At 67.4% G+C, this 113,414-nt stretch carries 108 protein-coding genes, 1 tRNA gene, 1 other RNA gene, 2 pseudogenes and 1 riboswitch (1 of these 113 running past the window's edge); of the genes and pseudogenes, 70 read left to right on the top strand and 42 right to left on the bottom strand.

Annotation, left to right across the window (positions count from 1 at the left end; translation table 11 throughout):
* Together ABLE94_RS18140 and rsrA are read left to right on the top strand one after the other, a co-directional pair.
* Positions 1-640 carry the 3' portion of a sigma-70 family RNA polymerase sigma factor gene (locus ABLE94_RS18140; RefSeq protein ID WP_425476238.1) on the top strand. The gene continues 194 nt to the left of window position 1, outside the view, so the window shows 640 of its 834 coding nt (coding positions 195-834); the start codon falls outside the window, past its left edge; its stop codon occupies positions 638-640.
* A complete protein-coding gene (gene rsrA / locus ABLE94_RS18135) occupies positions 637-951 on the top strand; it encodes a mycothiol system anti-sigma-R factor (protein ID WP_348809448.1) in 315 nt (104 codons plus the stop codon). Before ABLE94_RS18140 ends, rsrA begins: the two co-directional genes overlap by 4 nt.
* A gap of 100 nt (positions 952-1,051) precedes the next feature.
* Here rsrA and ABLE94_RS26465 read toward each other — a convergent pair whose 3' ends face one another.
* Positions 1,052-1,126: a 50S ribosomal protein bL37 gene (locus ABLE94_RS26465; protein WP_373279550.1), complete on the bottom strand. Its 75-nt coding sequence runs from the start codon at positions 1,124-1,126 to the stop codon at positions 1,052-1,054.
* Positions 1,127-1,238: 112 nt separating this feature from the next.
* Here ABLE94_RS26465 and ABLE94_RS18130 point away from each other — a divergent pair, with 112 nt between their 5' ends.
* On the top strand, positions 1,239-1,454 hold the full coding sequence (locus tag ABLE94_RS18130) for a biotin/lipoyl-binding carrier protein (protein WP_348809447.1): 216 nt from the start codon (positions 1,239-1,241) through the stop codon (positions 1,452-1,454).
* 12 nt (positions 1,455-1,466) lie between these two features.
* Positions 1,467-2,981 carry a sensor histidine kinase gene (locus tag ABLE94_RS18125; protein WP_348809446.1) on the top strand — a complete coding sequence of 505 codons (1,515 nt, stop codon included), beginning with the start codon at positions 1,467-1,469 and terminating at the stop codon, positions 2,979-2,981.
* Between the two features lie 72 nt (positions 2,982-3,053).
* Here the strand turns inward: ABLE94_RS18125 and ABLE94_RS18120 are convergent, their stop codons facing one another.
* Positions 3,054-3,308: a WhiB family transcriptional regulator gene (locus ABLE94_RS18120; RefSeq protein ID WP_006330074.1), complete on the bottom strand. Its 255-nt coding sequence runs from the start codon at positions 3,306-3,308 to the stop codon at positions 3,054-3,056.
* A 364-nt stretch (positions 3,309-3,672) separates the two neighbouring features.
* Positions 3,673-4,623, bottom strand: coding sequence for a diacylglycerol/lipid kinase family protein (locus tag ABLE94_RS18115; RefSeq protein WP_348804384.1), 951 nt, complete (start codon positions 4,621-4,623; stop codon positions 3,673-3,675).
* Positions 4,624-4,708: 85 nt separating this feature from the next.
* On the opposite strand from ABLE94_RS18115, the gene ABLE94_RS18110 reads away from it, so the two are divergent.
* Both ABLE94_RS18110 and ABLE94_RS18105 read left to right on the top strand, forming a co-directional pair.
* Positions 4,709-5,215 (top strand): hypothetical protein, encoded by a 507-nt coding sequence (locus ABLE94_RS18110; RefSeq protein ID WP_348804383.1) that lies wholly within the window; start codon positions 4,709-4,711, stop codon positions 5,213-5,215.
* 103 nt (positions 5,216-5,318) lie between these two features.
* Complete coding sequence (locus ABLE94_RS18105; RefSeq protein WP_348804382.1) at positions 5,319-6,110, top strand: ParA family protein; 792 nt, start codon at positions 5,319-5,321, stop codon at positions 6,108-6,110.
* A gap of 32 nt (positions 6,111-6,142) precedes the next feature.
* On the opposite strand, the gene ABLE94_RS18100 is transcribed toward ABLE94_RS18105, so the two are convergent.
* Entirely contained in the window at positions 6,143-7,402 is a 1,260-nt protein-coding gene (locus tag ABLE94_RS18100; RefSeq protein ID WP_348809445.1) for an Rv3212 family protein, read from the bottom strand.
* A gap of 93 nt (positions 7,403-7,495) precedes the next feature.
* Positions 7,496-9,133, bottom strand: coding sequence for a DEAD/DEAH box helicase (locus tag ABLE94_RS18095; RefSeq protein ID WP_348809444.1), 1,638 nt, complete (start codon positions 9,131-9,133; stop codon positions 7,496-7,498).
* A 280-nt stretch (positions 9,134-9,413) separates the two neighbouring features.
* Between ABLE94_RS18095 and ABLE94_RS18090 the strand changes: the two genes are divergently transcribed.
* Together ABLE94_RS18090 and ABLE94_RS18085 are read left to right on the top strand one after the other, a co-directional pair.
* Positions 9,414-10,127 carry a ferritin-like fold-containing protein gene (locus ABLE94_RS18090; protein WP_348809443.1) on the top strand — a complete coding sequence of 238 codons (714 nt, stop codon included), beginning with the start codon at positions 9,414-9,416 and terminating at the stop codon, positions 10,125-10,127.
* A 171-nt stretch (positions 10,128-10,298) separates the two neighbouring features.
* A complete protein-coding gene (locus ABLE94_RS18085; RefSeq protein WP_348804378.1) occupies positions 10,299-10,529 on the top strand; it encodes a DUF3107 domain-containing protein in 231 nt (76 codons plus the stop codon).
* A gap of 84 nt (positions 10,530-10,613) precedes the next feature.
* On the opposite strand, the gene fasR is transcribed toward ABLE94_RS18085, so the two are convergent.
* The gene (fasR, locus tag ABLE94_RS18080; RefSeq protein ID WP_348804377.1) at positions 10,614-11,279 is read right to left on the bottom strand and encodes an HTH-type transcriptional activator FasR; all 666 of its coding nucleotides are present in this window, start codon (positions 11,277-11,279) and stop codon (positions 10,614-10,616) included.
* Between the two features lie 137 nt (positions 11,280-11,416).
* Here fasR and ABLE94_RS18075 point away from each other — a divergent pair, with 137 nt between their 5' ends.
* The 3 genes from ABLE94_RS18075 to ABLE94_RS18065 all read left to right on the top strand — a co-directional run bounded on the left by ABLE94_RS18075 (position 11,417) and on the right by ABLE94_RS18065 (position 14,828).
* Entirely contained in the window at positions 11,417-12,637 is a 1,221-nt protein-coding gene (locus ABLE94_RS18075; protein ID WP_425476237.1) for a DUF3152 domain-containing protein, read from the top strand.
* Between the two features lie 72 nt (positions 12,638-12,709).
* On the top strand, positions 12,710-13,885 hold the full coding sequence (moeZ, locus tag ABLE94_RS18070; RefSeq protein WP_348804376.1) for an adenylyltransferase/sulfurtransferase MoeZ: 1,176 nt from the start codon (positions 12,710-12,712) through the stop codon (positions 13,883-13,885).
* Between the two features lie 88 nt (positions 13,886-13,973).
* Entirely contained in the window at positions 13,974-14,828 is an 855-nt protein-coding gene (locus tag ABLE94_RS18065; protein WP_348804375.1) for a TIGR02569 family protein, read from the top strand.
* A gap of 26 nt (positions 14,829-14,854) precedes the next feature.
* Here the strand turns inward: ABLE94_RS18065 and ABLE94_RS18060 are convergent, their stop codons facing one another.
* Together ABLE94_RS18060 and ABLE94_RS18055 are read right to left on the bottom strand one after the other, a co-directional pair.
* Entirely contained in the window at positions 14,855-15,157 is a 303-nt protein-coding gene (locus ABLE94_RS18060) for an MGMT family protein (protein WP_348804374.1), read from the bottom strand.
* Entirely contained in the window at positions 15,154-15,939 is a 786-nt protein-coding gene (locus ABLE94_RS18055; protein ID WP_348809442.1) for an alpha/beta fold hydrolase, read from the bottom strand. The genes ABLE94_RS18060 and ABLE94_RS18055 overlap by 4 nt, the downstream gene beginning before the upstream one ends.
* 65 nt (positions 15,940-16,004) lie before the next feature.
* Between ABLE94_RS18055 and ABLE94_RS18050 the strand changes: the two genes are divergently transcribed.
* The 7 genes from ABLE94_RS18050 to ABLE94_RS18020 all read left to right on the top strand — a co-directional run bounded on the left by ABLE94_RS18050 (position 16,005) and on the right by ABLE94_RS18020 (position 28,408).
* The gene (locus ABLE94_RS18050; protein WP_425476236.1) at positions 16,005-19,550 is read left to right on the top strand and encodes an ATP-dependent helicase; all 3,546 of its coding nucleotides are present in this window, start codon (positions 16,005-16,007) and stop codon (positions 19,548-19,550) included.
* A complete protein-coding gene (locus ABLE94_RS18045) occupies positions 19,543-22,995 on the top strand; it encodes an ATP-dependent DNA helicase (protein WP_348809441.1) in 3,453 nt (1,150 codons plus the stop codon). Before ABLE94_RS18050 ends, ABLE94_RS18045 begins: the two co-directional genes overlap by 8 nt.
* A gap of 39 nt (positions 22,996-23,034) precedes the next feature.
* Positions 23,035-24,111: a potassium channel family protein gene (locus tag ABLE94_RS18040; RefSeq protein WP_348809440.1), complete on the top strand. Its 1,077-nt coding sequence runs from the start codon at positions 23,035-23,037 to the stop codon at positions 24,109-24,111.
* Position 24,112: 1 nt separating this feature from the next.
* Entirely contained in the window at positions 24,113-25,042 is a 930-nt protein-coding gene (gene nudC, locus ABLE94_RS18035; protein WP_348809439.1) for an NAD(+) diphosphatase, read from the top strand.
* A 61-nt stretch (positions 25,043-25,103) separates the two neighbouring features.
* Entirely contained in the window at positions 25,104-25,370 is a 267-nt protein-coding gene (locus ABLE94_RS18030) for a mycoredoxin (RefSeq protein WP_348804369.1), read from the top strand.
* 84 nt (positions 25,371-25,454) lie between these two features.
* Entirely contained in the window at positions 25,455-27,581 is a 2,127-nt protein-coding gene (locus ABLE94_RS18025) for a UvrD-helicase domain-containing protein (protein WP_348809438.1), read from the top strand.
* Between the two features lie 515 nt (positions 27,582-28,096).
* Positions 28,097-28,408, top strand: a complete 312-nt coding sequence (locus ABLE94_RS18020) for a WhiB family transcriptional regulator (RefSeq protein WP_348804367.1) — start codon at positions 28,097-28,099, stop codon at positions 28,406-28,408.
* A 70-nt stretch (positions 28,409-28,478) separates the two neighbouring features.
* On the opposite strand, the gene ABLE94_RS18015 is transcribed toward ABLE94_RS18020, so the two are convergent.
* The 3 genes from ABLE94_RS18015 to ABLE94_RS18005 form a co-directional block, all read right to left on the bottom strand.
* Positions 28,479-29,792, bottom strand: coding sequence for an ABC1 kinase family protein (locus ABLE94_RS18015; RefSeq protein ID WP_348804366.1), 1,314 nt, complete (start codon positions 29,790-29,792; stop codon positions 28,479-28,481).
* Between the two features lie 17 nt (positions 29,793-29,809).
* Positions 29,810-30,766, bottom strand: a complete 957-nt coding sequence (locus tag ABLE94_RS18010) for a TOMM precursor leader peptide-binding protein (RefSeq protein ID WP_348804365.1) — start codon at positions 30,764-30,766, stop codon at positions 29,810-29,812.
* Positions 30,767-30,850: 84 nt separating this feature from the next.
* Complete coding sequence (locus ABLE94_RS18005) at positions 30,851-32,326, bottom strand: zinc-dependent metalloprotease (protein ID WP_348804364.1); 1,476 nt, start codon at positions 32,324-32,326, stop codon at positions 30,851-30,853.
* 130 nt (positions 32,327-32,456) lie between these two features.
* On the opposite strand from ABLE94_RS18005, the gene ABLE94_RS18000 reads away from it, so the two are divergent.
* The gene (locus ABLE94_RS18000) at positions 32,457-33,506 is read left to right on the top strand and encodes a YlbL family protein (RefSeq protein WP_348804363.1); all 1,050 of its coding nucleotides are present in this window, start codon (positions 32,457-32,459) and stop codon (positions 33,504-33,506) included.
* Positions 33,507-33,517: 11 nt separating this feature from the next.
* Here the strand turns inward: ABLE94_RS18000 and ABLE94_RS17995 are convergent, their stop codons facing one another.
* Entirely contained in the window at positions 33,518-34,033 is a 516-nt protein-coding gene (locus ABLE94_RS17995) for a PPA1309 family protein (RefSeq protein ID WP_348804362.1), read from the bottom strand.
* Positions 34,034-34,271: 238 nt separating this feature from the next.
* Between ABLE94_RS17995 and ABLE94_RS17990 the strand changes: the two genes are divergently transcribed.
* The 8 genes from ABLE94_RS17990 to ABLE94_RS17955 all read left to right on the top strand — a co-directional run bounded on the left by ABLE94_RS17990 (position 34,272) and on the right by ABLE94_RS17955 (position 41,952).
* Complete coding sequence (locus tag ABLE94_RS17990; protein ID WP_348804361.1) at positions 34,272-37,274, top strand: UPF0182 family protein; 3,003 nt, start codon at positions 34,272-34,274, stop codon at positions 37,272-37,274.
* Positions 37,275-37,384: 110 nt separating this feature from the next.
* Positions 37,385-37,461, top strand: a tRNA-Met gene (locus ABLE94_RS17985).
* Between the two features lie 207 nt (positions 37,462-37,668).
* Entirely contained in the window at positions 37,669-38,001 is a 333-nt protein-coding gene (locus tag ABLE94_RS17980) for a histone-like nucleoid-structuring protein Lsr2 (RefSeq protein WP_348804360.1), read from the top strand.
* 74 nt (positions 38,002-38,075) lie between these two features.
* The gene (locus ABLE94_RS17975; protein WP_348804359.1) at positions 38,076-38,324 is read left to right on the top strand and encodes a DUF2630 family protein; all 249 of its coding nucleotides are present in this window, start codon (positions 38,076-38,078) and stop codon (positions 38,322-38,324) included.
* A gap of 200 nt (positions 38,325-38,524) precedes the next feature.
* Positions 38,525-40,405, top strand: a complete 1,881-nt coding sequence (locus ABLE94_RS17970; RefSeq protein ID WP_348804569.1) for a propionyl-CoA synthetase — start codon at positions 38,525-38,527, stop codon at positions 40,403-40,405.
* Between the two features lie 20 nt (positions 40,406-40,425).
* A riboswitch (Fluoride riboswitch) is annotated at positions 40,426-40,514 on the top strand.
* Between the two features lie 20 nt (positions 40,515-40,534).
* Positions 40,535-41,044, top strand: a complete 510-nt coding sequence (crcB, locus tag ABLE94_RS17965; protein ID WP_348804358.1) for a fluoride efflux transporter CrcB — start codon at positions 40,535-40,537, stop codon at positions 41,042-41,044.
* Complete coding sequence (gene crcB / locus ABLE94_RS17960) at positions 41,041-41,406, top strand: fluoride efflux transporter CrcB (protein ID WP_348804357.1); 366 nt, start codon at positions 41,041-41,043, stop codon at positions 41,404-41,406. The genes crcB (ABLE94_RS17965) and crcB (ABLE94_RS17960) overlap by 4 nt, the downstream gene beginning before the upstream one ends.
* A 12-nt stretch (positions 41,407-41,418) precedes the next feature.
* Positions 41,419-41,952, top strand: a complete 534-nt coding sequence (locus ABLE94_RS17955) for a universal stress protein (RefSeq protein WP_348804356.1) — start codon at positions 41,419-41,421, stop codon at positions 41,950-41,952.
* Between the two features lie 26 nt (positions 41,953-41,978).
* On the opposite strand, the gene ABLE94_RS17950 is transcribed toward ABLE94_RS17955, so the two are convergent.
* From ABLE94_RS17950 to ABLE94_RS17940, 3 genes are all read right to left on the bottom strand, one after another.
* Positions 41,979-43,310 (bottom strand): hypothetical protein, encoded by a 1,332-nt coding sequence (locus ABLE94_RS17950; protein ID WP_348809437.1) that lies wholly within the window; start codon positions 43,308-43,310, stop codon positions 41,979-41,981.
* Between the two features lie 207 nt (positions 43,311-43,517).
* Positions 43,518-44,738, bottom strand: a complete 1,221-nt coding sequence (locus tag ABLE94_RS17945; protein ID WP_348809436.1) for an acyl-CoA dehydrogenase family protein — start codon at positions 44,736-44,738, stop codon at positions 43,518-43,520.
* A gap of 34 nt (positions 44,739-44,772) precedes the next feature.
* The gene (locus ABLE94_RS17940) at positions 44,773-46,143 is read right to left on the bottom strand and encodes an acyl-CoA dehydrogenase family protein (protein ID WP_348804353.1); all 1,371 of its coding nucleotides are present in this window, start codon (positions 46,141-46,143) and stop codon (positions 44,773-44,775) included.
* Positions 46,144-46,314: 171 nt separating this feature from the next.
* On the opposite strand from ABLE94_RS17940, the gene ABLE94_RS17935 reads away from it, so the two are divergent.
* Complete coding sequence (locus tag ABLE94_RS17935) at positions 46,315-46,974, top strand: MBL fold metallo-hydrolase (protein WP_348804352.1); 660 nt, start codon at positions 46,315-46,317, stop codon at positions 46,972-46,974.
* A 22-nt stretch (positions 46,975-46,996) separates the two neighbouring features.
* On the opposite strand, the gene ABLE94_RS17930 is transcribed toward ABLE94_RS17935, so the two are convergent.
* Positions 46,997-47,398, bottom strand: coding sequence for a VOC family protein (locus tag ABLE94_RS17930; protein WP_348804351.1), 402 nt, complete (start codon positions 47,396-47,398; stop codon positions 46,997-46,999).
* 214 nt (positions 47,399-47,612) lie between these two features.
* Positions 47,613-48,416, bottom strand: a complete 804-nt coding sequence (hisN, locus tag ABLE94_RS17925; RefSeq protein WP_348804350.1) for a histidinol-phosphatase — start codon at positions 48,414-48,416, stop codon at positions 47,613-47,615.
* Between the two features lie 18 nt (positions 48,417-48,434).
* Between hisN and ABLE94_RS17920 the strand changes: the two genes are divergently transcribed.
* The 10 genes from ABLE94_RS17920 (at position 48,435) to ABLE94_RS17875 (ending at position 56,231) form a co-directional block, all read left to right on the top strand.
* Positions 48,435-48,809: a hypothetical protein gene (locus ABLE94_RS17920; protein ID WP_348804349.1), complete on the top strand. Its 375-nt coding sequence runs from the start codon at positions 48,435-48,437 to the stop codon at positions 48,807-48,809.
* A 43-nt stretch (positions 48,810-48,852) separates the two neighbouring features.
* On the top strand, positions 48,853-49,968 hold the full coding sequence (gene prfB / locus ABLE94_RS17915) for a peptide chain release factor 2 (protein WP_348804348.1): 1,116 nt from the start codon (positions 48,853-48,855) through the stop codon (positions 49,966-49,968).
* Complete coding sequence (locus tag ABLE94_RS17910) at positions 49,955-50,965, top strand: mechanosensitive ion channel family protein (RefSeq protein WP_425476235.1); 1,011 nt, start codon at positions 49,955-49,957, stop codon at positions 50,963-50,965. The genes prfB and ABLE94_RS17910 overlap by 14 nt, the downstream gene beginning before the upstream one ends.
* On the top strand, positions 50,962-51,534 hold the full coding sequence (locus tag ABLE94_RS17905) for an Rv3103c transmembrane domain-containing protein (RefSeq protein ID WP_348804347.1): 573 nt from the start codon (positions 50,962-50,964) through the stop codon (positions 51,532-51,534). The genes ABLE94_RS17910 and ABLE94_RS17905 overlap by 4 nt, the downstream gene beginning before the upstream one ends.
* A gap of 78 nt (positions 51,535-51,612) precedes the next feature.
* Positions 51,613-52,299, top strand: a complete 687-nt coding sequence (ftsE, locus tag ABLE94_RS17900) for a cell division ATP-binding protein FtsE (protein WP_348804346.1) — start codon at positions 51,613-51,615, stop codon at positions 52,297-52,299.
* Between the two features lie 82 nt (positions 52,300-52,381).
* Positions 52,382-53,296, top strand: a complete 915-nt coding sequence (gene ftsX / locus ABLE94_RS17895) for a permease-like cell division protein FtsX (protein ID WP_348804567.1) — start codon at positions 52,382-52,384, stop codon at positions 53,294-53,296.
* Positions 53,297-53,365: 69 nt separating this feature from the next.
* Complete coding sequence (gene smpB, locus ABLE94_RS17890; RefSeq protein ID WP_348804345.1) at positions 53,366-53,839, top strand: SsrA-binding protein SmpB; 474 nt, start codon at positions 53,366-53,368, stop codon at positions 53,837-53,839.
* Positions 53,840-53,916: 77 nt separating this feature from the next.
* Complete coding sequence (locus ABLE94_RS17885) at positions 53,917-55,131, top strand: glycoside hydrolase family 27 protein (RefSeq protein ID WP_348804566.1); 1,215 nt, start codon at positions 53,917-53,919, stop codon at positions 55,129-55,131.
* A 104-nt stretch (positions 55,132-55,235) separates the two neighbouring features.
* Positions 55,236-55,610: a transfer-messenger RNA gene (gene ssrA / locus ABLE94_RS17880) on the top strand.
* Positions 55,611-55,664: 54 nt separating this feature from the next.
* On the top strand, positions 55,665-56,231 hold the full coding sequence (locus ABLE94_RS17875) for a helix-turn-helix domain-containing protein (protein ID WP_348809435.1): 567 nt from the start codon (positions 55,665-55,667) through the stop codon (positions 56,229-56,231).
* Positions 56,232-56,255: 24 nt separating this feature from the next.
* On the opposite strand, the gene ABLE94_RS17870 is transcribed toward ABLE94_RS17875, so the two are convergent.
* Positions 56,256-57,164 (bottom strand): hydroxymethylglutaryl-CoA lyase, encoded by a 909-nt coding sequence (locus ABLE94_RS17870; protein WP_348809434.1) that lies wholly within the window; start codon positions 57,162-57,164, stop codon positions 56,256-56,258.
* Positions 57,164-58,408, bottom strand: coding sequence for a CaiB/BaiF CoA transferase family protein (locus ABLE94_RS17865; protein WP_348809433.1), 1,245 nt, complete (start codon positions 58,406-58,408; stop codon positions 57,164-57,166). The genes ABLE94_RS17870 and ABLE94_RS17865 overlap by 1 nt, the downstream gene beginning before the upstream one ends.
* A gap of 163 nt (positions 58,409-58,571) precedes the next feature.
* Here ABLE94_RS17865 and ABLE94_RS17860 point away from each other — a divergent pair, with 163 nt between their 5' ends.
* The 10 genes from ABLE94_RS17860 (at position 58,572) to ABLE94_RS17815 (ending at position 69,170) form a co-directional block, all read left to right on the top strand.
* Positions 58,572-59,396 carry an MlaE family ABC transporter permease gene (locus ABLE94_RS17860; RefSeq protein WP_348804342.1) on the top strand — a complete coding sequence of 275 codons (825 nt, stop codon included), beginning with the start codon at positions 58,572-58,574 and terminating at the stop codon, positions 59,394-59,396.
* Between the two features lie 8 nt (positions 59,397-59,404).
* Positions 59,405-60,271 (top strand): MlaE family ABC transporter permease, encoded by an 867-nt coding sequence (locus ABLE94_RS17855; RefSeq protein ID WP_348804565.1) that lies wholly within the window; start codon positions 59,405-59,407, stop codon positions 60,269-60,271.
* Positions 60,268-61,308: an MlaD family protein gene (locus ABLE94_RS17850; protein ID WP_348804341.1), complete on the top strand. Its 1,041-nt coding sequence runs from the start codon at positions 60,268-60,270 to the stop codon at positions 61,306-61,308. Before ABLE94_RS17855 ends, ABLE94_RS17850 begins: the two co-directional genes overlap by 4 nt.
* Positions 61,305-62,351, top strand: coding sequence for an MlaD family protein (locus ABLE94_RS17845; RefSeq protein WP_348804340.1), 1,047 nt, complete (start codon positions 61,305-61,307; stop codon positions 62,349-62,351). The genes ABLE94_RS17850 and ABLE94_RS17845 overlap by 4 nt, the downstream gene beginning before the upstream one ends.
* Positions 62,348-63,385 carry an MlaD family protein gene (locus ABLE94_RS17840; RefSeq protein ID WP_348804339.1) on the top strand — a complete coding sequence of 346 codons (1,038 nt, stop codon included), beginning with the start codon at positions 62,348-62,350 and terminating at the stop codon, positions 63,383-63,385. Before ABLE94_RS17845 ends, ABLE94_RS17840 begins: the two co-directional genes overlap by 4 nt.
* Positions 63,386-63,387: 2 nt before the next feature.
* Positions 63,388-64,500: an MlaD family protein gene (locus ABLE94_RS17835; protein ID WP_348804338.1), complete on the top strand. Its 1,113-nt coding sequence runs from the start codon at positions 63,388-63,390 to the stop codon at positions 64,498-64,500.
* On the top strand, positions 64,497-65,537 hold the full coding sequence (locus ABLE94_RS17830; protein WP_348804337.1) for an MlaD family protein: 1,041 nt from the start codon (positions 64,497-64,499) through the stop codon (positions 65,535-65,537). Before ABLE94_RS17835 ends, ABLE94_RS17830 begins: the two co-directional genes overlap by 4 nt.
* A complete protein-coding gene (locus ABLE94_RS17825; RefSeq protein WP_348804336.1) occupies positions 65,534-66,493 on the top strand; it encodes an MlaD family protein in 960 nt (319 codons plus the stop codon). The genes ABLE94_RS17830 and ABLE94_RS17825 overlap by 4 nt, the downstream gene beginning before the upstream one ends.
* A 66-nt stretch (positions 66,494-66,559) precedes the next feature.
* Positions 66,560-67,270, top strand: coding sequence for a hypothetical protein (locus tag ABLE94_RS17820; protein ID WP_348804335.1), 711 nt, complete (start codon positions 66,560-66,562; stop codon positions 67,268-67,270).
* 103 nt (positions 67,271-67,373) lie between these two features.
* On the top strand, positions 67,374-69,170 hold the full coding sequence (locus ABLE94_RS17815; RefSeq protein ID WP_348804334.1) for a long-chain-acyl-CoA synthetase: 1,797 nt from the start codon (positions 67,374-67,376) through the stop codon (positions 69,168-69,170).
* On the opposite strand, the gene ABLE94_RS17810 is transcribed toward ABLE94_RS17815, so the two are convergent.
* On the bottom strand, positions 69,113-69,772 hold the full coding sequence (locus ABLE94_RS17810; protein WP_348804564.1) for an alpha/beta fold hydrolase: 660 nt from the start codon (positions 69,770-69,772) through the stop codon (positions 69,113-69,115). The genes ABLE94_RS17815 and ABLE94_RS17810 overlap by 58 nt on opposite strands.
* A gap of 106 nt (positions 69,773-69,878) precedes the next feature.
* Between ABLE94_RS17810 and pgm the strand changes: the two genes are divergently transcribed.
* The gene (gene pgm, locus ABLE94_RS17805) at positions 69,879-71,519 is read left to right on the top strand and encodes a phosphoglucomutase (alpha-D-glucose-1,6-bisphosphate-dependent) (protein ID WP_348804333.1); all 1,641 of its coding nucleotides are present in this window, start codon (positions 69,879-69,881) and stop codon (positions 71,517-71,519) included.
* A gap of 1 nt (position 71,520) precedes the next feature.
* Here the strand turns inward: pgm and ABLE94_RS17800 are convergent, their stop codons facing one another.
* From ABLE94_RS17800 to ABLE94_RS17785, 4 genes are all read right to left on the bottom strand, one after another.
* The gene (locus ABLE94_RS17800; RefSeq protein ID WP_425476239.1) at positions 71,521-72,207 is read right to left on the bottom strand and encodes an NUDIX hydrolase; all 687 of its coding nucleotides are present in this window, start codon (positions 72,205-72,207) and stop codon (positions 71,521-71,523) included.
* On the bottom strand, positions 72,204-73,544 hold the full coding sequence (locus tag ABLE94_RS17795; RefSeq protein WP_348809432.1) for an adenylosuccinate synthetase: 1,341 nt from the start codon (positions 73,542-73,544) through the stop codon (positions 72,204-72,206). The genes ABLE94_RS17800 and ABLE94_RS17795 overlap by 4 nt, the downstream gene beginning before the upstream one ends.
* Before the next feature lie 64 nt (positions 73,545-73,608).
* A complete protein-coding gene (locus tag ABLE94_RS17790; protein ID WP_348804331.1) occupies positions 73,609-74,559 on the bottom strand; it encodes a hypothetical protein in 951 nt (316 codons plus the stop codon).
* A 2-nt stretch (positions 74,560-74,561) separates the two neighbouring features.
* The gene (locus tag ABLE94_RS17785) at positions 74,562-75,482 is read right to left on the bottom strand and encodes a hypothetical protein (RefSeq protein ID WP_348804330.1); all 921 of its coding nucleotides are present in this window, start codon (positions 75,480-75,482) and stop codon (positions 74,562-74,564) included.
* 66 nt (positions 75,483-75,548) lie between these two features.
* On the opposite strand from ABLE94_RS17785, the gene ABLE94_RS17780 reads away from it, so the two are divergent.
* Positions 75,549-76,598 (top strand): PHP domain-containing protein, encoded by a 1,050-nt coding sequence (locus ABLE94_RS17780; protein WP_348804329.1) that lies wholly within the window; start codon positions 75,549-75,551, stop codon positions 76,596-76,598.
* On the opposite strand, the gene ABLE94_RS17775 is transcribed toward ABLE94_RS17780, so the two are convergent.
* Complete coding sequence (locus ABLE94_RS17775; protein WP_348804328.1) at positions 76,589-77,524, bottom strand: alpha/beta hydrolase; 936 nt, start codon at positions 77,522-77,524, stop codon at positions 76,589-76,591. The two genes, ABLE94_RS17780 and ABLE94_RS17775, sit on opposite strands and share 10 nt — an antisense overlap.
* A 32-nt stretch (positions 77,525-77,556) precedes the next feature.
* Complete coding sequence (locus ABLE94_RS17770; protein WP_348804327.1) at positions 77,557-78,927, bottom strand: LLM class flavin-dependent oxidoreductase; 1,371 nt, start codon at positions 78,925-78,927, stop codon at positions 77,557-77,559.
* Between the two features lie 174 nt (positions 78,928-79,101).
* Here ABLE94_RS17770 and ABLE94_RS17765 point away from each other — a divergent pair, with 174 nt between their 5' ends.
* The gene (locus ABLE94_RS17765; RefSeq protein WP_348804326.1) at positions 79,102-79,959 is read left to right on the top strand and encodes a CPBP family glutamic-type intramembrane protease; all 858 of its coding nucleotides are present in this window, start codon (positions 79,102-79,104) and stop codon (positions 79,957-79,959) included.
* A 36-nt stretch (positions 79,960-79,995) separates the two neighbouring features.
* Here the strand turns inward: ABLE94_RS17765 and ABLE94_RS17760 are convergent, their stop codons facing one another.
* Positions 79,996-80,871, bottom strand: coding sequence for an exodeoxyribonuclease III (locus tag ABLE94_RS17760; RefSeq protein ID WP_348804325.1), 876 nt, complete (start codon positions 80,869-80,871; stop codon positions 79,996-79,998).
* A 259-nt stretch (positions 80,872-81,130) separates the two neighbouring features.
* On the opposite strand from ABLE94_RS17760, the gene ABLE94_RS17755 reads away from it, so the two are divergent.
* The 4 genes from ABLE94_RS17755 to ABLE94_RS17735 are packed head-to-tail and all read left to right on the top strand — an operon-like array spanning position 81,131 to position 86,469.
* Positions 81,131-82,459: an MMPL family transporter gene (locus ABLE94_RS17755; RefSeq protein WP_348804324.1), complete on the top strand. Its 1,329-nt coding sequence runs from the start codon at positions 81,131-81,133 to the stop codon at positions 82,457-82,459.
* Entirely contained in the window at positions 82,456-82,911 is a 456-nt protein-coding gene (locus ABLE94_RS17750) for an MMPL family transporter (RefSeq protein WP_348804323.1), read from the top strand. The genes ABLE94_RS17755 and ABLE94_RS17750 overlap by 4 nt, the downstream gene beginning before the upstream one ends.
* On the top strand, positions 82,895-84,136 hold the full coding sequence (locus ABLE94_RS17740) for a tyrosine-type recombinase/integrase (RefSeq protein WP_425476234.1): 1,242 nt from the start codon (positions 82,895-82,897) through the stop codon (positions 84,134-84,136). The genes ABLE94_RS17750 and ABLE94_RS17740 overlap by 17 nt, the downstream gene beginning before the upstream one ends.
* Positions 84,130-86,469 carry a tyrosine-type recombinase/integrase gene (locus ABLE94_RS17735; RefSeq protein WP_005195315.1) on the top strand — a complete coding sequence of 780 codons (2,340 nt, stop codon included), beginning with the start codon at positions 84,130-84,132 and terminating at the stop codon, positions 86,467-86,469. Before ABLE94_RS17740 ends, ABLE94_RS17735 begins: the two co-directional genes overlap by 7 nt.
* Before the next feature lie 105 nt (positions 86,470-86,574).
* Here the strand turns inward: ABLE94_RS17735 and arsA are convergent, their stop codons facing one another.
* The 3 genes from arsA to ABLE94_RS17720 are packed head-to-tail and all read right to left on the bottom strand — an operon-like array spanning position 86,575 to position 89,208.
* The gene (gene arsA, locus ABLE94_RS17730) at positions 86,575-88,359 is read right to left on the bottom strand and encodes an arsenical pump-driving ATPase (protein WP_074848794.1); all 1,785 of its coding nucleotides are present in this window, start codon (positions 88,357-88,359) and stop codon (positions 86,575-86,577) included.
* 11 nt (positions 88,360-88,370) lie between these two features.
* Entirely contained in the window at positions 88,371-88,781 is a 411-nt protein-coding gene (arsD, locus tag ABLE94_RS17725; RefSeq protein ID WP_074848795.1) for an arsenite efflux transporter metallochaperone ArsD, read from the bottom strand.
* Between the two features lie 19 nt (positions 88,782-88,800).
* Positions 88,801-89,208, bottom strand: a complete 408-nt coding sequence (locus ABLE94_RS17720) for an arsenate-mycothiol transferase ArsC (protein ID WP_348804321.1) — start codon at positions 89,206-89,208, stop codon at positions 88,801-88,803.
* A 78-nt stretch (positions 89,209-89,286) separates the two neighbouring features.
* Here ABLE94_RS17720 and ABLE94_RS17715 point away from each other — a divergent pair, with 78 nt between their 5' ends.
* Genes ABLE94_RS17715 through ABLE94_RS17690 form a run of 6 tightly spaced genes read left to right on the top strand, consistent with a single transcriptional unit; the run spans position 89,287 to position 94,012 of the window.
* On the top strand, positions 89,287-89,688 hold the full coding sequence (locus ABLE94_RS17715; RefSeq protein WP_005195318.1) for an ArsR/SmtB family transcription factor: 402 nt from the start codon (positions 89,287-89,289) through the stop codon (positions 89,686-89,688).
* Positions 89,685-90,770: an ACR3 family arsenite efflux transporter gene (arsB, locus tag ABLE94_RS17710; RefSeq protein WP_005195320.1), complete on the top strand. Its 1,086-nt coding sequence runs from the start codon at positions 89,685-89,687 to the stop codon at positions 90,768-90,770. Before ABLE94_RS17715 ends, arsB begins: the two co-directional genes overlap by 4 nt.
* 23 nt (positions 90,771-90,793) lie before the next feature.
* Complete coding sequence (locus ABLE94_RS17705) at positions 90,794-91,453, top strand: arsenate reductase ArsC (RefSeq protein WP_005195321.1); 660 nt, start codon at positions 90,794-90,796, stop codon at positions 91,451-91,453.
* 27 nt (positions 91,454-91,480) lie between these two features.
* Positions 91,481-91,912 (top strand): arsenate reductase ArsC, encoded by a 432-nt coding sequence (locus ABLE94_RS17700; RefSeq protein ID WP_005195323.1) that lies wholly within the window; start codon positions 91,481-91,483, stop codon positions 91,910-91,912.
* A 52-nt stretch (positions 91,913-91,964) separates the two neighbouring features.
* Positions 91,965-92,948 carry a thioredoxin-disulfide reductase gene (gene trxB / locus ABLE94_RS17695; RefSeq protein WP_348809431.1) on the top strand — a complete coding sequence of 328 codons (984 nt, stop codon included), beginning with the start codon at positions 91,965-91,967 and terminating at the stop codon, positions 92,946-92,948.
* Between the two features lie 2 nt (positions 92,949-92,950).
* Positions 92,951-94,012 (top strand): ArsO family NAD(P)H-dependent flavin-containing monooxygenase, encoded by a 1,062-nt coding sequence (locus tag ABLE94_RS17690; RefSeq protein WP_005195327.1) that lies wholly within the window; start codon positions 92,951-92,953, stop codon positions 94,010-94,012.
* 97 nt (positions 94,013-94,109) lie between these two features.
* Here the strand turns inward: ABLE94_RS17690 and lspA are convergent, their stop codons facing one another.
* From lspA to ABLE94_RS17665, 5 genes are all read right to left on the bottom strand, one after another.
* Positions 94,110-94,613, bottom strand: a complete 504-nt coding sequence (gene lspA, locus ABLE94_RS17685) for a signal peptidase II (RefSeq protein WP_005195328.1) — start codon at positions 94,611-94,613, stop codon at positions 94,110-94,112.
* Entirely contained in the window at positions 94,610-96,568 is a 1,959-nt protein-coding gene (locus ABLE94_RS17680) for a heavy metal translocating P-type ATPase (protein WP_005195329.1), read from the bottom strand. Before ABLE94_RS17680 ends, lspA begins: the two co-directional genes overlap by 4 nt.
* Positions 96,565-96,942 (bottom strand): ArsR/SmtB family transcription factor, encoded by a 378-nt coding sequence (locus ABLE94_RS17675; RefSeq protein ID WP_005195330.1) that lies wholly within the window; start codon positions 96,940-96,942, stop codon positions 96,565-96,567. The genes ABLE94_RS17680 and ABLE94_RS17675 overlap by 4 nt, the downstream gene beginning before the upstream one ends.
* A 351-nt stretch (positions 96,943-97,293) precedes the next feature.
* Complete coding sequence (locus ABLE94_RS17670; RefSeq protein ID WP_005195331.1) at positions 97,294-97,611, bottom strand: hypothetical protein; 318 nt, start codon at positions 97,609-97,611, stop codon at positions 97,294-97,296.
* A gap of 5 nt (positions 97,612-97,616) precedes the next feature.
* Entirely contained in the window at positions 97,617-98,522 is a 906-nt protein-coding gene (locus tag ABLE94_RS17665; RefSeq protein ID WP_005195334.1) for a GNAT family N-acetyltransferase, read from the bottom strand.
* A gap of 95 nt (positions 98,523-98,617) precedes the next feature.
* Here ABLE94_RS17665 and ABLE94_RS17660 point away from each other — a divergent pair, with 95 nt between their 5' ends.
* The 7 genes from ABLE94_RS17660 to ABLE94_RS17630 all read left to right on the top strand — a co-directional run bounded on the left by ABLE94_RS17660 (position 98,618) and on the right by ABLE94_RS17630 (position 104,942).
* A complete protein-coding gene (locus ABLE94_RS17660; protein ID WP_074852727.1) occupies positions 98,618-99,958 on the top strand; it encodes an NAD(P)-binding domain-containing protein in 1,341 nt (446 codons plus the stop codon).
* Between the two features lie 4 nt (positions 99,959-99,962).
* Entirely contained in the window at positions 99,963-101,186 is a 1,224-nt protein-coding gene (locus ABLE94_RS17655; RefSeq protein WP_005195350.1) for an MFS transporter, read from the top strand.
* 16 nt (positions 101,187-101,202) lie between these two features.
* Entirely contained in the window at positions 101,203-102,243 is a 1,041-nt protein-coding gene (locus tag ABLE94_RS17650) for a flavin-containing monooxygenase (RefSeq protein ID WP_348809430.1), read from the top strand.
* A gap of 92 nt (positions 102,244-102,335) precedes the next feature.
* Positions 102,336-102,548 (top strand): hypothetical protein, encoded by a 213-nt coding sequence (locus ABLE94_RS17645; RefSeq protein ID WP_024499313.1) that lies wholly within the window; start codon positions 102,336-102,338, stop codon positions 102,546-102,548.
* A 116-nt stretch (positions 102,549-102,664) separates the two neighbouring features.
* Positions 102,665-103,051: an MMPL family transporter gene (locus tag ABLE94_RS17640; protein ID WP_348804320.1), complete on the top strand. Its 387-nt coding sequence runs from the start codon at positions 102,665-102,667 to the stop codon at positions 103,049-103,051.
* Positions 103,052-103,296: 245 nt separating this feature from the next.
* Complete coding sequence (locus tag ABLE94_RS17635) at positions 103,297-104,289, top strand: sensor histidine kinase (protein ID WP_348809429.1); 993 nt, start codon at positions 103,297-103,299, stop codon at positions 104,287-104,289.
* Positions 104,286-104,942 carry a response regulator gene (locus ABLE94_RS17630; RefSeq protein WP_348804318.1) on the top strand — a complete coding sequence of 219 codons (657 nt, stop codon included), beginning with the start codon at positions 104,286-104,288 and terminating at the stop codon, positions 104,940-104,942. Before ABLE94_RS17635 ends, ABLE94_RS17630 begins: the two co-directional genes overlap by 4 nt.
* A gap of 688 nt (positions 104,943-105,630) precedes the next feature.
* On the opposite strand, the gene ABLE94_RS17625 is transcribed toward ABLE94_RS17630, so the two are convergent.
* A complete protein-coding gene (locus ABLE94_RS17625) occupies positions 105,631-105,828 on the bottom strand; it encodes a hypothetical protein (RefSeq protein ID WP_348804317.1) in 198 nt (65 codons plus the stop codon).
* 26 nt (positions 105,829-105,854) lie between these two features.
* Here ABLE94_RS17625 and ABLE94_RS17620 point away from each other — a divergent pair, with 26 nt between their 5' ends.
* The gene (locus ABLE94_RS17620; RefSeq protein WP_348809428.1) at positions 105,855-106,355 is read left to right on the top strand and encodes a DUF1269 domain-containing protein; all 501 of its coding nucleotides are present in this window, start codon (positions 105,855-105,857) and stop codon (positions 106,353-106,355) included.
* Positions 106,356-106,568: 213 nt separating this feature from the next.
* Here ABLE94_RS17620 and ABLE94_RS17615 read toward each other — a convergent pair whose 3' ends face one another.
* The 3 genes and pseudogenes from ABLE94_RS17615 to ABLE94_RS17605 all read right to left on the bottom strand — a co-directional run bounded on the left by ABLE94_RS17615 (position 106,569) and on the right by ABLE94_RS17605 (position 109,616).
* On the bottom strand, positions 106,569-107,717 hold the full coding sequence (locus tag ABLE94_RS17615) for an aminotransferase-like domain-containing protein (RefSeq protein WP_348804315.1): 1,149 nt from the start codon (positions 107,715-107,717) through the stop codon (positions 106,569-106,571).
* Between the two features lie 254 nt (positions 107,718-107,971).
* Positions 107,972-108,697: pseudogene (locus tag ABLE94_RS17610) on the bottom strand (ABC transporter permease).
* A 208-nt stretch (positions 108,698-108,905) separates the two neighbouring features.
* On the bottom strand, positions 108,906-109,616 hold the full coding sequence (locus ABLE94_RS17605; RefSeq protein WP_348804314.1) for an alpha/beta fold hydrolase: 711 nt from the start codon (positions 109,614-109,616) through the stop codon (positions 108,906-108,908).
* A gap of 63 nt (positions 109,617-109,679) precedes the next feature.
* Between ABLE94_RS17605 and ABLE94_RS17600 the strand changes: the two genes are divergently transcribed.
* Positions 109,680-110,108 (top strand): MarR family winged helix-turn-helix transcriptional regulator, encoded by a 429-nt coding sequence (locus ABLE94_RS17600; RefSeq protein WP_348804313.1) that lies wholly within the window; start codon positions 109,680-109,682, stop codon positions 110,106-110,108.
* 440 nt (positions 110,109-110,548) lie between these two features.
* On the opposite strand, the gene istB is transcribed toward ABLE94_RS17600, so the two are convergent.
* The 3 genes and pseudogenes from istB to ABLE94_RS17580 form a co-directional block, all read right to left on the bottom strand.
* Positions 110,549-111,316, bottom strand: coding sequence for an IS21-like element helper ATPase IstB (gene istB / locus ABLE94_RS17590; RefSeq protein ID WP_348805641.1), 768 nt, complete (start codon positions 111,314-111,316; stop codon positions 110,549-110,551).
* Positions 111,313-112,839: an IS21 family transposase gene (gene istA, locus ABLE94_RS17585; protein WP_348805521.1), complete on the bottom strand. Its 1,527-nt coding sequence runs from the start codon at positions 112,837-112,839 to the stop codon at positions 111,313-111,315. The genes istB and istA overlap by 4 nt, the downstream gene beginning before the upstream one ends.
* Positions 112,840-112,944: 105 nt before the next feature.
* A pseudogene (locus ABLE94_RS17580) lies at positions 112,945-113,271 on the bottom strand (integrase core domain-containing protein); the annotation flags it as partial.
* Positions 113,272-113,414: the final 143 nt, after the last annotated feature.

Raw genomic sequence — 113,414 nt, 5'->3', positions numbered from 1 at the left:
GGCCGAAGGACCCGGATCCGCCGCGCCGCGCCGCGCCGATCCGAATGAATCGTCCCAGGACCTGACCGAGCGGTTCGAACGCGACGCGCTTCCGCTGCTCGACCAGATGTACGGCGCAGCACTGCGGATGACTCGGAATCCGGCCGACGCCGAAGACCTGGTGCAGGAGACCTACGTCAAGGCCTTCTCGGCATTCGCATCGTTCCGCGAGGGCACCAACCTCAAGGCGTGGCTCTATCGCATCCTGACCAACACCTACATCAACGGCTACCGCAAGAAGCAGCGGCAACCGGCGCAGTACCCGACCGACGAGATCACCGACTGGCAACTCGCCGCCACCGCCGAGCACACCTCGACGGGGCTGCGATCGGCGGAGATCGAGGCCCTCGACGCGCTCCCCGACGACGAGATCAAGGCAGCCCTGCAGGCGTTGCCGGAGGATTTCCGGATGGCCGTCTACTACGCCGACGTCGAAGGTCTTCCGTACAAGGAGATCGCCGAGATCATGGACACACCGATCGGGACCGTCATGTCGCGGCTGCACCGGGGACGCCGTCAGCTTCGGGAACTGCTGGCCGACGTCGCACGTGAACGCGGCTTCAACCGGTCGGCCACGGCGAAGAGCGAGGTGACCCAGTGAGCGAGAACACCACTACACCGGTACCCGACGACGACCCGGAGTTCACCTCGCTGGATTGCTCGGCGGTCATCGCCGACGTCTGGTTGCTGCTGGACAACGAATGCGACCCCGACGCGCGGGAGCGGCTCAAGTCGCATCTGGACAACTGCCCGTCGTGCCTGGCCCACTACGGCATCGAGAGCGACCTGAAGGCCCTGATCAACCGAAAGTGCGGAGGGGATCAGGCGCCGAAGGGCCTGCGTGACCGGCTGCGCGTCGAGATCCGCCGGACCGTCGTCGTCACCGAGACGCGGTACTCCACCGGGGAGTGACCACCGGGGAGTGACGGCACAAAAAACGCCCGGTCGGGAGTCGGTCGATCAGACCGGCGTCACCGTTCCGGGCGTTTTCCCGTGTCGCTGCGCAAGATGCTCAGGAGTTGGGGCGCCTGCCGTGATTGGCTGCGTTCTTCTTACGTGCGCGCTTTTTGCGTCCGCGCTTACCCATGGCGAGCCTCCTTCGTCGAAATGTGTACCCACCAGTGTCCCATGAGGTCGCCCGCATCCGAGAATCGGCCGGTGGTCGGGGCTCGCCCGCGCATCCCGGCTAGGTTGTCCCTATGGCAGAAGACGTCGTGGCCGAGATCGTCGCGAGCGTGATGGAGGTGCTGGTCACCGCGGGACAATCAGTCGACGTCGGTGACACGATCGTGCTCGTGGAGTCGATGAAGATGGAGATCCCGGTTCTCGCGGAGGAACCCGGTGTGATCGCCGAGGTCAAGGTCGCCGTCGGCGACGTCGTCCAAGCCGGCGACGTCATCGCCGTCTACCGGTGACCGCGGGCGCCCATGTCGACCCTGGCCGATCTGCTGGCCGAACACACCACACTCTCCGATCACGCCGCCGCCCATCTGCAGCGGCTGGTCGCCGAGTGGCAACTGGTCGCCGACCTGTCGTTCGCGGACTTCGTGTTGTCGGTGCGCACCGAATCCTCCGACATCGTCAGCGTGGCGCAATGCCGACCCAACACCGCCTCCACTGTCTTCCCCGCCGACGAGGTGGGTACCGTCGTCGACCCGGCCAAGAATCCGCAGGTGCCCCGTGCATTCGAGGAACGGCGGATTCTGCGTGACGAGGACCCGACGTGGTTCGGTGCGATGGCGATCCGGCGCGAGGCCGTGCCGGTGGGGTACGACGGCGCGGTGATCGGGGTGCTCACCCGTGCGGTGGACCTCACGCATCCGCGGTTGCCGTCGCCGCTGGAACTGGCCTATCAGGACTGCGCCAACGACCTCTGCCAGATGGTCTCCGACGGGACGTTCCCCCAACTGGAGGGAAATCCGCGTGGATTGTCGACGCCGCGCGCCGGAGACGGATTCGTGCGCGTCGACGCCCGCGGCATGGTGGTGTATTCGAGTCCGAACGCACTCTCGGCATTCCACCGGATGGGCTGGACCGCCGAACTCACCGGCGCGCGCCTGTCGGCGGTGACCGCCTCGCTGCTCACCGATCCCTTCGATTCCGAGGACGCCGCCCTCATGATCGACGCCGCGGCGGGTGTCAGCGCACCGCCGGCCGGCCCGTACCGCGACGTCGGGATGCGGATGGAGGCCGACGCCCGCCGTGCCTCGGTGTTGCTGCGTGCGGTGCCGCTGCGTCCCCGTGGAGAGAGCACCGGCGCGATTGTCCTGATCCGCGACGTCACCGAAGTCAAACGTCGCGATCTGGCCCTGATCAGCAAGGACGCCACGATCCGCGAGATCCATCACCGGGTCAAGAACAACCTGCAGTCGGTGTCGGCGCTCCTGCGTCTGCAGGCCCGGCGGACCAGTAACGCCGAGGCCCGTGCGGCCCTCACCGAGGCGGTGCGTCGCGTCGGTTCCATCGCCCTGGTGCACGAGTTGCTCTCCGGCAGTGTCGACGAGGAGGTCGATCTCGACGAAGCGGTCGATCGTCTGGTCCCCACGCTGGTCGACGTGGCCTCCGGGGAACGCCCGGTGATGGTGCGACGGGTAGATCGGTTGGGTGTGCTGGCCTCGGATCTCGCGATGCCGCTGGTGATGGTCCTCACCGAACTGATCCAGAATGCGATCGAGCACGGTTTTGCGGCCGAACGGCCCGACGCGCTGATCGAGATCCGAGCCGATCGTGATGTGCGGCGCCTGCGAATCCTGGTGCGTGACAACGGTTCGGGACTGCCCGAGGGATTCGACCTGGCGTCGTCGGACCGGCTGGGGTTGCGGATCGTGCAGACACTCGTGTCGATCGAGCTCGGCGGCGAGGTGTCGGCGGGACCCAACCCGGTCGGGGCGGGAACACAGGTGGAGATCACCGTGCCGCTGCGACGCGAGACAATGCGCTGAACACCAAAAAACCCGGCCGTGGCCGGGTCTTCTGGGTGCCGCCGGACAGTGGCGGCGTGTTGATCTGATCGCTCAGACGCTGCTGCGTGTGCGGGTGCGTGCGGTGCGGCGCTTCAGTGCGCGTCGTTCATCCTCGCTCATCCCGCCCCAGACGCCTGCGTCCTGGCCCGATTCCAGTGCCCACGACAGGCACTCTGCGGTGACCGGGCACCGCGCGCAGACGAGCTTCGCATCGGCGACCTGCGCGATGGCCGGACCACTGGTTCCCACCGGGAAGAACAGTTCCGGATCTTCGTCGCGACAAATGGCCTTGTGACGCCAGTCCATTCCTTCTCCTTCACGTGCGCGTGCGCACCACTCGATAACCGTTGGTTGGTTCGTGTTGGCTGTAACCGATAGTTCACGCGGAGGCACCAAATGTTTCCGCGCTGTTGCTTGTGAATACTTTCACGAATCCAGCCGAAGTCAATGGTGTTCCGTTAACACGTGTGCAATATCACTGTCGGTCCCGCCCGAATTGCAGGGGGGCGGTGTGTCAGCTCGAACTCCGATGTTCTATTCTACGCTGGCTTTGGCGTTTTCGTCAGGTGTTTTCGCAGGTCGTCACCGATGGGTGCCACGTCGCCCGCGCGCGGGGTGGTGATTCGTGACACAGCCGAAGCGACGCGGGTGTTACGCGCAGTGGCGTCGGTCACCCTCGGGGCGTGCCGAGTTCGGGTGCGACGACGTCGAGGGCGTCGGGCAAGAAGTCGAACCGGATGTCGGTGAACGCGCCGATGTAGTCGCCGTCCATCTGCACGTCGATCGGCTCTTCGGCGGCAAAGGCCACCCACGTCACGTCGTCGTCGCGGAACAGGTGACGGGCCTTCGGGTCGGCGCCGCCGAGAAGTCGTAGGGCCAGCGGGAGATTACGCAGCACTCCGGTGGTGGTGGCCGCGAAGACGCCGAGGCGGGTGCCGAAACCGGTCGTCGGATTGGTGCGGATCTCGCGGCGCCCGAGGTAGGTCCACGGACTGGTGTTGCTGACGAATGCGAAACGCACCCCGTCGACCGGCTCGTGGCCGTCGGCGGTGACGGTGAAAGTGCTTGTGCCCCCGGCATTGGTGAAGAAACTGGTGATGGTCGTCGTGAGGTATCGGACCGGGGTGGCCGGCTTGCCCGCGTGGCGTTTGTCCTCCATGGCGTGGACGATGATCGCGTCCATGCCCATGCCGGCGTTGAACAGGAACCAGCGGTCCGCGGAATGTCCCAATCCGATGCGCCGGTGGCTGCCGCGGTCGAGGAGATCGATCACCTGCCGGGTGGCCTGGAGGGGATCGGCGTCGATGCCCAGGGTGCGGGAGAACACATTGGCGCTGCCGCCGGGGATCACCGCCAGCGCGGGAAGGCGGGCGGGCGGCGTGCGTGTCGGCGGGCCGAGCAGGCCGTTGACCGTCTCGTTGACCGAACCGTCGCCCCCGTGGACGATGACCGCGTCGTAGTTCTCCGCGACCGCCCGGGCACCGAGCTCGCCGGCATGTCCCCGATGCGTGGTGTGTTCGACGTCGACGGGGAAGTGCGCGCCCAGGGTGTGCACGAGCGCATCACGGCCGGCCGGACTGGTCGCAGTGGCGAATGGATTGACGATGAGCATGACGCGCACGACATCCGAGGATATGGGGTCGACCCCGACCGGCGCAGGTTCGGGTGGCGAGGGCGTGCCACATCATCCCCTTTACCCTGGACGGGTGAGCAAGCGCAGTGATCCCGCCACCGGTACGGACGCGGCCGACACCGATCGGCCACCGACCCCGATCCGGGTCGCCGGCGCCCTGACGACCCTCGAGGGAGTGCTCGCCCTGATCGTGGCGGCGGTCCTGGTGATCCGGGGACTGACCGAGGATCGGCACGATGCGTTCAACGGCATCGGAACGGCGTTGTGGCTGGCCATCATCTTCGGTGGGGTGCTGGCCGGCGGTGTGGCGCTGGTTACGGGACGGCGGTGGGGCCGGGCGATCTCGGTGGTCGCGCAGATCCTGCTGCTGCCGGTGTCCTACTACCTCTTCACCAGCCATCAGCCGCTGTGGGCGGTGCCGCTGGGTCTGCTGGCCCTGATCACACTCGGCTTCCTGTTCGCCCCGGCGTCGCTGCGCTGGATCGCCGGCGATCTGGAGATCTCCGAACCCGAGCCGCCCGCCCGATCGGGCCGCCCGAAGGGTTCGCCGCCCGGGTCGAAGCGGCGGGGAACGCGCTGATCCGAGCGGGTATGGCGGTGCGCGGCGTGGTGTGATCGGATCCGCGTCGCCGATGTGGTCGGCCGCACAGAATAAGCACACCGGTGGCCGTATGGTGGACGCCATGACGCGCATTCTCGCGATTGCCAACCAAAAGGGCGGGGTGGCCAAGACCACGACCGTCGCATCCGTGGGGGCGGCGTTGGCCGACTTGGATGTGTCGGTTCTGGTGGTGGATCTGGATCCCCAAGGGTGCCTGACGTTTTCGTTGGGACACGATCCCGACCAGATCCAGGCGTCGGTGCATGACGTCCTCCTGGGGGACGAGGAGATCGCCGATGTCCTCCTCGACACCGAGGACAAGGTGACCCTCCTGCCGGCGACCATCGATCTGGCCGGCGCCGAGGCGCTGTTGCTGATGCGACCCGGGCGCGAATACGCGCTCAAGCGCGCGCTGGCGGAGGTGGCCGAGGATTTCGACGTGATCCTCATCGATTGCCCGCCGTCGTTGGGGGTGTTGACGCTCAATGGACTGACCGCGGCCGACGAGGTCATGGTGCCGTTGCAGTGCGAGACGCTGGCACATCGTGGGGTGGGTCAACTCCTGCGCACGGTGACCGAGGTGCAGCAGATCACGAATCCGAACCTGACGATGCTCGGTGCGGTGGCGACGTTGTACGACGCCCGCACCACCCACAGCCGTGACGTGCTCTCCGATGTCGCCGACCGCTACGACCTGCCGGTGCTCGATCCGCCGATCCCGCGTACCGTGCGCTTCGCCGAGGCGTCGGCATCCGGTGCGTCGGTGATGCGGGGACGAAAGAACAAGGGCGCCACCGCATATCGTCAGCTGGCCGAGAATCTGTGGAAGCACTGGGATGGCGGCGCGGACGTGGTCACCTCGGATCTGAGCTGACGCGCCCCCGGGTCGGCAAGCCCTGCGGTCGATCAGCTCTGCGGTGCGAACGCCTCGACGATGCCGCCGCGCTGTTCGATCACCTTGTCGCCGAGTACCCGCAGGCTGATCACGCCACCCTGGTAGTCGTGGCGGGTCAGCGGGATGGTGCGTACCGGTTCACCGGTCGCCGGGTTGCGCACGCTGATCCCCGACGGCCCGGGAAGCAGGAGTTCGTCGCCCATCATCTCGCCCGGGCCGAGCGCCGCCGGGACCTGATACTTCGGGCGCATCGTGCCGGCGTCGAGCACCAGGGTGTCGGTGCCGGTGAAGTAGGTGACCAGCCCACCCGAGGTGAGTGCGACGCTGTCGGCGGGCGGGCTCGCGAGCCCGTTGACGGTGTTGGAACCCGTCTGCGCGCCGTCGGAACCGAACTGACGCACGCTCGGCGGGGTGGGTGCGGCGGCGTTGGCACCGCCGTCGTAGACCGCGATGGCCGAGGTGCTCATCCCGATGACCACCGGCGGTGCGCCGGTGGCGCGGTCGGTGATCAGTGAGGAACCGTACTGGCTGACCCGCTCGTCGCTGTCGAGGACCGCACCGAGCACCGTCAGCCGATAACCGGTGTCGCCGGCGCACCGCTCGATGACGGCGATCCGATCACCGGCGATCGCGGCGGAGTACAGGTGGCAGTCGCTGCGTCCGGGCTGCACGCCCGGCTTGACCGGCGCGGTGACCCGGCCGTATTCGATTCCGCGGACCAGGTTCGATCCCCAGGTCTCCAACCGGCCCGAACCCTGCGCCAGGACGTATCCCGATCCCGCGGTCACGGTCACCTCGTCGTCGGCGTCGCTGGTCCGGGCACCCTTGCGCCCGCCGGTCGCCGCGTCGAGTGCGGTGACCTCCGAGCATCCCCGCGAATTGCGGTAGACCGCGATGGCCTCGTTGAGGCTGTCCGGCCACGCGGCGACGGCGGTGCACAGGGGTGCGTCGCGGGAGTAGGTCCACAGTTGCCCGCCCGTCGACGGGTCGCGTCCGGTGACGGTCCCACCGTCGGCGGTGATGATGGTCGACGCCGCCACCGCGGGAACCGTCGTCGCGCCGGAGGCGGCATGCCAGCGGGGGGTGAAGGAGGCCGGCACCGCGGCCGCCGGTTCGACGGCCGCCGGGGTGGCGTCGGCCTGCTCGCTGGTGGTGTGACGAGCCGGGCTGACCGACCACACCGCCACGGCACCCACGATGAGCACCACCACGATCAGGGCGCTCACGATGAGATCGAGCCGGGTACGTCGCTCCGGTCGGATCCGTTTCACCGGCGGTGTCCGGGGTTCGGTCGGCGTCGAGATGGCTTGTTGTCCCTTGCCTGTTCAGTGTTGGTCGGTCGTGTCAGGGGTTGATCGGCCGGGTTACTCGGCGGAGGCCACCGGGCTCGACGAGGAGTCGCTCGCGCCGGCCCCACTTCGGCGGCGGGAACCGCCGCGCCGGCGTCGACGCTTGCGTGCTGCGGGATCGGCCGATTCCGACCCCGTCGATCCGGCGTCGGTGGCGGTGGCATCCGAGGTGGCCGCCGGCGACGCGGTACCCGCCTCGGCGGTGTGGCTGTCGGCGGTCTGACCCCCGCGGGTGCGGCGACGGGTCCGGGTGCGGGCCGGTCGCTCCGACCGGGGGCGGCGTTCACCGGCGTCGGTATCCGCCGAGTCGCGTTCGCGTTTCGGCTTGGCGACGCGGCCGGTGGCCGAGGCGGGGATACCGAGCTGCTCGCGCAAATGCTCCGAGGTCGAATACGTCTCGACCGGCTCGGGCACACCGAGTTGCAGGGCTGAGTTGATCAGCTCCCAGCGGTGCAGCTCATCCCAGTCGACCAGGGTGATCGCGGTGCCGGTACGGCCGGCGCGACCGGTGCGGCCGATGCGGTGCACGTAGGTCTTGTCGTCCTCGGGGCATTGGTAGTTGATGACGTGGGTGACGTCGTCGATGTCGATGCCGCGGGCCGCGACGTCGGTGGCGACGAGGACGTCGATCTCACCGGTCCGGAACTTCTTGAGCGCCTTCTCGCGGGCGATCTGGCCCAGGTCGCCGTGAACCGCGCCGACGGAGAAGCCGCGTTCGGCGAGGTCGTCGGCCACCTTCTGAGCGGTCCGCTTGGTGCGGGTGAAGATCATCGTCGCGCCGCGACCGTCGGCCTGCAGGATGCGGGCGACCAGTTCGGCCTTGTCGAGGGCGTGCGCGCGGAAGACGTACTGCGTGGTGCGCTCGTGCACGGCCGAATCGTTGGCGTGTTCGGCGCGGATGTGGGTGGGCCGATGCAGGAAGGTGCGGGCCAGGGTGACGATCGGACCGGGCATGGTCGCCGAGAACAGCATCGTCTGCTTCTTCTCAGGCAGTGCCGCCATGATGCGCTCGATGTCGGGCAGGAAGCCGAGGTCGAGCATCTCGTCGGCCTCGTCGAGCACCAGCACTGCCACCTTGCCCAGGATCAAGTGCCCCTGCTGCGCGAGATCGAGGAGGCGACCGGGGGTGCCGACGACGACGTCGACGCCGGCCCGCAACTCGGAGATCTGCGATTCATAGGGTCGTCCGCCGTAGATCGCGGTGATCTTCAGCGGGCGCTGGGTGTCGTCGGGAAGTGTCACGTCGAGGGTCTTCGCGGCCACCTCGAGGTCACCGGTGACCTGCAGACACAGTTCCCGGGTCGGCACGATGACCAGGGCGCGGGGGGTGTTGTCGAGTGGTCGCACACCGGACTGTTCGGGATGGACGAGTCGGTGCAACAGGGGCACACCGAACCCGTAGGTCTTGCCCATGCCGGTGCGGGCCTGGCCGATCAGGTCGTCGCCGGCGAGAGCCAGCGGCAGGGTCAGTTCCTGGATCGCGAAGGTGTGGGTTTTGCCGTCCTTGGCGAGGGCGTCGACGATGCGGTCGTCGACGCCGAGATCGGCGAAGGTGGGCGAGGTGTGGGCGTCGTCGACGATGGTCGTCTGGACGTCGTTGGTCTGCGCATCGGTTGTTTGCGTGTCGGTTGTCTGCACGTCGGAGTCGCTCATATGGGGTTGTGGAGCCTTTCATGTGTCGTCGAGCACGCACGAAGGGTTCCACGGATACCGGCGTCTCGCGGCGTCACCGCGCGGCGGAAAGGCCGCGGCGGGCGACAGTGGGCTCGAAGTGCGCGCACATTTCTGGTGGTCCGCGAACGAGTCGGGCGCCGGACGGCGGCCTGGCGACGGTCCGGGCCCAGGTGGCCTTGACCCCCGAGCGCCGTTGTCCGCGGTACTACACCGACCACGAGTGTACGTGGTCGGCCCGGTGGCCCGTTACCATCGGGGCATGTCGACGCCCTCCGCCTCCTCCGAGCCCGTGCCGACCGACCCCGCCGCGGAACTGCTGGCCGACTCCGTCGGGCAGGAGAACGCTGCCGTCGGCAAGTTGTTCGCCGTGCTGCTGGCCGGCGAGTACGCCGCCTTCTACCGGCTGATCGAGGAGTCGGCGATGGCCCCCGACGTGCCCAGCGGCATCGCGATCGCCCGGATGGCGGCCTCGGAAATCGCGCACTTCGAGAAGCTGAGTGAGCAGGTGACCCGTCGGGGTCTGGACCCGGCGGAATCGGTCGTGCGGTATCGCAACGTCTTCGACCAGTATCACGAGGCGACCACCCCGCAGACCTGGCTCGAGGTGCTGGTCAAGGCGTATGTGGGTGACGGCCTGGCGGCCGATTTCTACGTCGAGCTCGCCGAGATGCTGCCGCCGGCGGCCCACGACGTGATCTCCGAAGTGATGGCCGAGACCGGCAATTCGCAGTTCGCCCGCGATCAGGTCCGCAAGGCGATCGCCGCCGATCCGGCGTTGCGGTCACCGCTGACATTGTGGGGACGACGGTTGCTCGGCGAGGCGGTGACCCATGCGCAGTGGGTGCTGGCCGCCGAGGAAGGCGTGATGGACCTGTTGTTCTCCGCGACGTCGTCGTTGTCCGGCGTTGCCGACTTCTTCGATTCGATGACGGCGCGTCACGCCGAGCGGATGTCGGACATGGATCTGGGCTGACCTGCCATCGGACCGTGCGCGTTTCGCTGTGAGCGGAGTGGGTGCCACCGGCGCGCGTGACTCGATTAATCTGGTGCCGCAGGCGTGGTCGTGCCCGATCGTGGCGCGAGCGTCGTCGAGCCGAGTGTTCGACACGCAGTGATGTCGACGAAAGCCGTAGAGAGGGTGGCCATGACCATTGAAGTGAAGATCGGTATCACCGACAGCCCCCGCGAATTGGCGATCCAGTCGCCCCTGGACAGCGACAAGGCCCTCGCGGCGGTGGAGGCGGCCCTCACGGGCAAGGAACAGCTGCTGACCCTGACCGACGACCGTGGCGCCCGGTACCTCGTGCCGGTCACCAAGATCGCCTATGTCGAGGTCGGCGCCGCCGAGAATCGTCGGGTCGGATTCGGTTCCTGACCCGCTGCCGGACAACGAAAAGCGCACCGAGGCCGAAGGGGCCCGGTGCGCTTTTGTATGGGGTGGCAGGCGTGGCGCCTGTGTCTATTCGGCGGCGAACGAGCCGTCGTCGTCGGCCGGGTCACCGAGGTCGTTGCGCGGTACGTGGGACAAACCGCCCCACAGCAGTGCGACCGTGGTGTCGACGGCCGTTTGCTTGTCGATGGGCCGCTTGGCCTCGAGCCAGTAGCGGGCGTTGACCTGGCTGGCGCCGACGAGTCCGGCGGCCAGCATCCGGGACCGGTAGGGGTCGAGTCCGGAATCGTGCATGACCAGCCCGTACACCGCGTCGACGCAGGCCTCGGTGGCACCTTCGGTGCGCCGGATGACGGCCGGATCCATCACGTCGGAGGCGAAGATCAGGCGATAGCCGGAGTTGTCGGAGTCGATGAAGTCGAAGAACGCCTGGACGGCGGCTCGGACACGTTGCCGGTTGTCGGTGGTGGTGAGTAGTGCGTTGTTGACGTCGACGACCAGTTTTTCGGCGTGGGAGTCGACGACGGCGATGTAGAGGTCGAGCTTGGACGGGAAATGTTGGTACAGGACCGGCTTGCTGACGCCGGCGTGGATGGCAATCTCATCCATGCCTGCGGAGTGATAGCCGCGTTCGACGAAGATCTCGCTCGCGGCCTCGAGAAGTTGCAGGCGCCGGGCACTCCGTGGCAGGCGGGCGCCATTGCGTCCGGAGGACACGTTTGCGGCGGTAGACATGGTTCGAGGGTACTCGGGTGAACCTCGGCGATGGCCCCCGGATCACCGAGTGAGACGTCACGTGAATGCACAGGGATCGTCGATGTCGGTTCATGTCCTACGTGGTAGTGGCTTGTCGCTGTGAGAGGGTGTGAACCGTGAGCCGCACAGATGACGTGCCGGGCGCCGGGAGCGAAGCGAGCGGGCCCGGTTTGGGGGGCGCCGACAGCGATGCGAGCGGGCCTGGTTTCGCCGGCGCCGGCAGCGATGCGAGCGGTCGGGTCCGGGCCAGGGATGTGGGTCCGCGTGCGTCGCGGGCCCGGTCGAGTACGCGCTCGGGTGGTGCTCGCCGTGCCGATCGTGAGACCGGCGTCGGCGATACCGGGACCGGCGAGTCGCCGATGCGTCGTCGCCCGATTCCGGATCAACCGTTGCGGGCCCGCTGGGATCCGACCGATGACAGTGGGCGGCAACGGTCGGATCGGGATGCGGTGTCGACCCGGAAGAAGCAGAGCGCGGTGGGGCGTTTCGTCACGACCTACGGCTGGCGCGCGTATGCGATCCCGATGCTGGTGATCCTGACGATCGTGTTGTTGGTGTTCACGGTGCGGGACACCGGTGACGACGATTCGTCGGCGCCGATCACCCCGGATCCGATGTCGCGCAACGCCAACGTGACGACGCAGACCCGTGCGATCGGTGCGCCGACCGGGGATGGGCAGGGTGTCGATCTGGCCGCGGCCGTGTTACCGGAGGGTGGCCACTTCACCGTCGACGGGAAGAAGACATTTCACGTCGTCCCCGGTACGACCGCGCAGGTCGGCAGCGGTGGTCAGGTGTACACCTACACCGTCGAGGTGGAGGACGGGCTGACGCCGGCCGATTATGGCGGGGACCGGGTGTTCGGTCGGATGGTCGATGCGACCCTGGCCAATCAGCGCAGCTGGATCGGCGACGGCAAGGTCTCGTTCCGGCGGATCGATCGGGGCGAGCCGGATCTGCGGATCTCGTTGACGTCGTCGGCGACGACGCGCGAACTGTGCGGGTACCAGGTTCAGGCGGAGACGTCGTGCTTCTATCCGCCGATGGAACGGGTGACGATCAATGAGGCCCGGTGGGTGCGTGGCGCCACGTCGTATCAGGGTGACGACGTCGCCTACCGGCAGTACCTGGTGAACCACGAGACCGGCCATGGCATCGGTTACGAGAAGCACGTGCCGTGCCCGGCGAACGGGGCTCTGGCGCCGGTGATGATGCAGCAGTCGTACGGAACGTCGAATTCGGGGCTGATCCTGCTCGATCCGGACATCTCGCAGGCGGATCGCTCGTTCGTCTGCAAGCCCAATCCGTGGCCGTTCCCGGAGCGTTCGTCGACCTGAGGGGAATGACCGGGTCCGGGCCGTCGTTGTGCTCACCAGTTCTTGGTTGATCTATTTCGGGAGGCCCGTACCGTGTCGTCCTTGCCGCCGTTGGTGGAACCCGCGGCCGAATTGTCCAATGACGAGGTTGCGCGCTACAGCAGGCACCTGATCATCCCGGATGTCGGGATGGAGGGGCAGAAGCGCCTGAAGAACGCGAAGGTGCTGGTGATCGGGGCCGGTGGCCTCGGTTCGCCGACGCTGTTGTATCTGGCGGCGGCGGGTGTGGGCACGATCGGCATCGTCGAATTCGACGTGGTCGACGAGTCGAATCTGCAACGTCAGGTGATTCACGGGCAGTCGGATGTGGGGCGGCCGAAGGCCGAGAGTGCGCGGGATTCGATCGCGGAGATCAACCCGTTCGTCACCGTGCACATCCACGATCAGCGACTCGAACCCGAAGGGGCCATCGAGTTGTTCTCGCAGTACGACCTGATCCTCGACGGCACCGACAACTTCGCCACGCGGTATCTGGTCAACGATGCCGCGGTGTTGGCGCACAAGCCGTATGTGTGGGGGTCGATCTATCGGTTCGAGGGTCAGGCGTCGGTGTTCTGGGAGGACGCGCCGGATGGGCGTGGCCTGAACTATCGCGATCTGTATCCGCAGGCGCCGCCGCCGGGCATGGTGCCGTCGTGTGCGGAGGGCGGGGTGCTGGGCATCCTGTGCGCGTCGATCGGGTCGATCATGGGGACCGAGGCGATCAAGCTGATCTGCGGTATCGGGGAGCCGTTGCTGGGCCGTCTGATGGTGTACGACGCCCTCGACATGACCTACCGCACCATCAGGATCCGCAAGGATCCCGAGGGTGAGCGGATCGCGGGCCTCATCGATTATGAGGAGTTCTGCGGTGTCGTGTCGGATGAGGCGGCGCAGGCCGCTGCCGGTGCGACGCTGACGGCCGTGGAGTTGAAGGAGAAGATCGACGCGGGGGAGAAGCTCGCGCTGATCGATGTCCGCGAGCCGGTCGAGTGGGAGATCGTGCACATCGACGGTGCGACGTTGATCCCGAAGGACCGGATCCTGTCGGGGGCGGCGCTCGCCGAGATCCCGCAGGATCGTCCGACGGTGCTGTACTGCAAGACCGGTATCCGGTCGGCGGAGGCCCTGGCCGCGCTCAAGCGTGCCGGGTTCGCCGATGCTCGTCATCTGCAGGGCGGGATCACCGCCTGGGCCAATCAGGTGGACAAGGAACTGCCGGTGTACTGACTCCCCGGTCGGTTCACGCCGGGGAATCGAGCATGTCGCCGCGTCGCTGCACGTGATCGGGCGGTGACCGGAGGTAATCTCTGCAGACGTGAACAGCGTCGAGCCGCCCGAGCATGTGCTCAACACATTCGGGCTGACCGCCCACCCGCCCATCGCGATGGGCGATACCTGGGTCGGTGGATGGCGCGTGGGTGAAGTGGTGCTGTCGTTGGTGCCCGATCACGCGCGCGCCGCGTGGTCGGCGTCGGTGCGGGAGAACCTGTTTGTCGAGGGTCTGCGTATTGCCCGGCCGTTCCGCGCCACCGACGGCCGTTATGTGGTGTCGGGGTGGCGGGCCGATACCTATATCGCGGGCGCCCCGGAGCCGCGGCACGACGAGGTGGTGTCGGTGGCCGAGCGGCTGCATGTGGCGATCGCCGATCTCGAGCGTCCCCGCTTCCTGTTGCAGCAGCCGGCGCCCCCGCATACCGACGTAGACGTCTTCGCGGCCGCGGACCGGGCGGCGTGGGAGGACGTGCCGATGCGTTCGGCGCGGGCGGCGGGGATGGCGGAGCCGACGTCGCCGGATGGCCAGGAGAGTATCGAGATCCTCAAGACCCTCGCCTCGCTGCGTAAGAATGTCGATCTGAAAAACCAAGTGGTGCACGGGGATCTGTTCGGCACCGTATTGTTCGCCGGGGCCGCGGCGCCGGGGATCACCGACATCGTGCCGTACTGGCGTCCGGCGTCGTGGGCCGCCGCCGTCGTGGTGGTGGATTCGCTGGCCTGGGGTGGCGCCGACGACGAGTTGGTCCAGCGATGGTCGGATGAGCCCGAGTGGCCGCAGATGATGTTGCGCGCCACCATGTTCCGCCTCGCCGTTCATGCCCTGCATCCGCGGTCCACCGCCGGCGCGCTGCCGGGGTTGAAGCGGGTCGTCGATATCGTGCGGTTGATGGTGTAGGGCTGATCCGCTCCGGTCTGACTTCTCTAAAGTGGGGCTTCCCAACGACATTCGCGGAGCAGGACGCGGCCGTCGCGAATCGGGACGCCCTCCTGCGCCAGTCGGTCGAGCTGCCGGTGAGCGAGGTGGGCCGCCGGGCGCCCGCTCGCCGAGATCACCCGATGCCACGGGAGATCCGCCGAATCGGTACGCATGATCGCGCCGACGATGCGCGGTGAGGACAATCCGGCGGCCTCGGCGAGATCGCCGTAGGTGCTCACCTGCCCCGGCGGGATGGCCGCGACGAGCGCGCGCACGCGTTCGACGTCGTCGTCGGTGATCGCACTCACAGCAGTGATCTGATCAGCGACGCCGTCAACTCCGGTGCGTCGAAGGGCACCATGTGGCCGCAGTCGGCGTGATGGATCTCGACCTCGGGGCCGCGGTCTCGCGCGCAGTCGGTGAGGAAGTCCGAACCGACGAACGGTGGGTCGACACGATCGGCGACGACGATGTGGGTTGGCACTCCGGCCGGCGGAAGGACTGCCGGGCGGCTCATCTCACTCCACGCGGTCGCGGCCATCGGGGCGCTGACCCGCCAACCGACCCGCCCGTTGGGGAGGTCGATCAGATGCGCGGCGATCTCGGCGTCGAGGATGGCGTCGGAGACCTCGGCCCAGCCCTCGGAGCGTTTGGCGGCCCGCGCCGCCGCCGCGTCGGGATAATCCCAGTTCTGCAGGCTGTCGGTGGCGACGGTCAACGCGAACCCGGGGTCGAGTCCCTGCGCCGGATCGAGCAGCACCAGCCCGCCGACGGCATCGGGTCGCTCGTGGGCCAGATGGATGGCGAGCGCCCCGCCGTACGAGTGGGCCACCACGATCAGCGGACGTTTCCCGGCGGGGATGGTGGCGTCGACGAAGGCCGACAACGCGGCGACGTGATCGTCGATCGACCAGGGCGGGCGCCAGGGTGAATGCCCGTGTCCGAGCAGATCCGGGGCGACGACGTGGAGGTCGGGCAGGTGTTCGTCGGCCAGCGGCGCCCAGCGCAACCCGTGGCCGGTGAGGCCGTGCAGCGCAAGGACGGTGGGGCCGGTGCGATCACCGAACTCGACGTGCTGCAGTCCGCTCACCCCGACGATTGTGCCGTACGGCGCCGCGGAACGGATGTGTCGGTGGGGCATGCTTGCATGGACACATGGCCCGCACACGTTCCACCTCCGCCGGCCCGGCCGCGTCCGGGACGGGTAAGCGGCGCACCCGTCGGCCGGAGAAGACGGCGGGCGGTTCCGGTGGTACGGCGCTGCGCGCGCATCTGGTGGGGTCGGGCCGCTACGAGGTGACGCCCCGGAGCTGGGCGCCACACGTGCAACACATGATCGACGACATCGATGCCTCCTCCGATACCGGTGCGGGGCAGGCGGCGGCGCAGCCGTGGCGGCCGTATCGGGTGCACGGCGGTCCGGGCTCGGGTAAGACGGCGCTCGTGGTCGACGCCGCCGTCGCACGCCTGACCCGTCCCGGAACGGACCCGGAGTCGGTGCTGGTCCTCGCCGCGAACCGGCGGGCCGTCGTCGCCCTGCGTGAGGAGATCACCCGGCGGGTGCTGGCCGCCACATCCGATTCCCCGGCGCTCGGCGGGGCCCTGCGCGAACCCCTGGTCCGCACCGTGCACTCGTTCGCCTTCGCAATCCTGCGGTTGCAGGCGCAGGCCCACGGCAATCCGCCACCACGCCTGATCACCGGGTCCGAGCAGGACGTGGTGCTGCGCGAACTCCTCGCCGGCGACATCGAGGACGGTGCCCTCTACTGGCCGGAACATCTGCGGCCGGCGTTGGGTACCGACGGATTCGCCCAGGCCCTGCGTGATCTGCTGATGCGCGCGGCCGAACGCGGTGTCGGCCCGGAGGAACTCGCGGCCCTCGGACGTCGTCATCGCCGCCCCGAGTGGGTCGCTGCCGGGCACGCCTACGCCCAGTACGAGCAGAACATGCTGCTGCGCGGAGCGGTCGGTTCGCAGACGCCGGGCGCGTCGGCGCCCGCCGTCGACGCGGCCGAATTGGTCGGATCGGCATTGTCGGCGTTCGCGACCGACCCGGATCTGCTCGCCGGTCAGCGTCGCCGCATCCGGCACCTCATCGTCGACGACGCCCAACACCTCGACCCGCAGGCCGCCGCCCTGGTGAAACTGATCGGTACCGGCACGTCGTCGACGATCATCGCCGCCGACTCCGATCAGTCGATCTTCGGATTCCGCGGTGCCAGTGCACGTTTCGCCGACGAACTGGTGGATCCGGGCACCGAGCGCGACATCCTGCTCGACCGCGACTTCCGTCATCATCGCCAGATCGCCATCGTCGGGCGGGCGCTGACCGCCCGGCTGCCGGGGGCCCGGCCGCACGCGTTTCCGCACATCGACGGTACGGACGACGACGACGCGGAGGTGATACCCGGGGGCGCCTCGGTGCGGGTGTTCAGCTCGGCCGCCAAGGAGGCCACCGCGGTCGCCGACCTCCTGCGGCGTGCCCACCTGTTCGAGGGGGTGCCGTGGTCGCAGATGGCGGTGATCGTCCGGTCCGCGCACCTCGCGTTGCCGGCGTTGCGCCGGGCATTCCGGTCGGCCGGGGTGCCGCTGACGACGCCGACCACCGATCTCCCGTTGCACCGTCAGCGTTCAGTGGCGGCGTTGATGCTGGTGTTGCGGGTGGTCGCGGCCCGCGATCTCGGTGAGCCGGCGGATGAGGACTTCTCCGTCGAGGACACCGTCGCACTGGTGAGCGGGCCGATCGGGATGGCCGATCCCGGGGCGATGCGGCGGTTGCGTCGCGGCATCCGGCGCCGGGACGAGCGGGCCGGCGGTGACCGCGCCGACCGCGACACCCTCACCTCGTTGCGGCTGGCCCTGCTCGATCCGGATCTCGGTGCCGACTACCTCGCCGCGCTCACCGAGCACGAGGGTGCGCCACTGTCCCGGGCGCTGGGGGTGATCGGCGCGGGTGTGGCCGCACACGTCGCCGGCCGCGGCATCGAGGAAACGCTGTGGGTGGCCTGGCAGGCCACCGGTCTGGAACGGCGCTGGGCGGGAGCCGCCATCCGCGGTGGCCCGGCCGGGGAGCAGGCCGATCGGGATCTCGACGCGATGATGGCGATGTTCGAGGCGGCCGGCGGATTCGCCGACAACCTGCCGGCCGCCGGTCCGGCCGGCTTCGTGCACTACCTGTCCCAACTGCAGATCCCGCGCGACGGCCGCACCCCGGCCGCCGTTGCCGAGTCGGTCACCGTGCTCTCCGCACACGCGGCCGCCGGTCGCGAATGGGAGGTGGTCGCGGTGGCCGGCGTGCTCGACGGGCTCTGGCCGTCGTTGCGCAGCCGTGGAAGTGTCTTGGCCACAGCGCAATTGGTCGACATCCTGGACGGCGTCGACCCCGATGCGGTGGACAAGGTGGCGCGCGGCGCCGGAGCGCTCGCCGACGAACGCCGGCTCCTGCTGGTCGCCTGTACCCGTGCGCGACGCCGACTCCTCATCACCGCGGTCGAGGACGGCGGTGGGGACTCGTCGCCCTCGCGATTCCTCGCCGAGATTGCCGACGCCCTGCGCGCCGACGCACGACGCGACGGCGGTGACGCGGAGCACGCCGACGGCGATTCGCTCGACACCGACCCGGAGTCGGACCTGCCGATCGATCCCGGTGTGGACCGCGTCTTGTCGTTGCCGTCGCTGGTGGCGACGCTGCGGTCGGTGGTGGTCGGGGGAATGGAGGCGGGAAGCCCAGAGGCGGGGGAGCCCGACGAACGCACTCGCGCCGCCGCGCAGTTGCTGGCCCGGCTGGCCGACTCCGACATCGCCGGCGCACACCCGCGGGAGTGGTTCGGGCTGTCCGGATCGAGTACCGGCGCGCCACTGTGGCGGCGCGAGGACGGCCCGGTGACGTTGTCTCCCTCCAACGTCGACCAGCTGGAGCACTGCTCGCTGCGGTGGGTGCTCGAACGCAACGGCGGCCGCGACGGTGACGGTACCCCCGCGCTCACGGGCAGCCTCGTGCACACCCTGGTGCAGGCCGTGGCCGGCAAGATCGACCCCGACGAGGTGACCGGTGCGCTGCGTGAGATCTGGGATCGCGTCGAGGTCGGAGCCGTCTGGCATTCGGCGCACGAACTCGAACGCGCCGAGGCGATGTTGGTGAATTTCCGTGAATGGCTGCGGGTCTCGCGTGCCGATCTCACCGAGGTGGGCGTCGAGTCGGTCATCGACGCGACGATCGCGCCGGCGGCCGAACCGGCCGGCGAGGTCCCGGCCGAGGACGGATCCGATCTCCCGATCCGGCTCCGTGGTCGCGTCGACCGTCTCGAACGCGACACGGAGGGACGTCCGGTCATCGTCGACGTCAAGACCGCCAAGACGCCGGTGTCCAAGGCCGACGCCGCCGAACACCCACAGTTGGCGGCCTATCAGGTGGCCATCGCGCACGGTGGCGCACGGGATTTCGCCGGGGAATCGGTCGAGCCCGGGGGTGGGCGGCTGGTGTATGTGTCCTCGGCGAACCGGTCCACCGGTGCGGCGCAACGGGATCAGCCGGCGCTGACGCCGGAACTGCTCGACGAGTGGGTGAGCGTCGTCCGTCATGCCGCCCGCTCGGGTATCGGACCGGAGTTCCGAGCGACCCCGAACGCCGGTTGTGCGCACTGCGGGCTCGTCACGAGCTGTCCGGCCCAGTTGCGTGGCAAGGCGGTCACCGATGACTGACCGCGATAGCGCTGTGCGGCATCGTATCCCGGCGACGTCGCTGGCCGCTGCGCTCGGGCTGCCGCCGCCCACCCCCGAACAAATCGAGGTCATCGAGGCGCCCAGCGAACCGATGCTGGTGGTCGCCGGTGCCGGTGCGGGCAAGACCGAGACCATGGCGTCGCGGGTGGTGTGGCTGGTCGCCAATCAGATCGTCGGGCCGGACGAGATCCTCGGGCTCACCTTCACCCGGAAGGCGGCCAGCGAACTCGGCGCACGCATCCGACGGCGACTGTCGATGCTCGCCGGATCGCCGGCGCTGATCGGCTGGGATCCCGACGGCAGCCTCGCCGCGCGGCTGCGGGCCGGCGATCCGGAGGTGAGCACCTACCACGCGTACGCGGGGCGGCTGATCGCCGACTACGGATTGCTCCTGCCGGTCGAACCGCATGCGACGCTGCTGTCGGAGACCGAGTTGTGGCAGATGGCGTTCTCGATCGTGTCCACCTGGACCGGTGACCTGCACACCACCAAGATGCCGGCGAGTGTCACCGAGGCGGTGCTGCGCCTCTACGGGGAGATGGCCGAGCACCTGGTGGATCTCGACACGCTTGCCGAGTGGGGCGATGACCTCTACCGGATGGTCGATGAGCTGCCCAAGGGGCCTCGTCAACGTGGCGGACCCAATGCCGCGCTGCGCACCGTGCAGGAGGTCATCGACGAACGCCGCGAACTGCTGCCGCTGGTGGCCACCCTGATGCGCACCATGGCCGAGCAGGCGGTCCTCGACTTCGGCAGTCAGATGTCGCTGGCCGCCCGACTCGTCGCCGGGCATCCGGAAGTGGCTGCGGCCCAACGGCAATCGTTCAAGGCGGTGTTGCTCGACGAGTATCAGGACACCGGGCACTCGCAGCGGGTGCTGCTGTCGGCGCTGTTCGGCGGCCGCGATACCGCGCGCGGCGCCCCGATCGCGGTGACCGCCGTCGGCGACCCGATCCAGTCGATCTACGGCTGGCGCGGCGCCTCGGCCGCCAACCTGCCCCGCTTCGCCACCGACTTCCCGTGCGCGGACGGGACACCGGCACGTCGGCGTGAACTGCTGACGAGTTGGCGTAATCCGGTGCAGACGCTGCGTTTGGCCAACGCCGCCTCCGAGGAATTACGACGCCGTGGCGTGCCGGTCAGTGTGTTGCGCCCGCGGCCCGACGCGGACTCCGGGACGGTGACGATGGCGCTGACCGAGACGATCATCGACGAGCGCAACTGGATCGCCGATCAGGTGGCCGCACGGTACCGCGTCGAGGACGGCTCCGCGCCGCCCACCGTCGCGGTCCTGGTGCGCCGCAACGAGGATTCGGCCCCGATCGCCGCCGAACTGGAACGGCGTGGCATTCCCGCCGAGGTCGTCGGCATCGGCGGGCTGCTGCACGTCCCGGAGATCACCGATGTGGTGGCCACGCTGCGGCTGATGGCCGATCCGATGGCCGGCACCGCCGCCATGCGATTGCTCACCGGCGCGCGGTGGCAGATCGGCGCCCGTGACCTCGCGGCGTTGTGGCGGCGGGCCACCGACCTGGCCGCCGGACAGATCGCCGCGGGTGGTGTGGTCACCACCCGCGAACAGCTCGACGATGCGCTCGACGCGGTCCTGCCCGCCGAGATCGTCGATCGTGCCGGGATCGCCGACGCCGTGGCCGATCCCGGTGATCCGGAGGCCTACAGCGCCGAAGGGTTTGCGCGGATCCGGGCGTTCGGGGCGCAACTGGAATCGCTGCGACGCCGCATCGGCCAGCCGCTGCCCGAACTCGTCGCCGACGTGGAGACCACCATCGGGGTGGCGGTGGAGGCCCAGATCCGGGCCCGACGCATGCGCGGAGCGATCACCGGGCGCGAGCACCTCGACGCCTTCGCCGACTACGTCACCCATTACGCCGAACGGCCGGGCGCCACCCTGCCGGGCCTGTTGGCCTTCCTCGATACCGCGGAGACGATCGAGAAGGGACTCGAGCCGGGCCGGGTGGAGGTCGCCGAGCAGCGGGTGCAGATCCTGACGGTGCACGCCGCCAAGGGGCTCGAATGGGACGTGGTGGTGTTGCCGCATCTGGCCGACGGGATCTTTCCCAGTTCCAAGTCCGAGACCACCTGGATGCGCAGCGCGCGGGAGCTTCCCGGGCCGCTGCGAGGTGATCTGGCGGTGGCCGATCCGCGGGGCCCGGAGGCGGGCAAGCGTGCTGCGGCCGCCGCGAAATCCGGTGCCGCCGAAGGATTTCCGGTACTCGACCTGAGTCGGGTGGCCGATCGTAAGGAACTCGAGGACGCCCTCACCGAGCACAAGGAGGCCATCGCCGAACGGCGACTCGAGGAGGACCGGCGACTTCTCTACGTCGCGATCACCCGGGCGCGACACGACCTGCTGATCTCCGCCCACCACTGGTCGGAGACGTCGACCTCGCCGCGCGGCGGGTCGGTGTTCTTCGACGAACTCCTCGCGTTGGTCACCGCCACCATAGAATCCGCCACCATCGAATCCGGCAGCATCGAATCCGGTACCGACGCCGACGGCCTGAGGATCGACGTGCTGGCGCCGGATCCGCCCGACGGTGCCGACAATCCGCTGGCCGACGTCGTCGATGCCCGCTCCTGGCCGCCGGATCGGCTCGGCGAGCGACGTGACGCGGTGACGGCGGCGGCCCGGTTGGTGCTCGACGAACTGGCGGCGCGTGAGGCGCCATCCCTGTTCGACGCACCGCCGACCACGCCGGATGATGGCGACGAGCACGCGGTCGGCGGTGTGGGCGAGATCGATACGTGGACCGCGGAGGTCGATGCACTGCTCGCCGAACATCACCGCAGCAATCAGGCCGTCGTCGACGTGGAGTTGCCGTCGCATCTGTCGGTGAGTCAGCTGGTCGATCTCGACTCCGATGAACGGGAGTTCGCCCGGAAACTGCGGCGGCCGGTGCCGTTTCGGCCCAATCCGATCGCCCGGCGCGGCACCGCCTTTCACGCGTGGGTGGAACGCTGGTTCGGGGCGAGCAGGCTGCTCGACATCGACGAACTCCCCGGCGCCGCCGACGAGAGCGCGGCACCCGACACCGAACTCGACGCGCTGCGCGAGGCGTTCCTCGCGTCGCGCTGGGCCGCGCGCAGCCCCAGCGAGGTGGAGGTGCCGTTCGAGACGGTGATCGGGGAGACGGTGATCCGCGGTCGCATCGACGCCGTCTTCGCCGAACCCGACGGATCGTGGACGGTGGTCGACTGGAAGACCGGTGCCGTCCCGACCGCGTCGCCGGAACTGTCGTCACTGATCATCCAACTCGCCGCCTACCGCATCGCCTGGGCGCAACTGGCCGGTGTGCCGACCGAACGCGTCGGCGCCGCCTTCCACTATGTGCGCCACGGCCACATCTTTTCCCCCGACGACCTCCCCGATGCGGCCGCACTCGCCGCATTGCTGGCCCGATGAGCTAGATTCTCTTCGTGTGACACACCGGAGGTACTGCCGATGAGAGCGCGGGCGCGGGGGCTGCGTCGCCGATTCACCGGGGAAGACCTCTCCGAGGGGCCCGACTACGCCCTCGTCGGTGTCATCCGGATCCCCGAGCTGCGGCAGAGCCCCGGCCGCGCCATCGGCAAGCGTGTCGTCTTCGCGGTGATCGCATTGTTCGCCACCGCCATCATCGTCTACGTCGACCGCGACGGTTACCGGGACGTGCAGGAGAATTCGCTGTCGTTCCTCGACGCGATGTACTACTCGGCGGTCACGCTGTCGACCACGGGCTATGGCGACATCACTCCGTACACGCCGTCGGCGCGGCTGATCAACCTGCTGATCATCACGCCACTGCGCGTCCTGTTCCTGATCGTGTTGATCGGTACCACGCTCGAAGTGCTGACCGAACGTTCTCGTCAGGCCCTCAAGATCCAGCGCTGGAGGAACAACTTGCGCAATCACACCGTCGTCATCGGCTATGGCACCAAGGGACGCACCGCGGTGGACGCGATGATCGGCGACGGCATCAAGCCGGCCGACATCGTCGTCGTCGACGCCAATCCGACCGTCCTGGAGGCCGCGGAGTCCGACGGCCTGGTGACGGTGCGCGGTGACGCCACCAAGTCCGACATCCTCCGGTTGGCCGGGGTGGCGCATGCGGCGAGCATCGTGGTGGCCACCAACCGCGACGACACGGCAGTGCTGGCGACCCTGACCGCGCGGGAGATCAATCCGCGCGCCAAGATCGTCGCCTCCATCCGGGAATCGGAGAACACCCATCTGATGCGTCAGTCCGGCGCCAACTCGGTGGTGGTGTCCTCGGAGACGGCGGGCCGGTTGCTGGGCATCGCCACCATGACGCCGTCGGTGGTCGAGGTGATCGAGGACCTGCTGACACCGGATGCCGGATATGCGATCGCCGAACGTGAGGTCGACCCCACCGAAACCGGCGGCTCCCCGGCGCATACCCGCGACATCGTGCTCGGCGTCGTCCGCAACGGGGTCCTGCACCGGGTCGACGCCAGCGTGGTCGAGCAGATCGAGGTGGGCGACCGCCTGCTCTACATCCGCAAGAGTGCGGGCGACTGACATGGGTGAGTTCGTCTTCGATCAACCCCCGCTGCTGTCGCGTGGCACCTTCGACCGCGCCGACGAGATCCGCGACGATCCGGCGCGGATGGCCTCCGGATGGCCCACGGCGCTGGTCCTGCCGATCGGACCGGACGGCCGGTACCCGGTGACCGACGCACGGGGCTTGGCGTGGATGCCCGCCGCCGAATTCGGCGACGCGCCACCGCAGGACGCGGTGTTCCTCGCGCACACCGACACCGACCTGTGGGCCCTGCGGGTCGACTCGCTCGACGGGCGGACCGCCGATCCGCGTCGCGGTGCGGTCCGGCTGTCGGCGGATGAGGCGGGCCTGCTGGCCACCGCCCTCGGAATCCTGAATTGGCATGCCGCCGCCCGCTTTTCGCCGGTCGACGGTGGCGCGACCAGACCGGCCCGGGGTGGCTGGGTGCGTCGGCACGTCGAGACCGGCGCCGACGAATTCCCACGCACCGATCCGGCGATCATCACCGTCGTGCACGACGGTGCCGATCAGATCCTCCTCGGCCGTCAGGCGGTGTGGCCGGATCGCTGGTACTCGACCCTCGCCGGTTTCGTCGAGCCGGGAGAATCGTTGGAGCAGTGCGTGATCCGGGAGGTGCACGAGGAGGTCGGGCTCACCGTCACCGAGCCCCGCTACCTGGGCAGTCAACCGTGGCCGTTCCCGCGGTCGCTGATGCTGGGTTTCAGTGCGCTCGCCGATCCGGCCGAACCGCTGCGGTTCCTCGACGGCGAGATCGGCGACGCCGTGTGGTTCCACCGCGACGAGGTGCGTGAGGCACTCGCGCGTGGCGACGAGTGGATGCGGGGCGATCCGGTGCCCGACGACGATTCCGGGCCGCGGCTGCTATTGCCCGGGTCCATCTCGATCGCGCGGTCACTGATCACCGCGTGGGCCGGACACGAGGTCTGAGCCGGCGGCAGTCACGTGCCGGCGGTCCCCAGTCCGGAACAGTTCGGCGCAGGGTGGTGTTATGGGTGCCATGAGTGACACGACGTCCAACGCTGCCCTGACGATGTACACCACGAGCTGGTGCGGTTTCTGCGCCCGACTCAAGACCGGTCTGCGCAGTGCCGGTATCGAGTGGACCGAGATCGACATCGAGGCCCATCCGGAGGCCGCCGAGTTCGTCGGCAGCGTCAACGGCGGCAATCACGTGGTGCCCACGGTTCTGTTCGCCGACGGCAGCACCGCCACCAACCCGTCGGTCAACGAGGTCAAGGCCAAGCTGGGGGTGTGACGCTCATCCCGCGATGACGTGGGGGTGGGCGTGGGGTGTGGATGGGCCGATGCCGGTGTCGGTGTCGGCTGACATAGTGGAGGCGTGCCGCAACGCTCCACCGACTCCGCTTCCGGGCCATCAGCTCCGTCCTCCGGCGGGATCCTCGACGGTCTCGATCCCGAGCAGCGCGAAGCGGTGCTCGCGCCCCGGGGGCCGGTGTGTGTGCTGGCCGGGGCGGGCACCGGCAAGACCCGCACCATCACCCGGCGTATCGCCCATCTGATCGACGCCGGTCAGGTCAATCCGTCGCAGGTGCTGGCGGTCACCTTCACCGCGCGCGCCGCGGGGGAGATGCGAACCCGGTTGCGCTCCTTGGGAATCGGTGCGGCAGGCCCGTCGGTGTCGGCACAGACCTTTCACGCCGCCTCACTGCGGCAACTGCGCTACTTCTGGCCCCGGGTGTTCGGCGACGCCCGGTGGGAGTTGCTGGACAACAAGTTCCCGCTGATGGGACGTGCCGCCCGGCGGGCCGGTCTGGGGACCTCCACGGACACGGTGCGTGACCTGCTCAGCGAGATCGAATGGGCCAAGGCCTCGGTCATCGGTCCGGAAGGCTATGTGGCCGCCGCCGCGCGGTTGCAGCGCGAGACGCCGGCCGCGCCCGAGCAGGTCGCCAAGGTCTATGCCGCCTACGAGGATTCGAAGGTCTCACCCGAGGGTGACCGGCTCCTCGATTTCGACGACCTGCTGATCTACATGACGCAGATGATCGACGTCGACCCGGGCGTGGCCGAGGAATTCCGTTCGCGTTACCGCTGTTTCGTCGTCGACGAATACCAGGACGTCACCCCGGTGCAGCAGGGCCTGCTCGACGCGTGGCTCGGGGAGCGTGACGATCTGACCGTCGTCGGCGACGCCAATCAGACGATCTACACCTTCACCGGAGCCCGGGCCGACTATCTCCTCGATTTTCCGCGCCGTTTCCCGGAGGCGACGATGGTCCGGCTGGTCCGCGACTACCGGTCGACGCCGCAGGTGGTGGGCCTGGCCAACCGGGTGATCGGCGCCGCACACGGCCGGATCGCGGGCACCCGTCTCGAACTGATCGGACAGCGCGCGCCGGGACCGCAACCGCGGTTCGTCGACTACGACGACGAGCCCGCGGAGGCCGCCGCCGTCGCCCGACGCATCAAGAAGCTGATCAACGACGGTGTCTCGCCGTCGGAGATCTCGATCCTCTACCGCGTCAACGCGCAGTCGGAGAATCACGAGCAGGCGCTGACCGAGCAGGGCATCGCCTATCAGGTGCGCGGTGGGGAGGCGTTCTTCACCCGTACCGAGGTGCGCCAGGCGATGCGGCAGCTCGGGGTGGCCGCCGAACGCGGGGTCCGCGACGGCGTCGACGTGCCCGAGGTGGTGCGCGCAGTGCTCGGCGAACTCGGGCTCTCCGACGAGGAACCCACGGGCGCGCAGGCCAAGGCGCGGTGGCAGTCGCTGAAGGCGCTGGTCGAGCTCACCGACGACATGGTCGCCGAGAATCCGGATCTGACGTTGAGCAACGTGGTCGCCGAATTGCAGACCCGTTCGCAGGCCCGGCACCCACCGACGGTGCAGGGTGTCACGTTGTCGTCGTTGCACGCGGCCAAGGGCCTGGAGTGGGATGCGGTGTTCCTGGTGGGGCTCACCGAGGGGTCGCTGCCGATCAGCCAGGCGATCAAGGGATCACCCGAGGCGGTCGAGGAGGAGCGTCGGCTGTTCTACGTCGGTGTCACCCGGGCCCGGGAACATCTGCAGGTGTCCTGGGCGACCGCCCGCAACGAGGGCGGCCGGGCCCGCCGCCGTTCGAGGTTCCTCTCCGGTCTGATCCCCGACGATTCGCCCGCCTCGCGGATCGCGCCGGAACGCAAACCCCGGCGCGGCCCGACCTGCCGGGTCTGCGGTTCCCGGCTGATCGACTCGACCGCCACCCTGCTGGGTCGCTGTGAGGGATGTCCGTCGGATCTCGACGACGATCTGCTCGTCGCCCTCAAGGAGTGGCGCAAGCGGCGGGCCGCGGAGAATGACGTACCGGCCTTCGTGGTGTTCTCCGACAAGACGCTGCTGGCCATCGCCGAGCAGCAGCCCACCGACGACGATTCACTGGTGGCGATTCCGGGGATCGGGGCGAGCAAGCTCGACAAGTACGGCGCCGACGTCATCGAGATCGTCAAAAGTGCAGGTCAAAAATAGGTTGTGCGGAATGTCGCGGCACCCTTAGGCTGGTACGCACATCAGCACGGGGAGTGTTCGTGTGCGCCGAGCGGGCGGGCCGAATCCCAGCGGATGCGACAGCAACAGTCATCATCGAGACCGAAAGGAGTGGATCAGTGAACGGAATCATCGTCAACGCTGCGGAACAGAAGTGTTCTGCGCAGCTAGGCACGTACGCGCATCGAGACCGCTTCTGGCTCGATGCACGTTGCTCGCATCGTGCCGCCCAACCGATCGGCGCCATCGCCGTACCGGCTGTCGAGATGCCACTGACCGCACCCGCGGCCATCGCAGCTCGAGCGAGCACGCGGTTCCCCGTACATTTCCGCAGATCGAGACGCTAGAGAAGCGTCAGATTTTCGGCCACGGGCGAATCGCACCAAGCGAACCCGTGGCCTTTTTCGTTGTCCGCCTTGACATCACCGTCGGGGCGACTCCGCCGGAGGCTCGGGTCGAACAATCCGATGAAACCGATCACGAGGTGGAGAACAGTTATGACGACCGAATGCGTCCTCGACTCCTGTATGCCGGCCGACGGTGTCGCCGCCCTCGGCGCTGACGCGGTTGGCCACGCCCCCGAACTGCCCTGCCAGGTCACCGACGCCGACCTGTGGTTCGCCGAGGATCCCCGCGACCTCGAGCGTGCCAAGGCATTGTGCGTCGACTGCCCGCTGCGCGAGGTCTGCTTGCAGGCCGCGCTCGAGCGCGCCGAGCCGTGGGGCGTGTGGGGTGGCGAGATCTTCGACCGCGGCACCGTGGTGGCGCGTAAGCGTCCGCGCGGCCGCCCGCGCAAGAATGCGGCATGAGACACCGGCCGTTTCCGAGGTCATGATGACCCGGGGACGGCCGGTGTTGTTCGTTTGGGGGGCGCTGGGCTCACGCCAGCCCGGGCACCCACTCCTCCATGATCGAGCGGTACGGGGCCTCGGCGTCGAGCTGCGCCGCGATACCCACACAGCCGGCCAGGACCCGGAACACCATCACGTACTGCTTGGGCACATTGAGATGGCGTGAGGTCTTGTACACGTCTCCGCGCACGTCGGTGGCCTGACCGGCCGCCCGCTGCAACCACTTTCGGGTGAAGTGGAAGGACTCGGTGTAGAGCGGATCGACGTAGGGACGCAGGTAGGCCTGCAGGTCGGCGGCGCTGACCTTGTCCACCTGGGAACGGAGGATGAACCCGGCCGCCACCATGTGTTCCTTGAGCTCGTCGTACTCCTTGTCACGCGCGAGCCGCAGGATCGGTCCGGTCTCCGGCGGCAGACCGTTCGGGTAGTGCCCGACTGCGCCGAAGTCCAGCGCCCCGAAACGGCCGTCGGTGGTGATGAAGAAGTTGCCCGGATGGGGATCGCCGTGCAGCAGACCCGCGCGGAACGGCGAGCTGACCTCGAAGGTCGACATGAGCGCGGCGGCCCGGTCACGGGTGGCCTTGTCGCCGTCGGTGATGATCCGGGACAGGGGTGTGCCGTCGAGCCACTCCGACACGATGACCTTGGGGGAGCTCGCCACCACCTTGGGGATGACGAAGTCCGGATCGTCGGCGAAGGCCTTGGCGAAGGCGCGTTGGTTGTCGGCCTCACCGAGATAATCCAGCTCGGCCTCGGTGCGGTCGATGAGCTCGTCCATCATCGACTTCACGTCGGTGCCGGGGGAGAGCTTCTGCATCAACCCCGACATCCGGGACAGGGTCTTCAGGTCGGCCTTCAGTGCGTGGTCGGCGCCCGGGTACTGGATCTTGACGGCGACCTCGCGGCCGTCCGACCACACCGCCTTGTGTACCTGTCCGATGCTGGCCGCCGCGGCCGGCTCGTCGGAGAAGTCGCGGAATCGCTGCCGCCACTTGGTGCCGAGCTGCTGATCGAGAACCTTGTGCACCTTCGACGCCGACAGCGGCGGTGCCTCCGCCTGCAGCTTGGTGAGGGCATCCCGGAACGGCTCGCCGAACTCGTCGGGGACCGCGGCCTCCATGATGGACATCGCCTGGCCCACCTTCATGGCGCCGCCCTTGAGCTCACCGAGCACCGCGAACAGTTGTTCGGCGGAGCGCTCCAGGAGTTCCTGGTTGACCTCGTCCTTGTCCTTGCCGACCATCCTCTTGCCGAGGCCGGCGGCCGCCCGACCGGCCATGCCGATCGGCAACGAGGCGAGCTTTGCGTTGCGGCGACCTTGCCCCCGCGTGATGTCGGTCATAGTGTCCTTTCCCCCAATCAGAATAGAGGACCGCCGGCGGTGATCGTCCCGGTAGTGCATCGACACAGCGGATGCGGTACCCACGTCGTCGATTCGATCCGCGGCGGAGTGCCGTGCAGGTGCATCATCCGGTTGATCAGGTGCGGTGGAGCGGCGTCGGCCGCCGACGACGCGGCCGCGAGTTGCTCGATCTGGTCGTGCGCCAGGGCGGCGGTGGCCCGGGCGATCGCCGTCGACGCATGCCCGGTCACCCGGTTCAGTTGGGCGGCCAGGACCGGCCAGGCGGCGTCGCGGTCGGTGCGGTGACGGTCGGCGCACTCCAGGCAACTCGACAGCCCGGGCAGGACGAGCGGACCGATCAGGCCCGTCCCGTCGCGCAGACGCACCGGGAGGTGTGGTGTCCGGGAGCGCATCAGTTCGTCGGTGACCCACGATTCGTGCACGAGGTGATCGGTCAGGATCACCAGGTTCGGGACAGCGGCGGTGACCGCCGCCGGCGGCGTCTCGGGGGCGTCGTCGGGGTGCACGCGGGTGTCGTCGGGGTGGACGCGCCGTCGCGCGGTGCGGACCGTCGGGAAACCGGCGTCGGCAAGCGAGGCTGTCAGCAATTGCGTCAACACCCCGGTGCCGTGGACCCGGATGCGCAGCGCACGGCGCGGGTGCCGCGGCGCTCCGGCGTGTGCCTTCTGCTCGGACACCAGGCGGTCGAGGATGGCCGCGAACTCCGCACGGGTCAGTCCCGCATCGACGAGATCGGAGAACACCTCGGCCGGGATGCGGGATTCGTGTAGCGAATCCAGCAGTGCCGCAACACTTCTGCCGGACACTGTCGAGGGTAGGCGGAGGATGAGCGCGGTGTGCGGATCGCTGCCGACGTGCACCTCGTTGCCGGGGCGCAGCAGCACCGTGACGCCCTCGCGGAGCACCGGCAGGCGTGCCGCGCGTCGCCCCGTCGCAAGCGGATCCGCTGTCATGGGGATACTGTGCCATCCGGACGCCCCCGATCGGCCGCGCCGAGGGCGGTTATCCACAGCGCGGTGCGAACACCGGTGGTCCGTTCAGCGCTGAGGCGTGTCGTCCCCGTCGCCGGTGTCCTCACCCGAACCGTCGGTGTCGCCTACGGACTTGGGGTCGCCGGAGCCCTCGGCGTCGGCCGCGAAGGACTTCTCGAGTTCGGCGATCGCCGAATCGATCTCGGAGGTGTCGCCGCCGATCACGCGATCGATGAATCCGGCCGGCGCATCGAGGTCGTCACTGTCGGGCAGCAGATCCGGGTGCTCCCACACCTTGTCACGAGTCGGGATGTCGGAGGCCTGCTTGAGCGAGGCCCACAACGCCGACGCCTCGCGCGACTTGCGCGGACGCAGTTCCAGACCGACCAGGGTGGCGAAGGTCTGCTCTGCCGGGCCGCCGGTGGCGCGGCGGCGACGGATGGTTTCGGTCAGTGCGGCCGTGCTCGGAATCCGGTCCGAAAGTGCTTCGGTGACAACGTGTTCCACCCAGCCCTCGATGAGGGCGAGGAGGGTTTCGAGACGTTCGAGGGCCGCTTTCTGCTCGGGTGTGGTGGTGGGTTCGAACGAGGCCGACGAACTGATCAGTTCCTCGAGCTTGGACGGATCGGCCAACAGCTGCGTCGGATCGATACCAGCGGTGGCGTCGGTGATCCCGGAGAAGTCGATGCTGATGCCACGCGCGTACTCCTCGACGGTGGCGAGCAGTCGCTGACGCAGCCACGGCACGTGGGTGAACAGCCGCAGGTGCGCGGCCTCGCGCGCGGCGAGGAAGACGATGATCTCCTGGGCGGGCAGGTTCAGGCCGTCGGCGAAGGAGGCGATGGCCTCGGGCAGGAGCACCGCGGTGCCCTCCGGGGCCAGCGGCAGGCCGATGTCGGTGGAGGTCAGCACCTCCTTGGCGAGCTGGCCGAGGCCCTGGCCGAGTTGGGTGCCGAAGGCCATGCCGCTCATCTGGGTCATCATGCCCATCATCGGACCGGCGAACTGCGCGGCCTCCGGCGGCAGGTTCTGCTCCCAGGTCCGCGAGATCTGGGCGGCCACCGGATTGCACAGTCCCTTCCAGGTGGGCAGCGTCTCGTCCAGCCATTGCACCGGCGTCCAGGCGACGGCCTTGCTGACGCCACCGGGCAGTGTGGTGACGTCATCGAGCCAGACGTCGGCCAGGCGCACCGCGTCGGCCACCGCCTTCGTCTCCTTGTCGAGGACCGGGGTGAAGTTCCCGATCTGCTGACGCGCGAGCTTCGCGGCGAGCTCGTAATTGACCGGGCCACCGGCGGACGGGCCGGTCATCGACGTCCCCATCCCGCTGAGCATGCTGCCCAGCTGGCTGAACATCTGGCCGAGCGCGGCGGGATCGAGGCCGGCGGACGGATCGAAACCCTCTCCGCCCATGGCGAATCCGAAGGGATTCTGGGCACCGCCCGGCGCGCCGGCGCCCGAATCGCCGCTGCGGTCGGGGTTCTTGTCCTTGCCGCCGTCATCATCGGAGGAGGACGAGAATCCGAAGGGCAAATCACTCATGAGTCCACGGTACCGCCACCATCGCCGGGTGTGGCCCTCGAGCGGTTTCGCCTTGAGCGTAGTTCGCGCAGGTCGGGTTCCCCCGGCCGTGCGGCCCGGGTCCCGCACGGTGTGCCCTAGGGTGGTCGGAATGACAGGGCTCTCCTCGCGCCGCACCTTCACCGTGGCCGTCACCGCTCTCGTGATGCTGGTGCTGATCGTGGTCGGCACCACCGTCCAGGTGCCGTTCGTCGCACTCGGACCGGGCCCGACCGTCAACACGCTGGGCACCATCGATCTGGACAACCGTGAGGTGCCGGTCGTCGAGATCGCCGGAGCGCAAACCCATCCGACCGACGGGCATCTGAATCTGACCACCGTCTCGGTGAGCGACGGGCTGTCGTTGTTCGGTGCGCTCGGAATGTGGTTGTCGGGGACCTATTCGGTGCAGCCACGCGAGACGGTGTTCCCGCCGAGTCAGACGACCGAGGAGACCCAGCAGCAGAACACCCAGCAGATGACCGACTCGGAGGGCAGCGCGACGGCCGCGGCCCTGCGGTATCTGAACAAGCCGACCGCACTGGCGGTCGCGGTGGTGGCGCCGGACGGTCCGTCGGCGAAGGTGCTCAAGGCCAACGACGTCATCATCTCGGTCGACGGAACCGCGGTGGCGACCACCGAGGACCTGCAGAAGGCGGTGCGCACGCACAAGCCGGGTGAGCAGATCCCGTTCCGGATCCGCCGCGACGGCACCGAGTCGACCGTGACCGTCACCGCCGCCGCGCGTCCCGGCGAGGCCGACGTCGCCTACATCGGCGTCACGCCCGAGGTGCGCAGCGCCGACCCCGGCCTGCGCATCACCTACAACGTCGGCGAGATCGGTGGGCCGTCGGCGGGACTCATGTTGAGCCTGTCGGTGATCGATCAGCTCGGCAGCGATTCGCTGACCCACGGCAAGTTCATCGCCGGTACCGGCACCATCGACGACGACGGCGACGTCGGTCCGATCGGTGGCATCACACACAAGACGCGTGCCGCGCGTGACGCCGGCGCGTCGGTGTTCCTGGTGCCCGACGAGAACTGCACCGAGGCGAAGTCCGACGCCCCGGACGGTCTCGAACTGATCAAGGTGAGTTCCCTGACCTCGGCCGTCGACGCGCTGGACACGATCGGTGCCGGCGGGTCGGCGCCGCACTGCTGAGCGGTACCGGCTCAGTCCTCCAGCGCCGCGGCGAGCGCCGCTCGGAGGTCCGTGGCGAGGTCGGGGTGGGTCCGTAGTTCGCGGACCTGATCGGTGTCGTCGGGTTCGAGTTCGAGCAGCGCCAGCGTGGGTCCGCCGCGTAGTGCGCCGACCGCGAGCCGGGCGCGACGCGCATCGGGATGGTCGTGTGCCAGTTCGTCGCGGGCGTCGGGTGGCAGCACCGTGATGTCGACGACGACCGCCGCCCCGACCACCGGTTCCTGCCACGACGCCGTCGCCAGGAACTCCTCCAGCGCGGCGAACGGGTCGTCCCGATCGGCGGACTCCAGGGGTTCCTCGGCGATCGGACTGAGGACGGAATCGTCGTCGGCGTCGACGACCTCGGGATGCAACGCGGCCAGTACCTCGGTGGGCACCAGCGCGAACACCGTCGGCGACTGACCCCATCGGTGCGGCGTCAGGAATCCCAGCGCATCACGCAGGGTGCGACCGAGATCGTCGGGGGAGAAGCGGTGGGGCTGCGACATGGTGCACCCATCATGCCGTGTGCCCTGATGTCGTGTGCCGGCATGTCGTGTGCCGGGGCCGCATCGGGAACTCGATCCGCACCGGTGCCGTTTCTCCGATGAGCGGCGTCACAGCTGCCCGGTACGGTGACCGGGCGGTCGCTTGGCGGGCACCAGTACAGTGGGGAACCACATCGCAGGGAGTCGGCACAGCCGGTTGACGTGTGTCCGTATTGAGAATATTTGGAGAGTGGATCAGGTGGGCGTACGCGGGCCGGCAGGACTGCCGACACTGTCGCGCAGGAGCAAGATCGCCATCGGCATCGCGGTGGCGCTGCTGATCATTCTGTTGGTGGGGCCGCGCATCGTCGGCATCGCCACGGACTGGTTGTGGTTCTCCGATCTCGGCTATTCGAAGGTCTACTCGACCATCCTCTGGACACGGGTGCTGCTCTTCCTGATCGCCGCGGTCGTGGTCGGGCTGATCATCTTCGGCGCCATCGCGATGGCCTATCGTTCACGGCCGGTGTTCGTCCCGACGTCGGGTCCGGGTGACCCGCTGGCGCGATATCGCGCGGTGGTGATGGGCCGCGTCCGCTGGTTCGCCATCATCCCGCCGGTCCTGATCGGCGTGCTGGCCGGACTGGTCGCGCAGGGGTCGTGGGTCACGGTGCAGACGTTCCTGCACAGCACCGACTTCGGCGTCACCGACCCGCAGTTCGGACTCGACATCAGTTTCTACGCGTTCGAGTTGCCGTTCATCCGGTTCATCCTCAACTTCCTGTTCGTCATCATCGTCATCGCGTTCTTCGCGAACCTGATCACGCACTACCTCTTCGGCGGCATTCGCCTCGGCGGCGGCAGTGGGTCGCTGACCAATCCGGCGCGCATCCAACTCGCGGCGCTGGCCGGCACCTTCCTGTTGCTCAAGGCGGTGTCGTACTGGTTCGACCGGTATCAGCTGCTCTCCAGCGACCGCAAGCAGGAGATCTTCTCCGGCGCGAGTTACACCGACATCAATGCCGTCCTGCCGTCCAAGCTGATCCTGATGGCCATCGCGATCATCTGTGCGCTCGCGTTTTTCGCGGGTGTGGTGCTCAAGGACCTTCGCATTCCGGCGATCGCGACGGTGCTGATGTTGCTGGCGGCGCTGCTGATGGGGGTGGGCTGGCCGCTGACCATGGAGCAGTTCTCCGTCAAGCCGAACGCCGCGCAGAAGGAAGCCGAGTACATCAGCCGTAACATCGCGGCGACGACGGCCGCGTACGGGATCGAACCCGACAAAAACGTGGATTACCAGGAGAATTGGGGTGCGACGCCACCGAGTGCGGAGGCCGTCAACACCGACGAGCCGACGCTGTCCAACATCCGCATCCTCGACCCGAACGTGATCGCACCGACGTTCAATCAGCGTCAGTTCCTCAAGAACTTCTACGGGTTCCCGTCGCAGTTGGCCATCGACCGCTACACCGTCGACGGACAGCAGCGCGACTTCATCGTCGCGGTCCGTGAACTCGACCCCACCAAGTACGGTGACCAGCAGCAGAACTGGCTCAACAAGCACACCGTTTACACCCACGGCAACGGGTTCGTCGCGGCGCCGGCCAATCAGGTCGACGAGGCCTCGGACGACACGTCGGCCGGCGCCAGTGACCGCGGCGGACTCCCGGTCTTCTACGTCAGCGACCTGCAGAGTATCCGCGATCCCCAGTATCAGGAGACGGCGCCGATCAAGGTCAGCCAGCCGCGCATCTACTTCGGTGAACTCATCGCCAATGTGACGCCGGACTACGCCATCGTCGGCACCTCCGGCGGCGACCGCGAGTACGACGAGGACGGCCGCACCTACAGCTACACCGCCGATTCCGGTGTCTCCCTGAGCAATTGGTTTGTGCGCGCGATGTATGCGGTCAAGTACACCGAACGCAACTTCCTGCTGTCGGATGCCATCAACAGCAATTCACGGATCCTCTACAACCGCGACCCGCGGGACCGGGTCAAGCAGGTCGCGCCGTGGCTGACGGTCGATTCGAAGACCTACCCCGCGGTGATGGCCGACGGGTCGATCAAGTGGATCGTCGACGGCTACACCACCCTGGACAACTACCCGTACTCGCAGTCGACGTCGCTGCAGGAGGTCACCACCGACGCCCAGGACCTGATCAACAATCAGGCCCAGCGCACGCAGGCCAACGAGCAGGTGTCCTATGTCCGTAATTCGGTGAAGGCCACCGTCGATGCCTACACGGGCAAGGTGACGCTGTATCAGTTCGACGACACCGATCCGGTGCTCAAGACGTGGATGAAGGTGTTCCCGGGCACGGTCGAACCCCGCTCGGAATTCGACAAGAAAGCCGATCTGGCGGCGCATGTCCGTTATCCGGAAGATCTCTTCAAGATCCAGCGTGAACTTCTCGCGAAGTATCACGTGACCGATCCGACTGCCTTCTTCCAGAACAACAACTTCTGGTCGGTGCCGCCGGACCCGAGCAATGAGGACAATGCGAATCGTCAGCTGAACCAGCCGCCGTACTATTTCAGCGCACGCGAGCCCCGTGGCGGTTCCGGATCCGGTTCACAGTTCCAGTTGACGACGGTGTTCACCGGATTCCGGGAACGAAACCTGGCCTCGTATATGACCGTTTCGTCCGACCCCGGGACCTATGGGCAGATCACGGTGAAGGTGCTGCCCACCGATCGGCAATCGGGTGTCGGACCGATCCAGGCGCAGGACAACATGAAGTCGGCCGGTGCCGTGGCCTCGGACCGAAAACAGTTGGAGGGCACCACCAAGGTGACCTACGGCAACCTGCTGACCCTCCCGGTCGGCGGCGGCGGCATTCTGTACGTCCAGCCGATGTACACCGAGGTCGACTCGGGCGGCGGTGTGCCCAAACTGCATCGCATCCTGGTCTACTACAACGCCGCGGCCGCGCAGCCCAAGGTCGGGTATGCGGCCACGGTGGCGCAGGCCCTGCAGCAGGTGGGCATCAGCCCGGAGGATGTGACGTCGCCACTGGGCGGGGAGCCCACCACTGGCGGCACCACCGAACCGGAACCGACGACGCCGACCACACCCACCACCCCGACACCGACCACCGGTGACAGCGCGCAGCGCGACGCCGCGGTGAAGGCGATCGGGGATGCGCTGGCCAAGCTCAAGGAGGCGCAGAGCAGTGGCGACTTCACGGCGTACGGGCAGGCGCTCGATCAGCTCAATCAGGCCGTCCAGACCTACGAGAATCTGGGTGGCGGCAACTGACATGCCAGGCCCGAATGTGGTTGCGCTCACACGTGTTTGCCCAGTTCAGGGCCGATACGGGAGGCGATTTGCATCCGCTGGGAACCACCATGTAACGTGGTATTCACCAACGCGGGGTGGAGCAGCTCGGTAGCTCGCTGGGCTCATAACCCAGAGGTCGCAGGTTCAAATCCTGTCCCCGCTACCACGAAGATTCGGCCCCCGATCGCCAGGCGATCGGGGGCCGAATTCATTGTCGTGTGACTCGGTCGCCGGACACCATCGATGCGGGTGTGCGCGCCCCGCTGAATACACTCACAGCCCCGGCCATGAACGCGTGGTTTCGAGATCGAAAACCCACCCGATGCTATTGTTCGGGTGGTTATTCAGAAGGAACTAATGGGGGGGACCCAGCATGGCACGACGTACCGTCGTCACCTTTGTCGACGATCTTGACGGGAAAGAACTCAAAGAAGCCGTCACGATCGCATTCAGCGTTGACAACAAGAATTACGAATTCGACACCTCGGCCGCGCACGCCGAAGAGTTCCACCGTGACCTCGAGAAGTACATCGCGGCGTCGCGGGTGGCCGGCGCACGACGCTCGGGTGGGGGTTCAGGCCGACGGGCACGCTCATCCCGTGACCTGAAATCGGTGCGTGAATGGGCGCGTGAGAACGGCTTCGACATCAGTGAGCGTGGCCGGATCTCCACCGAGGTCATCGAGGCCTACGACGCGGCCCACTGACACCTGCGTGTCCATCGGCGCATCCGTCGTGAATGTGGGTGCGCGTCCCGCCGCCTCGGCGCTACCGTCGAGGTATGACCACCGACAAGGCGATCCACGATCACATCACCGACCTGATCGGCGAAGAGCACGATCTGCGTGAACGACTCGGTCGCGGCGACATCGGCAGGGACGAGGAGAACGCCCGTCTGAAGGCGATCGAGGTGTCGCTGGATCAGTGCTGGGATCTGCTGCGCCAGCGTCAGGCCCGCCGCCGCGCCGGTCAGGACCCCGACGACGCCGCGGTGCGTCCGGCCGACACCGTCGAGAAGTATCTGGACTGACATCATCGGACCGCGCCGCACTGCGCTGCCCCGTTCGTACTCTCCGATCGGACAGGGCCCACGACGCCGTTCGGCGCGTTACGGCTACCGGTGGGCGCAGAACAGACGAAGCGCTCGCGTCCCGGTGTGACCGTCATTACCCTCATAGCGGCAGAGTCGTGTGACGCGCACGACCGCGAGGACACGACGTGAGGACGACAGTGGGCAGCTACAGCGACGCATTCGCGCGCAGCATCGATGATCGGGAGTCGTTCTGGCTCGCCGCTGCGGCAGAGATCGAGTGGTCCGTCCCGCCGACCACCGCCCTCGACGACTCCGCGGCGCCGATGTACCGGTGGTTCCCCGACGGCCGGCTCAACACCTGTTTCAATGCGCTCGACCGGCACGTGGCCGCCGGGCACGGTGACCGCCTCGCCCTGATCTGGGATTCGGCGATGGTCGGCGAGATCCGCCGCTACACCTACGCCGAACTGCTCGACGAGGTGTCCCGGTTCGCCGGGGTGCTCGCGTCGCAGGGCGTGGCAGCCGGTGACCGGGTGGTCATCTATCTGCCGATGATCCCCGAGGCCGCCATCGCGATGCTCGCGTGTGCGCGCATCGGTGCCGTGCATTCGGTGGTGTTCGGCGGTTTCGCGGCGCCCGAATTGGCCACCCGCATCGACGACGCCGAACCCGTCGCCATCATCACCGCATCCGGAGGCCTCGAGCCCGGGCGCACCGTCGAATACCTCCCGATGGTCGCCAAGGCGCTCGAACTGTCGGCGAACCCGCCCTCGACGGTCATCGTCAAAGACCGCGAGCAGGTCACCGGCTCGGCTGCCGATCACGGCGGCTGGCTGGACTGGGACGACGTGATGGAGGCCGCGTCACCGGTCGATCCGGTGGATGTCGCGGCGACCGACCCGCTCTACATCCTCTACACCTCGGGGACCACCGGAAAGCCGAAGGGTGTGGTCCGTGACAATGGTGGCCACGCCGTCGCCCTGCGGTGGTCGATGACCAACATCTACGACGTCGCTCCCGGCGACGTGTGGTGGACCGCATCGGATGTGGGCTGGGTGGTGGGCCACTCCTATATCGTCTACGGTCCGTTGCTGACCGGCGCCACCACGATCATGTACGAGGGCAAACCGGTGGGCACCCCCGACGCGGGCGCGTTCTGGCGGGTGATCTCCGAACATCGGGCCAAGGCCCTGTTCACCGCGCCGACCGCGATCCGGGCGATCCGCAAGGCCGATCCGGACGCCAAACTACTTGCCGAGTACGATATTTCGTCGCTGACGACGCTGTTCGCCGCCGGTGAGCGCCTCGACCCGGACACCTTCACCTGGGCCAGTGAGGTGCTCGGCGTGCCTGTGGTCGATCACTGGTGGCAGACCGAGACCGGCTGGTCGATCGCGGCGAATCTGCGTGGGCTGGAACCGATGCCGATCAAGGCGGGCTCACCGACGGTGCCGGTGCCGGGCTATCAGGTGGGCATCGTCGACGCCGAGGGCAACACCGTCGACGCCGGCGTCGAAGGCAACATCGTCATCACGCTGCCGCTGCCGCCCGGTACCCTCGCCGGACTCTGGCGCGACGAAGACCGTTACCGCAGTTCGTATCTGAAGGCGTTCCCGGGCTACTACCTGACCGGCGACTCGGGATACATCGACGCCGACGGCTACGTCTTCGTGCTCGGACGTTCCGACGACGTCATCAACGTCGCCGGTCACCGCCTGTCCACCGGCAGCATCGAGGCCGTCGTCGCGTCGCATCCCGCGGTCGCCGAATGCGCGGTGATCGGCATCCACGACGATCTCAAGGGGCAACGACCCAGCGGCTACGTGGTGCTCAAGGCCGGCGTCGACATCGAACCCGACACGCTGCGCAACGAGCTGGTGGCCATGGTGCGCAACGAGATCGGAGCGGTCGCCACGTTCCGCGACGTCACCGTCGTCCCGGCGTTGCCCAAGACGCGATCGGGCAAGATCCTGCGCAAGACAATGCGTCAGATCGCCGACCACGAGGAGTACGCGGTGCCCTCCACCATCGAGGACCCGGACGTACTCGCCGACCTCGCACGTCAGCTCGGGGGCTGAAAGCGGTGTCGGTATAGGCTGTCGAGCAGGGTGATGGATCTCGCCCGGGGCGACAGTGTCTGTGCGCCGCCCCGAACCGCCGGTATCGGCTGATAGTTCCTGTTCCGAGTAGACGGAAGGGGCATTGTCATGGGCGCAGATCACACAGGCCGAGATCACACCGGGGGAGCGGACCGGATACCGATCCCAGTGGATCCCGACACGCCACCGGCGCGGCCGCTGCACCTGCAACTGCCGGCGCTGGGTCTGGTGTTCGCCGGCGGGGTCGCGGGCACCGGACTGCGCTACCTGATGGAGGAACTGTTCCCGACGGTCGGCACCGGCTGGCCGTGGGCGACGTTCGGAGTGAACCTTGCCGGCGCGTTCATCCTCGGTGTGATCCTCGAGGTGATGATTCTCGCCGGACCGGATTCCGGCTGGCGCCAACGGGTTCGGCTACTCGTCGGGACCGGCTTCTGTGGGTCGTTGACCACCTACAGCACGTTCGCGCTGGAGACCACGCAGCTCGGACAACACGGCGCGGCGGGTATCGCGATCGCCTACGCCGTGACGTCGGTGGTGGCCGGAATCGCCTGTGCCTGGCTGGGAATCGTGGCGGCCGGGTCGATACTCGCGCGCCGGACGGGAGCGGTGTCGTGACGGTCCTCGCGGTTCTGCTGGCCGGTGCGCTCGGCGCGGTGGCCCGGTTCGTCGTCGACGGCGCGATCAAGAGGTGGCGGCCGGCGACGTTCCCGTGGGCGACGTTCGCCATCAACGTGACCGGTTCGCTGCTGCTGGGTGTGCTCGCCGGTCTGGTGATCGACCACTCGGCACCGCATGCGCTGCAGACCATCGTCGGCACCGGATTCTGTGGCGGTTACACGACATTCAGCACGGCGAGTGTGGAGACGGTGCGCCTCGCCGAGGGACGCCGCGGAATCCTGGCCGCCGCCAACGCGATCGGCAGTGTGGTGGCGGCCGTCGTGGCGTGCGGGTTCGGGTTGTGGTTGGCGTCGGTGTGAAGGAGTTTCGCCATGAACGATGAGAACGACTTCGGCCAGCTCGGTGGCGACGGTCCGCTGCAGCGCAGCCGATCCGGTCCCGAGCCGAGAGTGGCGGCGCGAGCGGCCCTGGTGGTCGGCTGGGATCGCCACCCCGACAGCATGGCCGCCATGGCTTTCGCGGTCCGACTCGCCGGCGATCTCGACGCCCACATCCATCTGGTGCATATCGTCGATCTCGACGACGCCCCGATCGATCTCGACTCCCCGGAGTGGGACGAGGACTACCGCAACACGGTGACCGACGAGGTGATCGCCGCGCGTGCCCTGCTCGACGGTGTCCCGGCGTCGTGGACCTACCACGGTGGTCACGGCTCGCCCGCCGACCTCCTCGCCGTCGTCGCCGATCGCTACTCCGCGCTGATGGTGGTGATCGGCAGTCCGCGACCTGGGATGCTCGGATACCTGGATTCTGTTCTGGGACAATCGGTTGCGCATCGTCTCATCGGGCGGCGTGGGGTACCCCTGTTGTTGGTGCCGGCGGATTCCTCGGCCGGAGGCCGGTGAGATTGCTGTCGAGGTGGCGTCCGCGGTCAGGCGTTGGGCTGTCCCACATTCTGGTTCCAGGCTTCGGCGAGCCACTGATCGAACCCGCTGCGTTCTCGCATCCGAAGGTCGAGATAGACGACTGTCTGCAGAGTGCGGAAGAACGCGAGCATCACCGAAATCACGGTGGCGTAGAGGATGACGCTGAACCCGTTGATCGTCAACACGATCGCCAGCGGTATCCCGCATCCCAACCAGCACAGATGAAGCGCGATCAGACGCCCCCACGCGGGCCGTGAGAGCGCGATGGTGCGCTTGAACGTGTCCATGACGCCTCGTTGTTCGATCATCAGGATGATCGGCGACAAGCTGACGAGCACGCCGATGGTGAACGCGACGATGATGTTGAGAAGCATCATCGCGATCACTCCGCTGACACTCCCCTTCAAGAGGAGTGGCAGTGTGGCGAGTTGGATCACGAAGTCGGGAATGAGGATGAGCGCGTAGAAGACGAGATTGAGACGGCACACCGCGAAAACCCTTGGGCGGCATTCCCGTAGTACGTCCAGAATTCGTACTGGCCGACCGGTCGCGGCGCGGTAGGTGGCCACCACGGTCAGAGCAAGCAGTGCGGCATCGGCGAAGAACCCGACGACGAGGCACAGGGAAAGCATGACCAGCGCAGTGACCAGAAACTGTTGTACCGACGACACACCGTTGCTCACGTCGCTGACGATCACATCGCCGCCGAAGAAGGTGTTTCCGGAGTACAGCGCCTTCATCACAATCGAGATCACCACGTAGAGAACCACGATCATGGCAGCGAACACGGCGAGCGGAACCGTGATGAGAGCAACCCAGTTGCGCGCCATGACTCGCCCGGCGCCTCGGAAAGTCTCGGAGAATGTCAAGGGCTGAAAGGGAACCGGCGGTTGACGGACGGTGTTGACCGTGTCGGTGATCTCCGCCGACGAGGGCCTGGTCAACCGGAGTCGGCTGAGGCCATCGCGCGCGTCGCCTGTCCAGACGACCTTTTTCTCCCACGCTTTCCACGCGCCTACCGCGGCGGCCACACCGACCAAGAACCACCCGATACCGAGAGTGAAGATCGCGGTGACCAACGAGATGAGCGACAACGCGGCCAGGGCATGCCACGGCTCCAGCGCGAATACCGGCGGCATCGGCGGGGCCGCCGGCGGGGGAGGTGGGCTGGTGGACGGCTCTTCCGTCGGCGGTGGGGCCTTCTTCAGGCTGAGTCCGTCTGGCGGTGCCGGTGACGGCGTAGGTGGTGGCGGCGGTGTCGGAAGTGGCGGTGGTGGCGTGGGATCGGACTCGAACGAAGCAGGCGGCGGCACCTGAGGTGGCTGTTCGAAAGTCATGGTTGACTCCCCGTGACGACGACGTGGTGTGTACGTTGCGCGAACCATATCGGTGAGCCGGGAGTTCTGTATGTCACCCAGGCGGGTGATTGCCGGTCTGGGGCGGCCGGCACCTATGTCCTGAAACGGCCTCGTCGCCCGAGTGCCGGTGGCACTCGGGGGACGAGGTCGTGGACGATGTCTGTGATCAGTTGATGATCGGTTGCCTCACTTCAGTTCTGCGCTGCTCTTACCCAGCACCCGTCGGGCGATGATGAGTTGCTGGATCTGCTGAGTGCCCTCGAAGATGTCCAGGATCTTCGAGTCCCGCGCCCACTTCTCGAGCAGGGTGCGCTCGGAATAGCCTGGCGTACCGGCCAATTCGACGGCCTTGTTGGTGACGTCGGTGCCGGTACGGCCCGCCTTCGCCTTGGCCATCGAGGCCTCCAGCGAGTTCGGCTGCTTGTTGTCGGCCATCCAGCAGGCCCGCATGGTGAGCAGATACGCTGCCTCCCAATCGGATTCCATCCGGATGAACTCGGCTGCGGCGGTATGCTGATCGGCGGCCGGGCGATCGTAGTCGATCTCGATGCCGGCCTCTTCCAGGATGCGACGCAACTCCTCGAGCGCGGCGCGGGCCACACCCACGGCCATACCCGCGACCAGCGGACGCGTGTTGTCGAAGGTCTGCATGACACCGCCGAAGCCCTTCTTGGTGTCCACCTCCGGGCTGCCGAGCAGGTTCTCCTTGGGGATGCGGCAGTTCTCGAACCGGATCACCGCGGTGTCCGAGACGCGAATACCGAGCTTGTGCTCGAGACGCACGATCTCCACGCCCGGATGTTCGCGCGGCACAACGAAACTCTTGATGGCGGCGCGGCCGAGGCTCTTGTCGACCGTCGCCCACACCACGATGTGGCTGGCGCGCGAACCGGCGGTGACGAAGATCTTCTCACCGTTGATGACGTACTCGTCGCCGTCGAGGGTGGCGGTCGTGGTGACCGCGGCCGAGTCGGAGCCGAAGCTCGGTTCGGTGATGGCCATCGCGGCCCACACCTTGCCGAAGCGTTCGAGTTGCTCGTCGGTGGCGACCGCAGCGATCGCCGAATTGCCCAGTCCCTGATAGGGAATCGACAACATCAGGCCGACGTCACCCCAGGAGGTCTCCATGACGTTGACCACCGACTGCATGTTGCCGCCGTTGACGACGACGCCCTCGGGACGTTGTTTGCCCTTGTCCTTGCTCCGACCGGCGTCGGCGCCCGCACCGGCCTGTCCGGTCTCGGAGAGCCCGTCGTACAGGCTGGCCAGGGTGTCGAGTTCGACGGGGTAGTCGTGCTCACGCAGGTCGTACTTGCGCGAGATGGGACGGAAGATCTCCGCCGCGGCCTGATGGGCCTGGTCGATGGTGACGCCCAGCTTGCGTGGCAGTTCCAGATTGATGCTCATGAGTTGAGATTCCTCGTTGCTTCCCGGGTCGGCCTCAGAGGACGACGATGCCTTCGCCGATGCCGGCGCCACGGAGGTCGCGGTACCAACGCTCGACCGGATGCTCCTTGGTGAAGCCGTGGCCGCCGAGGAGTTGCACGCCGTCGAGACCGATCTGCAGGCCCTTGTCGATGGTGAGCTTGCGGGCCAGCGCGGCCTCCCGGGCGAATGACAGGCCCTGCTCCGCACGCGATGCGCCGCGCAGGGTGACCAGGCGGATGGCGTCGAGTTCGGTGGCCATGGTGGCGACCATGAAGGCCACCGCCTGGCGGTTGGAGATCGGCTCGCCGAAGGCCTCACGCTCGTTGACGTAGGGGATCACGTAGTCGAGGACGGCCCGGCCGGTGCCGGCGGCCAGAGCCGACCAGCCCAGTCGCGACAGGCGCACGACGTCGCGGTAGGCGGCCAGCGCGGCCTCTCCGGTCTCTTCGCCGAGCAGCGCGGACTCCGGTACGGCGACGTCCTGCAGCAGCAGGCGGCCCATGCCGGCGGCGCGCACGCCCATGCCGGGGTCGGCCTCGACGATCAGGCCCTTGCTGTCGGATTCCACGATGAACAGGGCGGGCTGTCCGTCGAGCTGCGCGCCGACGATGAACAGTTCCGACGAACCCGCTGCGGGGACAAAGGACTTCACGCCGTTGAGGCGGTAGCCGCTGGGCACCCGATGGGCCTTGGTCTGCAGCGCGAAGGCGTCGAAGAGGGGACGCGGCTCGGCGATGACGACCGCCGACTGCGGGACGTCCTCACCGGCGAAATCGGGGAGATAGGTCTTCTGCTGTCCCTCGCTGCCGAAGTTGGTCAGTGTGGTGGCCACACCGCTCGGCGCGAGCAGCGGAAGGGCGAGTCCCATGTCGCCGTAGGCCATCGCCTCGGCGACGAGCGCGTTGGTGACCACGCCGCGTTCGGTGGCGGCACCCTCGAACTCCTCGGGGACGTTGATCATGGTGATGCCGAGTTCCGCGGAACGCTTGACGATGTCCTCGGGTGCCGCTGCGGCGGCGTCGGCGTCATAGGCCGCGGGACGCAGGATTTCGGTGGCGAACTCCTTGACCGTCTCGGCGATCATCTGCTGTTCGTCGTCGGGGGTGAGGTTGAAGTAGTCCTTCGGGGTGGTCGTCAGGCGGGCTGCCTGTCCCGATCCGCCCTGGACCTTCTTGAAGGCGCGGTTGGCCGCACCGAGGGTCTGGAAGCCGGTCTTGGTCGCCTGGTAGGCGATCCGGTTGATCGGTTCGCGGATCTGATACTTGTCCGCGAACTCCGATCCCGTGACGGTGGTCAGCACCCGCATCGCGGTGCCGATGAAGTTGCGGGGATGCTTGGTCTTGCCGACCGCAGAGGTGTCGCGGGGCTCGGTGTGAGTCGACATGGTCACCATTTCTCTCGAGCGTGTGGCTTCGTGCGTAGGACTCCGGTGGAACTTACCCGGTAGTAAGAACGAACCTTACTCCTCGGTAAGAAGTTTGTCACGAACTTGGCGAACTCCGGCCGGTGGGCCGCGACGCTGGCACCGCATCGATGGCAGGAGCATGGTGGAACCATGCAACTCACCCACTTCGGTCATTCCTGCCTGCTGGTCGAGTTGGACGGGACGAAGATCCTGTTCGATCCGGGAAACTTCTCGCATGGATTCGAGGGCATCACCGGCCTCGACGCCATCCTCATCACCCATCAGCACCCGGATCACTGCGACGTGGCGCGGCTACCCAACCTCGTCGCCGACAACCCTCAGGCCCTGCGGTTCGCGGACCCCCAGACCACCAAGCAGCTCAACGACGCCGATTCCGCGGGTGAGTGGACCGCGGCACACGCCGGCCAGGCGGTGCCGATCGGCGACGTCACGGCGCGGGTCACCGGCGGTCGGCATGCGGTGATCCACCCCGACATCCCGGTGATCGACAACGTCGCCTACGTCCTCGACACGGCCGGACAGACCGGCCGATTCATGCATCCGGGTGACTCGTTCTACATCCCGTTCGAGAAGATCGACGTCCTCGCCCTGCCGTCGGCGGCGCCCTGGATGAAGCTGTCGGAATCGGTGGACTACCTCCGCGCGATGGCACCACGGGTCGCGGTGCCCATCCATCAGGCGATCCTGTCGGATGCGGGCACCGGAATTCACCACGGCCGACTGACCGAGATGAAGGATCCGGCCACCGAGTTCACCGTGTTGGATAAGGAATCGGCGACCGACGTCTGAGGGCGATCCGGCTCCGGAGCGCCTATTCGGCCGGGGGAGCGAAGAACTCCAGCGCGATGTTGTCGGGGTCGCGGAAGGAGATCCCGGACCCGTAGTGCGCATGCTTGATCCCGCCGTGTGCGATACCGAGCTCGTCGAGACGCGTCACCCAGGACTCCAATTCGTCACGTCCGACGGCAAACGCGACATGATCGAGCCCGGTGCGCTTCTCGTCGAAGGTCTCCGCGGGAGTGGTGTCGACGTGCGTGTGCAGCCCGAACAGGGTTCCCCCGTCCAGCGCGTAGACGGCGTGGTGGTACGTGCCCGATTCCTCGTCCTCGTCGAGAACCGGGTCGGTACCGAACAGTCGCGTGTACCAGTTGATGCTGATCCGCAGGTCGCGGACGGTGATCGCGACGTGGGTGAGTGCGGGAAAGCCGGGCATGGGGAACTCCTTCGGCGTCGGTGACGAGAGACCTTGCTCACCACGACGGTAGGTAATGGTTCGGTGTGGCAAGCGGTTTCGCCGAAGGACTCACCAAACGGACAGGGCTGCATCTCGACCGGGGCGTGCGCCCACTCGACGCGAAACGGCGCCCACTCGACGGGAAAGGGTGCCCACTCGACGGGGAACGGCGCCCACTCGACGGGGTTGGCGGTCAGCCGCGCAGCGCGTTCAGCACACCGTCGTGCAGCAGGCCGTTGGTGGCGACGGCACTGCCGCCCGAGGGGCCGTCGGCGCCGTCCAGTGAGGTGAAGGTTCCGCCGGCCTCACGGACGAGGATGTCGAGGGCGGCCAGATCCCACAGTGAGACCTCCGGTTCGGCGGCGATGTCGACGGCACCCTCGGCGACGAGGCAGTAGTTGTAGAAATCCCCGTACCCGCGGACACGCCACACCTCGTCGGTCAGCGCGATGAACTTCTCGCGGATACCCCGATCGGCCCACCCGGACAGGCTGGAGAACGCCAGGCTCGCCGACGCCGGATCGGCCACCGCCGACACCGACAGACGACGGACCTCGCCACCGTCGAAATCGGTGAACGCGCCCAATCCGGCTGCCGCCCACCAGCGACGTTTGAGCGCCGGGGCGCTGACGACACCCACCACGGGCACCCCGTCGACCAGCAACGCGATGAGCGTGGCCCACACGGGTACGCCCCGGACGAAGTTCTTCGTCCCGTCGATCGGGTCGACGATCCACTGCCGGCCGGTGAGCCTGGCCTCGCCGCCGAACTCCTCACCGAGCACGGCGTCATCGGGTCGGCGTGCGGCGAGTCGCTCGCGGACGAGGCGTTCGCAGTCGAGGTCGGCGTCGGAGACCGGTGTCAGGTCGGGTTTGTCCGAGACGTGTAGATCGAGCGCCCCGAATCGGCGGGTGGTCAGGGCGTCCGCGGAGGCGGCGATCGACAGGGCCAGATCGAGGTCATCGCGCAGGTCGACGTCGGCGGCGGGGCTGGTCATGACCGGTAGGGTAGCGGCATGTGGATCACCATCACCATCGCCGTCCTGCTGGCCGCGCTCGCGGTGGGGATGATCATGCAGATGCGGGGACGGAGCATCGGTGGATTCTCCGGTGGCGGAGCCGGATACGAGCAGGGCACGCTCACGGTCACCGGCGTCAGTGACCGACCTCAACCGGACAGCAAGGGTGAGGTGTTCTGCACGGTGTCGGGCGTCATCAACGGTCCGGGAACCTCGCCGACCGAGGTCTACGGAACCATGGTGCTGGCCGACGGGGCGCCATGGCCGCAGGTGGGCTCGGACCATCCGGTGGTCTACCGGCCGGGCAAGGCGGAGACCAGCTGGCGATTCGGGGAGTTGCCGCCGGTGACCCCGCCACCGACCTCGTCATGAGCCGACTGGGTCTCACAGTCGCGGATCGGTACCCTGGTTAACCGTGCATCCCGACGTGACCGCAGATCTCGAATCCCTCGACGCCACCCTCACCACCGTGGAGAAGGTGCTCGACGTCGATGAGCTGCGCCGCCGGATCGACGAGCTGGAGATGCAGGCCTCCGACCCGGAGCTGTGGAACAACCAGGAACATGCGCAGAAGGTGACCAGCGAGCTCAGCCACGCCCAGTCGGAGTTGCGGCGTGTGACCGAACTGCGCCAGCGCCTCGAGGATCTTCCCGTGCTCTACGAGCTGGCCGAGGCCGAGGAGGGTGACGACCGGACCGCCGCACTCACCGACGCCGACACCGAACGCGAGTCACTGCGGACCGACATCCAGGCGATGGAGGTCAAGACCATGTTGGCCGGCGAATACGACCAGCGTGATGCCCTGGTGAACATCCGCTCGGGCGCCGGCGGCGTCGACGCCGCGGACTGGGCGCAGATGCTGATGCGGATGTATGTGCGCTGGGCCGAACAGCACAACTACTCCGTCGAGGTCTACGACACCTCCTACGCCGAAGAGGCCGGGCTGAAGTCGGCGACCTTCGCGGTGAAGGCTCCGTACATGTATGGCACCCTCTCGGTCGAGCAGGGCACCCATCGCCTCGTCCGGATCAGCCCCTTCGACAACCAGGGCCGGCGCCAGACGTCGTTCGCCGAGGTCGAGGTGCTGCCGGTGGTGGAGACGACCGATCACATCGACATCGACGAGAACGAGCTCAAGGTCGACGTCTACCGGTCGTCGGGTCCCGGCGGCCAGTCGGTCAACACCACCGACTCCGCGGTCCGCCTGACCCACCTGCCCACCGGGATCGTCGTCACCTGTCAGAACGAGAAGAGTCAGCTGCAGAACAAGGCGTCGGCGATGCGGGTGCTGCAGGCCAAACTGCTCGAACGCAAACGTCAGGAGGAGCGTGCCGAACTCGACGCCCTCAAGGGTGACGGCGGCTCGAGCTGGGGTAACCAGATGCGCTCCTACGTGCTGCACCCGTACCAGATGGTCAAGGACCTGAGGACCAACGTCGAGAGCAACAACCCGACCGCCATCCTCGACGGCGATCTCGACAACTTCATCGAGGCCGGAATCCGCTGGCGCATGGCCGATGCCGACGCCTGATCTCGCACTGTCGCACGTGAGCACACCGACCGGAGTGTGGGCGGTGGCCGCCCAGCCGCTCGCCGCCAACCCCGCCGAGTCGGCGTTCGAGCAACTGCTCGGATCGATCTATGTGTGGCTGGCGACCAGCGGTCTGCAGATGCTGACCTGGGTGCTCGGCGGGCTGCTGACGATCCGGTTGATCCGATGGTCGGCGGACAGGTACGCCGCGCGCCTCGAGGCGAACTTCCACAACAGTGACCTGATCGTGCAGACCGAGGATTCCAAGCATCGGCGAGCATTGGTCGACGTGGTGGCGTGGGTTCTCATCGTCGCCGTGATCGCCGTGGTCCTGATCCGCTTCCTCTCGATTCTCCACGTTCCCATCACCGGTCTGACCGGTCCCGGTGCGGTGATCGGCGCGGCACTCGGTTTCGGCGCCCAGCGGGTGGTGCAGGACATCCTCGCCGGATTCTTCGTCGTCGCCGAACGCCAATACGGTTACGGCGACGTCGTCAGCCTGACGGTCACCGGCAACGGGCTGGCCGACGGCACCGTCGAGGACGTGACCCTGCGCGTCACCAAGCTGCGGACCAGTGAGGGCGAGGTCATCACCGTACCCAACGGCCAGATCATCAAGGCCACCAACCTGTCCAAGGACTGGGCGCGCGCCGTCGTCGACGTCCCGGTGCCCGCCGAGGCCGACATCGGTCTGGTCAACGAGACCCTCGACCGGGTCGGCCGCGACTTCTTCGAGGATCGCAACTGGCATGACCTGCTGCTCGACGCGCCGTCCCCGCTGGGCGTCACCGACCTCGAACTCGACTCGGTGACCGTCCGCATGGTGGCCCGCACGCTGCCCGGCAAACAGTTCGAGGTCAGCCGCGCGCTGCGTGTCGCGATCGTTCAGGCGCTGGCCCGCGAGGGCATCACCGTGGCGCCCGGACGCGACGCGCAGTCCGGCGGAGCACCCCCGGCGACGCTGGCCGACACCATCGGCAAGAACGGGGACTCATGACCCACCGCAACGACCCCGACGGCGACAAGCCCGAGGGCAACATTCCCGCCGGCCCCAAGCCTGCCGCCGCCACCAACCCCGACAACGAGATCACCGGCGAGATCCCACGCGCCGATGCGCCCACGGACACGCCCACCGGCGGCCTGCCGGCGGGACAGCCCCATCCGCGTCGGCGGCCCCTGCGCGACCGCAATTGGAAGCACATCTACCGCACCCGGATTCGTACCAGCACGGCGATCCTGCTGGTGGCGTTCCTGGGTTGCTGGACGCTGTACGGCTTCACCTCGCAGCGATACGCGCCGGCACCGACGCCCACCGCACCCGCTCAGGTCGCACGCACCACCACGCCGACCTACTACTCCGAGCCGTCGACCACCTACTCGTCGACCACACCCAGCCTGTCCGGGTCGGTCTCGGGGGAGCCGTCGGAGTCGGGAACCAGCGGGGAAGAGGGTGCCGAGTCGACCCCGGGCTCCGACGAATCGTCGACGACGACCACCAACAACAATCCGTTCCAGTGGCTGCAGCCCAACAACACCAACACCACGACGACGGTTCCGTCCCGCTGACCTGCGCCTTACCGGGGCAACGCGCCGGGCGCGGCGCCTGAGCGGGCTTCTCAGGCGTCGTCGTTACACTGGCTCACCGTGATCAAGCTGGACAACGTCACGATGAAGTACAAGGCCTCCAGCCGCCCCGCCCTGTCGGACCTGTCCCTCGAGGTCGACAAGGGCGAGTTCGCCTTCCTCATCGGACCCTCGGGATCGGGCAAGTCGACGTTCTTCCGGCTGCTGCTCAAGGAGGACAAACCCACCTCGGGCGACATCTACGTCGGTGACTTCCACGTCAACACGCTCAAGGGCCGGATGGTCCCCAAGCTGCGGCAGTCGATCGGGTGCGTCTTCCAGGACTTCCGCCTGCTGCAGCAGAAGTCGGTGGCCGACAACGTGGCCTTCGCCCTCGAGGTGATCGGCAAACCGCCGTCGATGATCCGCAAGATCGTGCCGGAGGTCCTCGACTACGTGGGCCTCGAAGGCAAACTCGAGCGGATGCCCTACGAACTGTCCGGCGGTGAGATGCAGCGCGTCGCCATCGCGCGGGCCATCGCCAACCGGCCGTTGGTGCTGCTCGCCGACGAGCCGACCGGCAACCTCGATCCGGAGACGAGTGAAGAGATCGTCGACGTGCTCGACCGCGTCAACCGCCGCGGCACCACCGTCGTGATGGCCACCCACGATCGCCACATCGTCGACGCGATGCGCCGGCGGGTACTCGAATTCGACAACGGGAAACTCGTCCGCAACGACGAACAAGGGGTCTACGGGATCGGCTGAGGACATGCGCGCGCACCGTGTGTGGGTGCGCCGCGAACTCCGGGCCGAAGACACCACGACCACGAAGGACATCCGAGCGACCATGCGAGCGCATTTCATCATCAGCGAGGTCTTGAACGGCTTCCGCCGCAACGTCACCATGACGATCGCCATGATCATTACCACGGCCATCACGCTGGGGATGTTCGGCGGCGGTCTGCTGGTGATCCAGATGGCCGACAAGAGTCAGAAGATCTTCCTCGACCGCGTGGAGATGCAGTTCTTCCTCAACGAGGACGTCTCCAAGGCCGACCCCAATTGCCGGCAGGCGCCGTGTACGACCTTGCGTACCGAGCTGGAGAAGCAGCCGGGCGTGGGCTCGGTGACCTATGTCAGTGCCCAGGAAGGGTATGAGGCCGCCAAGGCGATGTTCGAGGAGACCTCGCCCGAGATCGCCGATCAGATCACCCCGGACACCTTCGCCCAGTCCTCGGTCAAGGTCCGGATGTCGGACCCGGATCGATTCGACGAGGTCTACACCACCTTCGCCGGCCGACAGGACCTCGGTATCGAGGGCGCACTCGACCAACGAGAGCTGGTCAAACGCATCTTCGGGGTGCTCGACGGCGTGCGCAACGCCGCGTTCGCCGTGGCGGCGATCCTGGCGGTGGCGGCGATCCTGCTGATCGTCAACACGGTGCAGGTCGCCGCCTTCACCCGCCGGACCGAGGTGTCCATCATGCGCCTCGTGGGTGCCACGCGGTGGTATACGCAGCTGCCGTTCCTGCTCGAGGCGGTGCTCGCCGCCCTCATCGGCTCCTTGCTGGCCGTCGGCGGATTGTTCCTGGCCAAGATCTTCTTCTTCGACCGTGCCCTGGCCGGGCTCTACGGCGTCAACATCGTGCCACGTGTCACCGCGGGTGACGTCCTGCTGGTGTCACCCTGGCTCATCATCGGCGGAATTGTGTTGGCAGCGGCGACCGGATATGTCACGCTGCGTGTCTATGTCCGGGAGTGAACGAGCCGTCGTGCGCGTTGTACACCCGGAGGATTTCCACAAACAGCACCGAGGAGGTGAGTAGCCGACATGGCAAAGGAAAAGGGACGCAACCTCATCGCGTCCAACCGCAAGGCCCGGCACAACTACACCATTCTCGACACCTACGAAGCCGGCATCGCGCTCCTGGGCACCGAGGTCAAGAGTCTGCGTGAGGGCAAGGCTTCACTGGTGGACGCGTTCGCCACCATCGACGACGGCGAGGTGTGGTTGCGCGGACTGCACATCGCGGAATATGGCAACGGGTCGTGGACCAATCACGCACCCCGGCGTAACCGCAAACTGCTGATGCACCGCCGCGAGATCGACAACCTGATCGGCAAGATCCGCGACGGCAATCTCACCCTGGTGCCGCTGTCGATGTACTTCCACGACGGTCGGGCCAAGGTGGAGATCGCGTTGGCCCGCGGTAAGCAGGCCCACGACAAGCGCCAGGATCTCGCCCGTCGCACCGCTCAGCGTGAGGTGGCCCGCGAGGTCGGCCGGCGCGTGAAGGGTATGTGATCGCTGCGGTGACAGCGCCCGGACCCGGTCGCCGTCGTCGACGGTGGGTGGTCTTGCTGAGCGCTCTGCTCGTCGCGATGCTGTCGGTGGCCGGGTGCGCTCCCGAGCGGTCCGCCGCCGAACAGATCGGCGGCTCCGGGCCGGCGATCGCGGGGTTGCCCACCACCCCGCCGATGGGCTGGAACAGCTGGAACACCTTCGGCTGCGGTATCACCGAGCAGATCGTGCGCGCTCAGGCCGACGCGCTGGTCTCCTCCGGACTCCGTGACGCGGGGTATCGCTACGTCGTCGTCGACGACTGCTGGATGGCCCCGACCCGGGACGACGACGGCCGACTACGTGCCGACCCCACGCGTTTCGCCGCCGGGATCGCCGCGCTCGCCGACTACATCCACGCCCGCGGACTGAAGTTCGGCATCTACGCCGGCGCGCAGGACAAGACGTGCGCGCAGTACACCGGCAGCTACCCCGGCGCGACCGGAAGCGGCGGCCACGAGACGACGGACGCGGCGACGTTCGCGTCGTGGGGAGTGGACTTCCTCAAGTACGACTGGTGCTCCGGCACGTCGTCGCACGACGATCAGGTGGCGTCCTTCATCGCGATGCGCGATGCGATCCGGGCGACCGGCCGGCCCATCGTCTACAGCATCAACCCGAACAGTGGTGTGTCCGAATCGGTGCCCGGGGCCGAATTCGATTGGGGCGGTGTGGCAACGATGACGCGGGCCACCAACGACATCACCCCGGCGTGGTCCACCGACGCGGGTCCGTCGGGCTATCAGGGCATCACCGACATCGTCGACGCCGTTGCCCCGCTCGGCGATCGGGTCTCCGACGGTCGGTTCGTCGACCTCGACATGCTGGTGGTCGGGGTCGGCGACGCACTCACGCCGGCGATGCAACGCACCCAGATGTCGATGTGGGCGATGATGGCCGCGCCGCTGATGGCCGGCAACGATCTCACCACGATGAGCACCCAGACCCGCGACATCCTCGCCAATGACGCGATCATCGGCGTCGATCAGGACCCGCGGGTCCGCGCCGGTGCCATAGTCGGCGACGATCCCGAGATCTGGAGCCGGGCACTCGGCGACAAGGGCCTCGTCGTCTCGCTGACCAACCGGGGCGATCATGCGCGCACGATGTCGGTGTCGCTGACCAGTCTCGGTCTCAACGGGGATGCGTCGGTGGCCGGCGTCGACGCCTGGACCGGTAAGCGCTACCAGGCCTCCGACGGGCAGTTGTCGGTTCCCGTGGGTGTCGCCGACACCGCGATGCTGTCGATCCAGTGACGTGGTCGCGGCGGTGCGGGGACGGCTGGGAGAAATGGGAATGAACCTGTCCGTCCGGGTTGTTACAATGAACTGCTCGCCCCTCACCGGGCGGGTCTCGTCTCGGGGCTGATCGGTTTCGACTACGTTCGCCGAGGCGGGGGAAGCGTGTCGGTGCAGGCCAGAGACCACCGTATAAGCGTCGCGGCAACCAATTAAGCGCCGATAAGAATCAGCGCGATTACGCTCTCGCTGCCTGACAGCGAGCCCGTAATCTGTCGGCCCGGATCATGCTCCCGGATCCGGTGCCGGCATCATCTTCGGGAGCTCACCGCTCGCACCGGTCGCGGGTGCGGATGGGACATTCAACAGCGACTGGGATCGTCATCTCGGCTTGTTCGCGTGACCGGGAGATCCGAGTAGAGACACAGTGAACTGCACACGGAGAAGCCCCGCTGACACGACGGAGGACCCGGGTTCAATTCCCGGCAGCTCCACAGCGATGTGCCCCCTACCTATGTCAGGTAGGGGGCACATTTCATTCCTGGCGTGCCATGTGGGTGAGTGCCATGTGGGCGGGAGGGAATTGGTCAGCGTGGTACGACGGGCTGTGCAACGTGAATCTCGTAAGCAGACCGCGCAGGGAAGAAGACGGGGAAGAAGCGACGACCACGCTCGATGACCTCCGCGCACGCCGTCCCGGAAACCGTGAGCGGATCGACCGCGTTCGCGCCCAGATGAATCACGACACCGCGATCTATCGGCTTGTGCAACTCCGTAGGGATGCGGGGTTGGTGCAGAAGGAGGTGGCTGACATCGTGGGAGTTGGACAGAACCGTGTGTCACGAATCGAGAAGGGTGACCTGGCCACCACCACGGGCTCGACGTTGCAGAAGTACGTCGAGGCGCTCGGCAGTGAACTCGAACTCATGGTGAAAAAGGCCCGACGGGACCGTGGCTCCGCTGGACATCAACCGCGAGACGATGCCTGCGTAGCTCGTGGACCCTCAGCCACGCAATGGGTGGGACGCCCGGGAAGTGACGTCCGAGGCGGGCATGCGTCCACCTCTGCCTCGGCAACGGAATCTCAACGCACGCAGTCTGATGCTGGTCACGGCTGAGGAGACACTCGTTCGGCCGACCGCTCACCGCGCCACCGCGGGCGCCACCAACGTCCGATCGCCGGCACGCATCAACGCGCTCCCGGTTCCACCGCCGACGGCTCCGATCGCCACCCGCCCGGCACGGATCGCGGCGTCGAGGTCGATTCCGGTCTCGACGCCGCTGTCGCGCAGCAGATAGACGAGGTCCTCGGTGGCGATGTTGCCGCTCGCCCCGGGCGCGAACGGGCAGCCGCCGAGGCCGCCAACCGATGCATCGAGACGCGAGATGCCGGCCTGCACAGCGGCATACGCACTCGCCAGGCCGCTGCCGCGAGTGTTGTGGAAATGCGCGCCCAACGGCAGTTCGCCGATCAGCGGAACCACCTGCGCGACAAGATCACGCACGCGCCCCGGGGTGGTGGTGCCGATGGTGTCGGCGACGCTGATGCGGTCCGCGCCCGCGTCGACGGCCCGTGAGATCACTCCGGTGACCCGCTCCGGGGGCGTCGGACCGTCGAAAGGGCAATCCCACGCGGTCGCCACGATCACCTCGACGCCGGCGTTCGCCGCATGTGCCATCGCGACGATCCCTTCGATGAGGGCGACCGACGCCTCGGTGTCCCGGCCGACATTGGCGCGGCTGTGCGCATCCGACGCCGACACCACGTATTCGAGGTTGGTGAGCCCCGCGTCAAGGGCGCGTCGCACCCCGCCCACTGAGGCGACCAGGGCCGAGAAGCTCACGCCCGGAAAGCGATCGAGGTGGGTACACAGTTCGGCGGCGTCGGCGAGCGCCGGGACCTTACTCGGCGAGACGAAGGCGGTGACCTCCACCTCACGCACGCCGGTGTCGCAGATCGCCTCGAGCAGTTCGAGTTTCGCGGCCGTGGAGATCGGTTCCTCGATCTGCAGGCCGTCGCGCATCGCGACGTCGCGAATGGTCACATCCATCAGATCACTCCCTCGTCGGCCAACTCGGCCACCTGCTCCGCGGAGAGCCCGAGCACCTCACCGTAAACCGCCGCGTTGTCACATCCCGGTTCGGGTGGACCGGCATTGCGGATCCGTCCCGGCGTCTCGCTGAACTGCGGCACCACACCCGGACCGCGCACCACCCGACCGGCCCGTTCGTCGAAATGGTCGGCAATCATGCCGCGCGCCTGCAGATGGGGGTCAGCGACCACCTCGGCGATGGTGTTCACCGGGCCGACCACGACGCCCGCCTCCGACAGCACGTCGGTGAGCTTGTCGGCGGAGAACTGCGTCGACCATTCACCGATCAGCGCATCGAGCTCGTCCTGATTGCGGCCGCGCGCCGCATGATCGGCGAAACGCGGATCGGTGGCCAACTCGGGTTGCCCCATCGCCGCGCACAGCCGCGCGAACACCGAATCCTGGTTGGCGGCGATGATCACGTGCGTGCCGTCGGCGGTGGGGTAGAGGTTCGACGGGGCGATCCCGTCGAGTCGGGTACCCGACGGTCCGCGCACCACGCCACCCACGTCGTAGTCCGCGATCGCCGATTCCTGCACGGCGACACAGGATTCCAGGAGCGAGGTGTCGACCACCTGACCCTTGCCGGTGACGCTGCGCCGATACAGCGCGGCCAGTGCGCCCTGGGCGGCGAACATTCCGGCCAGGGTGTCGCCGAGCGACAGCGACAATCGCGGCGGCAATTGGCCGGGATAGCCGTTGATGTAGCGCAACCCGCTCGCCGCCTCGGCGACCGAGGCGTATCCGGCACGCGACGCATCGGGTCCGGTCTGTCCGTACCCGGACACCCGGACGACGACGATGCGGGGATTGCGTTCGAGGAGTACGTCGGGTCCGATGCCGAGACGTTCGAGCGTTCCGGGCCGGAAGTTCTCGACGATGATGTCGGCGCGGTCGGCGAGACGGAGAAACATCTCCCGGCCACGATCGGAGCGCAGGTCGAGGGTGATCGCCCGCTTGTTGCGGCCGTGCACGGTCCAGTAGAAGCGGTTCCCGTCGACCTCGGCCTGCCCCCAGGTTCGGATCGGGTCGGGTCGATTCGGCGGTTCGATCTTGATCACGTCGGCGCCCATGTCGCCGAGGAGCCGGGCGGCGTGCGGGCCGGCGATGAGGGTGCCGAGTTCGAGCACGGTGACCCCGTCGAGGGGGCCGGTGGGCTCGTCGTCCGGCGGCGCCGTCGGCCGGGATGCGGAAGCGTTCATCCCTCCAGTGTGGCCGGTGAACGGCCTCCGAAGCAATCCGTCACCACGTTCAAATGCCCTCTGACGTGCTAAAACGCCTGAGTGGCGGCGAAAAACTGAAAATGAAGCCAGAATTTGAAATCTCTGCCACACTGGTTCGCGAATCGACAATGGGGTGGCATTGGTGACGGTGAAGCTGTTCGAGCAGATGTCTGCGGGGCGCGTGGCGTCCACCGCGGGCTCGGCGATCGCGACGCTCGGTCGGCTGCTCGAACTGTTCGCCACCGCCGCGAGCCGCGGGTGCGCGGATCTGGTCCGCGGGCGGTTCCCGTTCCGCGAGGCCTATCGGCAGATGGTCTTCTTCACCGGGGTGGCGGCGGTGCCCGCGGCGCTCGTCGCCATCCCGTTCGGCGTGATCATCTCGGTGCAGGTGGGCAGCCTGACCGCCCAGATCGGGGCGTCGTCGATGGCCGGCGCGGCCGGGGCGCTCGGGGTGCTGCGGCAGGGTGCGCCGATCGCGACGGCACTGCTGATGGGTGGCGCGGTCGGCTCCGCGGTCGCCGCCGACCTCGGATCCCGGACCGTGCGCGACGAGATCGACGCCATGCGCACCATGGGTATCGATCCCGCCCGACGGGTGATCGCGCCCCGGCTGGCGGCGGTGGCCGTGATCGCGCCACTGATCTGCGTCGAGATCATCTTCGTCGGCGTCGGCACCGGCTACTTCGTCAACGTCGCCTTCCAGGGTGGTGCCGCCGGCAGCTACCTCGGTTCGTTCGGCGAGTTCGCCGGCCTCGTCGACCTGTGGGCGGCGTTGGCCAAGGCGGAGATCTTCGGACTCGTGGTCGTGTCCATCGCCTGTCAACGAGGACTCGAGGCGCGGGGCGGTCCCCGCGGTGTCGCCGACGCGGTCAACGCGGCGGTGGTGCTGAGTGTGGTGGCCAGCTTCGTACTCAATCTGATTGCCACGCAAATCATCTCGATGTTCCTGCATACCAAGGTCGGGTGAACGACGCGGTGCTCGGTCTTGATGTCTACCTGGCGTCACACCCTCGTGCGCGTCGGGCCGCGGCGCACGCCGGCGCACCGGCGCGGCTGCTCGCGATGCTCGGCCATCAACTGCGATTCACCGCCCTGGTCCTCGGCGCGATACCGCACGCCCTGCGCAGCTACCGCCGCCAAACCCTCGCCGTGCTCGGCGACATGATGTGGGGCAACGGAACGATCATCGTGGGCGGCGGCACCGTGGCGGTGCTGGTGGTGCTCGGCGCGTCGGTCGGCGGATCGATCGGTGTCGAGGCGTTCGGCTCGCTGGACATGTTCGGCATGGGTCCGCTCACCGGATTCCTGTCCGCCTACGCGACCACCCGGGAGATCGCGCCGATCGTCGTAGCCATCGGCTTCGCCGCGCAGGCCGGGTGCCGGATGACCGCCGAGATCGGCTCCATGCGCATCTCCGAGGAGATCGATGCCCTCGAAGCGCAAGCGGTCCAACCGATCCCCTTCGTCGTCAGCACCCGCGCCGTCGCCGGGATCGTCACCATCATCCCGCTGTTCCTGATCACCCTGGTGCTGGCCTATCTGGCGTGCACGCTGGTGGTGACCGGCTTCCACGGCCAGTCGCCGGGCACCTACGAGCACTACTTCAACGCCTTCCTCCGACCCGTCGACGTGGTGTACTCGGTGATCAAGGCGGTGGTGTTCATCGTCGCCGTCGTGATCATCCACTGCTATCAGGGTTTCTACGCCCGCGGCGGTCCGGAGGGTGTGGGTGTCGCGACCGGACGGGCGATCAAGTTCAGCTTCATCGTCATCGTCGTCCTCGACATGGTGCTGACCCTGGTGTTCTGGGGCTCCGACGTCGGATTCAGGTTCTCCGGATGATCGGGCCGCCGGTCGACATGTCCGGACGCGGACCCTCCCAGGGTTCGCTGGTCCGGTGGGGGCTGATCGCGGTGGCGGTGATCCTGGTGATCGCGGTCCCGGTCACCCTGTACGCGCGCGGAGTCTTCGACGACCGCATCGAGGTGACCGTCACCTCCGACCGTGTCGCCGATTCCCTCGCCGCCGGCGCCGACGTCAAGTACCGGGGTCTGCTCATCGGCCGGGTGGACTCCATCGACATCGATACCGCAGGGCGACAAGATATTCGACTCTCCCTCGACGCCCGGCAGGCCGCCGACATCCGCGGTGGACTCTCCGCGCGGTTCGTCCCGTCGAACATCTTCGGTGTGGTCGGCATCGAGTTGATGCCCGACGGTCCCGGCCCGACACTGCACGACGGTGCGAGGATCGCGGCCACCGTATCCGGCTCGCAGGTCTCGGCGGTGGCGGTGCTGCGTGACGTCGGCTCGATCACGAGCACACTCACCGGGGCCGACGTCACCGCGATGATCAACCGGCTCGACGGGGTCGTCGCACAGATCTCGCCGTTGATGCGTTCGGGTTTCGACCTGCTCGTGTTGGCGCACGAACATCAGCAGATGCCGTTCGCGCAGATGCTCGCGATCGCCGACGACACCCTGCGCGGCGCCGACAGCCTCGCCGATCCGTTCGTCAACCTCTTCACCACGCTGGTGGAGAAGACCGAGATGTACGCCGACCCGGCCCAGACCGAGAAGGTGACCGGTGCGCTGACCGGCCTGGTGCAGACGTTCATCACCCTCGGTCAGACCGTCGGGAACAACCCGACCGACCTCGCCACCGTCCTCGACGCCTCCCTGACACTCGGTGCGCCACTGGGCTATACGCTGTCCACAGTGCCGGCCGCCGCCGACGACGCACACGAACTGATCGGTCGTCTCGACCGCATGCTGCTGCGGGTCGACGGCCAGGTGCGGCTGCGCCTCGGGCTCACGCTGCAATCCCTGCCCGCGATCACCGCCGGGCTCGCCGCGTCCGGGACCGGCGGTGGCCGATGAACCGCGTCCGCCCCACCGCCACAGCAGGTTTCGTGGTCTTCGTGGTCGCCGTCCTGGTGGCCGGCTGGGTGATCGTCGAGGCGCTCAACCCGTCGGTCCCCGGTGACCAGAACACCTTCACCGCCCGATTCACCGACGTCTCCGGACTGGCCGTGGGCAACGACGTCCGCGAACTCGGGGTGCGGGTGGGCAAGGTGCAATCCATCCGCCTCGTCGACGATGACCTGAATTCCGGTGCGCAGGCAGAAGTCCGGTTCTCCGTCACCACCACGACCACCCTGCACACCGACACCCGGATCGCGATCCGCTACCTGAACCTCGTCGGGCAGCGCTACCTCGACCTGCAGACGTCCGGAGCCGGTTCCGCGTCGCCCACCGATACCGCGCCGACGGTCGCACCCGGCACCACCATCCCCGCCGATCGCACCATCGGCTCGTTCGACATCACCGAGATGTTCAACGGATTGCGGCCCCTGTTCGGCACCCTGCAGCCCGAACAACTCAACGAGCTGATGACCAATCTGCTTGCGGTGGTGGAGGGTCGAGGTCCCGACGTGGGATCGGTGCTGGCGCAACTGCGTCAGATCGCGGGCGTCGTGTCGGATCGGTCGGCCCTCATCGCCACCATCGTGACGCAGTTGGGACGGGTCGCCGGTGAGATCCGCTACAAGTCACCCCAACTCAACGATCTGATCGCCCGGATGGGTGAGGCGTTCGGTGTGCTCGCCGCGTCCGCGGACAAGACGCAGGTGTCGATGCGTCTGGCGGCGCGCAGCCTGGGGCCCGTCCGGCAGCTGCTGGAGAACCTCGAGCAGTCCTACTACGGCAACTATGCGACCGTCGACCATCTGCTGCGCACCTGGATACCCGGGATGAACACCGCCACCGGCGCCTTGAGCCGCCTGCCCGGACTGATCGACGCCCTCGACGGTTCCGTCCATGCGGCCCAGCACAATTCGCTGACCTGCAGCTCCGGGGAAGCGATCCCGACCCCACTCACCCAGGTCCTGCTCGCCGGGGTACCGGTGGTGATGTGCCGATGATCCGCGGGCGACGGGACGAACACTCCCTGCGGCGCAGGCAGTTCCGCATCGGCATGCTCGGTGTCTTGGTGGCGGTGATTCTCGCGGTCATCTGCGGCGTGGTCTACCTCGATCCGTTCGGCCACGACGACGTGACGGTGGCGCTGACCACCAGCGGAGGACTGACCGCCGGCGACGAGGTCCGCATCGCCGGGGTGCGGGTGGGGGAGGTGTCGGCGGTGACGCTGCACCCCGACCGGGTGGAGGTGACCCTCGAGGTCGATTCCGGGATGGCGCTCGGCGATCAGACCGCGGCCGACGTGCGTCTGCTCACCGCGGTCGGCGGCCACTATGTGGCGCTGCGACCCGCCGGACACAATCGGCTGGGCGACAATGTGATCCCGACCGAACGCACCACCGTGCCCTACACCCTCTCCGACGTCATCGCCGACTCCGGGAAGGTGATCGCGAAGGTCGACGGCGTCACCATCGCCGACACCCTGGAGAAGGTCGACGCCGCCCTCGACGGACAACCCGACGCCATCCGCGACATCATCGCCGAAACCCGGCAACTGACCACGGCGATCGGTGACCGCAGTGACGACCTCGACGCCGCCGTCGCATTGAGCGACGAGTACATCGCCGGCCTCAACTCCGGTCGCGCCGACCTGGTGGAGATGCTGCGGCTCATCGGGTACGTCGGCGCCAAGGCCTACCAGGTCAAGGCCGAAGGCGTGGAGACGGTCCGGTCGATCGGGGCGCTGTTCGCCTTCATCGGCAAACCCGTCGACGCGTTCACCGGCACCATCGAACCCGAGGTGACGCAGGTCCTCGACCTGGTGAACACCCTCAATGCCCAACTTTCCCGCATCGATGACCTGCTGGCGCGGCTGAAGTCGATCGTCGCGGAGATCGCCGACTCGATGGGTGTGGTCGACACCGCCGGCCGGGTGGACCTGTCCTCGGTGGTCGTCAACGCGCCGCAGGTGAGCGTGGCGCCCGGACAATTCGGTGCCGGTGGATTGTGCGTGCCGAGCACGGAACGGCGGTGCTGAGCATGCGTCTGCCGACCACACGGATGGCTCCACGAATCCTGATCGCACTGGTGGCGATCGCACTGGTCGCCACGGCCACCGTGATCCTCGTCCGCCATCGCTCCGACGACCGGTCCGGATGCGCCGAGATGGCCGACGCCGTCGGGCTGTACCCGGGCAACGACGTCACGATGCGCGGGGTGCCCATCGGGTCGGTCACGTCGATCGCTTCCCACGACGGGCACGTGGTGGTGCGGTTCACCGTGGGCGGCGACATCGACTTCCCGGCCGACGTGTCCGCCGTCACCACCTCGGATTCCATCGTCACCGACCGGCATCTGGAGATCCCGGCGGGCCGCACCACCGGACCCGCCTGGGATATGGGCACCTGTATTCCGTTGGCCCGCACCCACACTCCCACCAGCGTCAGCGAGGCCTACGCCGCCTTCGACAAACTCGCCGCGCAGGTGACCGCTGCCGCATCACACTCCGATCAGAGTCGGGAACTGGTGCGCGACACCATGAATCGTGTCAACAACAGCCTGCGCGGGACCGGTGCGGACTTCAACGACGCGGTCGGTGGTCTCGCGGCGGCACTCGGCGATCCGGCGTTGCGCGACAATCAACTACGATCCCTGCTCACCAACGTCGACGAACTGACCGAGTTCTTCGTGCAACGATGGCCGGACCTGCAACTCGGACTCACCAAACTCGGCGACTTCGCGGTGACCTTCGACGCGTGGTTCTCGGTCCTGAACCCGGCGGTGGTGCAGACCACCGAACTGACGCCGTCGCTGCTGCGGCTCATCCGGACATATTCCCCGGGTGTGTTCTCGGTGCTCGACGCCCTGATGCCGTTGCTGGACAAGGTCCCCACCGAGGAGATCGTCGCCGTCCTGCGTCGACTGCCGACGGTGTCGACCGGGCTGCAGCGCATCCTCGCCGGCGGTGCCGCAGCCGGCGGGATCACCGTCACCCCGCCGGCGGTGCGGGTCGGCGCGACCTCGAGTGCGGCGGTGTGCGCTCAGGTGAACGCGGTCATGCCGCAGGCCTGCCGTCCCGTCCCCGGCGCCGGCGGGCACGTCGACCTCGCACTCGTGCAGATGGTGCTGGCCACCGCCGGAGGTACCCGATGATCCGACGATGGGTCGCCGTGACGCTGTCGGCGTTGACGGTTCTGCTGGCCGGATGCGGCGTCTCGCCGACGGATCTGCCGTTGCCCGGCACCCGCGTCGACGGCGACAGCTATTCGCTCGACCTCGAATTCGGGTCGGTACTCAACCTGCCCGCCCGCAGCAAGGTCATCTACAACGGCTCCCGGATCGGGGTGCTGCGCGGTGTGGACGTCGCCGAACGCGACGGCACGCGAGTGGCGGTCGCGACCGTCGACATCAGCTCCGAGGTCTCCCTGCCGGCCGGTACCACCGCCGAACTGACCCAGGCCACACTGCTCGGTGACTTCTTCATCAGCCTCAGCGCGCCGCCGACCGGTTCGGCCGGGACCCTCGCCCCCGGCGCGGTCATCCCGCTGGCCCGCACCACCGTCGCGCCACAGGTCGAGGAACTGCTCGGCGGAATCGCGGCCCTGGCCAACGGTGGCACGGTCGCCACCCTGCAACGGGTGATCAGCAACGCCAACAACGCATTTCCCGATGACACCGCCGACCGCGACGTCGGGATCGAGGTGTTGCGGGCGCTGATCGCGCGCAGCGCGTCGCAGAGCCGGTCGGTCACCGGGATCATCGATTCGGTGGCGTCGGTCGCGGCGACCCTGGACGCCAACCGGACGAGGCTGGGATTCGCCTTCGAATTCGGTCCGCGCCGGGTCAGTGGTGCGGTGTCGGCGTTCCTGGGTCTGTCCAACGTTCTCAATGCCCTGGGCCCCAACGTCGATCCCATCGGCAACCTCATCCTCCCGCGTTACGCCACCCTGCAGGGGCTCATCGGCATCATCGACCCCCTGGTGGCGACTGCCGTGCGTCTCGACGCGCAGGCGCCGGCCGACATGGAGAAACTCGATCGCCTCATCAACGACCGGATGGTCGCCTGGCTGGCCGACCCGGCCATCGACATCGTCGACGTGACCCGCCCCGACGGGCGGCCGTCGGGGCAGTCGGGCGTCGACACCCGAACCGTCGCCGCGGTACTCCGGATGATCGGAGCGATGCGATGAGCGCGCGCCGCACACTCATCAGCCTGGTGATGCTGGTGGTTGTCTCGATCCTGCTGACCGCCTACCTCGTCGTCGGGGTACTGCACCTGCATCCCTTCACCCGGTATCACCACGTCAGCGTCGAGTTGTCCACATCGCGAGGGCTGCAACCGGATTCGGCGGTCCTCTACAACGGGATCGCCGTCGGCAAGGTCACCACCATCAGCGCCGGAGCCGCGGGTCTGCGTGCGGACCTGCAGATCGACCCGCAGGCGCAGATACCGGCGGACGCGCAGATCCGCGTCGCCAACCTGTCCATGGTCGGCGAGCAGTACATCGAGTTCTCCTCCACCCGGGCGACCGGGCCGTACATCGCCGACGGCGCCGAACTGAGCGATCACGTCGATCCGGGAGTGTCGGTGGCCGACATGCTCACCACCATGCGCGGACTCACCGGCCAATTCGATCCGGACACCCTCAACGAACTCGCCCGCACCATCACCGAGGGCTGGCGCGGCCGTGACGCCGACCTCGCCGTGATCGGTGACTTCTCCGCACGCACCGCACGCACCATCGGCACCTATCGCTCGGAGTTCGCCGGGGTCTTCGATCACGCGCAACAACTGCTGGTTCGCCTCAACGGTGACCGGATCGGAGCCGTGATGCGGGCCACCGCACCGAAACTCGCCCACATGAACGTGCCGTTCGCGACACTGTGGAGTCTGCTGCCCGGCCTGGCGCAGGCCACCGAGGGCGCCACCGGGTGGTACGACGTGATCATCCCGTTCACCCAGAAGATCGGTGACTACCTCGCCACGATCCTGCCCGATGCGGCCGCCATCCTCGGCGTACTGCAACCCACCCTGAACGCGGTGGCACCGGCCGGTCGCGTCAACCTCGCCACCCTGGTCGGGCAGGGACTCGCCATCGTCGACGAGAACGGCACCTTGCGACTGACGGTGGCCGGTCCCCGATGACACCCACACAGATGACACCCACACAGATGACACCCACACAGACGACACCCCGAACGAGGTTTGACGATGAGCAGTGACACGGCAACCAGCGACATGGCAGTGAGCGACACGGCGATGACCGATGTCGACACCGACACCGACACCGCCGACACCGAGACCACTGACACCGACGCCGGCACCGACACCGACGCCACCGCGACCGACACCGCCGATGGCCCGATCACCGCGCGCGACGCCGCACCGGATCGACGCCGGCCCGACCATCGCCGCGGGCGTCTGCTGACCGCACTGCTCGCGGCCGTCGTGATCGCACTGGCCGTCACGACCGGTGTGCTGGCGTGGCAGAAACATCAGGCCGCCGACGAACTGTCCACGCTGCGGGCCCAACAGGCCGACGCCGCGCACGCCCGTCAGATCGCCTCGGACTATGCGGTGGCCGCCGCGAAGATCGATTACCGCAACTTCGACCCCTGGTTCGCGGCATTGAACACGAATGTGGCCGATCCGCTGATCCAGCAGTTCACCACCAGTGAACCCGCCCTGCGTGACCTGCTCGGACAGTTGCAGTGGGTGTCCTCCGGCACGTTGGTGGGCAGTGACATCGCCTCGCAGAACGACGGGAAGTACGAGGTGCAGGTCTTCGTCAACGTCACCACCAGCAACGTCCAATCACCGGAGGGGGTCAAGACGACGGCGCTGTATCCGATCACGGTGGATCGCAACGGTTGGCGGATCACCGACATCGCCGGCGGTGTGGCACCGCTTCCGGGGAACTGATGCCGTCGTCGGTGATTCACTGAGATCTGGCTGTGTTCGACGTCATACCGACCCGCTAGTGTTGCCCACGCGTCATCGTTGTCCAATGAGTTCAGGAGGGACCATGTCCGCACATACGACATCCGATTCCGGGTTGTTGCCCGACATCTCACTGTGGGACATCCTTCGCGGAATCGCGTCGCTCCGCTGCGACCTCGGGAGCATCGTGCGGACGCTGCCCGCCCTGATTCCGCAACCACCGACCCGGCGCATGTCGATCGGGAAGCGGTTCGTGCAGGCCGTCGAGAAGTACCCGGACAACGACTTTCTGCGGTTCGAGGGCCGGTCGATGACCTACCGGGAGGCCAATGCCCAGGCCAACCGGATCGCCGATTACCTGACACGCCAGGGTATTTCGAAGGGCGACGTCGTCGCCGTGCTGTCCCGCAATCACCCCGACGTGGTGATCACGATGCTGGCGATCGTGAAGGTCGGTGCCATCGCGGGCATGCTCAACTTCCATCAGCGCGGGGCGGTGCTCGAACACAGCCTCGGGCTGATCGATGCGTCGCTGGTGATCTACGAGGAGGACCTCGCCGAGGCCTTCGACTCGGTTCCCGAGCATGTGCTCCCGCCGCAGCGTGTCTCCTTCGACCAACTGCACCGCGAGGTCGTGACGTGCTCGCCGGTCAACCCGGTCGTCACCGACTCGATCACCTTGGGCGACACCGCCTTCTACATCTTCACCTCGGGAACCACCGGATATCCCAAGGCCTCCAAGATGAGTCACTTCCGGTGGCTCACCGCGATGGCGGGCATCGGGGGTGTGGGGATCCGGCTGCGCAGCGACGACGTCATGTACACCGCGCTACCCTTCTACCACAACAACGCACTGACCATCTCGGTGTCGTCGGTGCTGGCGTCGGGGGCGTGCCTGGCCGTCGGCCGAACTTTCTCCGCGTCGCGGTTCATCGACGAGATCATCGAGAACGACGCCTCGGCGTTCTGCTACATCGGCGAACTGTGCCGGTATCTGCTCGCGCAACCGGCCAAATCCACCGACCGCGCCCATCGGCTCCGGCTGGCCGTCGGCAACGGGCTGCGACCCGACATCTGGGACGAGTTCACCGAGCGTTTCGGCATCGATCGCATCGTCGAACTGTATGCCGCCAGCGAGGCCAACATCGGATTCGTCAACATCCTCGGCATCCCGAAGACGGCGGGATGGACGGTTCTGAAGTACGCCATCGTCGAGTACGACGAGGAGTCCGGTGAACCGCGACGCGACGCCGCCGGCCGCGTCATCAAGGTCGGCAGACGTGGCACCGGACTGCTGCTCGCCGAGATCAATCGCCGGGTGCCCTTCGACGGCTACACCGACGCGAAGGCGTCGGCGAAGAAGATCGTCACCGACGCCTTCAAGACCGGTGACCGCTGGTACAACAGCGGCGATGTGGTTCGCGACCAAGGATTTTCGCATATCGGGTTCGTCGACCGGATCGGCGACACCTTCCGGTGGAAGGGGGAGAACGTCGCCACCACCGAGGTGGAGGCGGTCCTCGACGCCCACCCCGCCGTCGCGGAGGCGGTGGTGTTCGGCGTGCCGGTTCCCGGTGCCGACGGGAAGGCCGGGATGGCCGCGATCAGCCTCGTCGAGGGCGCGACCTTCGACGCGGCCGATCTGGCCCGCCACGTCGCCGACGGTCTACCGGGCTACGCCGTGCCGCTCTTCGTCCGGATCACCGATCACCTCGAACACACCTCGACCTTCAAGAACATGCGCTCGGACCTACGGCGGGAATCGTTCTCCGGCGCCGGTGACGACGCGGTGTACGTGTTCTCCGGCGGTGAGTATGTGGAGTTCTACGAGGAGTTCGTCGACTCGCTGGGTTCGGCGCGCCCGACCGCCACGTCGTCGTGACCACCGCGCGCCAACTGATCGCGTACGAAATCCAGTGCCGCACCCTGCCATAGCCGGAGGTGGTCGAGCATCGGATGTCCTCCGCCGGGCACCGGGAGGTAGGCGGCATCGTTCCCGGCGGCGCGCAGTTCTTCGACACCCTGAGCGGTTCGCTTGGCGGACGTCACCGTATCGGCCTCACCGTGGATCGCGACCACCCGGGCGGTGCCGTGGATGACGCGCCAGTCGGCGAACTGCCACCACGGCGCCAGGCCGAGTACACCGGTCACCCGTTCGTCGGCGGCGAGTCGTGCGGCGATCCGGCCGCCCATCGAATGGCCGATCACCGCGACCGGGGTGTCGGGATGGTCGCGGGTGATCGTCTCGAGGGCGGCCCGTGCGTAGGGCATCGGTGAGGCCTGTCCGCCGTTCCAGCCGTAGACGCGGTAGCGCACCTGACGGACCTCGACGCGGCGACCGAACCGCAACCGGATCGACCAGGTGAACGGATACATCCGCAGCGCCGAGCCCTGCCAGGGCGAGAAGCGTCGATAGCTGGCGTCGGTGCCGCCCGGCAACACCAGGACCAACAACTCCGGCGTGGCCGCCGGGCGCAGAGGTATCAGCGTCACGCGGGTTTCCTTTCACAGCCGAGGGGATCGGGGTTCACAGTAACCGTTCGGCCCGGCAGGCCTTCCGGACCGGCGGATCGATGGCACAATTTGGCATATGGCACATCCTCGCGCCGGCACGCCGGCACTGCCCGAAGACCTCATCGACGTGGCCGCAGTGGAAAAGGCCTACTACGACAACATTCCCGATCCCGAGAACCCGCTGCAACAGGTGGTGTTCGGCACCTCGGGTCACCGCGGTTCGAGCCTCGACACCGCCTTCAACGAAGCGCACATCCTCGCCACCACGCAGGCGATCGTCGAATACCGCACCGGCGCGGGGATCACCGGCCCGCTGTTCATCGGTTACGACACGCACGCGTTGTCGATCCCGGCGTGGCGTTCGGCGCTCGAGGTACTGGCCGCCAACAAGGTGACCACCCTGACCGCGGAGGGGGATGGGTACACCCCGACGCCGGCCGTCAGTCGCGCGATCCTGAAGTTCAACGCGGACAATCCCGGTGTGGAATCCGACGGCATCGTGGTGACCCCGTCGCACAATCCGCCCCGCGACGGTGGCTTCAAATACAACCCGCCGTCGGGGGGACCCGCCGACACCAACATCACCTCGTGGGTGGCCAACCGGGCCAACGAGTTGCTGCGGGCGAAACTCGTCGGCGTCCAGCGCATCCCGTTCGAAACCGCGCGGGCCAGTGAATACGTGTCGGAGTATCCGTTCATGATGCATTACTGCGATGCGCTGGCCGGGGTCATCGACATGGAGGCCATCCGCTCGGCCGGCATCCGGATCGGCGCCGACCCGCTCGGTGGGGCATCGGTGGGGTATTGGGCCGCAATCGGATTGCGCTACAACCTGCCGGAACTCACGGTCGTCAACCCGACGGTGGACAAGACCTTTTCGTTCATGACCCTCGACACCGACGGCAAGATCCGGATGGACTGCTCGTCACCCAACGCGATGGCATCGCTGGTCGCCGCGCGCGATCACTACGACATCGCCACCGGCAACGACACCGACGCCGACCGCCACGGCATCGTCACCCCGGACGCCGGCCTGATGAATCCCAATCACTACCTCGCCGTCGCCATCGACTACCTGTTCACCCACCGTCCCGGATGGTCGGAGAACGCGGGTGTCGGCAAGACACTCGTGTCGTCCTCGCTGATCGACCGCGTCGTCGCCGGTATCGGCCGCCGACTCGTCGAGGTCCCCGTCGGTTTCAAGTGGTTCGTCGGCGGACTGCTCGACGGGTCGATCGCCTTCGGTGGGGAGGAAAGTGCGGGAGCATCCTTCCTGACGTTCGACGGCGGACCGTGGACCACCGACAAGGACGGCATCATCCTGGCCCTGCTGGCCTCGGAAATCCTTGCGGTGACCGGCAAGACACCGTCGCAGCGGTACCGGGAACTCGCCGACGAGTACGGGGAATCGGCGTACGCGCGGGTGGACGCACCGGCTTCGCGGGAGCAGAAGGCGGTCCTGTCGAAGTTGTCGTCGGATCAGATCACCGCGACCGAACTCGCCGGCGAGAAGATCACCGCGATCATGACCCACGCACCCGGCAACGATGCGGCGATCGGCGGGGTCAAGGTGACCACCGACAACGCCTGGTTCGCCGCCCGCCCGTCGGGCACCGAGGACGTCTACAAGATCTACGCCGAATCCTTCAAGGGCGCAGACCATCTCAAGGAGGTCCAGGTGCAGGCGCAGGAGGTCGTGGACGCCGCGCTCGGCTAGGTCAGGCTAGGTCGGATCGCCCCGGAGGAAGGAGACCTGCATCGTCGGCCGCCCACCGCCACAACTTGGGCGGGCGTCCGCCGGAGGTCGGTGCCACGCCGGCCTCGGTGAGCACATCGATCCGGGCGAGATCGCGATTGAGGTTCGCGCGGTGCACCTCGGCGTCGGTGAGTTGCCGGGTGATGGCGACGGCGTCGGTGGCGGTGAACTCGGCGCCGGTCAACCCGCGGGTGAAATCGAGGTCCCTCCACAGCCGCTCGGCGAGCAAGCGACGGGCGGTCGTGACGATCGTCGAGTGATCGAAGACCAGTGCCGGAGCGTGATCCAACGGCTCCCACAACGTGTGGGGCGTGTGGATTCTCTCGTCGTTCCAGAAGGTCGCCCACATCGCGATCGACAACGACGGCCCACGTGGGTCCCGGCTCGGCTCGTCGAAGGTCTGCAACTGACCGAGTGCGCTCGGCGGCACGTCGATGCCGAGTTTCGCCACCGCCCGCAGTGCCGCCTCGCGCAGTCGTTCACCGCTGCGCACCACCACCCCCGGAAGCGCCCGCTCACCCCGATACGGCTCGGTCTCGCGGGCATGGGTGGCCACCAGCACCCGGCGTGCGGAGACGTCGTAGGTCAGCGCCACCACGTCGACGCTGACGACGCTCAGGATGGCCGGGTCGATAGCGGCCGAGGTCATGCCGAGATCGGTGCGCTCCTCGGTGTTGTGTTCCTCGGCGCTGTCCACGTGATGCTCCTGTCGGTCCGTCGGGGCCCGTCCGCGGTGATCACGACCGGAGCGCCGGTTGCCTCGGAGATCAACCTAGTCACCTCGTCCGCCGACGTGGGCAGTGGTCGCAGATCCGGGCGTGCCGCCCCGGCGATGCGGGTCAGCTCCGCCAACCGGTCGAGATCCCCGGCCGGTGTCGGGTGCAACGGGGTGCGTGCGCCATCCCAACTGTCGGCCACCGCCAGGCCGGGTGTGCCGAGCACGTCGAGGTGCGACACGGCGACGCCGTCGAGTCCACCGCAGATCGCCGCCGCGTACCGCAGGGCGGGCAGGTCGAGGTGGCCGGTGCGCCACGCGCCCTGATATCGCCCCTCCCGATTGTGGGTGTCGGGCAACTTCGGACGGGCGGCCTCCGTCGGCATCGGGCCGGCGCCGTGACGTGTCGCGTAGCACCGGGTCGCTCCGAGCACCGTCGGGCGGTGCCCGGCGGCGGTGAGTTCTCGTCGCAGCGCACCGGGCAGTACCGTCGCCCACGTGGTGTGCGGATGGAAACCGTGCCACTCGTCGAGCAGGGCACCCTGACTGCCCTCGAAGATCACGGTGCCCGAGGCCAGCGTCGCCGCCAGATGTGCGTCGGCGTCGTCGAGAATGGTGATCGCCGAGGCGACGTCGCCCAGTGCGTCGGCGATCGTCCCGACCGATTCGATCTCGTCGGCACCGGCCGCGGTCAACAAGGGTCGGGCGAAAGTGCTCAACGCATCCAGTGCCCGAATGGTGGCCCGTCGATCACGCAGCATTCCCATCGTCAGGGGCGCGACGTCGGGAGCGTCGGCGTACACCCGGAAATTCCCGATCGTCTCGCCGGTGCGGGCGCCGCGTGCCACGGCCAGGTCATAGGCCCGGGTTTCCCCGATGCCCTCCCCGCACGAACCGTGACGGGCGTTGCCGCGCAACGATTCCCGGGCCCGATTCATGGCCGCGTGGATCGGCGTGGTGATCAGGGCGCGGGTGTCGGCGCCGATCAGGCCGAACGGATCGACGACGCCGAGGCGCGCCAACTCGTCGGCCTCGACCGCCAGGAGCAGCGGGTTAATCATCATCGGTGCGCGCAGGATGGTGCGCACGTCCAGCAGGGTGGCCGAACCGAACTGCCGGAAGGTGTGGTGCCGGGCACCGTGGCAGACGTTGTGGGCTGCCTGCGCGCCCCCGGAGAACCGGACGACCGCGGCCGTGTCGGGAATCGTCGACGCCAGGACGTCGACGGTCGCGCCCTTGGCCTCGTCGCCGTACCCCAGGCCGACGACCACGATCGGTGACCCGTGGGGACGGGTGGCGGGCGTCCGGTTCTCTGTGTGAAAGATGGTGTGCTCCTCACAGATCTGTGGGCAGGATGCCACCGCCGTCGGCGATGGGCGTGAGTCGTGCCAGCGCCGTTCCGACCGCCGCACCGGCACTGCTGCCGGCCGCGGCCAGGTCGGCCACCCCTTCGGCCACGCTGATCGACTCCTCGGTGACACCGATGGTGACGGCGATCAGGTCGGCGACCCCGTCGGGATCGTCGAGCTTGACGAAGCGTTCCCCGACGATGGCCCGCCAGTGGTCTTCGACCTCCGGATCGTCGTAGTAACTCGTCAGATTCGGCAGCACGTAGAAGAGGTGGAAGCGTTGCGCCAGTTGCCGGTACACATCGGCGACGTCACGATCCTCACCGATGTCGTCGCCGACGAAGCGGCGCACCGAGTCGGCGAACAGCGCGGGCTTGTTCATCTCGTCGCCGATGAAGAACACATATCCCTTGCGCCCGTGCTTCTCCCAGGCGTCGGTGACGCAGCGAGTGGCGAGGAAGTAGGCGGCCAGGGCGTACCCTTCGCGTTTGTCGCCGCCGCCGCCGCCCTCGAGGTAGATCTCACGCAACTGCTCGTCGATCCGATTGTCGGATTCGAACTGCCCGATCTGCAGGGGGACGGCATCGAACTGGTCATCGCCGATGGCGCCCACCATGATCTGCGGGTCGTCGACGTAGCCGCCGCGCGTCAACAACCCGAGCAGATCCGACAATCGTTTCTGCACCGTGATCGGTACCCGGCCCATCGAACCGGTGACGTCGAACAGGACGACGATCGGGGTGGAGCGGGGGTGATCGGCGCTGTCTCGTGCCTCCCGGACGGTGGCGCCATACGCATCGAGTGCCGGTGCGGCCATCCGCAGGTGGCGCGGGGTGTTACGCATCCGTGCCGAGTAGCCGAAATCGTCGGCTCCGGCGGCGCGGCGTGCGTCGGCGGCCGCCTGGTAGGCGCCGGTGTCCCAGTATCCCTGTCCCATGATCAATTCCTTTCTCGAACGGGTGTGGTGAAGGGTCGAAATCTGCGGGGGCCGTACAGGACTCCGATCAGGAGGTCGTATTCGCGGAGCGACTCCCGTGGGGTGAGTGCGGCGCTGCGCCGTGCGAAGGTGGTCTGCCGCGGTGCCCGATCCGCGAGCATCGTCGCGAAGAGGTCGGCCAGGGCGGCGCCGTCGGATGTGGCTCCGCCGTGTGCTCCGCACCAGCCGGTGAGCACGACACCGTGGTCGCCCGGGTGGATCAGGACGGTATCGAGTCCGAGGTTTCCGTGACGGGTGGCCGCGGCGTCGAGGGTCATCAGGATGCGACGTGCCATCCAGGCCCAGTCCCGCCCGTCGAGTCCCTGCGGGCTCGCGGCACGCACCGCACGCAACGACACCAGTCCGTCGGGGAGCCGATAGGCGATCCAGCGTCGGTTGGCGGTGACGGCGTCGTCGACGATGTCGGCGGCGAATCGGGACATCCCGTGTCGGTCCAGCCGGCATATCGCGTGACCCACGGTGCCGATGGCATCGTTCGCTGATCGCGTGCGGGCGATCTCGATGCGTACAGACGGGTTGTCGGTTCGATAGCCGGCCACGGAGTCGGTCGCCCAGAGCCTTTCTCGCAGAGCGTATATGCCGGATGAGCCACGGACATGTGGCTCGGTGGGGGCCGAGACGTCCGCGGTGGCGGTGAATGCGGCGTAGAGCGCGTTGAGGGTCATCGTCGCGTCACGTGCGACGTCGGGGTCGATGCCCACCGATACGGCGCGGTCGGGATGGACGGCGCCGAGAAGGATGCGATGGCGACGACGGGCTGCTCGTCGATCGGCCGCGTCGGTGGCCGATCCGCTGAAGACGTCGGCGGGTCGACGTGCCGCCTCGATGAGCGTGATCGCGTCGGTGGGGGTGGTGGCGAACATGAAATTACTCTAACTGAGTAATAGCTTGGCCGCAAGATCGCCGCTATCGGCAGTTACCCTGGCTCGATGATGCCGTTCGCGCCCGTAGAGGCTCCGTTGTCGCCGGAGACGGCCCTGACGCGGATCGCGTGGCTGCTCGAGCGCCGCCGGGAGAGCAGCTACCGCGTCGAGGCCTTCCGTAGGGCGGCGCATGCCGTCGCCGGGCACCCGGCCGGGGATCTGGCCACGCGCGCGGTGGCGGGGACTCTCACGGCGATTCCGGGAATCGGGAAGACCACCGCCGCCGTCATCGCGGAGTCGCTCGATGGTCGGCTACCGGACTACCTCGCGCGATTGCAGGATGAGGGTTCGCACCATGACCCCGGCGTGGCCGCCGAACTCGTCGCCGAGGCGCGCGGAGATCTGCACGCCCACACCACCTGGAGTGACGGTGGCGCATCGATCGACGAAATGGCCGCTGCGGCACAAGCACTCGGGCTCGATTGGATGGCCATCACCGACCACTCGCCCCGACTCGCCGTCGCCAACGGGTTGAGTGTCGAGCGACTGCGCCGACAGATCGATGAGATCGATGAGTGGAATGCTCGATCCGGCACCGGATTTCGTCTGTTGCGCGGGATCGAGGTGGACATCCTCGACGACGGCTCGCTCGATCAGTCCGACGAGATGCTGGACCGTCTCGACGTCGTGACGGCGTCCGTGCACTCGGCACTGCGGATGGATCACGATGCGATGACCGCGCGGATGGTGGCGGCGGCGAGCGATCCGCGGGTCACCGTCCTGGGGCACTGCACCGGCCGTCGAGTGCTGACCGGTCGCGGTCACCGGCCGCCGTCCACCTTCGATGCGCACGCCGTCTTCGAGGCGTGCGCGGCGAACAGCACTGCGGTGGAGATCAATTCACGTCCCGAGCGTGTCGACCCACCCGACGACCTGATCGACATCGCGCGGGATCGGGGATGTCTGTTCGCCATCGATTCCGACGCGCACGCGCCCGGTCAGCTGGAGTTCCCCATTCTCGGTGCGCGGCGCGCCCAGGAGCACGGTATCGAGCCGGATCGGATCCTCACGACGTGGCCGGTGGAACGGGTGCTCGCGTTTGCCGATCACTCCTGACCCGGTGTACCACGGCCGTGGCCATCGGCCCGGCCGCCCAACCAGTTGTCGATGTCTCGTTGCGCCTGCGTGGCGACCGGCGTGGCATGACCGGTGAAGCCATGGGGCACATCGGGATACAGGCGAAGGTCGACGTTGTTTCCGGCATCGGTCAGACGCTCCACCATTGCGAGATTGTCGTCGAGGAGCACATCGTCGGTGCCGATCACGACCAGCGTCGGCGGGAGCCCGGACACCTCACCGAAGATGGGGGAGATGTCCGGAATCGTGCGATCGCGGACGTGCCCGGCGTATGCCTCGATGAAATACTCGCCGGTGATGGTGGCCCCGGCGGGGGTCGCGCCGCTGAGGTCGTAGGTTCCCGCCTCGAGTACGGCCCCCGCGAAACTCTCGGCCGATCCCTGATCCCGAAGCCGCAGCAGGGTGGTCATCGTCAGGGTCGCGCCCGCCGACATCCCACCGATGGTGAGCCGGGTGGTGCCGAAGCGATGCTGCGCGTGGTCGATGATCCAGTGGGCCACCGCCTCGCAGTCGTCGGGTGCCGCGGGCCACGGATTCTCCGGAGCCAAACGGTAGTCGACCCCGATCACGGCGACACCCAACGCATCTGCCATGCGTTCGTTCCGGGCGTCATCACGGGCCGAGGGCCGCAGGTAGAAACCGCCACCGTGGATGGCGAGGTGGACGCCGGTGATCGCAGATCGGTGCGGCAGGGTGATGCGTATCGCGACCTCGCGGTCACCGGTCTCGATGGTGAGGGCCGACGTGCGCCCGGCCGCGGGCGGCGCTGTGTGCGCCGACCGCGCGCGGTGCACCTCGTCGAGCGACTGTGCACCCACCCCACTCGGACGGTGCGCGTAGAACTCGCGGGTGGCGGCGAGGTCACCGGCGGCCACCGGCACCAGTGCTGCTCGCCGCACGCTCATCGGATCCTGCGCTGCGGACGTCACACCGCAGTTTAGACCGCGACGAGTCCCGAACCCTCCCGGATGTCGGCGGGCAGATCCTCCTCCGGTGATCCCAGGCCGAGGTGTGCGCGCAGCGTCCGGCCCTCGTACTCACGCCGGAACAGCCCGCGCCTCTGCAATTCCGGGACGACGTAGTCGACGAAGTCGTTGAACGTGCCCGGCGTCTGTGCACTGGAGACGATGAACCCGTCGGCCTCGCCGCCGGTGAACGATTGCTCGATCTGGTCGGCGACATCGGATGCGGTCCCCACGAACTGCGGCAGCAAGACGCCCTGGGCGTAGAGCTTCCCGATGTCGCGCAGCGTCAGTCGATCGCGGTGGCTGAGGCGGCGTGCCACATCGAAGAGTCCCTGCGTTCCGCTCACCTGGACATCCTCGACGGGTGCGTCGAGGTCGTACTGGGAGAAGTCGTGGTCGGTGTGCACCGACAGCGTGATCAGACCCGAAATCGGGTCGGCGAGTTCGTTGTGGAATGCCTGCTTTTCCCGCGCGATCGATTCGGTCTCCCCGATGAACGGGATGAACGACGGAAAGATGTTGACGTGATCTGGATTTCGGCCGAAGTTGTCGGCGCGGGACTTGACGTCGTCGTAGTAGGCGCGGCGTCCCTCCGGGGTGGGGTCGATCTCGAAGATGGCCTCCGCCCAGCGGGCGGCGAAGTCCTTGCCGGTGTTCGACGATCCGGCCTGGATGAGGACCGGACGATGCTGTGGTGAGCGTGGCTGGTTGAGTGGGCCGCGGGTGCGGTGATACTTCCCGTCGTGGTCGACGGGCCGGATCTTGGCGGGATCGGCCCAGACACCGGACTCCTTGTCGGCGACCACAGCGTCGGCCTCCCAACTCGACCACAGCTTGACCGCGGTCTGCACGAACTCCTCGGCCCGCGCATAGCGTTCGTCGTGCTCGACATGGGTCTCACGTCCGAAGTTGTGGGCCTCGGCCTCCGACAGCGAGGTGACGATGTTCCAGGCGATGCGGCCGCGGGTGAGGTGATCGAGCGAGCCGAAGACACGCGCCAGCTCATACGGGTGAAAGTAGGTGGTGGACTTGGTGACCGCGATGCCGAGGTGAGTGGTCACGGCGGCGATACTGGCGGCCACGAGCGACGGATCGATGGTGGCCGCGGCCTGGGTGCCGCGTCGGAACGGCTCGGACTGGTCACCGCCGAACCGGACCGGGGCCGCGAGGAGGTCGGCGAAGAAGGCGAAATCGAACTTTCCGCGTTCGAGGATGCGGCCGACGCGATGATAGTGGTCGGGCCCGAAGTAGTCGGTCACCGAGCCCGGATGCCGCCACGCCGCATGAGAGTGGGTGACGGGGGAGGCGATCAGGAAGCCGCCGAGGTGCAGCTGTCGTGTCATCGGATGTCCTTGTGGTGTCGGGAATCGTCTACGCCGCACAGCTAATCGCTGCGGGGTGCCGAATGCCACGGTTGAAGTCAGGGTGGGTGAATGCGGTGGGGAGCGACCGACGGATCGGCCAATGGTGTCCAACGGCACTTGCCCGATTGTGGCGGATCGGGCCACAGTGGGGACGTGGAGGCGAGTGCGGGTCCCCTCGGCGATCAGAGCGTGCGGTGGCGTCGACTGGTGGCCTACTGGCTGCTGGCCTGTGCGTTCTCGTGGTCGTGGTGGATTCCGCTGGCGCTCACCGATGTCGCGGTGGGTCCCGGTCAGGGATGGCCCAGTCATCTGCCTGGGCTGCTCGGGCCGGCCGTGGCCGCGGTGGTCGTGGTCGCGGTGACCGAAGGGCGGGAAGGCCTGCGGCGGCTGTGGGCGCGGGTGATCCGGTGGCGAGTGTCCTGGTGGTGGTTTGTCCTGGTGCTGGCCACCGCCGCATGCGCCTTGCTCGCCTATCCGGCGGCGTGGCTATCGGACTCGGCTGCGCCCACGGCCGCCGACTTCGCCGCGTACTCCGGCGTCGGCGCATGGCCGGTGGTCGTGATGCTGATCTACGTCGTCGTCGTCAACGGACTCGGCGAGGAAACGGGATGGCGCGGATACCTCGCCGAGGGGCTGTTGGGGCGGTTCGGCATCACCACCACCGGTCTGATCGTCGCGCTGCCCTGGGCGCTGTGGCACCTGCCGATGTTCTGGGTGGTCAGATCATTTCGCGACTTCGGTGTGGCGGGCACCGTCGGATGGCTCGTCGGTCTGACGGCCGGCTCGATCGTGCTGGCCTGGATCTACGCGCGCTCGGGGCATAGCGTGCTGATCGTCGCGCTGTGGCATACCGCGTTCAACCTCACCTCGGCGACCGATGCGGCCGCGGGTCTGCCGGCCGCGCTCAGTTCGACGCTGGTGATGATCGCCGCGGTCGCGATCCCCGTGGCGGCAGGGGTGGCGCGTCGTCGAAACGCGAAGTCGCGGTCCGGGGTCGCCTCACCCGGCTGACTTCCGGGAAGCTGTTGACAGCCGCGGTTTTTCGACTCATCCGTAGGTCACCACGAGCGGTGCGTGATCCGACAGTCGTTCGGCGGGCGACGGCTCCTTGTCGACGGTGACCTGGGTGGCCAGCCGAGCCAGTCCGGGCGTCGCGAGTTGATGATCGACCCGCCAGCCCACATCCTTGACGAAGGACTGACCCGCCCAACTCCACCAGGTCAGCGGTCCCGGTCGGGCGCCGTGGACGGCGCGCACCACGTCGACGAGCCTGCGCGTGCCGAGGAGTTCGTCGAACCAGTCGCGGTCGGACGGGAGGAAACCGTCCATGGTGCGTGCGGCGCGCCAATTGGTCACGTCGTGGCAGGTGTGGGCGATGTTCAGATCGCCGACGAGGAGGAACTCGCGCCCCGCGCGCAGGGCGGCCAGTCGGTTGCGGCTCACCTCACGGGCGAACGCGGCGAGGAATCGCTGCTTGCGTTCGTACTTCGCCCCGCCGTCGGGTTGCTCACGCATCGAGCCCGGACGTTGCAGGTGTGCGGGCAGTCCGCCCTTGGGGAGGTACAGGCAGGCCACCGTTACGGGATGGTCGGCCAGGTCGACCTCGATGTAGCGACCGTGCTTTGCGAACTCGCCGAGCACGCGGGCCCGGGGTGGGTGGGTCACCCACGTCCGAACCGCGGCGGCGGGTGTTCTGGTCAGCACGGCCACACCGTTACGCCCCGGCACCGATCCGACGTCGAGGGCGGTCGAATAGCCGGGGAACACCCCCACCTCCGGTGCGGGACACCGCAGTTCCTGCAGTGCGATGACGTCGGCGGATCGCTGTGCCAGCCACTCGTCGAAGCCGCGGCGACGCGCTGCCCGGATGCCGTTGACGTTGAATGTCGCGACCGTGAACGTTTCGGCGATGCGTGAAGCCATGATCACCACTGTGCCAGTGGGAGTTCCGTTGAGGCGGCGTGATCCGACGACCTGGGCCGGTCGAGGACCGGCCCGAGATGTGCCGGCTACCACGAATGGAGAACTACTACGAATGGAGTAGTCGGATCTCGTCGGCGGGCATGAGGCGCCGCGCATCGTCCTCCACTTGACTGGAACACGGGGCCAACGGGCCCGAGTTCAGCTGAGGAGGAGACGGATGTCGGCAGTTGGCAGATGGTGTCACGACCACAGGATCGGGGTGATCATCGGATGGGTGCTGGCGATCGTGACGCTCACCGGTGCAGCGCTGTCGGTGGGGGCATCGTTCGAGTCCGCCACCGGCGGCGCGACGGCGGTGACCGGTGAGGTGGTCTGGCAGGGCGACGATGTACTGGCTCACGGGCACAACCACATCGACTCCGTGCTCACCAAGGTCGGTCAGACCGAGGGAGTCGTTTCAGTGGCTTCACCCATCGACCATCCGGGGCAGGTCAGCGCCGACGGCCGTACCGCGTACGCGGTGGTCACATTCGGCCCGAATTCGTCGGGAGCGGAGCACGTCGTCACCGACATCCTCGAGTCGGAATCTGCGGAATCCGGACTCACTCAGGCGGCCGGTGGGCAGGCCTTTGCGGGCACGATCGCGGTATCGGAGATCACTGAGATCGTGGGTGTGACAGGCGCGCTGATCATCCTTGTGGTGATGTTCCGTTCGGCGTGGGCGGCGCTGTTGCCGATTGTCACCGGGGCAGCCGGCGTTGTCGCGGGACTGATGGCCGCAATGCTGCTGAGCGATGTGGTGCCACTTCCGGACTCGACACCGACTCTCGGAGCGCTCATTGGTCTCGGAGTCGGCATCGACTACGCATTGTTCATCACCTACCGCTTTCGCCGGGAGCTGATGCGTGGCGCCGCAGTCGACGTCGCGGTGGGACGCGCGGTGTCGACGTCGGGTCGTGCGGTGGTGTTCGCCGCGGCCACGGTCATCGTCGGGCTGCTCGGCATGACCGTCCTGGGCGTGCAGACACTCACCGGGATGGCCATCGGCGCCGCCCTTACCGTGCTGCTGACCCTCGTCGCCGCGCTGACGTTGCTGCCCGCGCTGCTATCGGTTGCGGGACGCAAAGCGCTCAGTGCTGCTCAGCGCGAGCGGATCGGCGACGACACCGAGGCGGGTGTTCGCACCAGGCGGTGGGTGGCCTTCGTCGAACGACGCCCCGTGGTGGTCGCGATCAGCGCCGCGGCAGTGATGGCACTCGTCGCGATCCCCGCGCTTTCGTTGCGCCTCGGCGCAGCAGACGCTGGTAGTGCACCGGAATCGACGTCACGGCACCAGGCTTACGACATGCTGGCCGAGGGCTTCGGCGTCGGCATCAACGGTCCCCTCACGCTGCTGATCGATGCGCCCGATCCGGCTGCAGAGCAGGCCTACTCGACCTTGATCTCAGAACTGCCTCATGTGCCCGGCGTCGCACGCGTCACCGAGAGTCAGGTGGCACCGGGTCGGGCTGTGGTGACGGTCACCCCCAGACCGGACCGTCGGATGAGCGTACGGAGGACCTCGTCGAACACCTGCGGGCGGCCGTGATCCCTTCTGCGGCGGCCGATACATCGCTTCGTGTCACGGTCACCGGGGCCGCCGTTGGTGGGTTCGACTTCGCCGACACCATCACTGACAAGCTGCCGATACTGGTGGCGATCATGCTCATCGCTGGGATGCTGGTGCTGCTCATGACATTTCGGAGTGTCCTCATCGTGGTGATCGCCGCCGTAGCGAACACGGCAGTGCTCGGCGCTGCTGCGGGGATCATCGTGCTGGTATTCGGCCACGGGTGGGGTTCGGCATTGCTCGGCGCAGGATCGGCGGGTCCGGTCGAGTCCGTGGTGCCCGTGCTGATCGTCGGTGTGATGTTCGGATTGTCAATGGACTACGGGATGTTGACCGGACTAAGTTCGGACACGCCGAGGACGATCGAGGCGGGGGCGGTCAGCGTGGTCATTGTCGAGGGCACTGTTGAAGGGAGTGTCCGTGAACCGTGAAGACGCGAAGGGTGTGCCGACGAGGCTTCCGGCCTGGGGTCGTGTGAACCCAGTAGATGGGGTTCCGTTCTGGTCTCTGGTTGGACCGGACGATCGTGAGATCGAGCCGGTCGGCGAGTTTCTGAAGGAGTTGGTCACTCGTGGTCACCGCGCCGGGACGGTTCGGAGCTATGCGTATGACCTGCTGCTATGGTGGCGCTGGTTGCGTGTGATCGACCGGCCGTGGAACCGTGCCACACAAGAAGACCTGCGCGAGTTCGTTCTCTGGTTGTCTGATGCCATCAAGCCGGAAAGTGGTCGGCGGACCGTGTCCGTCTCGACCGCGGGCACGATCAACGCCGTCACACGCAAGCAGTACCTCGACGACCGCTACAAGCCGCGGACCATCCGCCACAGCAATGCGGTGCTGCGCACCTTCTACGAATGGGCCATCATCGAAGGGACTGGGCCCCTGGTAAACCCAGTCCAGTTGCGCAACGCGAGCCGGCGCGCCCATGCGCACCACAACCCCCTCGAATCATTCCGAACCGACGGCCGGCTTCGCTACAACCCGCCCATACCGAAACGTCGTCCGAGGGTCCTTCCCGATCCGGAATGGGTTCGGCTCTTCGGTGCGCTCACCTCCAATCGCGACAGGGCACTGCTGTCGATGGCGGTCAGCAATGGTGCCCGAGCTGGGGAGATCCTCGGGATGCGGATGGCCGACGTCGACTGGGGCGAGCAGTTGGTGCGGGTGACTCGTAAAGGTTCACGGGACGAACAATGGCTACCTGTGAGCGCGGAGGCGCTGCTGTGGCTCCGCCTGTATCTGTCCGAGATCGATGATGTGCAACCGAACGCCCCACTGTGGTGGACCCTTCGCGTCCGCAATCGTCGGGCTGGTGCGTCCCGCCAACCGATGAACTACGAAACGCTCCGAGGCGTCTTCCGTCGCACCAACGTCGCGCTCGGAACCAACTGGAGCATGCACGATCTGCGGCACACTGCCGCACGACGTATGGCCGACGACTCGAAGCTCTCGCTCCGTGACGTTCAGACAATCCTCGGCCACCGACAAATCGCCACGACCGTCCAGGTGTACCTGCACGAATCAGATGTCCAGGTGGCGTCGCGTGTACTCGAGCACCTGAGCAGGCCTTCACCACCACACCCCCTCGCGGGGAAGTCGCTGGGATACCGGGACCATGACATGTCTGTTCTGTTTGGCGGTGAGGATCTGTGCTGACGACAGTGGCAACTCCCTCAGTGACCGTCCGCCCCGAGCGCGTTCACGGACACCACGACGGCCACTCGATCGATGAGGTGCTTGCCGCCGTGGAGGCAGACCTTCGCTGGCGGAATCACCCGGTACGCGGCGAGCGGGCCGCGATCGCGCTGCGCGGCATCCTCGAGTGGCTCTCCACATTCCCCGGAACCGGCTGGCAAGAGCGGTGGTCAGCCGCATCGGGGAACGACTACCCGAGCTGGATCACCACCATGACCGAGCATCTCTCGGCGCGCGGAGTCGCCCGCAGGAACGTGATCGACACAGTGCCGGCGCTCCTCATCCATCGAGTGGTGATCGTCGACTACGCGTTCCTGCGCGCATACAGGGCACGAAGCCTGTACGAGACGGTTCGAGAGAGGCTCCGCCCCGATCTCTGGGAACGCATCGCCGCCAACGCACCGCGCGCCAAACTGACGGCGTACCAGTTCCGCGAAGCGCGGTTGGTGTTGAGCAAGATGGTCCTGGCAACCGGCCGAGACCTCAACCAACTGCAGCTACATGACTTCACCGACTATCTTGCAGACAACCGGCACTCCAACGGGTCCAACCCGAACGGCGTCCACGCGGCCTGGGATCTCGTCCGCGGGATTGCCCCCATTCCCGACAACGACCTGCTGACGTGTCTGAGAGTCGGCCAGCGCAGCGCCGAACAGATCATCGACCGATTCGCCATCCAGAACTCGGCTATCCGGGATCTCCTCGTTCGCTATCTCAACGAGAGGAAGCCAGCGCTGGACTACACCTCCTTCGACTCAACAGCCCGCCTACTCGGCTCCTTCTGGGCTGATATCGAAGCCCACCATCCGGGTGTCGACTCCCTGCACCTCAGCGACAATGCCGCGCGAGATTGGAAGCTGCGCTTGCGTACCGTCACGAATCGAGATGGGTCCACCAGACCGCGGCTGAATTACCTGGACGTGCTGATGGTTGTGCGCGCGTTCTACCTCGACATCCAGGAGTGGGCCCTCGCGGATCCCTATTGGGCTCCGTGGGCGGCTCCGTCTCCCGTGCACCGTATGGACACAAAGGGAATCGAGAAGGCCAAGCGCACCCGACAAGCCCGGATGCACCAACGCGTCCGCACTCGGCTTCCACATCTCGACCGTCTCGTGGACAGCGCAAACGACCATCGCGAAGACCGGGCGGCGCTTCTCGACCATGCGCGGAGGGCCCAACCCGGCGAAGAGTTCGAGTACCGCGCAACGAAATACCGCAGGGTCGACCCCAGCGACAAGCGACGCGTCAACGGCAACACGACGTTCGTTCACGTCATCGATCCAGCGGGCCGGCGCATCGACGTCGTCAAGGAGGAAGACGACGCCTTCTGGACCTGGGCTGTTATCGAGACACTGCGCCACACCGGAATACGAGTGGAAGAGCTCGGCGAACTCACTCACCTCGCACTCGTCACCTACAGGCCGCCGGATACGGGCGAGACGGTGCCACTTCTGCAGATTCTTCCCTCGAAGAGCAACGAGGAGCGCCTGCTGCTCGTCAGCCCCGAACTCGCCAGCGTCCTCGCCTCGATTATCACTCGACTACGCGGTGAGAACGATGGAGTGATCCCGCTGGTCGCCAGATACGACAAGCATGAGCGGACGACAGGTCCAGCGCTTCCGCACCTCTTCCAGTGCCGCAACGGGCACCGACGTTCAGTGATCGGGTACGGAACCCTGCGACGCCTTCTCGAAGAGGCGATCGAGCGCATCGGCCTTCGTGACGCGGCCGGCGAGCCGTTGCACTTCACACCGCACGACTTCCGGCGATTGTTCGCCACGGACGCGGTTACGGGCGGACTCCCGGTCCACATCGCCGCCAAGCTCCTCGGACACGCCAACATCACCACCACGCAGGGGTACGTCGCGGTTTTCCAGGATGAGCTGATCGGGTCCTACCGCCGTTACCTCGACCACCGTCGAGCGATGCGCCCCGCCGTCGAGTACCGGGAACCCACCGATACAGAGTGGGCTGAGTTCGAGCAGCACTTCGCGACCCGACAGCTTGAACTCGGCACCTGCGGTCGCCCCTACGGATCCCCCTGCAACCATGAACACGCCTGTATCCGTTGCCCGATGCTCCGTGTCGACCCCCGGGCGCGACCACGATTGGTCGCGATCATCGCGAACCTGCGCGAGAGGATCGCTGAAGCGCGAACAAACGGGTGGCTCGGCGAAATCCAAGGGCTCGAGACCAGCCGAGACGCGGCGATCCGCAAGCTCACGGTCCTCGACCGATCGGGCCCGTACGGCCGAACAGGCCTGGCCGACTTGGGTATCCCGTCGGCTCGCTGATCCGCTCAGGGCGAGACGGTCGTTCAGTGAACCAGCGGCACGCCGAAGTTCAAAAGAACGTCGGGAATTGGATGACCAGACCAAGTTCCAGTGGTGCGGGAGATTCTAGGTCGGCGGGAGGTTCGACTGGGTCGTCTCGGACGGGCGGGTCAGTGCATTCAGTGCGTTGATCCCTACAGGTTCAGTGGCCAGCATCGGCACGATCGCACTCCGGTTGTGTGTGCTGGTGATGGAGCTGATCTCGACGACTTCTGTCCCGGCACGCCGTCGGAGCAGCGGTGATGTCGGGTGAGCTGCAGCGATCGAGTTGTTGACCACCCAGGCCCACGGGTGGATCCCGGCGCGTTCGAGGTCGGCGTGCAGTGTTTCGGCTTCGAGGCGGGGTGTGGTTTCGGCGAGGGTGACGATGAGGATCTTGGTCTCGTCGGGATTCTGCAGCCGCATCAGTGGGGTGGTGAAGTTCGTGTTCTCGCCCATCTGCCGGGCGATCTCGCGGTGGTAGGAGCCGGTCGCATCGAGCAGGAGCAAGGTGTGGCCGGTGGGGGCGGTGTCGACGACGACGAAGTGCCGGCGGGATTCGTGGATGATGCGGGAGAAGGCCTGGAAGACAGCGACTTCCTCGGTGCACGGGGACTTGAGGTCCTCGGCGAGGTTGGCGCGGCCCTGCTCGTCGAGGGCGGCGCCCTTGCTGGTCAGGACCCGGTCCCGGTACGCGGCGGTAGCCTCAGCCGGATCGATCCGCGAGACGGTCAGGTTCTCGAGGTTGCCGGCGAGGGTGTCGGTGAGGTGCGCGGCCGGGTCGGTGGTGGTCAGGTGCACCTGGTGGCCGCGCTCGGCGAGCGCGACGGCCACGGCGGCGGCGATGGTGGTCTTCCCGACCCCGCCCTTGCCCATGCACATGATCAGGCCGTGGTCGTCGGCGGCGAGTTCGTCGACGAGCGCGGACAGCGGCGCTTCCGGCACGGCGGCAGCGGTCTCGGAATCGGCCTGTGCCGGTGCGGTGTTCGACTCGGTGATGAACAGGGTGCCCAGGGCGTCGATGCCGACCATGCTGGTGGCCTTGAGCTCGACCTGGTCGAGGGGCAGCTTCCGCAGGTCGCCCGGTAGGGCGGCGAGGGCGGCCTGTTCGCGGTCGTAGATCGCGGAGGCCAAGGCGTCGCTGCGGTCGGGGGCGGGGAGGACACCGTTGATGACGACGTGCTGCTCGGTCAGTCCGATGTCGGCGAGTTCGGTGTGGGTGCGGGCGATCTCGGCCAGCGGGGACCGCTGCGGCCGGGCGACCAGGACCAGGCGGGTACGCTGCGGGTCGGCCAGGGCGGCGACGGCGCCGGCGTAGATGGTGCGTTGCTTCTCGAGCCCGGACAGCGGGCCCAGGCAGGAGGCGTCGCCCTTGCCGTCGTCGAGGAATTCGGTCCACGACCCGGGCAGCTGCAGCAACCGGATTGTGTGGCCGGTGGGGGCGGTGTCGAACAGGACGTGGTCAAACCCGGCGATCGTGGTCTCGTCGGTCAGCAGCGCGGTGAACTCGTTGAACGAGGCGATCTCGGTGGTGCACGACCCGGAGAGCTGTTCGGTGATCGACGCGAGTTCCTTCTCGGGGAGCAGCCCACGGACGGGGCCGATGATGCGTTCGCGGTACGCGTCGGCGGCCTGTTCGGGGTCGATCTCGAGCGCCGAGAGTCCCGGGACGGCAGGGACGTCGGTGATTGTGTTGCCGATGCTCAGCCCGAAGACCTGCCCCACGTTGGAGGCGGGGTCGGTGCTCACGAGCAGGACCTTCTTGCCCTCGCGGGTGAGGGCGACGGCGGAGGCGCAGGCGATCGAGGTCTTCCCGACCCCACCCTTGCCGGTGAAGAACAGGAACCGCGGTGCACCGTCGAGGAACTTCATGGGTCGACCTTTCAGCAGCAGCTGGTGTTGTCCGGGCCGTCGCCGCAGCAGGATCCGGCGTCGGTGGTGTCGGTGAGGCCGAGCATCTGGATCGCGGCGGGCGCGGCCACCGGTTCGGGGGCGATGCCGGCCCACTTGGCGAGCTGGGCGCGGTCGGGGTAGCGGCCGGTGACGGCGGTGACGCCGTCGACGAGGACGAGGGGCAGGCCCTCTGAGCCGGAGAGCTGCAGGAACGCCTTGACCGGTTCCCGCTCGGCGAAGGCGAGGGGCTCATTGGCGAGGTTGAAGCGGGCGATGTCGCCGCCCTGGGTGTTGATCCAGTCCATGTCGGCGGTGAAGGTGACCAGGGCCTGGTCGACGTCGTCGCCGCACACTCCGGTGTTGCAGCACAGTGCGGGCTCGAAAACCTCGATACGGGTCATCAGGGGGGCCTCTCAGTTCTCAGGGGTGGGTGGGGGCGGTGAGCCGGTCGACGCGGGCGGCGATGTCGTCGCGGACCAGGCGCATGCGGTCGATGCCGTCGATGCCGCGTTCGGACGGCTCGTCGGTGTCCCAGTTCTCGAACCGGGTCCCCGGGACGGGATCGACGTGGGCCTCGCGGCCGAGGGTGACCACCACGTCGACTGCCCGCAGCAGCTGCGGGTCGATCGCCTTCGGGGTCTCGGCGGTGATGTCCACGCCGACCTCGAGAAGCGACTGCGCGGACAGGGCGTTGACCGCGGCGCCAGGCTTGGTGCCGGCCGAGTGCACCTCGACCGCGTCGCCGGCGGCCTTGCGCATCAGCCCGGCCGCCATCTGGGACTTGCCGCCGTTCTTCACGCAGACGAACAGCACCGAAGGTTTGTTCACGCTCGGATCCTTCCGGGGTGGCCGTGTTCACCGGCCGTTCGGTTGACGAGTTGAATCGATAAGAGTCAATATAGACGTATGTCGAATCAATCGTCGAGTGGGGTCGAGGCCTGCTGCTCGCCCATCACGCGGGAGCCGTTGACCTCAGATTGGGCCTCTGACCTGGCCCGGATGTTCAAGGCGCTCGGGGATCCGGTGCGTCTGCGGATGCTGAGTCTGATCGCCAGCCACGAGAACGGCGAGAGCTGTGTGTGCGACATCTCCCCGGCGTTCGAGCTGTCGCAGCCGACGATCTCGCATCACCTCAAGGTGTTGCGCGAGGCCGGTCTGCTCGACTGTGAGCGCCGCGGCACCTGGGTCTACTACCGGGTGATCCCGTCCGCGCTCGCGCAGTTGTCGGCGGTGCTGGCGTCCGAGGTCGGTGTCGTCGAAGGCTCGGCCTGCGTGCCCGCAGCTGCGGTCGTGGAGGTGGCCCGGTGACCGAGACGACCACCCATCCCGCTGTTGTCGGCAAGCTCTCGACCCTGGACCGGTTCCTGCCGGTGTGGATCGGTGTGGCGATGGTCGCCGGCCTGCTCCTGGGCCGGATGATCCCCGGCCTCGGTGACGCACTCGGGGCCGTCGAACTCGACGGCATCTCCCTGCCGATCGCGCTCGGTCTGCTGATCATGATGTACCCGGTCCTCGCGAAGGTGCGCTACGACCGCCTCGACACCGTCACCGGCGACCGCAAACTCCTCCTCGGCTCCCTGCTGCTGAACTGGGTCCTCGGCCCGGCGCTGATGTTCGCGCTCGCCTGGATCTTCCTGCCCGACCTGCCCGAATACCGGACCGGTCTGATCATCGTCGGCCTCGCGCGCTGCATCGCGATGGTCATCATCTGGAACGACCTCGCCTGCGGCGACCGCGAAGCGGCCGCCGTCCTGGTCGCGATCAACTCCGTCTTCCAGGTAATCATGTTCGCCGTCCTCGGCTGGTTCTACCTCTCGGTGCTGCCCGGCTGGCTGGGCCTCGAACAGACCACCATCGACACCTCACCGTGGCAGATCGCCAAGTCCGTACTGATCTTCCTCGGCATCCCGCTGCTCGCCGGGTTCCTCACCCGCCACTTCGGGGAGAAGGCCAAGGGCCGCGAGTGGTACGAGGAGCGGTTCCTGCCGAAGATCGGCCCCTGGGCGCTCTACGGCCTGCTGTTCACCATCGTGATCCTCTTCGCGCTACAGGGCGACCAGATCACCTCGCAGCCACTCGATGTCGTCCGGATCGCGATCCCGCTGCTCGCGTACTTCGCGATCATGTGGGGCGGCGGCTACGCACTCGGCGCCGCAATGGGACTGGGCTACGAGCGCACCACCACCCTCGCGTTCACCGCCGCGGGCAACAACTTCGAGCTCGCCATCGCGGTCGCCATCGCCACCTACGGCGTCACCTCCGGCCAGGCCCTCGCCGGGGTCGTCGGACCGCTGATCGAGGTCCCCGTCCTCGTCGGCCTGGTCTACGTCTCCCTCGCGCTACGCAAACGCTTCAACCGCACGGACTCTCCCGCACCCATCGCTTCGTGACCCGAGAAGGCCAGGAGACGAACATGTCCCAGCATGTCGACCGCCATCAGTCCGAACTACTCGTCCCCGAGGCGGTCCTGCGGCGGGCCGCCGAGCATCTCGCCGGCAGATACGTCGGGGTCTTCTCCCCGGAAACGGTGGAGCGGACGGTGTTCGAGTCGTACGCCGCGCTCCGCGAGACCGCCACGGTGCACACCCATCTGACGGCGCTCGCGCCCAGGCTGGCCGCCGAACGCCTCACCGCCCGCGCCCACACCGACGGTTCCGTGGTGAAGACGGCGCCCGAGGTGCTGTTCGTCTGCGCCCACAACACCGGCCGCTCGCAGATGGCGGCGGCGCTGCTCGACCACCACAGCGGCGGCCGTGTCCACGTCCATTCGGCGGGCTCGGCCCCGACCGGCGGGATCGATCCCGCCGTCCTCGCGGTGATGGCCGAAACCGGAATCGACCTGGCCGCCGCGTATCCCAAGCCGCTGACCGACGAGGTCGTCGCCGTCGCCGACGTGGTGGTCACCCTGGGCTGCGGCGACGCCTGCCCGGTCCATCCGGGCACACGGTATCTCGACTGGTCGGTACCCGACCCGGAAGGGCAATCGCCGCACATGGTGCGCGCGATCCGCGACGAGATCGATATTCGTGTCCGCGGCCTGCTCACCGAACTCACCACCACCACCCAGGCCTGACCCCTCCATCTTCCCGAAAGGTTCTCGATGACCACCGATTCCCCGAACGCCACTCCGTCGGTCCTGTTCGTCTGCGTGCACAACGCCGGCCGCTCCCAGATGGCCGCCGGATTCCTCACCGCGCTGGCCGGTGACCGGATCGAGGTCCGCTCCGCGGGCAGCGCCCCGGCCGACCAGGTCAACCCCGCCGCGACCCTGGCGATGGCCGAGGTCGGCATCGACATCTCGACGCAGTCCCCGAAGATCCTCACCGTGGACGCGGTACAGGCCTCCGACGTGGTGATCACGATGGGCTGCGGCGACACGTGCCCGGTCTTCCCCGGAAAGTCCTACCGCGACTGGGTTCTCGAGGATCCGGCCGGTCAGGGTGTCGACGCGGTCCGCCCGATTCGTGACGAGATCAAGGCGAAGGTCGAGGCGCTGATCGCAGAACTGACCGCCGAGCCCGCCCGTTCCTGACCGACAACGTCCACCTCTTCGCCCCTGCGGGGGCCGCACGGAAGGCTCCTCATTGAGTACTGACGCGACCATCCACGACCTGATCATCGTCGGCTCCGGACCCGCCGGATACACGGCCGGCGTCTACGCCGCCCGCGCGGAGCTCGAGCCCCTGCTCTTCGAGGGCACCCAGTTCGGCGGCTCGCTGATGACCACCACCGAGGTGGAGAACTTCCCCGGCTTCCGCGAGGGCATCATGGGCCCGGATCTCATGGACGAGATGCGCGAGCAGGCCAAGCGTTTCGGCGCGGACATCCGCACCGAGGACGTCGAGGAGATCGAGCTGGACGGCCCGGTCAAGAAGGTCGTCGCGAACGGTGAGACGTACTACGCCCGCGCCGTCATTCTCGCGATGGGTGCCGCTGCCCGCTACCTCGGTATCCCGGGGGAGGAGAAGCTCCTCGGCCGCGGCGTCAGCGCCTGCGCCACCTGCGACGGCTTCTTCTTCCGCGACCAGGACATCGTCGTGGTCGGCGGCGGCGACTCCGCGATGGAGGAGGCCACCTTCCTGACCAAGTTCGCCCGCAGCGTCACCCTCGTGCACCGCCGCGAGGAGTTCCGCGCGTCCCGGATCATGCTCGAGCGCGCCAAGGCGAACGAGAAGATCCGCTTCGTCACCAACGCCGAGCCGGTCGAGGTGCTGGGTGAGAACAGCGTCACCGGCCTGGTGGTCCGCGACACGGTCACCGGCGAGCGGTCCACGCTCGACGTCACCGGCATGTTCGTCGCCATCGGCCACGACCCGCGCAGCGAGCTCGTCAAGGGCCAGGTCGACGTCGACGCCGCCGGCTACGTCCAGGTGCAGTCGCCGACCACCGCCACCTCCACCGAGGGTGTCTTCGCGGCCGGCGACCTGGTCGACCACACCTACCGTCAGGCCATCACCGCGGCCGGCACCGGCTGTGCCGCCGCGATCGACGCCGAGCGCTGGCTGGCCGACCAGGGGGAGATCACCGAGAACACCCTCGCCGCCGCGGGCGAGCCCGTCACCTTCTGAGCATGATGCAGCAGCGATCGGTGACCGACATGGATGTGGTCGTGATCGGTGGCGGACAGGCCGGGCTCGCCGCGGGCTACTACCTGCGGCGAGCCGGGCACCGGTTCGTGATCCTCGACGACCAACCGGTACCCGGCGGGGCATGGCCACACACGTGGCCGTCGCTGCGGCTGTTCTCCCCGGCGGAGTTCGCGGCCCTGCCGGGATGGCCGATGCCGCCGTGGCCGGACGGTTTCCCGCCCGCCTCGCACGTGGTCGACTACTTCACCGCCTACGAGGAGCGCTACGACCTGCCGATCAAGCGGCCCGTCCGGGTCACCGGTGTGGACCGCGACGGGCAGCACCTCGCCGTCACCACGAACCAACGGATCTGGCGGGCCCGGCGGGTGATCAGCGCGACCGGCACCTGGCAGCAACCGTTCTGGCCGCTGTACCCGGGTGCGCGGGAGTTCACCGGCCGCCAACTCCACACGGTCGACTACCGGCAACCGTCGGACTTCGCTGGCGCCCGGGTGGTGATCGTCGGTGGCGGCAACTCCGCCGCCCAGCTCGTCGCCGAAATCTCCACCGTGGCCACCACCACGTGGGTGACGACCCGGCCACCCCGCTTCCTCGCCGACGACGTCGACGGGCGGGTGCTGTTCCAGGTCGCATCCGAGCGCGCCGCGGCGATCGCCGCCGGGAAACCCGATCCCGGCGGACCGGCTTCCCTCGGCGACATCGTCATGGTGCCCGAGGTGCGTGAGGCCCGCGATCGTGGTGTCCTGCAGGCGCTACCGATGTTCGACCGTCTCACCCGAGACGGCGTCGCCTGGGGAAACACGGTTCAGCACGCCGATGTCATTGTGTGGGCCACCGGCTTTCGGCCCGCGCTGGCCCACCTGCGTCCGCTGCGGTTGCGCGAGCACGACGGCACGATCGCCGTCTCGGGCACGAAGGCGCTCAAGGAGCCCCGCCTGCACCTGCTCGGCTACGGGGACTGGACCGGCCCCGGCTCGGCGACCATCCTCGGCGTCGGACGCACTGCCAAAGCTGCAGTCGCCCAACTCGACCTCGACGACTGACCACACTCGTCCGATAAGGGACCGGCGACGAGCGCGCCCACGTTCACCCGGACGCTTCCGCGGTGTGGGCGTTGCGCAAGGTGCTCGGGTATGCGGGTCATGGTGAGTGGTCCTCGTTGGATTCGAGGAGCAATGCGCCGATGACGAGGACGACGCCGCAGGTGATGTAGGTGTCGGCGATATTGAAGGTGGCGAACCATCCGGTGTGGAAGTAGTCGGTGACCTTGCCGTCGAGAAGACGGTCGATGACGTTGGCGGCGGCGCCGGCGACGATCGCGGCGAGCCCGACGGTCTGGATCGGGTGACTGTCCGGTGCGGTACGCCACGCGAACACACTGATCGTGGCGGTGATGGCCGCGGTGGCGGCAAGAACGACGGCGGTGGGGAGTTGGTCGCCGAGACTGAAAGCGACCCCGGTGTTGTAGGTCAGGCGCAGTTGCAGCAGGCCGAGATCGACGGTCCGACCCCAGGAAAGAGTGTCGCGTGCAATCGGATCGACGACCAGCGCGATCGCAGCTAAGGCGACGGCGACCGCGACGAGGGTGCGGCGGCCGCGGCGCCACCTGGCTGAGGTCGAGGTGGTGGGCTCGGCGTAGGTCATGACCGAGTCCCGGCGATCGGTTCGCGCGTGATCGCCGAGGGTGTCGCTGCGGTGAGGGTTCGGGCGCGTCCGGCGCGGACGCCGTTGGCGATGACGACGATCTCGGCGACTTCGTGGACGAGGACGACCGCGGCCAGGCCGAGGACACCGAACAGGGCCAGCGGCATCAAGACGGTGATGATCGCCAGGGACAGGCCGACGTTCTGCAGCATGATCGTCCGAGACCGGCGCGCGTGGTGCAGCGCCTGAGGTAGGTGGCGCAGGTCCTCGCCCATCAGAGCGACGTCGGCAGTCTCGATCGCCACGTCGGTTCCTATTGCGCCCATCGCGATACCGAGGTCTGCGGTGGCGAGGGCGGGGGCGTCATTTACTCCGTCGCCGACCATCGCGGTCGGTCGCGCAGCGCGGAGGGTTCCGACGATGCGGGCCTTGTCCTCGGGGCGCAGGTCGGCGTGCACTTCGTCGATGCCGACGTCGGCGGCCAGGGCGCGGGCGGTGCGGTCGTTGTCGCCGGTGAGCATCGCGACCTGGTAGCCGTCGCGGCGCAGGCCGGCGATCACCTCGTGTGCCTCGGGGCGGAGTTCATCGCGGACGGCGACCGCCCCAATCACGGTTCCGGCGCGCTCGATCAGGACCGCGGTGGCGCCGGCACGCTGCATCCGTTCGATGTCGGCGGTGAGGGGGCCGGGGTCGATCCAGCCGGGTCGACCGAGCCGAACCGGTGCGCCGTCGATGCGGCCGGTCAGGCCCGCGCCGGTCACGGCATCGACATCGTCGGCGGGCACGTAGTGGCCGACGGCGGCGAGAATCGCTCGGGCCAGCGGGTGTTCGCTGCGGGCCTCCAACGCCGCGGCCACCGCGAGGACGTCGCCGCGGGTGGCGCCGTTAGCGGCGGCGACGTCGATCACGACGGGCTGGTTGCGGGTGAGAGTGCCGGTCTTGTCCAGCGCGACGGTGCGGATGCGGCCGAGTGCTTCGAGGGCGGCACCGCCCTTGACCAGGACGCCGAGCTTGGACGCGGCGCCGATCGCGGCGACGACCGTCACGGGGATGGCAATCGCCAGCGCGCACGGTGAGGCGGCGACGAGCACGACGAGGGCGCGTTCGATCCACACCCGCGGATCACCGGCGAGGCTGCCGACTGCGGCGATGACCGCGGCCGCGACCATCACGGCCGGGACAAGCGGCTTGGCTATCTTGTCGGCCAGGCGTTGCGCTTCGCCCTTGCGGGACTGCTCGGCCTCGACGATCCGCACGATCTTGGCCAGCGAGTTGTCTTGCGCGCCAGCGGTGACCTCGACCTCGAGGACTCCGGTGCCGTTGATCGACCCGGCGAACACCTCGTCGCCGGGACCGGCCTCGACGGGCACCGATTCGCCGGTGATCGCGGAGGTGTCCAGGGCGGTGCGTCCGGTGCGGATGACGCCGTCGGTCGCGATCCGCTCCCCGGGCTTGACGATCATGATCTCGCCGAGAGCGAGCTCGGCCGGCGGGACGGTCTCCTCGCGGCCGCCGCGGAGCACCGTGGCGGTGTCCGGGACCAGGGACAACAGGGCCCGCAGGCCGCGGCGGGTGCGGGTGACCGCGTACTCCTCGAGCCCCTCGCTGATCGCGAACAGGAACGCGAGCATGGCGGCCTCGCCGACCTCGCCGAGCAGCACCGCTCCGACGGCGGCAATCGTCATCAGCGTGCCGACGCCGATCTTGCCCTTGGCCAGCCTCTTGAGCGTGGACGGGACGAACGTGTAACCCGCCACGATCAGCGCGGCCGCCTCGAACCCCACAGCGAGCGCATCGGCTCCGCCGGTCACGCGAACGATCAGCGCCGCGACCAGCAGCACGCCGGCCGCGGCGGCGGCGCGGATCTCGGTGATGTGCCAGAGCTTTTCGGGCTCGTGTTCTTCCTCGCCTTCGGGGCGGGGTTCGTCGTGGCCGCAGCCGCACGCGTCGCTCATGACTTCTCCTCGGCATCGGTGCCGTAGTTCGGGCACAACGCGACCGCGTTCCCGGTCGCCGCCAGCAGCGTCTCCGCCGAGGCGAGAAGATCCATCAACTCCGGCCGGGCCAGCGCATAGAACACCTGCCGCCCCTGCGGGCGGCCGGTCACCAGCCCGCAGTCCCGCAGACACGCCACATGCGCCGACACCGTCGACTGCGCCAACCCCAACTCGCCGACCAGATCCGCCACCCGAGCCTCACCCGCAGCGAGGCGGCGCACGATCGCCAACCGGGTCCCGTCCGACAGGCTGTGGAACAACGCCACCGCCGCATCGAGGGTCGAGCCGGTACTCCCGGCTGTCAGGCAACCATCCGCACGATCAATCGTCATACGGCGATGATAACCGATGAACTACGATGTTAGATGGGGGTTGGAGATCAGGTGAGGACATGGAGAACTGGCTGACGAATCTGCAGGCCTGGTGGACCTGTCAGGTAATGATGGCGAACGGAACATGTGAGATGTGCGCGTGCACGCCGATGACGGGCTGCTGCTAGGTCGCATGTTGCTTCGGCCGTGAACCCGCTCGTGTCGCCTTCGGTGCAGTGCTGCGCTGTGGGCGGAACGAGCGGGCATCTTTGCCCTCACTCGCGAGGTCACTGATCGGGTCGGTTTCCGCCAATTCGACATTTCGACGATGCTCGAACGCACGGTCCGCATACGCGGACTGAGTGTCTGACGTCAGTGTCGCCGCAGCTCCGCCTGGCGGAGCGCCTCGACGAGGTCGGGAACTGTCGGTGCTCCGGCGGGGCCGTTGGCGGTGTGGTAGACCCTGCAGGTCAGTCCCACCCCGGTGGTCGGCCCGAACGCGTCGACCCGGTCGATGCGGATGGTGGGCGATCCCGGAAACGCTTCGCGTTCTGCCTCGTCCTGGGTGTCGATCGCCCGGAGCACGATCGGCGTTCCGGCGTTCCCGGTCGCGGCGAGGGCCTCGGCGATCTGGTCCCGGGCGATCTGCCAGTTGGGGCAGCCGTCGAAGTAGAGCAGCTCGATGTCCACGACGGTCAGAACGCCGCGCAGCTGGTGGCGGCCTCGGTCTCGGATCGTCGTTCGAGCAGGACGGTGTCGCGCCACTCGCCGCCGAGTTGGGCGATGCGTTCGCGGACCCCGACGGTGCGGAACCCGGCGGAGTGGTGCAGCGCGATCGCGGCCCGGTTCTCCGGGAAGACCGAGGTCTGTAGCGTCCACAGGCCGGCCTGGTCGGCGGCGATCACCTGCGTTCGGAGCAGGGCCTTGCCGACGCCGCGGCCGCGCCAGCCTTCGGCGACACAGACCGCGCTTTCTGCGACCCCGCGGAAGTGCTCGTGGGGCGACGCGGGGGTTAGGGCGGCCCAGCCGACGACGGTGCCGTCGATCTCGGCGACCCACCGGTGATCCGGGAGCCACTGGGTGTCCAGCGTCTTCCGAGGCGGCACCTCGGTGGCGAAGGTGGTGAGACCGGTGGCGATGGCGTCGCTGTAGATGCGGCGCACGGCGGGCCAGTCCTCGTCGGTCATCGGTCGAACGGTCACGTCGCCGGGGAGATCGTCCGGGCAGCACGGGCGCTGGGTGAGCAGGCCCATGACTGCGTCGGCCGCGCTCGGCAGGCCGGTGCAGCACGCCGGGTTGACCACCACGACGGAGCTGGTGCCGTCCTTGTGGACGGTCACGAAGCCGACGTCGGCGAGCTTGCGGACGTGGTGCGAGATGGTCGGCTGGCCGATGCCCAGCCGTGTGGCCAGCTCCCCGATGCTGACGCCGGCCGGGGTGCTGGCGACCTCGTGGAGAAGCCGGACACGGGTCGGTTCGGCCAGGCAGGCGAACCAACCGGCGTAGGTGGCCGCGTCCTCGGCCGCCAAACCGGCCGACGGATGCCCGGCACCTGCACTCGGCGGGACACGGCACTCGGCGGACTCAGTGGACGTAACCATGAACTCAGTATATCGATCGGCATCGATGGTTGCATTCATCGATGGCCATCGATACTGTGGGCATTGATCGAAGAACATCGATGAAAGGTCGAATGATGAACGACTTGCCCGTCGTCGTGATCGGTGCCGGACCCATCGGTCTGGCCGCCGCCGCCGAACTGCGCGAACGCCAGCTCACCCCGCTGGTCTTCGAGCGGGGCCCCCGCGCAGGAGCTGCCGTGGCCGAGTGGAACCACGTGCGACTGTTCTCCCGCTGGGCCGAGGTCATCGACCCCGCCGCCCGCCGCCTGCTCGACCAGACCGGCTGGAATGCCCCCGACGATGAGGCGTATCTGACCGGGCAGGAGTGGGTCCGCGACTACCTCGTCCCGCTCGCCGCCGCACTCGGTGACGCCGTGCAGTTCGGCACCGAGGTCATCGGCGTCGCCCGCCGCGGCCGCGACCTCGTCGTCGACTCCGGCCGCGACACCGAACCGCTGTCCGTGCACATCCGCCGCGCCGACGGCACCGAGGAACGTGTGCTTGCGCAGGCGGTCATCGACGCCTCCGGCACCTGGGGCACCCCGAACCCGCTCGGCGGCGAAGGACTACCCGCGCTCGGCGAGAAGGCCGCGGCCGACGTCATCTCCTACCGCGTCCCGGACCTCGACGACCGGGAAGTGCGCGCGCAGTACGCGGGCAAGCACACCGCGATCGCCGGCGGCGGCCACTCGGCACTGAACGCCATCGTTGCCCTCGCCGCGCTCGAGAAGGAAGCACCCGGCACCCGGATCACCTGGATCCTGCGCCGCGGCGACGTCGCCTCCACATTCGGTGGCGGCGAATCCGACCAGCTGCCCGCCCGCGGCGCCCTGGGCCTGAAGGCGAAGAAGGCCGTCGACGACGGCCTGCTGAACGTCGTCACCGGGTTCCGCACCGCCGCAGTCGAACCCGCCGATCAGGACCGGGTTGCCCTGACCTCCGACAACGGTCAGCGGGTCGACGGTGTCGACCGTGTCGTGGTGCTCACCGGTTTCCGGCCCGAGCTGTCCTGGCTGTCGGAGATCCGCCTCGGCCTCGATCCGGTCCTGCAGGCCCCGATCGAGCTGGCCCCGCTGATCGACCCGAACGTGCACTCCTGCGGCACCGTCTACCCGCACGGCGCCGAGGAACTCAGCCACCCCGAACCCGGCTTCTACCTGGCCGGAATGAAGAGCTACGGCCGCGCACCGACGTTCCTGGCCATGACCGGGTACGAGCAGGTCCGCAGCATCGCCGCCGCGATCGCCGGTGACCACGAGGCCGCCGCCCGCGTCGAGCTGATCCTCCCCGAAACCGGGGTCTGCGGCGGCGCAGGGGTATTCGACGAGCCCGACGCCGACGCCTCGGAAGGCGGCTGCTGCGGCGCGCCGCAGCCAGAGTTGGTGACCCTGACCGCACCCGGCGGGTCACGATAGCCCGATGACGGACACCAAGGCCCCGCCGCAGACCGACACCCTTCCCGCGGCTGGTCTGCGGCGGGTCTTGGCGATCCTGTGCCTGACGGAGATCACCAGCTGGGGCATCCTCTACTACGCCTTCCCCGTGCTGTCGGTGTCCATCGCGGACGACACCGGCTGGTCCCTACAGACGATCATGGCCGCGTTCTCGATCGGCCAGCTCGCCGCCGCATTCACCGGCATCCCCGTCGGCCGCATCATCGACCGCATCGGCCCGCGCGCCATCATGACCGCCGGCTCCGTACTCGCCGTGCCCGCACTGCTCCTCATCGCGACCGCACACAACCTGCCGACGTTCTACGCCGGCTGGATCCTCGCCGGCATCGCGATGGGCGGCGTTCTCTACCCGCCCGCGTTCGCGGCGCTGACCCGCTGGTACGGCGACAGCTACGTCAAGGCGCTGATGATCCTCACCCTCGCCGCGGGCCTGGCGAGCACCGTCTTCGCCCCGCTCGCCGCGACGCTGGTCGAGCGAACCGACTGGCGCGCCACCTATCTCATCCTCGCGGCGATCCTCGCCGTCATCACCATCCCCGCCCACCTGTGGGGGCTGCGCGGGCGCTGGCCGCACCCACCGGCACCGGCGCACGGAGACGCGGCCGATCACCGCGACGCCTCCCGCAGCCCCGCGTTCCTCGCCCTCGTCGCCGCCTTGAGCCTCGGCGCGTTCGCCGCCTTCGCTGGCGTGTTCAACCTCGTGCCGCTGCTCATCGAACAAGGCTTCTCCCCGTCTCTGGCGGCTTTGACCCTCGGCCTGAGTGGGGCGGGACAGCTCCTCGGCCGCATCGGCTACCTGCCCCTCGCGGCCCGTACCTCGGCTCGCAGCCGTGCCATCGGTGTTCTCGTCGCGACCGCCGTCAGCACCGCACTACTGGGTGTCGTGACCACGGTCGTGACCCTGATCACCGTCGCGATCGGCGCCGGACTGATCCGTGGACTGTTCACCCTCGTCCAAGCCACCGCCATCACCGACCGGTGGGGCGCCGTCCACTACGGCCGCCTCAACGGCCTGATGTCCGCCCCCATCGTCATCGTGATGGCACTCGCCCCGTGGGCCGGCACCGCCCTGTCGAATTGGACCGGCAGCTACGCCCACGCCTACCTCGTCCTCGGTGCCATCGCACTCCTCGCAGCCCTCGTCGCGGCCGCCAGCGTCCCCCGCCGCACCGTCGACGCCACTCCCTGATTCGAAGGACCCCCACATGTCCCACTACGACGCCCTCATCGTGGGCGCCGGCCAGTCCGGCCTGGCCACTGCCCACTCCCTCCGCCAGCGTGGCCTGACCGCCGCGATCCTCGAAGCCTCCGACGACACCGCCGGATCCTGGCCGCACTACTACGACAGCCTCACCCTGTTCTCGCCCGCGAAATACAGCTCCCTACCCCGGCTTTCCTTCCCCGGCGACCCCGACCACTACCCGCACCGCGACGAAGTCGTCGACTACCTGCGCCGCTACGCCAAGGGCCTCGACGTCGACATCCACCTCAACCACCGGGTCGACGCCGTCGACCACGACGGCCACACCTTCACCGCCCACACCGACATCGGAACCGCCTTCACCGCACCCCGGCTCGTCGCCGCCACAGGCGGATTCGGCTCACCCCACCTCCCGGCACTGCCAGGACAAGACACGTTCACCGGAAAACTGCTGCATGCCAGCACCTACCGCACCCCCGCCGACCACACCGGGGAGAACGTCATCGTCGTCGGCGCCGGCAACTCCGCGGTCCAGATCGCCGCGGAACTCGCCGACACCACCACAGTCACCCTCGCCAGCCGCACACCGGTGAAGTTCGCCCCGCAACGCCCCCTCGGCCGCGACATGCACTTCTGGTTCACCATCACCGGCATCGACGCCCTCCCCATCGGGCACCGGATCACCAACCCGCCCACCGTGCCGGTCTTCGACACCGGCCGCTACCGCGCCGCCCTCGCCGCATCCCAACCCGTTGCCCGCGAGATGTTCACCCGACTCGACGGCGACACCGCCGTATGGCCCGACGGCACCTCCAGCGACGTCGACGCGATCGTCCTTGCCACCGGATACACACCCCACCTGCCCTACCTCGCCGGTATCGGTGCTCTCGACCAGGACGGGCGCCCCCGGCAACGGAAAGGCCTGTCCACCACCCACACCGGACTCGGCTACATCGGCCTCGAATGGCAGCGCAGCCTCTCCTCCGCATCTTTACGGGGAGTCGGCCGTGACGCTCGCTACCTCGTCAGGCGGATGGTCAGGTAGACGCTGATGGCGGGGTTGGTGTCGGTGCCCGCAGATACGATCGTGATCACTCAAGTGGTGACCACAAGGGGGACGACATGGCTGGATTCACGATGGATCCGAACTTCGAGAAGAAGCTCGCGAAGCAGGTTGCGGGAAACATGCAGCGGGAGGTCGACGCCGTCTACCGCCAGTGCAAAGGCCAGCCCGTAGCCACGGTCAAGCGAGCGCTGCAACGCAAGCTTGGCACCGCCCTCGTCGAGCCGACTTTGACCAGCATCGCCGAAGCAATCAGCCGCGGTGACAATGTCAAGATCAAGCTCTGACAAGAGCAGTCACGCCTTCGTTGGCGCGTCGGTTCGGGAGACGGTCGTCAGCAGATGATTGCGGCAAACGCATTGCTGGCGAGCTCCTGCCATCCTAGTCCGGTAAAGAGGTCTTCTTGCTCAGTAGCATTTACGAACGCTGGCATCAGTCCGGCGACACCAGGCGTTCGATTCGTGACGGTGTCACGCACACCGCGCCGGTGCTGATCGCCGCCGCGCTGATCATGTTCAGTGTCTTTGCCTCGTTCGCCGCGGGCGGGGTCCGGCTCATCGCTGAGTTCGGCCTCGGCCTGGCACTTGCCGTCCTACTCGACGTATTCGTCGTCCGACTCGCAATGATCCCAGCGCTCATGTTCGTCTCGGGTGGCGCCAACTGGTGGCTGCCCCGATGGCTGGGACGACTGCTGCCGAACCTCTCGATAGAGGCATCAGCGGATGACGATGATGCCGCAGCGCCGTCCGCAGACCACGACCAGCAGCGCGTGTCCGGGCATACTGGATAACCGGATAGGAGGCGTCGTCTGTGACGAGGACACACGGGAGCTTCTCAGGGAGCACGTCGCAGTGGATCGCTGCAGCGTGTGTGGCGTGCCTCCCGATGGTGGTCGTCCTGTTCGCGGGCGATCGCTCGACTCTGCCGCTCCGGGTTGTGCTGGCCTTCATTGCGGGGGTCTGTGTCCTGTGGGCGTGCGGACAACCGTGGTTCGCTCTGCCCGCCGCAGTCGTGACCGAGACCCTCTTGGTTGCGGTGCCCCCACACACACCCTGGATACCGCTGGCCTCGATTGCGGCGATCTACCTCGCCACATCGTCGACACGTTTTCGGGTGGGTGTCGGCTGGCTGGTCGGGGTGGTGGTCGGCATGTGGCTGACCGCGGCATCATTCATCTGGGTGACACCCGACAGTATCGAGCTGACCCACCTGGTGGTGTTCGACTATGTGGTGATCGCGGTGGCCGTCGGCACGATGGTGCGCACGCGTGCCGAACGGATCGACGCGGTGCGCGCACAGGCGGTGGCAACGGCTGCGTCGCGGGAGCGCGAAGCCGATCAGCGGGTACAGGCCGAACGCATGCGCATCGCGCGCGACCTGCACGACGACGTCGCGCATCACATCACTCTGGTGAACGCGCAGGCCGGGGTTGCCCGCTACCTCATGGCGACACCGCACTCGGAGTCGGAGACGAAGGTCGCCGAGACGTTGACGGCGATCGAGGAGGCGAGCAGGCTCGCACTCGATGAATTGCGATCGACGGTCGGCCTCTTGACGTCCGCACCCGACGTGAATCGCTTGCCGGTCGCCCACTTCGACGCCCGCGCCGAGCTGATCGAATCGTTTCGATCGGCGGGAATGACCATCGAGCACACCGAATACGGCATGGGTGAACCCGTCGACGGAGGACCGATGACGGGCAGCGTCGCACGGACCCCGGGATCGGTGGCCGCCTACCGTGTTCTCGCGGAAGCTCTGCAGAACGCTCGGAAGCACGGCACCGCCGCATCGGCGACAGTCCGGATCAGGATGGTGCGCGGGATCATCGACATCGAGGTCATCAATCCCGCGCGTCCGGCGGTTCAGGGTGAGGGCACGCGGCTTGGACTCACCGGGCTCCGCGACACCGTCGTGGCCTCGGGGGGGTCGATCGATGCGGGCTATCGCGACGATCAGTTCGTGATCCACGCCCGGCTTCCGATCATTGCGAGCGATCGGGAAATGAGGAATTCAAGGGTGGTGTCGTGAGCATTAAAATCCTCTTGGCTGACGATCATGCTTTGTTGCGCAACGCGTTTCGCGCCCTCTTTGACGCTCAGAGCGATATGGAGGTGGTAGGCGAGGCGTCGACGGGATGTCAGGCCCTCGACATCGCGCGACGCACCCGAGCAGATGTGGTGCTGATGGATGTGCGGATGCCAGATCTCGATGGGGTGGAGGCTACGAGGCGCATCCGGGCCGATCCAGCCCTCGCCGACACTGCGATCCTGATCCTGACGACGTTCGAGAACGACGATTACGTGACCGAGGCGTTGCGCGCAGGTGCCCTCGGGTTTGTCGGCAAGGGCATCAGCCCTGACGATCTGCTTGCCGCCGTACGAGATACCGCCGCCGGGCAGCCCACCCTGTCGCCAACGGCAACTCGGGCGCTCATCGACTCCTATGTCGCGACGCCTGCCACCGCGGCGTCGACGCCGTCGCCACCGGTTGAACAACTGACGCCCCGTGAAAGGGAGATCGTCGCCCTCATCGCAATCGGCCTGAGCAATACCGACATCGCCGAGAAGCTGTTCATTGCCCCACTGACCGTGAAGACCCACGCACACCATGCGATGCGAAAGCTCGAGGCTCGTGACCGTGCGCACCTCGTTGCTCTCGCGTACATGAACGGACTGGTGTAAGCGACCGGGCCGACCTGAGCCCGCGGGATCGTCCGGCGTCACAGGCGCGCCAACACACCGCACCGGCACGTGAAGCCAGGGCCGTTGGAGAATGCTGGGCGCTCAGGCCATCTGAACGACCAACGAGCCGTGGGAAAACTGGGAGCAGATCGGTCGATGCGTTCCCAGCCGGCGCACTGGTCTGGTGAAGTGTCCTCCCGTGCAACGATTCCGGCGGAATGGAGATCCGGCAGGCTTGCCGTCCTCGAGCCGGACTCGACCGGCGGCCAGGCCTGCGAGCGGATCGTCGAGAAGCGGGAGTAGTACCTTCTCGACGCCGTCATCGGATCGGATGTACCCGCACCAGCTCGAACATCGCAAAGCCGTGGACGGCTGCGAACCACTGGTTCGCTATTCGCCAGCCGGACCCGGGAGCGAGGTCGCCAGCCGAATCCTCTTGTGCGCCTTAGCTCACGCTTGATATCGGCAGGAAACTTGTAGCGTACGTCGGGCATAGGGGCCTCGTCCTCCTGGTGACGATGACCAACTCTTCAAATTCTATGGATTGGTACGGACATGGCCCGGCTCAGACAACACCGCCGCCCCTCGATGGCCTCGCAGGACGGCGGTGTTGGTACAGGTAACGGACGGTAGGTGGACAACCCGAGTTCGAAACATCACCCGCTCACGGGCTGTGTGCCCGTGCTGGTCACGATACCGCCCGGTAGCCGGATTGCAGCTCGGCGACATACCGATCTCCCGCCGGTCCGGGCGGGCTGCGGAGCGCGCGGATCACGTCGCCCTCGCCGATCTCGCCGCGTGCGTTGAGCACCTGTGCCAGCTCGACGACGGCGGGCCAGCACCTATCGAGCAGCGACGCGGCGTCGGTCGGCGATGGATTGCCCACCGAGGTGCAACTCCGCGTCGGCTGGGGTGACTGCCGCAGCAATCCTCCGGCGTGATGAGAACGGACGGCTGAATGTCACCGAGGGCGGCGACGTCAAGTCGGGCGACGCCACCGTCGGCGGCTCACTGCTCGGCATGCTGATCGGCGTGCTCGGCGGACCGCTCGGTGTGCTCTTGGGATTCGGTCTCGGTGCAGCCGGAGGCGCGCTGGTCGACGCGAGCCGCGCCGACGACTGCGACGTCGCGATCACCGAGTTCGGCAAGACCATTCGACCAGGCGGCAATGCCATTCTGGCAGAGACGGATGAGGCGGACACCGCAGCGTTCGACGCCCTCGTCGCCAAGTACGGTGGCGCGATCGTCCGTCGCCCACTTGACGAGGTGCTCGCTGAGATCGAGGCGCAGCAGGACGCCGCTGAAGCTGCTTCCGACGCTGTTCGCAAGAAGATCCACGAGGAGAAGAAGGCCGAGAAGAAGGAGAAGCGCGACGAGCGCATTGCCAAGGTCACGGCCAAGTTCGCGAGCTGAGCGATTCCCACTCTGATGAGGCTCCTTCACTCGAAGTGAAGGAGCCTCATCGTTGGGTGTGGGGGAGCGAGGTGCGGCCGACGATTGAGCTGTGCCTCGATGTCGAGCTACTCATCGGGGAAATGGCTCCGACCGCCGAGATGCGTTGCGCACCTGGATGTTCGGCGTTCCCACCGATCCGTGACATGCCCGGTGGTGTCGACGGGCGGCACGTCAGTGTGTCCGGTCGAGCGCGATCGCGAGTCGACGGATCGCGTCACCGAGCAGGTCGGGTGGCAACGTCGCGAAGCTCAGTCGCAGGTGGTCGCTGAAGTCGGCGTCGACCGCGAATGCGGCGCCCGGCACAAATGCGACACCTTCGATGAGTGCGGCGTCGAGCAGTGCCGAGCTGTCGATGCCGGGAAGTCTTGCCCAGCAGAACATTCCGCCCGAGGGCACCGTCAGCTCGACGCCGTCGCCGAGGTGTCGGTGTAGCGACTTCACCAATTCTGCTGCGCGGGCGCCGTACTCAACGCACAGCGTGCGGATATGCTCGTCGAGCCACTGGGTGTCGGAGAGCAGTTGAGCCACCACGAGCTGGCTGAAGGTGGAACCGCAGAGGTCCGCGCTCTGTTTCAGGCGCTCGACGACATCGATGACACCGGTGGGTCCCTGTAACCAGCCGACGCGCAACGCCGGAGCAAGAATCTTCGACGCAGAGCCGAGTCGAATGGCCCGGTCGCCGGGTATCGGGTCGGGTGCGATCCGGCGACGGCCGTCGTCGGCGCTGAAGCGCAGGCATCCGTACGGGTCGTCGTCGATGATCCAGAAGCCGTACTGTTGTGCAAGGTCGGCGAGTGCTTGTCGAGTGTCGGGATCGGCGGTGACGCCGCTGGGATTGTGAAAGTTGCTGACAGTGTGCACGATCCGCGGTCGGAGACCCGACTCGAGTAGCTCAGCAAGGTGTGCGGTGTTGGTACCGGTCGCGGTGATGGGGAGCGCGACAATGCGTGCTCGTGCGGCTTGGAATGCCTGACGCGCGCCGACATAGACCGGGTCGTCGACGATCACGACGTCACCGGGATCAACAAACGCATGCGCCAGCATCGACAGCGCTTGCTGAGAGCCGTGGGTGATCAACACTTCGTCGGGTGAGCCGCCGATGAAGGCAGCGACGGCGCGGAGACACGTTGCCGCGCCGCGACTGGCCGTGTATTGCAGCGCCGCGTCGTCGGTCATCACGAGTTGGGTTGCTGCGGCGATCGCGGATGTCGGAATGAACTCCGTTGCGGGCAGTCCGCCGGCGAGGCTGAGGACTCCCGGTTGTTCGGTGACCTTCAGCAGGTCACGAATTGCTGATCCGCCAATGGCGTTGAAAGCCATGGAGCTTGGCGGAAGAGGTTGGGACGCGAGCATGGAACACCACCACCGGGAGACATACGAGAATGGCGAGGGGTGATGCGGGTGGTCACCGTGTCGGCACGACATCAGATTCTGCGTACCGTGTGTGAAGACTATCATCCCTATTTCATACAATGGAAACCTGGTACCAATATATGGGATCAGGGGGAACTACGCGGACCCGGAGGGATGCGGGTCCGCGTAGTTCGTGCGTTCAGAGTGCCGTCACCTCACGGCTACTTGACCTCTGTCCGCATAGTCGGATCACACCCGGCGTCAATGGGATTGCGATCCAGACGAGTGTCGAGACCATCAGCCGCCCCCACTCCCCGCCGGTGGCCCAGTCTCCGGACTGGAAGGGCGTCTGCGTCGACGCCATGTCGATCCATCCGCTCAGGTTGTCCTTGAATCACGGCACCAACTCGGTGAGCATGGACAAGACGGTTGGCAAGGCGAAGTAGGCGACGGCGCCGGGGGTATTGAGGATGAGTGCGGCAAAGGCGAATCCGACGAGCAGCCCGAACATCTGGATGGTGAAAGAGTTGACCACTCCGGCAGCGGTCAAGCTCCATTCGCAGGCGGGCGAACCGTAGATGACCCGCGCGAGCACTGTGGCGATCGCCCCGACGATCAGCGAGAACACCACGGCGCTGACTCCTGCGATGAGTGCGGCGCCGAGTTTGGCGAGGATGACTCGTTCGCGTCGAAGCTCCATCGTGAAGGTGGTCAACGCGTGTCGTTGACTTCACTCGCTCGTGACAAGCAGGATCGCGAGTACAGGCAAGATGATGGCGGTCGGGATATTGGTTTTGCCGAAGAACTCGCCGAAGTTCAACACCTCCGGTTTTGTGCTGTTCGCGATGAGCATCGTGACCACGACGGCCACGGTGATCACTCCCCGTCGACACGATCAGCCAGAAGCCGGCGCGCGTGTCGACGAGCTTGCGCAGTTCGACGCGCACGGTCGTCGATCAGCTGCGTTGCATCGCATCGTTCGACGCGAGGTATTGGGCGATCGTCGGCAGCGACATGCCGATATCGCGGAGCTGCCGAATTTGTATCGCCCGCGGAATCTGGGAGGCGCGTAGTACCGATAGCCGGTCGCCAGCTCATTGTCGGGTCTCAACCAACATGAAGGTCAACAGTTGCGCGGTGCGGGCGCCGGACAGGTTAGCCAAGCACCGGGGTCAGCGCACCCAACAAGGTCTCGGGGGTCTCGATCTGTGGGACGTGTCCGGCGCCCTCGAGCACGATGAACTGTGCACGAGGGATCGCGTCGGCGTACGCGCGGCCGTAATCGACGTCAGCGATACCGTCGCTCTCACCCCAGATCACAGTCGTGGGCACATCGATCGAGGCCAGCCGCTCCAGCAGACCGGGCTCGGTCATCGGATCGCCGTAAACGCGCAGTGCCTCGCGATTGCCCTCGGTGATCGCCCGTACGGACGGTGGCAGTGTCGCGACGTCGGGGACGACAGATCTCGCGGGATCGTGGAAGCTGCGCTCGGCGATCTGACGCGGGGTCAGTACGAAGAAGTCGACGACGCGATGACCGGGGACATCGATGCCGACCGCGTCGACGAGTGCGAGGCGACCGAGCCGTGACGGCCGGCCTACGGCGATCTCGGCGGCTGTCCAGCCGCCGATCGAATTGCCGATCACGGTGACGTCGTCGATGTCGAGCGCGTCCAGCAATGCGATGTAGGCCTCGGCCAGCCCCCCGATGGTGGCCAGGGCCTCGGGGCGGGAGGTACCTCCGAAGCCGGGGTGAACCGGCGTGATCACGCGACTGCCAGTCCGGTCTGCGAGCAGGTTTGCGAAGCCGGCGACAGAGTCCGGGCCGGCGCCACCGTGCAGCAGCAGCACGGCCGGGGCCATCATATAAACAACCTTAGATAAGGATATTTATATAAGCAAGTTGTTCCGATGTCCTACCATCAGGACATGGCGATGACCATCCAGCAGCTCGGCCAGGCCGTGAAACGTCTACAGGTCAAACACCACCGGGCCGGCAACGATGCGTTGAGGGCGCTGGACATCTCGATCGTGCAGTGGGATGCCTTGCGCCACTTACATGCTCACCCCGGAGCCTCGTTGCATGACCTCGCGGTGTTGACCTTTCAGACCGACCAGGCATTCGGCACCCTCGCCACCCGGATGGAGAGGCGCGGACTGATACGTCGCGTGAGCGGACCAGGACGTGCCATCCGGCCTGAGTTGACTCCCGAAGGCGAGAAGGTGCTCAAGGCCGCAAACGTGGCGATCGACCGCGTCATGCAGGAGTCCTTCGGACGCCTCTCGGTGCAGGAGCGTTCAGTGTTCGGCGAGCTGCTCACGCGGCTGGTCGAGGACGCACCGGGTGAGGGTGTCTGAGTCATTCGCCCGGCGACGCGCCCGACCGTCCGGTGTGTGCCCGACGCCACGGTGATCCTCGACGGCCGGCCCATGTCGCTCGCGCCACATCGAAGATGCGACCCCACCACTCTGGCACGCTGTCAGGGAGTATGTTCCTCATGCCTGACACGTTCGACTCACTAATCGAGGCCGGAGCTTCTGCTGACGTGTCCGGCTGGGACTTCTCCTGGGTGGATGGACGAGCAACCGAGGAACGCCCCGCCTGGGGTTATGCCCGCCAGCTCGCCGAGCGGGTTGGCAGGGCATCAGCGTCGTTGGATGTCCAGACCGGCGGCGGCGAAGTGTCAAGGGACAGCGGGAAGTGCCCACAGGCGGTCGTGGAAACTGCCCGTAGGCGGTCACGAGGGGGTGCCCGGTGGCGGACATGAATCTGCCCGCTGGTCCGCCACCGGGGGATGTCAGTTCAGCGCGGTGACCCCCTTTCCGGCCAGGGCTTGGGCCAGGCGCACGGAGTCGCCGGTGGTCTGGCAGAGGTGGGCGTGGTGCAGCAGCCGGTCCACGGTGGCAGTGGCCAGTGTTTTGGGCATGAGTTCGTCGAAACCGGATGGGTGCAGGTTGGAGGACACGGCCACCGATTTGCGTTCGTAGGCGGCTTCTACGACCCGGTAGAGCCCTTCTGCGGCGTCAGCACCTACTGGCAGCAGGCCGACGTCGTCGATGACGACGAGTTCGGCGCGCACGATCTTGGCGATGGCCTTGCCCAGGGTGTCATCGGCGCGGTGCGCGCGGACCAGGGTGCCGAGTTGCTCGAGGCTGAACCACGCAACGGGCATGCCGGCCTCGATCGCTTTCTGGCCGAGGGCTTCGAGGAAGAATGTTTTGCCGGTGCCGGCGGGTCCGCACACCACGAGGTTCTCGCGTCGCTGCACCCATTCGAGGGTTTGCAGGGCGTGCTGGGTGGGTACGGGGATCGAGGAGGCGGTTTCGTCCCACACGTCGAAGGTTTTGCCGGTCGGGAAGTTCGCCGATTTGCGGCGTGAGGCCAACATCGATCGGGCGCGGCCTGCGGATTCTTCGGCGAGCAATGCTTTGACGACTTCGGCGGGGTCCCAGCGTTGTGCCCGTGCGGTTGCCAGCACGTCACCGGCGATCGCGCGGGCATGGGGCAGCCGCAGTTGCCGCATCAACGTTTCGACTTCTGCAGGCAACATCGTTGTTGTGGTCATCGTGTTTCCTCCTCGCCGAGATAGGCGTCGTCGATAGTGTTGTTGCCCAACATGTTCCAGACTTTGGTTCCTTGTGCCAGCGAGGTGTTCTCCGAGGCCTGGTGCCGCGTGTGGTCGAGGTCTTTGGCGGCCAGGATGGAGTCGAGATCACCGGTGGCGAATCGGCCGTGTACCGCGGCATGGCCCAACGCCCAGTCCACATCCGAGGTGGTGTGCAGGGCGGCCAGCGACACGGCATGGCGCATCTTCTCCCGCATGCGTTCGGTGCCGACGGCGGCGGCTTCTTTCAACCACAATCCGGCGCCCTCGCCGATCGCCAGGAACGCGTGGTCGTCGGTGTTGCGTGCCCGAATCCGATAGTCACCCGGGATTTTCGGTTCATGGTCGGGGAAGTGGGCGTCATCGATCGCCGGGGTACCGCGGCTGGTACGGCGGTGTCGGGCCACCTCGGTCGGGCCGCCGTCATCGAGCGCGCACACGATCACCTCATCGGTGGCGGGGTGATGACGCACCCACACCGATTGACCCAACAGTGTTGCCGGAACAGAGTATTGACAGTGTTCGAACGAGATCATCGGCGTGTTGCGGGGGACCTGGCGAGTCACCCCCAACCCGGTGGTGTGCGGCAGATCGGGGATCGGATGCAGTCGGGTGCGTTCGGCGGCGAGCATCTCGATCGGACGTCGTCCGGTGGTGCGGTGCTCCCGGTCGTTGATCTCACCCATGAACTGCTCACACGCGGCCACGACATCGCCGAAGGTCTCGTAGGCGTCGAGCAGATTGGTGTCGGTCGGCACGATATCGGCCTTGGCCAGTTTCACCGCGTTCTCCACCCCGCCCTTGGTGGCCGGGTCGGCCGGCTCGCAGGTGAGCACTGTGACGCCGTAGTAGCGGCCAAAACTGACCGCCTGCCGGTTGCGGATCGGTACCCCGGCGATATGGCCAGTGGTGACCGTTTTCTCGTTGTCGGTCAACACATACGACGGGGCGCCACCGAGAATGCGGAACACCCGATCCAGACCGGCGAACACGCTCGGCGCGGTCCGGTCGTGCAGCGCGATCACCACCCGGTAGCGGCACCACGCCAGCCACGCCACCAGTAACACCACCTTGCGGCCATCAACAACCGGCCCGTCGCCGAAGTCGTACTGCACCCACAGGCCGGGTTCGGTCACCCACGGCCGGTGCACTCGCGTATTACCCACGCGCCATTGCGCTTTCATTTCCGCGACCGCACGCCGTGTGGTACGTTCATTCCCTGTATAGCCAAGGGCCACAAGCTTTTCGTGTGCCTTGTCGGCGCGGATCTTTCCTTTCGTATCCACCACCCACCCCTCGATATGAGGCAGGTAGTCGTCGATCAATCGGGCGCGGCGCACCACCGGCGCCAGCCCGGCGGCACGGTCGTCAACCGCCCGTTTCACCGTGTGATGGCTGCAGCCGCACAACTCGGCCGCAGCCCGATACGACCCCGTCAGGTCGTAGGCATTGAGTATGTCCATGAGTTCTCCGTCAGACTTCAAGATGGGTCTCTCCCGTGAGTGAGTTCGATACGACTAGGCATCGCTATCGAAGCCACGGGAGAGGCCCGCACAGCGCAGTGATCCCTCCCGGCGTTTCCGGAGAGCTCATGTTGTGAGTGCTTCCTCCGGTTTGAGGGTGCGCATGCGATCGTAGTGGAGTTGCTCTGCCCGGTCGGGGGTGAGGTCGTGGCAGTAGCTGTGTGGCCGTTCTCGGTTGTAGAACGCCACCCATTCGGCGGTGCCCAGCGACAGCTCGGTAGCTCCATGGAACAGGGGCTGGTTGTCGACCAGTTCGTTCTTGTAGTCCGAGTTCACCGATTCGGCCAGGGCATTGTCGAAACTGTCCCCGACGCTGCCGATAGAGGCCGCGATCCCGTCCTCGGCCAATCGCTGCCCGAACACGATGGCAGTGTACTGCGATCCGGCGTCGGAGCTAAACCGAATTCCTGTTAACAGTGATTATGCCGGGGTCTGTGTTAAGCCGAGGATCGGCGAGTCGTGTTGTGCGGGTTGGGGTGGGTGACTGATTCCTCGGCTTAACGGTGAGGGTCAGCGGAGGCTGTAGAGGGCTTGGA

Source organism: Gordonia sp. VNK1 (assembly GCF_040049135.1).
Lineage (GTDB): Bacteria > Actinomycetota > Actinomycetes > Mycobacteriales > Mycobacteriaceae > Gordonia > Gordonia oleivorans.
Note: the sequence above shows the minus strand (reverse complement) of the source record. Positions and strands in the feature narration are given on the sequence as shown.

Bases quoted from the DNA above. Each gene is read 5' to 3' on its own strand.
- ABLE94_RS18130 (WP_348809447.1), top strand. From the start codon at position 1,239: ATGGCAGAAGACGTCGTGGCCGAGATCGTCGCGAGCGTGATGGAGGTG.
- ABLE94_RS18125 (WP_348809446.1), top strand. From the start codon at position 1,467: ATGTCGACCCTGGCCGATCTGCTGGCCGAACACACCACACTCTCCGAT.
- ABLE94_RS18120 (WP_006330074.1), bottom strand. From the start codon at position 3,308: ATGGACTGGCGTCACAAGGCCATTTGTCGCGACGAAGATCCGGAACTG.
- ABLE94_RS18105 (WP_348804382.1), top strand. From the start codon at position 5,319: ATGACGCGCATTCTCGCGATTGCCAACCAAAAGGGCGGGGTGGCCAAG.
- ABLE94_RS18095 (WP_348809444.1), bottom strand. From the start codon at position 9,133: ATGAGCGACTCCGACGTGCAGACAACCGACACGCAAACAACCGATGCG.
- ABLE94_RS18090 (WP_348809443.1), top strand. From the start codon at position 9,414: ATGTCGACGCCCTCCGCCTCCTCCGAGCCCGTGCCGACCGACCCCGCC.
- ABLE94_RS18085 (WP_348804378.1), top strand. From the start codon at position 10,299: ATGACCATTGAAGTGAAGATCGGTATCACCGACAGCCCCCGCGAATTG.
- fasR (WP_348804377.1), bottom strand. From the start codon at position 11,279: ATGTCTACCGCCGCAAACGTGTCCTCCGGACGCAATGGCGCCCGCCTG.
- ABLE94_RS18050 (WP_425476236.1), top strand. From the start codon at position 16,005: ATGGCCCGCACACGTTCCACCTCCGCCGGCCCGGCCGCGTCCGGGACG.
- ABLE94_RS18045 (WP_348809441.1), top strand. From the start codon at position 19,543: ATGACTGACCGCGATAGCGCTGTGCGGCATCGTATCCCGGCGACGTCG.
- ABLE94_RS18040 (WP_348809440.1), top strand. From the start codon at position 23,035: ATGAGAGCGCGGGCGCGGGGGCTGCGTCGCCGATTCACCGGGGAAGAC.
- nudC (WP_348809439.1), top strand. From the start codon at position 24,113: ATGGGTGAGTTCGTCTTCGATCAACCCCCGCTGCTGTCGCGTGGCACC.
- ABLE94_RS18030 (WP_348804369.1), top strand. From the start codon at position 25,104: ATGGGTGCCATGAGTGACACGACGTCCAACGCTGCCCTGACGATGTAC.
- ABLE94_RS18020 (WP_348804367.1), top strand. From the start codon at position 28,097: ATGACGACCGAATGCGTCCTCGACTCCTGTATGCCGGCCGACGGTGTC.
- ABLE94_RS18015 (WP_348804366.1), bottom strand. From the start codon at position 29,792: ATGACCGACATCACGCGGGGGCAAGGTCGCCGCAACGCAAAGCTCGCC.
- ABLE94_RS18010 (WP_348804365.1), bottom strand. From the start codon at position 30,766: ATGACAGCGGATCCGCTTGCGACGGGGCGACGCGCGGCACGCCTGCCG.
- ABLE94_RS18005 (WP_348804364.1), bottom strand. From the start codon at position 32,326: ATGAGTGATTTGCCCTTCGGATTCTCGTCCTCCTCCGATGATGACGGC.
- ABLE94_RS18000 (WP_348804363.1), top strand. From the start codon at position 32,457: ATGACAGGGCTCTCCTCGCGCCGCACCTTCACCGTGGCCGTCACCGCT.
- ABLE94_RS17995 (WP_348804362.1), bottom strand. From the start codon at position 34,033: ATGTCGCAGCCCCACCGCTTCTCCCCCGACGATCTCGGTCGCACCCTG.
- ABLE94_RS17980 (WP_348804360.1), top strand. From the start codon at position 37,669: ATGGCACGACGTACCGTCGTCACCTTTGTCGACGATCTTGACGGGAAA.
- ABLE94_RS17975 (WP_348804359.1), top strand. From the start codon at position 38,076: ATGACCACCGACAAGGCGATCCACGATCACATCACCGACCTGATCGGC.
- crcB (WP_348804358.1), top strand. From the start codon at position 40,535: ATGGGCGCAGATCACACAGGCCGAGATCACACCGGGGGAGCGGACCGG.
- ABLE94_RS17955 (WP_348804356.1), top strand. From the start codon at position 41,419: ATGAACGATGAGAACGACTTCGGCCAGCTCGGTGGCGACGGTCCGCTG.
- ABLE94_RS17950 (WP_348809437.1), bottom strand. From the start codon at position 43,310: ATGACTTTCGAACAGCCACCTCAGGTGCCGCCGCCTGCTTCGTTCGAG.
- ABLE94_RS17945 (WP_348809436.1), bottom strand. From the start codon at position 44,738: ATGAGCATCAATCTGGAACTGCCACGCAAGCTGGGCGTCACCATCGAC.
- ABLE94_RS17940 (WP_348804353.1), bottom strand. From the start codon at position 46,143: ATGTCGACTCACACCGAGCCCCGCGACACCTCTGCGGTCGGCAAGACC.
- ABLE94_RS17935 (WP_348804352.1), top strand. From the start codon at position 46,315: ATGCAACTCACCCACTTCGGTCATTCCTGCCTGCTGGTCGAGTTGGAC.
- ABLE94_RS17930 (WP_348804351.1), bottom strand. From the start codon at position 47,398: ATGCCCGGCTTTCCCGCACTCACCCACGTCGCGATCACCGTCCGCGAC.
- hisN (WP_348804350.1), bottom strand. From the start codon at position 48,416: ATGACCAGCCCCGCCGCCGACGTCGACCTGCGCGATGACCTCGATCTG.
- ABLE94_RS17920 (WP_348804349.1), top strand. From the start codon at position 48,435: ATGTGGATCACCATCACCATCGCCGTCCTGCTGGCCGCGCTCGCGGTG.
- ABLE94_RS17910 (WP_425476235.1), top strand. From the start codon at position 49,955: ATGCCGACGCCTGATCTCGCACTGTCGCACGTGAGCACACCGACCGGA.
- ABLE94_RS17905 (WP_348804347.1), top strand. From the start codon at position 50,962: ATGACCCACCGCAACGACCCCGACGGCGACAAGCCCGAGGGCAACATT.
- ftsX (WP_348804567.1), top strand. From the start codon at position 52,382: ATGCGAGCGCATTTCATCATCAGCGAGGTCTTGAACGGCTTCCGCCGC.
- smpB (WP_348804345.1), top strand. From the start codon at position 53,366: ATGGCAAAGGAAAAGGGACGCAACCTCATCGCGTCCAACCGCAAGGCC.
- ABLE94_RS17885 (WP_348804566.1), top strand. From the start codon at position 53,917: ATGCTGTCGGTGGCCGGGTGCGCTCCCGAGCGGTCCGCCGCCGAACAG.
- ABLE94_RS17875 (WP_348809435.1), top strand. From the start codon at position 55,665: ATGTGGGTGAGTGCCATGTGGGCGGGAGGGAATTGGTCAGCGTGGTAC.
- ABLE94_RS17870 (WP_348809434.1), bottom strand. From the start codon at position 57,164: ATGGATGTGACCATTCGCGACGTCGCGATGCGCGACGGCCTGCAGATC.
- ABLE94_RS17865 (WP_348809433.1), bottom strand. From the start codon at position 58,408: ATGAACGCTTCCGCATCCCGGCCGACGGCGCCGCCGGACGACGAGCCC.
- ABLE94_RS17850 (WP_348804341.1), top strand. From the start codon at position 60,268: ATGATCGGGCCGCCGGTCGACATGTCCGGACGCGGACCCTCCCAGGGT.
- ABLE94_RS17845 (WP_348804340.1), top strand. From the start codon at position 61,305: ATGAACCGCGTCCGCCCCACCGCCACAGCAGGTTTCGTGGTCTTCGTG.
- ABLE94_RS17840 (WP_348804339.1), top strand. From the start codon at position 62,348: ATGATCCGCGGGCGACGGGACGAACACTCCCTGCGGCGCAGGCAGTTC.
- ABLE94_RS17835 (WP_348804338.1), top strand. From the start codon at position 63,388: ATGCGTCTGCCGACCACACGGATGGCTCCACGAATCCTGATCGCACTG.
- ABLE94_RS17830 (WP_348804337.1), top strand. From the start codon at position 64,497: ATGATCCGACGATGGGTCGCCGTGACGCTGTCGGCGTTGACGGTTCTG.
- ABLE94_RS17825 (WP_348804336.1), top strand. From the start codon at position 65,534: ATGAGCGCGCGCCGCACACTCATCAGCCTGGTGATGCTGGTGGTTGTC.
- ABLE94_RS17820 (WP_348804335.1), top strand. From the start codon at position 66,560: ATGAGCAGTGACACGGCAACCAGCGACATGGCAGTGAGCGACACGGCG.
- ABLE94_RS17815 (WP_348804334.1), top strand. From the start codon at position 67,374: ATGTCCGCACATACGACATCCGATTCCGGGTTGTTGCCCGACATCTCA.
- pgm (WP_348804333.1), top strand. From the start codon at position 69,879: ATGGCACATCCTCGCGCCGGCACGCCGGCACTGCCCGAAGACCTCATC.
- ABLE94_RS17800 (WP_425476239.1), bottom strand. From the start codon at position 72,207: ATGACCTCGGCCGCTATCGACCCGGCCATCCTGAGCGTCGTCAGCGTC.
- ABLE94_RS17790 (WP_348804331.1), bottom strand. From the start codon at position 74,559: ATGGGACAGGGATACTGGGACACCGGCGCCTACCAGGCGGCCGCCGAC.
- ABLE94_RS17785 (WP_348804330.1), bottom strand. From the start codon at position 75,482: ATGTTCGCCACCACCCCCACCGACGCGATCACGCTCATCGAGGCGGCA.
- ABLE94_RS17780 (WP_348804329.1), top strand. From the start codon at position 75,549: ATGATGCCGTTCGCGCCCGTAGAGGCTCCGTTGTCGCCGGAGACGGCC.
- ABLE94_RS17775 (WP_348804328.1), bottom strand. From the start codon at position 77,524: ATGAGCGTGCGGCGAGCAGCACTGGTGCCGGTGGCCGCCGGTGACCTC.
- ABLE94_RS17770 (WP_348804327.1), bottom strand. From the start codon at position 78,927: ATGACACGACAGCTGCACCTCGGCGGCTTCCTGATCGCCTCCCCCGTC.
- ABLE94_RS17760 (WP_348804325.1), bottom strand. From the start codon at position 80,871: ATGGCTTCACGCATCGCCGAAACGTTCACGGTCGCGACATTCAACGTC.
- arsA (WP_074848794.1), bottom strand. From the start codon at position 88,359: ATGAAGTTCCTCGACGGTGCACCGCGGTTCCTGTTCTTCACCGGCAAG.
- arsD (WP_074848795.1), bottom strand. From the start codon at position 88,781: ATGACCCGTATCGAGGTTTTCGAGCCCGCACTGTGCTGCAACACCGGA.
- ABLE94_RS17715 (WP_005195318.1), top strand. From the start codon at position 89,287: ATGTCGAATCAATCGTCGAGTGGGGTCGAGGCCTGCTGCTCGCCCATC.
- ABLE94_RS17705 (WP_005195321.1), top strand. From the start codon at position 90,794: ATGTCCCAGCATGTCGACCGCCATCAGTCCGAACTACTCGTCCCCGAG.
- ABLE94_RS17700 (WP_005195323.1), top strand. From the start codon at position 91,481: ATGACCACCGATTCCCCGAACGCCACTCCGTCGGTCCTGTTCGTCTGC.
- ABLE94_RS17690 (WP_005195327.1), top strand. From the start codon at position 92,951: ATGATGCAGCAGCGATCGGTGACCGACATGGATGTGGTCGTGATCGGT.
- lspA (WP_005195328.1), bottom strand. From the start codon at position 94,613: ATGACCTACGCCGAGCCCACCACCTCGACCTCAGCCAGGTGGCGCCGC.
- ABLE94_RS17680 (WP_005195329.1), bottom strand. From the start codon at position 96,568: ATGAGCGACGCGTGCGGCTGCGGCCACGACGAACCCCGCCCCGAAGGC.
- ABLE94_RS17675 (WP_005195330.1), bottom strand. From the start codon at position 96,942: ATGACGATTGATCGTGCGGATGGTTGCCTGACAGCCGGGAGTACCGGC.
- ABLE94_RS17665 (WP_005195334.1), bottom strand. From the start codon at position 98,522: ATGGTTACGTCCACTGAGTCCGCCGAGTGCCGTGTCCCGCCGAGTGCA.
- ABLE94_RS17660 (WP_074852727.1), top strand. From the start codon at position 98,618: ATGAACGACTTGCCCGTCGTCGTGATCGGTGCCGGACCCATCGGTCTG.
- ABLE94_RS17655 (WP_005195350.1), top strand. From the start codon at position 99,963: ATGACGGACACCAAGGCCCCGCCGCAGACCGACACCCTTCCCGCGGCT.
- ABLE94_RS17650 (WP_348809430.1), top strand. From the start codon at position 101,203: ATGTCCCACTACGACGCCCTCATCGTGGGCGCCGGCCAGTCCGGCCTG.
- ABLE94_RS17645 (WP_024499313.1), top strand. From the start codon at position 102,336: ATGGATCCGAACTTCGAGAAGAAGCTCGCGAAGCAGGTTGCGGGAAAC.
- ABLE94_RS17615 (WP_348804315.1), bottom strand. From the start codon at position 107,717: ATGGCTTTCAACGCCATTGGCGGATCAGCAATTCGTGACCTGCTGAAG.
- ABLE94_RS17605 (WP_348804314.1), bottom strand. From the start codon at position 109,616: ATGATGGCCCCGGCCGTGCTGCTGCTGCACGGTGGCGCCGGCCCGGAC.
- ABLE94_RS17600 (WP_348804313.1), top strand. From the start codon at position 109,680: ATGGCGATGACCATCCAGCAGCTCGGCCAGGCCGTGAAACGTCTACAG.
- istB (WP_348805641.1), bottom strand. From the start codon at position 111,316: ATGACCACAACAACGATGTTGCCTGCAGAAGTCGAAACGTTGATGCGG.